General features: G+C 73.9%; 98 protein-coding genes, 3 tRNA genes and 2 pseudogenes (1 of these 103 running past the window's edge). 47 read left to right on the top strand and 56 right to left on the bottom strand.

The window, feature by feature from the left end:
- The 3 genes from ACSUPT_RS08535 to era form a co-directional block, all read left to right on the top strand.
- Positions 1-615: the 3' portion of a hypothetical protein gene (locus tag ACSUPT_RS08535; protein ID WP_351967506.1), read on the top strand. Its footprint begins 96 nt before the window's first position; the window shows 615 of its 711 coding nt (coding positions 97-711); its start codon lies off the left edge, out of view; its stop codon occupies positions 613-615.
- Between the two features lie 58 nt (positions 616-673).
- Positions 674-1,027 carry a cytidine deaminase gene (locus ACSUPT_RS08530; protein WP_436943953.1) on the top strand — a complete coding sequence of 118 codons (354 nt, stop codon included), beginning with the start codon at positions 674-676 and terminating at the stop codon, positions 1,025-1,027.
- Between the two features lie 84 nt (positions 1,028-1,111).
- Entirely contained in the window at positions 1,112-2,062 is a 951-nt protein-coding gene (gene era / locus ACSUPT_RS08525; RefSeq protein ID WP_351967508.1) for a GTPase Era, read from the top strand.
- A gap of 36 nt (positions 2,063-2,098) precedes the next feature.
- Here era and ACSUPT_RS08520 read toward each other — a convergent pair whose 3' ends face one another.
- A complete protein-coding gene (locus ACSUPT_RS08520) occupies positions 2,099-2,377 on the bottom strand; it encodes a protealysin inhibitor emfourin (protein WP_436943952.1) in 279 nt (92 codons plus the stop codon).
- A gap of 9 nt (positions 2,378-2,386) precedes the next feature.
- Positions 2,387-3,463, bottom strand: coding sequence for a M4 family metallopeptidase (locus tag ACSUPT_RS08515; RefSeq protein WP_361659105.1), 1,077 nt, complete (start codon positions 3,461-3,463; stop codon positions 2,387-2,389).
- A gap of 293 nt (positions 3,464-3,756) precedes the next feature.
- On the opposite strand from ACSUPT_RS08515, the gene leuA reads away from it, so the two are divergent.
- Together leuA and ACSUPT_RS08505 are read left to right on the top strand one after the other, a co-directional pair.
- A complete protein-coding gene (gene leuA, locus ACSUPT_RS08510; RefSeq protein ID WP_436943950.1) occupies positions 3,757-5,526 on the top strand; it encodes a 2-isopropylmalate synthase in 1,770 nt (589 codons plus the stop codon).
- Between the two features lie 157 nt (positions 5,527-5,683).
- The gene (locus ACSUPT_RS08505; RefSeq protein ID WP_436943949.1) at positions 5,684-6,388 is read left to right on the top strand and encodes a TerB family tellurite resistance protein; all 705 of its coding nucleotides are present in this window, start codon (positions 5,684-5,686) and stop codon (positions 6,386-6,388) included.
- 58 nt (positions 6,389-6,446) lie between these two features.
- Here ACSUPT_RS08505 and ACSUPT_RS08500 read toward each other — a convergent pair whose 3' ends face one another.
- Entirely contained in the window at positions 6,447-7,814 is a 1,368-nt protein-coding gene (locus ACSUPT_RS08500) for an FAD-dependent oxidoreductase (protein ID WP_365725085.1), read from the bottom strand.
- Between the two features lie 251 nt (positions 7,815-8,065).
- On the opposite strand from ACSUPT_RS08500, the gene recO reads away from it, so the two are divergent.
- Together recO and ACSUPT_RS08490 are read left to right on the top strand one after the other, a co-directional pair.
- On the top strand, positions 8,066-8,812 hold the full coding sequence (gene recO, locus ACSUPT_RS08495) for a DNA repair protein RecO (protein ID WP_351967514.1): 747 nt from the start codon (positions 8,066-8,068) through the stop codon (positions 8,810-8,812).
- Between the two features lie 50 nt (positions 8,813-8,862).
- Entirely contained in the window at positions 8,863-9,762 is a 900-nt protein-coding gene (locus ACSUPT_RS08490; RefSeq protein ID WP_403500693.1) for an isoprenyl transferase, read from the top strand.
- Positions 9,763-9,854: 92 nt separating this feature from the next.
- Here the strand turns inward: ACSUPT_RS08490 and ACSUPT_RS08485 are convergent, their stop codons facing one another.
- The 4 genes from ACSUPT_RS08485 to ACSUPT_RS08470 form a co-directional block, all read right to left on the bottom strand.
- Positions 9,855-10,283, bottom strand: coding sequence for a Fur family transcriptional regulator (locus tag ACSUPT_RS08485; RefSeq protein ID WP_351967515.1), 429 nt, complete (start codon positions 10,281-10,283; stop codon positions 9,855-9,857).
- A 118-nt stretch (positions 10,284-10,401) separates the two neighbouring features.
- Positions 10,402-11,292 carry a metal ABC transporter permease gene (locus ACSUPT_RS08480; RefSeq protein ID WP_351967516.1) on the bottom strand — a complete coding sequence of 297 codons (891 nt, stop codon included), beginning with the start codon at positions 11,290-11,292 and terminating at the stop codon, positions 10,402-10,404.
- Positions 11,293-11,294: 2 nt separating this feature from the next.
- Positions 11,295-12,059 carry a metal ABC transporter ATP-binding protein gene (locus tag ACSUPT_RS08475; RefSeq protein WP_351967517.1) on the bottom strand — a complete coding sequence of 255 codons (765 nt, stop codon included), beginning with the start codon at positions 12,057-12,059 and terminating at the stop codon, positions 11,295-11,297.
- A gap of 37 nt (positions 12,060-12,096) precedes the next feature.
- A complete protein-coding gene (locus ACSUPT_RS08470; RefSeq protein ID WP_404142856.1) occupies positions 12,097-13,104 on the bottom strand; it encodes a metal ABC transporter substrate-binding protein in 1,008 nt (335 codons plus the stop codon).
- A 143-nt stretch (positions 13,105-13,247) separates the two neighbouring features.
- Here ACSUPT_RS08470 and ACSUPT_RS08465 point away from each other — a divergent pair, with 143 nt between their 5' ends.
- The 5 genes from ACSUPT_RS08465 (at position 13,248) to ACSUPT_RS08445 (ending at position 21,590) form a co-directional block, all read left to right on the top strand.
- Positions 13,248-14,630, top strand: a complete 1,383-nt coding sequence (locus ACSUPT_RS08465) for a glycine--tRNA ligase (RefSeq protein ID WP_351967519.1) — start codon at positions 13,248-13,250, stop codon at positions 14,628-14,630.
- Between the two features lie 292 nt (positions 14,631-14,922).
- Entirely contained in the window at positions 14,923-15,129 is a 207-nt protein-coding gene (locus ACSUPT_RS08460; protein ID WP_436943945.1) for a DUF6243 family protein, read from the top strand.
- 299 nt (positions 15,130-15,428) lie between these two features.
- Positions 15,429-16,565, top strand: coding sequence for a tRNA dihydrouridine synthase DusB (dusB, locus tag ACSUPT_RS08455; RefSeq protein ID WP_351967521.1), 1,137 nt, complete (start codon positions 15,429-15,431; stop codon positions 16,563-16,565).
- Between the two features lie 683 nt (positions 16,566-17,248).
- The gene (gene ppdK, locus ACSUPT_RS08450) at positions 17,249-19,960 is read left to right on the top strand and encodes a pyruvate, phosphate dikinase (RefSeq protein WP_351967522.1); all 2,712 of its coding nucleotides are present in this window, start codon (positions 17,249-17,251) and stop codon (positions 19,958-19,960) included.
- Positions 19,961-20,561: 601 nt separating this feature from the next.
- Complete coding sequence (locus tag ACSUPT_RS08445; RefSeq protein WP_351967523.1) at positions 20,562-21,590, top strand: ArsR/SmtB family transcription factor; 1,029 nt, start codon at positions 20,562-20,564, stop codon at positions 21,588-21,590.
- On the opposite strand, the gene ACSUPT_RS08440 is transcribed toward ACSUPT_RS08445, so the two are convergent.
- Entirely contained in the window at positions 21,560-22,717 is a 1,158-nt protein-coding gene (locus ACSUPT_RS08440; protein ID WP_399217152.1) for an alkaline phosphatase PhoX, read from the bottom strand. The genes ACSUPT_RS08445 and ACSUPT_RS08440 overlap by 31 nt on opposite strands.
- A 635-nt stretch (positions 22,718-23,352) precedes the next feature.
- On the opposite strand from ACSUPT_RS08440, the gene ACSUPT_RS08435 reads away from it, so the two are divergent.
- Complete coding sequence (locus tag ACSUPT_RS08435) at positions 23,353-23,769, top strand: VOC family protein (protein ID WP_351967525.1); 417 nt, start codon at positions 23,353-23,355, stop codon at positions 23,767-23,769.
- 75 nt (positions 23,770-23,844) lie between these two features.
- Here the strand turns inward: ACSUPT_RS08435 and nirD are convergent, their stop codons facing one another.
- The 4 genes from nirD to ACSUPT_RS08415 form a co-directional block, all read right to left on the bottom strand.
- The gene (nirD, locus tag ACSUPT_RS08430; RefSeq protein ID WP_361659081.1) at positions 23,845-24,168 is read right to left on the bottom strand and encodes a nitrite reductase small subunit NirD; all 324 of its coding nucleotides are present in this window, start codon (positions 24,166-24,168) and stop codon (positions 23,845-23,847) included.
- Complete coding sequence (gene nirB, locus ACSUPT_RS08425; protein ID WP_351967527.1) at positions 24,165-26,687, bottom strand: nitrite reductase large subunit NirB; 2,523 nt, start codon at positions 26,685-26,687, stop codon at positions 24,165-24,167. Before nirB ends, nirD begins: the two co-directional genes overlap by 4 nt.
- Before the next feature lies 1 nt (position 26,688).
- Positions 26,689-27,870: an NAD(P)/FAD-dependent oxidoreductase gene (locus ACSUPT_RS08420; protein ID WP_436943940.1), complete on the bottom strand. Its 1,182-nt coding sequence runs from the start codon at positions 27,868-27,870 to the stop codon at positions 26,689-26,691.
- Positions 27,871-28,137: 267 nt separating this feature from the next.
- Positions 28,138-29,103, bottom strand: a complete 966-nt coding sequence (locus ACSUPT_RS08415) for a helix-turn-helix domain-containing protein (protein ID WP_436943938.1) — start codon at positions 29,101-29,103, stop codon at positions 28,138-28,140.
- Between the two features lie 84 nt (positions 29,104-29,187).
- Here ACSUPT_RS08415 and ACSUPT_RS08410 point away from each other — a divergent pair, with 84 nt between their 5' ends.
- Both ACSUPT_RS08410 and ACSUPT_RS08405 read left to right on the top strand, forming a co-directional pair.
- Entirely contained in the window at positions 29,188-30,396 is a 1,209-nt protein-coding gene (locus ACSUPT_RS08410; protein ID WP_436943937.1) for an alpha/beta fold hydrolase, read from the top strand.
- A gap of 163 nt (positions 30,397-30,559) precedes the next feature.
- Complete coding sequence (locus ACSUPT_RS08405; RefSeq protein WP_351967531.1) at positions 30,560-31,339, top strand: sulfite exporter TauE/SafE family protein; 780 nt, start codon at positions 30,560-30,562, stop codon at positions 31,337-31,339.
- Positions 31,340-31,348: 9 nt separating this feature from the next.
- Here ACSUPT_RS08405 and ACSUPT_RS08400 read toward each other — a convergent pair whose 3' ends face one another.
- Both ACSUPT_RS08400 and ACSUPT_RS08395 read right to left on the bottom strand, forming a co-directional pair.
- Complete coding sequence (locus ACSUPT_RS08400) at positions 31,349-31,984, bottom strand: class F sortase (RefSeq protein ID WP_436943936.1); 636 nt, start codon at positions 31,982-31,984, stop codon at positions 31,349-31,351.
- A gap of 264 nt (positions 31,985-32,248) precedes the next feature.
- Positions 32,249-32,818, bottom strand: coding sequence for a hypothetical protein (locus tag ACSUPT_RS08395; RefSeq protein WP_436943935.1), 570 nt, complete (start codon positions 32,816-32,818; stop codon positions 32,249-32,251).
- Between the two features lie 216 nt (positions 32,819-33,034).
- Here ACSUPT_RS08395 and ACSUPT_RS08390 point away from each other — a divergent pair, with 216 nt between their 5' ends.
- The 5 genes from ACSUPT_RS08390 to ACSUPT_RS08370 all read left to right on the top strand — a co-directional run bounded on the left by ACSUPT_RS08390 (position 33,035) and on the right by ACSUPT_RS08370 (position 40,527).
- Positions 33,035-33,682 (top strand): NADPH-dependent FMN reductase, encoded by a 648-nt coding sequence (locus ACSUPT_RS08390; RefSeq protein ID WP_399217158.1) that lies wholly within the window; start codon positions 33,035-33,037, stop codon positions 33,680-33,682.
- An 11-nt stretch (positions 33,683-33,693) separates the two neighbouring features.
- The gene (locus tag ACSUPT_RS08385; protein ID WP_436943933.1) at positions 33,694-35,427 is read left to right on the top strand and encodes an ABC transporter ATP-binding protein; all 1,734 of its coding nucleotides are present in this window, start codon (positions 33,694-33,696) and stop codon (positions 35,425-35,427) included.
- The gene (locus tag ACSUPT_RS08380) at positions 35,424-37,361 is read left to right on the top strand and encodes an ABC transporter ATP-binding protein (protein ID WP_436943932.1); all 1,938 of its coding nucleotides are present in this window, start codon (positions 35,424-35,426) and stop codon (positions 37,359-37,361) included. Before ACSUPT_RS08385 ends, ACSUPT_RS08380 begins: the two co-directional genes overlap by 4 nt.
- 143 nt (positions 37,362-37,504) lie before the next feature.
- Positions 37,505-38,227: a SanA/YdcF family protein gene (locus tag ACSUPT_RS08375; RefSeq protein ID WP_436943931.1), complete on the top strand. Its 723-nt coding sequence runs from the start codon at positions 37,505-37,507 to the stop codon at positions 38,225-38,227.
- Between the two features lie 218 nt (positions 38,228-38,445).
- Positions 38,446-40,527 carry a molybdopterin oxidoreductase family protein gene (locus ACSUPT_RS08370; RefSeq protein ID WP_436943930.1) on the top strand — a complete coding sequence of 694 codons (2,082 nt, stop codon included), beginning with the start codon at positions 38,446-38,448 and terminating at the stop codon, positions 40,525-40,527.
- A 210-nt stretch (positions 40,528-40,737) separates the two neighbouring features.
- Here the strand turns inward: ACSUPT_RS08370 and ACSUPT_RS08365 are convergent, their stop codons facing one another.
- The 5 genes from ACSUPT_RS08365 to ACSUPT_RS08345 form a co-directional block, all read right to left on the bottom strand.
- Entirely contained in the window at positions 40,738-41,160 is a 423-nt protein-coding gene (locus ACSUPT_RS08365; RefSeq protein WP_351967542.1) for a gamma-glutamylcyclotransferase family protein, read from the bottom strand.
- Positions 41,157-41,516, bottom strand: a complete 360-nt coding sequence (gene cutA, locus ACSUPT_RS08360; RefSeq protein WP_399217487.1) for a divalent-cation tolerance protein CutA — start codon at positions 41,514-41,516, stop codon at positions 41,157-41,159. The genes ACSUPT_RS08365 and cutA overlap by 4 nt, the downstream gene beginning before the upstream one ends.
- A gap of 68 nt (positions 41,517-41,584) precedes the next feature.
- A complete protein-coding gene (locus ACSUPT_RS08355; RefSeq protein ID WP_436943929.1) occupies positions 41,585-42,655 on the bottom strand; it encodes a hypothetical protein in 1,071 nt (356 codons plus the stop codon).
- A gap of 251 nt (positions 42,656-42,906) precedes the next feature.
- Positions 42,907-43,734: an arylamine N-acetyltransferase family protein gene (locus ACSUPT_RS08350; protein WP_436943927.1), complete on the bottom strand. Its 828-nt coding sequence runs from the start codon at positions 43,732-43,734 to the stop codon at positions 42,907-42,909.
- An 85-nt stretch (positions 43,735-43,819) separates the two neighbouring features.
- Positions 43,820-44,902 carry an aquaporin gene (locus ACSUPT_RS08345; RefSeq protein ID WP_436943926.1) on the bottom strand — a complete coding sequence of 361 codons (1,083 nt, stop codon included), beginning with the start codon at positions 44,900-44,902 and terminating at the stop codon, positions 43,820-43,822.
- Positions 44,903-45,115: 213 nt separating this feature from the next.
- Here ACSUPT_RS08345 and ACSUPT_RS08340 point away from each other — a divergent pair.
- The 5 genes and pseudogenes from ACSUPT_RS08340 to ACSUPT_RS08320 all read left to right on the top strand — a co-directional run bounded on the left by ACSUPT_RS08340 (position 45,116) and on the right by ACSUPT_RS08320 (position 52,083).
- Positions 45,116-45,867: pseudogene (locus ACSUPT_RS08340) on the top strand (sirohydrochlorin chelatase).
- A 146-nt stretch (positions 45,868-46,013) separates the two neighbouring features.
- Positions 46,014-47,345 (top strand): deoxyguanosinetriphosphate triphosphohydrolase, encoded by a 1,332-nt coding sequence (locus ACSUPT_RS08335; RefSeq protein WP_436943924.1) that lies wholly within the window; start codon positions 46,014-46,016, stop codon positions 47,343-47,345.
- A 117-nt stretch (positions 47,346-47,462) separates the two neighbouring features.
- Positions 47,463-48,740 (top strand): NAD(P)/FAD-dependent oxidoreductase, encoded by a 1,278-nt coding sequence (locus ACSUPT_RS08330; RefSeq protein WP_436943922.1) that lies wholly within the window; start codon positions 47,463-47,465, stop codon positions 48,738-48,740.
- Positions 48,741-48,848: 108 nt separating this feature from the next.
- Positions 48,849-50,774: a DNA primase gene (gene dnaG, locus ACSUPT_RS08325; RefSeq protein WP_351967550.1), complete on the top strand. Its 1,926-nt coding sequence runs from the start codon at positions 48,849-48,851 to the stop codon at positions 50,772-50,774.
- A 175-nt stretch (positions 50,775-50,949) separates the two neighbouring features.
- Positions 50,950-52,083, top strand: coding sequence for an RNA polymerase sigma factor (locus ACSUPT_RS08320; RefSeq protein ID WP_351967551.1), 1,134 nt, complete (start codon positions 50,950-50,952; stop codon positions 52,081-52,083).
- Between the two features lie 4 nt (positions 52,084-52,087).
- Here the strand turns inward: ACSUPT_RS08320 and ACSUPT_RS08315 are convergent, their stop codons facing one another.
- The 5 genes from ACSUPT_RS08315 to ACSUPT_RS08295 form a co-directional block, all read right to left on the bottom strand.
- Positions 52,088-52,342: a hypothetical protein gene (locus ACSUPT_RS08315; RefSeq protein ID WP_351967552.1), complete on the bottom strand. Its 255-nt coding sequence runs from the start codon at positions 52,340-52,342 to the stop codon at positions 52,088-52,090.
- A gap of 45 nt (positions 52,343-52,387) precedes the next feature.
- Complete coding sequence (locus tag ACSUPT_RS08310; RefSeq protein WP_436946184.1) at positions 52,388-54,316, bottom strand: ABC transporter ATP-binding protein; 1,929 nt, start codon at positions 54,314-54,316, stop codon at positions 52,388-52,390.
- Positions 54,313-56,046 carry an ABC transporter ATP-binding protein gene (locus ACSUPT_RS08305; protein ID WP_399217169.1) on the bottom strand — a complete coding sequence of 578 codons (1,734 nt, stop codon included), beginning with the start codon at positions 56,044-56,046 and terminating at the stop codon, positions 54,313-54,315. The genes ACSUPT_RS08310 and ACSUPT_RS08305 overlap by 4 nt, the downstream gene beginning before the upstream one ends.
- A gap of 68 nt (positions 56,047-56,114) precedes the next feature.
- Positions 56,115-57,554 carry a xylulokinase gene (locus tag ACSUPT_RS08300; RefSeq protein ID WP_436943918.1) on the bottom strand — a complete coding sequence of 480 codons (1,440 nt, stop codon included), beginning with the start codon at positions 57,552-57,554 and terminating at the stop codon, positions 56,115-56,117.
- 70 nt (positions 57,555-57,624) lie between these two features.
- On the bottom strand, positions 57,625-57,924 hold the full coding sequence (locus ACSUPT_RS08295) for a YtxH domain-containing protein (RefSeq protein ID WP_436943916.1): 300 nt from the start codon (positions 57,922-57,924) through the stop codon (positions 57,625-57,627).
- 181 nt (positions 57,925-58,105) lie between these two features.
- Between ACSUPT_RS08295 and ACSUPT_RS08290 the strand changes: the two genes are divergently transcribed.
- The 3 genes from ACSUPT_RS08290 (at position 58,106) to ACSUPT_RS08280 (ending at position 58,553) form a co-directional block, all read left to right on the top strand.
- Positions 58,106-58,178: transfer RNA gene (locus tag ACSUPT_RS08290), tRNA-Asn, on the top strand.
- A 5-nt stretch (positions 58,179-58,183) separates the two neighbouring features.
- Positions 58,184-58,256 (top strand) — tRNA-Asn (locus ACSUPT_RS08285).
- A 220-nt stretch (positions 58,257-58,476) separates the two neighbouring features.
- Positions 58,477-58,553 (top strand) — tRNA-Ile (locus tag ACSUPT_RS08280).
- 358 nt (positions 58,554-58,911) lie between these two features.
- Here ACSUPT_RS08280 and ACSUPT_RS08275 read toward each other — a convergent pair.
- A complete protein-coding gene (locus ACSUPT_RS08275) occupies positions 58,912-60,294 on the bottom strand; it encodes an NACHT domain-containing protein (RefSeq protein ID WP_351967556.1) in 1,383 nt (460 codons plus the stop codon).
- A gap of 380 nt (positions 60,295-60,674) precedes the next feature.
- On the opposite strand from ACSUPT_RS08275, the gene ACSUPT_RS08270 reads away from it, so the two are divergent.
- Entirely contained in the window at positions 60,675-60,878 is a 204-nt protein-coding gene (locus ACSUPT_RS08270) for a hypothetical protein (protein ID WP_351967557.1), read from the top strand.
- Between the two features lie 9 nt (positions 60,879-60,887).
- On the opposite strand, the gene ACSUPT_RS08265 is transcribed toward ACSUPT_RS08270, so the two are convergent.
- From ACSUPT_RS08265 to ACSUPT_RS08240, 6 genes are all read right to left on the bottom strand, one after another.
- Positions 60,888-62,354, bottom strand: coding sequence for an MFS transporter (locus ACSUPT_RS08265; RefSeq protein WP_404142804.1), 1,467 nt, complete (start codon positions 62,352-62,354; stop codon positions 60,888-60,890).
- 119 nt (positions 62,355-62,473) lie between these two features.
- Positions 62,474-63,043 (bottom strand): GNAT family N-acetyltransferase, encoded by a 570-nt coding sequence (locus tag ACSUPT_RS08260; RefSeq protein WP_399217172.1) that lies wholly within the window; start codon positions 63,041-63,043, stop codon positions 62,474-62,476.
- Positions 63,003-63,941 (bottom strand): homoserine O-acetyltransferase/O-succinyltransferase family protein, encoded by a 939-nt coding sequence (locus ACSUPT_RS08255; protein WP_436943913.1) that lies wholly within the window; start codon positions 63,939-63,941, stop codon positions 63,003-63,005. The genes ACSUPT_RS08260 and ACSUPT_RS08255 overlap by 41 nt, the downstream gene beginning before the upstream one ends.
- Positions 63,938-65,143, bottom strand: a complete 1,206-nt coding sequence (locus tag ACSUPT_RS08250; protein WP_436943911.1) for an O-succinylhomoserine sulfhydrylase — start codon at positions 65,141-65,143, stop codon at positions 63,938-63,940. The genes ACSUPT_RS08255 and ACSUPT_RS08250 overlap by 4 nt, the downstream gene beginning before the upstream one ends.
- 23 nt (positions 65,144-65,166) lie before the next feature.
- On the bottom strand, positions 65,167-65,883 hold the full coding sequence (locus tag ACSUPT_RS08245) for a TenA family transcriptional regulator (RefSeq protein WP_351967562.1): 717 nt from the start codon (positions 65,881-65,883) through the stop codon (positions 65,167-65,169).
- 296 nt (positions 65,884-66,179) lie between these two features.
- On the bottom strand, positions 66,180-67,706 hold the full coding sequence (locus ACSUPT_RS08240; RefSeq protein ID WP_436943910.1) for a hypothetical protein: 1,527 nt from the start codon (positions 67,704-67,706) through the stop codon (positions 66,180-66,182).
- Between the two features lie 262 nt (positions 67,707-67,968).
- On the opposite strand from ACSUPT_RS08240, the gene istB reads away from it, so the two are divergent.
- Entirely contained in the window at positions 67,969-69,531 is a 1,563-nt protein-coding gene (gene istB, locus ACSUPT_RS08235; protein ID WP_436943908.1) for an IS21-like element helper ATPase IstB, read from the top strand.
- Positions 69,532-69,605: 74 nt separating this feature from the next.
- On the opposite strand, the gene ACSUPT_RS08230 is transcribed toward istB, so the two are convergent.
- On the bottom strand, positions 69,606-70,019 hold the full coding sequence (locus ACSUPT_RS08230; RefSeq protein WP_351967565.1) for an organic hydroperoxide resistance protein: 414 nt from the start codon (positions 70,017-70,019) through the stop codon (positions 69,606-69,608).
- 106 nt (positions 70,020-70,125) lie between these two features.
- Between ACSUPT_RS08230 and ACSUPT_RS08225 the strand changes: the two genes are divergently transcribed.
- A complete protein-coding gene (locus tag ACSUPT_RS08225; RefSeq protein WP_351967566.1) occupies positions 70,126-70,626 on the top strand; it encodes a MarR family winged helix-turn-helix transcriptional regulator in 501 nt (166 codons plus the stop codon).
- A 145-nt stretch (positions 70,627-70,771) separates the two neighbouring features.
- On the opposite strand, the gene ACSUPT_RS08220 is transcribed toward ACSUPT_RS08225, so the two are convergent.
- The 3 genes from ACSUPT_RS08220 to ACSUPT_RS08210 form a co-directional block, all read right to left on the bottom strand.
- Entirely contained in the window at positions 70,772-72,145 is a 1,374-nt protein-coding gene (locus tag ACSUPT_RS08220; protein WP_436943906.1) for a carboxyl transferase domain-containing protein, read from the bottom strand.
- Positions 72,138-73,586: an acyl-CoA synthetase gene (locus tag ACSUPT_RS08215; protein ID WP_361659836.1), complete on the bottom strand. Its 1,449-nt coding sequence runs from the start codon at positions 73,584-73,586 to the stop codon at positions 72,138-72,140. The genes ACSUPT_RS08220 and ACSUPT_RS08215 overlap by 8 nt, the downstream gene beginning before the upstream one ends.
- 313 nt (positions 73,587-73,899) lie before the next feature.
- Positions 73,900-74,943 (bottom strand): rod shape-determining protein, encoded by a 1,044-nt coding sequence (locus ACSUPT_RS08210; RefSeq protein WP_351967569.1) that lies wholly within the window; start codon positions 74,941-74,943, stop codon positions 73,900-73,902.
- A 222-nt stretch (positions 74,944-75,165) separates the two neighbouring features.
- On the opposite strand from ACSUPT_RS08210, the gene ACSUPT_RS08205 reads away from it, so the two are divergent.
- Positions 75,166-75,414: an SCO4226 family nickel-binding protein gene (locus ACSUPT_RS08205; protein ID WP_351967570.1), complete on the top strand. Its 249-nt coding sequence runs from the start codon at positions 75,166-75,168 to the stop codon at positions 75,412-75,414.
- Between the two features lie 221 nt (positions 75,415-75,635).
- A complete protein-coding gene (locus ACSUPT_RS08200) occupies positions 75,636-76,463 on the top strand; it encodes an SCO2400 family protein (RefSeq protein ID WP_436943903.1) in 828 nt (275 codons plus the stop codon).
- A gap of 340 nt (positions 76,464-76,803) precedes the next feature.
- On the opposite strand, the gene ACSUPT_RS08195 is transcribed toward ACSUPT_RS08200, so the two are convergent.
- Positions 76,804-77,241, bottom strand: coding sequence for a MarR family winged helix-turn-helix transcriptional regulator (locus ACSUPT_RS08195; RefSeq protein WP_351967572.1), 438 nt, complete (start codon positions 77,239-77,241; stop codon positions 76,804-76,806).
- 90 nt (positions 77,242-77,331) lie between these two features.
- Here ACSUPT_RS08195 and ACSUPT_RS08190 point away from each other — a divergent pair, with 90 nt between their 5' ends.
- From ACSUPT_RS08190 to ACSUPT_RS08180, 3 genes are all read left to right on the top strand, one after another.
- On the top strand, positions 77,332-78,351 hold the full coding sequence (locus ACSUPT_RS08190; protein WP_436943901.1) for an NADP-dependent oxidoreductase: 1,020 nt from the start codon (positions 77,332-77,334) through the stop codon (positions 78,349-78,351).
- 63 nt (positions 78,352-78,414) lie between these two features.
- The gene (locus tag ACSUPT_RS08185) at positions 78,415-78,837 is read left to right on the top strand and encodes an organic hydroperoxide resistance protein (RefSeq protein WP_436943899.1); all 423 of its coding nucleotides are present in this window, start codon (positions 78,415-78,417) and stop codon (positions 78,835-78,837) included.
- Positions 78,838-79,020: 183 nt separating this feature from the next.
- Positions 79,021-79,836, top strand: a complete 816-nt coding sequence (locus ACSUPT_RS08180; protein ID WP_361659828.1) for an EI24 domain-containing protein — start codon at positions 79,021-79,023, stop codon at positions 79,834-79,836.
- 108 nt (positions 79,837-79,944) lie between these two features.
- Here the strand turns inward: ACSUPT_RS08180 and ACSUPT_RS08175 are convergent, their stop codons facing one another.
- The 3 genes from ACSUPT_RS08175 to ACSUPT_RS08165 form a co-directional block, all read right to left on the bottom strand.
- Positions 79,945-80,667, bottom strand: coding sequence for a carbon-nitrogen hydrolase family protein (locus ACSUPT_RS08175; RefSeq protein WP_399217186.1), 723 nt, complete (start codon positions 80,665-80,667; stop codon positions 79,945-79,947).
- Positions 80,668-80,674: 7 nt separating this feature from the next.
- Positions 80,675-82,006: a pyroglutamyl peptidase gene (locus ACSUPT_RS08170; protein ID WP_436943897.1), complete on the bottom strand. Its 1,332-nt coding sequence runs from the start codon at positions 82,004-82,006 to the stop codon at positions 80,675-80,677.
- Positions 82,007-82,078: 72 nt separating this feature from the next.
- Positions 82,079-82,663, bottom strand: a complete 585-nt coding sequence (locus tag ACSUPT_RS08165; RefSeq protein ID WP_436943896.1) for a TetR/AcrR family transcriptional regulator — start codon at positions 82,661-82,663, stop codon at positions 82,079-82,081.
- Between the two features lie 153 nt (positions 82,664-82,816).
- Between ACSUPT_RS08165 and ACSUPT_RS08160 the strand changes: the two genes are divergently transcribed.
- The gene (locus ACSUPT_RS08160) at positions 82,817-85,273 is read left to right on the top strand and encodes a beta-glucosidase family protein (protein WP_436943894.1); all 2,457 of its coding nucleotides are present in this window, start codon (positions 82,817-82,819) and stop codon (positions 85,271-85,273) included.
- Between the two features lie 62 nt (positions 85,274-85,335).
- On the opposite strand, the pseudogene ACSUPT_RS08155 reads toward ACSUPT_RS08160, so the two are convergent.
- Positions 85,336-86,235, bottom strand: a pseudogene (locus ACSUPT_RS08155) (GDSL-type esterase/lipase family protein); the annotation flags it as partial.
- Between the two features lie 274 nt (positions 86,236-86,509).
- Here ACSUPT_RS08155 and ACSUPT_RS08150 point away from each other — a divergent pair.
- Entirely contained in the window at positions 86,510-87,004 is a 495-nt protein-coding gene (locus ACSUPT_RS08150) for a DUF3145 domain-containing protein (protein ID WP_351967580.1), read from the top strand.
- Positions 87,005-87,294: 290 nt separating this feature from the next.
- Here the strand turns inward: ACSUPT_RS08150 and fabF are convergent, their stop codons facing one another.
- The 5 genes from fabF to ACSUPT_RS08125 all read right to left on the bottom strand — a co-directional run bounded on the left by fabF (position 87,295) and on the right by ACSUPT_RS08125 (position 92,180).
- Positions 87,295-88,557, bottom strand: a complete 1,263-nt coding sequence (gene fabF, locus ACSUPT_RS08145) for a beta-ketoacyl-ACP synthase II (RefSeq protein WP_351967581.1) — start codon at positions 88,555-88,557, stop codon at positions 87,295-87,297.
- Positions 88,558-88,623: 66 nt separating this feature from the next.
- On the bottom strand, positions 88,624-88,872 hold the full coding sequence (locus ACSUPT_RS08140) for an acyl carrier protein (protein WP_351967582.1): 249 nt from the start codon (positions 88,870-88,872) through the stop codon (positions 88,624-88,626).
- An 84-nt stretch (positions 88,873-88,956) separates the two neighbouring features.
- Entirely contained in the window at positions 88,957-89,958 is a 1,002-nt protein-coding gene (locus ACSUPT_RS08135; protein WP_351967583.1) for a ketoacyl-ACP synthase III, read from the bottom strand.
- Between the two features lie 23 nt (positions 89,959-89,981).
- On the bottom strand, positions 89,982-90,905 hold the full coding sequence (locus ACSUPT_RS08130; protein WP_351967584.1) for an ACP S-malonyltransferase: 924 nt from the start codon (positions 90,903-90,905) through the stop codon (positions 89,982-89,984).
- A gap of 90 nt (positions 90,906-90,995) precedes the next feature.
- Positions 90,996-92,180, bottom strand: a complete 1,185-nt coding sequence (locus tag ACSUPT_RS08125; RefSeq protein WP_351967585.1) for a PucR family transcriptional regulator — start codon at positions 92,178-92,180, stop codon at positions 90,996-90,998.
- A 57-nt stretch (positions 92,181-92,237) separates the two neighbouring features.
- On the opposite strand from ACSUPT_RS08125, the gene ACSUPT_RS08120 reads away from it, so the two are divergent.
- Positions 92,238-92,960: a pirin family protein gene (locus ACSUPT_RS08120; RefSeq protein WP_351967586.1), complete on the top strand. Its 723-nt coding sequence runs from the start codon at positions 92,238-92,240 to the stop codon at positions 92,958-92,960.
- Positions 92,961-93,076: 116 nt separating this feature from the next.
- Here the strand turns inward: ACSUPT_RS08120 and ACSUPT_RS08115 are convergent, their stop codons facing one another.
- Positions 93,077-93,907: a serine hydrolase domain-containing protein gene (locus ACSUPT_RS08115; RefSeq protein WP_351967587.1), complete on the bottom strand. Its 831-nt coding sequence runs from the start codon at positions 93,905-93,907 to the stop codon at positions 93,077-93,079.
- Positions 93,908-93,988: 81 nt separating this feature from the next.
- Here ACSUPT_RS08115 and ACSUPT_RS08110 point away from each other — a divergent pair, with 81 nt between their 5' ends.
- Together ACSUPT_RS08110 and ACSUPT_RS08105 are read left to right on the top strand one after the other, a co-directional pair.
- Complete coding sequence (locus tag ACSUPT_RS08110; RefSeq protein ID WP_351967588.1) at positions 93,989-94,459, top strand: MerR family transcriptional regulator; 471 nt, start codon at positions 93,989-93,991, stop codon at positions 94,457-94,459.
- Positions 94,456-95,475, top strand: coding sequence for an aldo/keto reductase (locus tag ACSUPT_RS08105; protein WP_436943890.1), 1,020 nt, complete (start codon positions 94,456-94,458; stop codon positions 95,473-95,475). Before ACSUPT_RS08110 ends, ACSUPT_RS08105 begins: the two co-directional genes overlap by 4 nt.
- 175 nt (positions 95,476-95,650) lie before the next feature.
- Here the strand turns inward: ACSUPT_RS08105 and ACSUPT_RS08100 are convergent, their stop codons facing one another.
- Positions 95,651-96,535 carry an NAD(P)-dependent oxidoreductase gene (locus tag ACSUPT_RS08100; protein WP_436943888.1) on the bottom strand — a complete coding sequence of 295 codons (885 nt, stop codon included), beginning with the start codon at positions 96,533-96,535 and terminating at the stop codon, positions 95,651-95,653.
- Positions 96,536-96,641: 106 nt separating this feature from the next.
- Here ACSUPT_RS08100 and ACSUPT_RS08095 point away from each other — a divergent pair, with 106 nt between their 5' ends.
- The gene (locus ACSUPT_RS08095) at positions 96,642-97,214 is read left to right on the top strand and encodes a TetR/AcrR family transcriptional regulator (protein WP_399217193.1); all 573 of its coding nucleotides are present in this window, start codon (positions 96,642-96,644) and stop codon (positions 97,212-97,214) included.
- A gap of 192 nt (positions 97,215-97,406) precedes the next feature.
- Here the strand turns inward: ACSUPT_RS08095 and ACSUPT_RS08090 are convergent, their stop codons facing one another.
- The 7 genes from ACSUPT_RS08090 to ACSUPT_RS08060 all read right to left on the bottom strand — a co-directional run bounded on the left by ACSUPT_RS08090 (position 97,407) and on the right by ACSUPT_RS08060 (position 105,202).
- Positions 97,407-98,600 (bottom strand): acyltransferase family protein, encoded by a 1,194-nt coding sequence (locus ACSUPT_RS08090; RefSeq protein ID WP_436943886.1) that lies wholly within the window; start codon positions 98,598-98,600, stop codon positions 97,407-97,409.
- Positions 98,597-99,628 carry an alpha/beta hydrolase gene (locus ACSUPT_RS08085; RefSeq protein WP_436943884.1) on the bottom strand — a complete coding sequence of 344 codons (1,032 nt, stop codon included), beginning with the start codon at positions 99,626-99,628 and terminating at the stop codon, positions 98,597-98,599. Before ACSUPT_RS08085 ends, ACSUPT_RS08090 begins: the two co-directional genes overlap by 4 nt.
- 187 nt (positions 99,629-99,815) lie before the next feature.
- Positions 99,816-100,496 (bottom strand): response regulator transcription factor, encoded by a 681-nt coding sequence (locus ACSUPT_RS08080; RefSeq protein WP_351967595.1) that lies wholly within the window; start codon positions 100,494-100,496, stop codon positions 99,816-99,818.
- Positions 100,497-100,518: 22 nt separating this feature from the next.
- The gene (locus tag ACSUPT_RS08075; protein WP_436943882.1) at positions 100,519-101,925 is read right to left on the bottom strand and encodes a sensor histidine kinase; all 1,407 of its coding nucleotides are present in this window, start codon (positions 101,923-101,925) and stop codon (positions 100,519-100,521) included.
- Between the two features lie 269 nt (positions 101,926-102,194).
- Entirely contained in the window at positions 102,195-103,058 is an 864-nt protein-coding gene (locus ACSUPT_RS08070; protein WP_436943880.1) for a DUF4429 domain-containing protein, read from the bottom strand.
- A 77-nt stretch (positions 103,059-103,135) separates the two neighbouring features.
- Entirely contained in the window at positions 103,136-104,359 is a 1,224-nt protein-coding gene (locus ACSUPT_RS08065; protein WP_436943879.1) for an alpha/beta hydrolase, read from the bottom strand.
- A 138-nt stretch (positions 104,360-104,497) separates the two neighbouring features.
- Positions 104,498-105,202: a TetR/AcrR family transcriptional regulator gene (locus ACSUPT_RS08060; protein ID WP_351967599.1), complete on the bottom strand. Its 705-nt coding sequence runs from the start codon at positions 105,200-105,202 to the stop codon at positions 104,498-104,500.
- Between the two features lie 115 nt (positions 105,203-105,317).
- Between ACSUPT_RS08060 and ACSUPT_RS08055 the strand changes: the two genes are divergently transcribed.
- Together ACSUPT_RS08055 and ACSUPT_RS08050 are read left to right on the top strand one after the other, a co-directional pair.
- Positions 105,318-106,928 (top strand): MFS transporter, encoded by a 1,611-nt coding sequence (locus ACSUPT_RS08055; RefSeq protein ID WP_351967600.1) that lies wholly within the window; start codon positions 105,318-105,320, stop codon positions 106,926-106,928.
- A 212-nt stretch (positions 106,929-107,140) separates the two neighbouring features.
- Positions 107,141-107,533, top strand: a complete 393-nt coding sequence (locus ACSUPT_RS08050; RefSeq protein ID WP_351967601.1) for a peptidase inhibitor family I36 protein — start codon at positions 107,141-107,143, stop codon at positions 107,531-107,533.
- Between the two features lie 164 nt (positions 107,534-107,697).
- On the opposite strand, the gene ACSUPT_RS08045 is transcribed toward ACSUPT_RS08050, so the two are convergent.
- A complete protein-coding gene (locus tag ACSUPT_RS08045; protein WP_436943876.1) occupies positions 107,698-108,651 on the bottom strand; it encodes a potassium channel family protein in 954 nt (317 codons plus the stop codon).
- Between the two features lie 63 nt (positions 108,652-108,714).
- The gene (gene aceE / locus ACSUPT_RS08040; RefSeq protein WP_436943875.1) at positions 108,715-111,462 is read right to left on the bottom strand and encodes a pyruvate dehydrogenase (acetyl-transferring), homodimeric type; all 2,748 of its coding nucleotides are present in this window, start codon (positions 111,460-111,462) and stop codon (positions 108,715-108,717) included.
- A 409-nt stretch (positions 111,463-111,871) separates the two neighbouring features.
- Between aceE and ACSUPT_RS08035 the strand changes: the two genes are divergently transcribed.
- The 3 genes from ACSUPT_RS08035 (at position 111,872) to ACSUPT_RS08025 (ending at position 113,646) form a co-directional block, all read left to right on the top strand.
- Positions 111,872-112,309 carry a DUF3052 domain-containing protein gene (locus tag ACSUPT_RS08035; RefSeq protein ID WP_010472178.1) on the top strand — a complete coding sequence of 146 codons (438 nt, stop codon included), beginning with the start codon at positions 111,872-111,874 and terminating at the stop codon, positions 112,307-112,309.
- A gap of 107 nt (positions 112,310-112,416) precedes the next feature.
- Positions 112,417-112,875, top strand: a complete 459-nt coding sequence (locus ACSUPT_RS08030) for a peroxiredoxin (RefSeq protein WP_351967604.1) — start codon at positions 112,417-112,419, stop codon at positions 112,873-112,875.
- Positions 112,876-113,070: 195 nt separating this feature from the next.
- Positions 113,071-113,646 (top strand): TerD family protein, encoded by a 576-nt coding sequence (locus ACSUPT_RS08025; protein ID WP_315879928.1) that lies wholly within the window; start codon positions 113,071-113,073, stop codon positions 113,644-113,646.
- Positions 113,647-113,849: the final 203 nt, after the last annotated feature.

Below are 113,849 nucleotides of genomic sequence, written 5' to 3'. Positions count from 1 at the left end.
GGCGGCGAGAGCGGCAGCAGCGCCGGGCAGAAGCCCGCCGCGGCCCCGCTCACCGAGGCCCAGATGAAGGCGGGCCTCCTGGAGGTCGCCGACCTCCCGGCCGGCTGGAAGGTCGAGGCCGCGGCCTCCTCGGACCAGGCCCCGAAGGCGGAGAAGCCCGAGTGCCAGCCGCTGGCCGTGCTCATGTCCGACAAGATCGACGGTGCCACGCAGGGCGGCAGCCGCGAGTTCGCCCGCGGGGCGGACAGCGCGATCCTCGCCCACCAGGTCTTCACCTACTCCGACGGCGACGCCGCGGCGGCGTTCGTGAAGAGCGTGGAGGAGGCCACCGGCAAGTGCGGTTCCTTCGTCAGCGTGGACGCCGGCGAGAAGATGTCGGTCACCGCCGAGAAGCTCACCGTGCCGCAGGTCGGCGAGGAGGCCGTCGGCGTGCGGCTCGTCCTCGACATCCCGCAGCTCGGCATGAAGCTGGAGTCCGACGTGCTGGTCGCCCGCCAGGGCGCCGGCGTGACGCGCCTGGCGTACGTCCCGATGGGCGCCAAGCCGGACCACTCCGCCTTCGAGGACCTCGCCAAGCGCGGCGGCGAGAAGTTCGCCAAGGCCGCCCAGGGCTGAGGCCCCCGCTCCACAGGGCGGCCGGGGCGTCCCCGGCCGCCCTGCTTATGCTCGGGGCATGACGCAGAGCACCGAACTCGCCCCCGAGGACCGCAAGATCATCACGTTGGCGCGCAGCGCCCGTGCCCGCAACGGCGTGCCCGAGGGCGCGGCGGTGCGGGACGAGACCGGGCGGACGTACGTCGCCGGGACGGTCGCGCTGGAGTCGCTCCGGCTGAGCGCCCTCCAGACGGCCGTGGCGATGGCCGTCGCCAGCGGCGCCAAGTCCCTGGAGGCGGCGGCCGTCGTCTCCGAGGCCGAGGCCGTCGCGGACGCCGACCGCGCCGCCGTGCGCGACCTGGGCGGCCCCGGCACCCCGGTCCTCCTCGCCGGGCCGGACGCGGAGGTGCGCGCCCGGGTGACGGCGGGCTGAGCACCGGCCGGCGGGGGCGGCGGACGGGGCCGGGGACGGCGGTGGGGGCCGCGCGGTACGTGGCGCGTGCCGGGATCGGGGAGAATGGCCCCCATGAGCGTTCGTAAACCAGAAACCGAAGCGACCCACCGCGCGGGCTTCGCCTGCTTCGTCGGCCGTCCCAACGCCGGCAAGTCCACCCTCACGAACGCTCTGGTCGGTCAGAAGGTGGCCATCACCTCCAACCGGCCGCAGACCACGCGGCACACCGTGCGCGGCATCGTGCACCGCCCCGACGCCCAGCTGGTGCTGGTGGACACGCCGGGCCTGCACAAGCCGCGCACGCTGCTGGGCGAGCGGCTCAACGACGTCGTCCGCACCACCTGGGCCGAGGTCGACGTGATCGGCTTCTGCCTGCCCGCCGACCAGAAGGTCGGCCCCGGCGACCGGTTCATCGCCAAGGAACTGGCGGGGATCAAGAAGACCCCGAAGATCGCGATCGTCACCAAGACCGACCTGGTCGACTCCAAGACCCTCGCCGAGCAGCTCCTCGCCGTCGACCGGCTCGGCCGGGAGCTGGGCATCGAGTGGGCCGAGATCGTCCCGGTCTCCGCCGTCGGCGACCAGCAGGTCCAGCTCCTCGCCGACCTCCTGGTGCCGCTGCTGCCCGAGGGCCCGGCGCTCTACCCGGAGGGCGACCTCACCGACGAGCCCGAGCAGGTCATGGTCGCCGAGCTGATCCGCGAGGCCGCGCTCGAAGGCGTACGGGACGAGCTGCCGCACTCCATCGCCGTGGTGGTCGAGGAGATGCTGCCGCGCGAGGACCGCCCCGCCGACAAGCCGCTGCTGGACATCCACGCCAACGTCTACATCGAGCGCCCCAGCCAGAAGGGCATCATCATCGGCCCCAAGGGCAAGCGCCTGAAGGAGGTCGGCATCAAGTCCCGCAAGCACATCGAGGCGCTGCTGGGCACCCCCGTCTTCCTCGACCTGCACGTCAAGGTCGCCAAGGACTGGCAGCGCGACCCGCGCCAGCTGCGCAAGCTCGGCTTTTGAGACGCCCGCGCGGAACCGCGGCCGGGAGGGCGCCCCTCAGGCGCCCTCCCGCAGCACACGGGAGGCGAGCTCCCGCTGCGCCTCGGTCAGATGCGGCTCCGCGCAGCGGACCGTGCGGCCGTCGACCGTGATCTCGTACGCGAAGCCGTCGGGCATCCCGCCGCGCGCCCCGCTCCCGGCCGGGGGGTCCGGGGCCGCGAGCGCCGCGGCGGCCAGCGCGTGCCAGTCCGCCGCGTCCGGCCGACAGGCCGTGTCCACCTCCGCCCGCCGCTCGATCCCCGCGAAGCCACCTGTACGCCGTACCTCGATCCGCATGGGACCCGTCTACCCCCTGGTGGGCACCCCCACCGTCGACCACGCCTTCAGCACCGCCTCGGCCTCGTCGCCGCCGTCGCCGAACCGTTCCCGCGCCGCCGCGACCGTCAGCCGGGCGAACGCCGCGAAGTCGGCCGTCTCCTTGAGCTTGCCGCCGGTCAGCACGTCGTACCAGATCCGCCCGGCCCGCTCCCAGGCGTGCCCGCCCAGCGCCGTGGCGACCAGGTAGAAGGCGTGGTTGGGGATGCCGGAGTTGATGTGCACACCGCCGTTGTCGGCGGCCGTGTCGACGTAGTCGGCCATCTTCGCGGGCTGCGGGTCCTTGCCGAGGACGTCGTCGTCGTACGCGGTGCCGGGGGCCTTCATGGAGCGCAGCGCCACGCCCTGGACCCGGTCCGACAGCAGGCCCGCGCCGATCAGCCAGTCGGCCTGGTCGGCGGTCTGGCCGAGCGCGTACTGCTTGACCAGTGAGCCGAACACGTCCGACATGGACTCGTTGAGGGCGCCGGGCTGGCTGAAGTAGGCGAGGTTCGCCGTGTACTGGGTGACGCCGTGCGCCAGTTCGTGGCCGATCACGTCGACCGCGAGGGTGAAGTCCTTGAAGATCTCGCCGTCGCCGTCGCCGAAGACCATTTGCTCGCCGTTCCAGAAGGCGTTGCCGTACTCCCGGTCGTAGTGGACCGTCGCGTCGAGCGGCAGCCCGGACCCGTCGATGGAGTCCCGTCCGTAGGCGCTCAGGAACAGCTCGAACGTGGAGCCGAGCCCGGCGTACGCGCGGTTGACGGTGGCGTCCCGCGTCGGGTCGTCGCCCTCGCCGCGGACCTTCTTGCCGGGCAGCCGCGTGCGGTTCTCCGCGTCGTAGACCGTGCGGCGCGGCTTGCCGGAGGCCGCGGGACGGTCCGGCGGTGCCGGGCGCACCCCGGTGACGGCGGTGAGGCGGCGGGCCTCGCGGTTGTTCTGGTCGGTGACGAGGGTGCGGCGGGCCGCCTCCGCGACCGCCGGATCGGCCGACCGGGAGAGCCGGTCCAGCAGGTGCGGCGGGACGATCGAGCAGAACACGGGCGTGGGGGAGTCGTATGCGCTCATGTCTGGCAATGTGGCAGTGCGTCACTACAAAGTCACTGGTTGCGACGAGGATTGACGAAAAGGAGTGATAGTTCACCGTTTGACGGTTACCGGAGCGGAATCCCGCATACTGGAACGGCACCTCTCGCCCCAGCGGTCCTGGGCTACGCTGCTGCGCATCATGCGTTTCGGGCTGCTTCTCCTTAGCTGCCGCGGCGAGGGCCTGTAGTCGTAGGCCGACCCCCTCCCCGCGGAGTCTGGTGCTGCTTCGACCCGTCGGCCGTCCCCCGCAGGACCCCGAGGAGCCCTACGCCATGTCACAGCCCGCCGCCCGCCCCGTCGGCCGCCGCACGCCGATCACCACCGCGACGCACACCCAGAAGCCGTCCGGGATGCCGATCCACAAGTACGGCCCGTACGAGGCCGTCGACCTGCCCGACCGCACCTGGCCCGACCGGCGGATCACCAAGGCGCCGCGCTGGCTGTCGACCGACCTGCGCGACGGCAACCAGGCGCTGATCGACCCGATGTCCCCGGCCCGCAAGCGCGCCATGTTCGACCTGCTCGTACGCATGGGCTACAAGGAGATCGAGGTCGGTTTCCCCTCCTCCGGCGAGACCGACTTCGCGTTCGTCCGCTCGATCATCGAGGAGGGCGCGATCCCCGAGGACGTGACGATCTCCGTGCTGACCCAGGCCCGCGAGGACCTGATCGAGCGGACCGTCGAGTCCCTGCGCGGCGCGCACAAGGCGACCGTGCACCTGTACAACGCGACGGCGCCGGTCTTCCGCCGGGTCGTCTTCCGCGGCTCCAAGGACGACATCAAGCAGATCGCCGTGGACGGCACCCGCCTGGTGATGGAGTACGCCGAGAAGATCCTCGGTGACGACACGGTCTTCGGCTACCAGTACAGCCCGGAGATCTTCACCGACACGGAGCTGGACTTCGCGCTGGAGGTCTGCGAGGGCGTCATGGACGCCTGGCAGCCCGAGGACGGGCGCGAGATCATCCTGAACCTGCCCGCGACCGTGGAGCGCTCCACGCCCTCCACCCACGCGGACCGCTTCGAGTGGATGTCGCGCAATCTGTCCCGCCGCGAGTTCGTCTGCCTGTCCGCGCACCCCCACAACGACCGGGGCACCGCCGTCGCCGCGGCCGAACTGGCCGTCATGGCCGGCGCCGACCGCGTCGAGGGCTGCCTGTTCGGGCAGGGCGAGCGCACCGGCAACGTCGACCTGGTCACCCTGGGCATGAACCTGTTCAGCCAGGGCGTCGACCCGCAGATCGACTTCTCGCAGATCGACGAGATCCGCCGGACCTCCGAGTACTGCAACCAGATGGAGGTCCACCCGCGCCACCCCTACGCGGGCGACCTGGTCTACACCGCCTTCTCCGGCTCCCACCAGGACGCCATCAAGAAGGGCTTCGACGCCATGGAGGCCGACGCGGCGGCCGCCGGCAAGACCGTCGACGAGATCGAGTGGGCCGTCCCGTACCTGCCGATCGACCCGAAGGACGTCGGCCGGTCCTACGAGGCGGTCATCCGGGTCAACTCCCAGTCCGGCAAGGGCGGCATCGCGTACGTCCTGAAGAACGACCACAAGCTGGACCTGCCGCGCCGGATGCAGATCGAGTTCTCGAAGATCATCCAGGCGAAGACCGACGCCGAGGGCGGCGAGGTCACCCCCGCCGCCATCTGGGCCGTCTTCCAGGACGAGTACCTGCCCAACCCGGACAACCCGTGGGGCCGCATCCAGCTGCGGTCCGGGCAGACCACCACCGACAAGGACGGCACGGACACGCTGACCGTCGAGGCGGTCGTCGACGGCGTCGACACCGTGCTGACCGGCTCCGGCAACGGCCCGATCTCCGCGTTCTTCGACGCGCTGAACGCCGTCGGGGTCGACGCGCGGCTGCTGGACTACCAGGAGCACACGATGAGCGAGGGCGCCTCCGCGCAGGCCGCCTCGTACATCGAATGCGCCATCGACGGCAAGGTGCTGTGGGGCATCGGCATCGACGCCAACACCACCCGCGCCTCGCTGAAGGCGGTCATCTCGGCCGTCAACCGCTCCGCCCGCTGACCCGCGCGCCCCGCGCGCACCGAACCCCGCCCGCCGCCGTGGGCGGGGTTCGGCCATGTCCTGGCGTTCTCATGACGAGGTGCTGACGGCGCATCATCGATGTGGCTAACATCACGTCAACGTCGGCAAGGTGGCCGAGGGCGTCAGGAGGTGCGACGTGCTGCCAGCGCGGGGATCACGCGGATCGAGTGGCCGGAAACTCCGCATGTGTACGGTGCACACCTCATGGCACACCATCGGCGACGGCGAGTTCTTCTGCCCCGGCTGCGGCGGCGACCGCAACTACCGGCGCCGCACCGGCCGGCGCCGCCTCACCGTCCTCGGCGTCCCCGTGCTGCCGCGCGGGGTGACCGGCCCGGTCGTCGAATGCGCCGCCTGCCACGACCGGTTCGGCACCGAGGTCCTGGACCACCCGACGACGGCCCGCTTCTCCGCCATGCTCCGCGACGCCGTCCACACGGTCGCCCTCGCGGTCCTCGCCGCCGGTGGCACCTCGTCCCCCACGGCCGTACGGACCGCCGTCCACGCCGTGCGGACCGCCGGGTACGAGGACTGCACCGGCGACAGCCTCACCGGCCTGGTGGACGCGCTCGCCGCCGACACGGGCCGCTACCTCGCCGACGTCGACGGCCCGTGCGGCGCCGCCCTCGCCATCGAACTGCACGAGGCGCTGGAGCCGCTCGCCCCGCATCTGGCGCCCGCCGGGCGGGAGTCCATCCTCCTCCAGGGCGCCCGTATCGCCCTCGCCGACGGGGCGTACATCCAGGCCGAGCGGGATGTGCTCACCACCGTCGGCACCGCCCTGCTCCTCCAGCCCGACGACACCGCCCGGCTCATGGAAGCGGCGCGCACCCCGTTCTGACCGCCCCCGCGGGGCGTCGAACGGCGGCGCGCGCCGCGTGTCCGCCTCGGGCCGGACGTCAGACCTCGACGCCGCTCGCCCGCAGCATCTCCTCGCGCTCCACGATCTTCACGCGCTCCCGGCCCTCGGCCTCGCCGCGCGCCCGCTCCGCCGCGTCCAGCCGGTACCAGCCGTCCCACGTGGTGTACGCGACGCCCTTGCCCTCGAGGAACTCCACCACGGCGTCCTCGCCCGGGGCCTCCGGCGTGTGCAGCCGGCCCTCGCGGTGGTCCTCCAGCAGATTGGCGACGGTCTCGTTGGCGTCGCCCTTGGTGTGGCCGATCAGACCGATCGGGCCGCGCCTGATCCAGCCGGTCACATAGGTGGACGCCAGGTGCTCGCCGCCCTCCACGACCCGGCCGCCCACGTCCGGGACGGTGCCCGACGCGGCGTCCCACGGCAGCTTGGGCAGCTCCTCGGAGAGGTAGCCCACCGCGCGGTACACGGCCTGGACGTCCCAGGTGGTGAACTCGCCGGTGCCCTTCACATTGCCGGTGCCGTCCAGCTCGGTGCGCTCGGTGCGCAGGCCGACGACCTTGCCGTCCTCGCCGACGATCTCGGCGGGCGACTCGAAGAAGTGCAGGAACAGCTTGTGCGGGCGGTCGCCGACATCGCGGATCGCCCAGTTCTCCAGGGTCTTGGCGACCATGTCGACCTGCTTGTTGGACCGCCGCGCCTCGATGGACCCCTGGTCGTAGTCGATGTCCTCGGGGTTGACGATGACCTCGATGCTGGGGGAGTGGTCCAGCTCGCGCAGCTCCATGGGGCTGAACTTCGCCTGCGCGGGGCCGCGGCGGCCGAAGACGTGGATCTCCAGCGCCTTGTTGGCCTTCAGGCCGTCGTAGACGTTCGGCGGTATCTCCGTCGGCAGCAGCTCGTCGGCGGTCTTGGCGAGGATGCGCGCCACGTCCAGGGCGACGTTGCCGACGCCCAGCACGGCGACCTTCTCGGCCTCCAGCGGCCAGGTGCGCGGCACGTCCGGGTGGCCGTCGTACCAGGAGACGAAGTCGGCGGCGCCGTACGAGCCGTCCAGGTCGATGCCCGGGATCTTCAGCTCGCGGTCGGCCTCGGCGCCCGTGGAGAAGATCACGGCGTCGTAGAAGGCGCGCAGATCGTCCAGGGTGATGTCGGACGGGTAGGAGACATTGCCGAAGAGGCGGATCTGCGGCTTGTCCAGGACCTGGTGAAGGGCGGTGATGATGCCCTTGATCCGCGGGTGGTCGGGAGCGACGCCGTACCGGATGAGGCCGAACGGCGCGGGCATCCGCTCGAACAGGTCGATGGAGACACCCGGGTCGTTGGCGGCCTCGGACTTCAGCAGCGCGTCGGCGGCGTAGATGCCGGCCGGGCCGGCACCGACGATCGCGACCCGCAGGGGGCGGGGCATGGCAGGTTCCCTTCGACAGTCAGCACTTCTCACCCGCCAGCCTCACCGGTACAGGGGTGGAGCGGTACCCGCTTCGAAGCTATGGCCCCATAAGGCGGGCTTATGGGAGTTCGAAGGCGGGGTTGGGGCTCGGGGCCCGGTCGGGTCGTGATCACACCTTATGGGGCGCTCCGCGCACCCCCGCGCGTGGGGTCGCCCACCCCCGCGGACGCGGGGACCGGCGGCCCGGCGCGGTGCGGGAGAATGGGGCCATGAGTCTGTTCCGGGATGACGGCGTCGTGCTGCGCACGCAGAAGCTCGGCGAGGCCGACCGGATCATCACCTTCCTCACCCGCGGCCACGGCCGCGTCCGCGCCGTCGCCCGCGGGGTGCGCCGCACCAAGTCGAAGTTCGGCGCCCGCCTGGAGCCCTTCTCCCATGTGGACGTGCAGTTCTTCGCCCGCGGCTCCGAGCTTGTCGGCCGCGGCCTGCCGCTGTGCACCCAGACCGAGACCATCGCCCCCTACGGCGGCGGCATCGTCACCGACTACGCCCGCTACACGGCCGGCACGGCCATGCTGGAGACCGCCGAGCGGTTCACCGACCACGAGGGCGAGCCGGCCGTCCAGCAGTACCTGCTGCTCATCGGCGCCCTGCGCACCCTCTCCCGCGGCGAGCACGCCCCGCATCTGATCCTCGACGCCTTCCTGCTGCGCTCCCTCGCCGTCAACGGCTACGCCCCGTCCTTCGAGGACTGCGCCCGCTGCGGCATCCACGGCCCCAACCGGTTCTTCTCGGTCGCCGCGGGCGGAGTCGTCTGCGGGGACTGCCGGGTGCCCGGCAGCGTCGTACCCTCGGCGGAGGCCGTCGGTCTGCTCAGCGCTCTGCTGACCGGCGACTGGGCGACGGCGGACGCGTGCGAGCCGCGCCACGTCAGGGAGGGGAGCGGGCTGGTGTCCGCCTATCTGCACTGGCACCTGGAGCGCGGACTGCGCTCGCTGCGCTACGTGGAGAAGTAGCTCCGCTACGTGGAGAGTCAAGAGAACTAGGAGAAGTGAGCCGCATGGCCATGGCACGACGCGGAATCCTCGGACGGTCCCGGCGCCAGTACCAGGACCCCGAGCCGCACCCGTCCGGCGCGCGCCCGCCGAAGCTGCCCGGCGAGATGGTGCCCGGGCACGTGGCGATCGTCATGGACGGCAACGGCCGCTGGGCCAAGGACCGCGGCCTGCCCCGCACCGAGGGCCACAAGGTCGGCGCCGAGCGCGTCCTCGACGTGCTCCAGGGCGCGATCGAGATGGGCGTCGGCAGCATCTCCCTGTACGCCTTCTCCACCGAGAACTGGCGGCGCTCCCCGGACGAGGTGCGCTTCCTGATGAACTTCAACCGGGACTTCATCCGCAAGACCCGCGACCAGCTCGACGCGCTCGGCATCCGGGTCCGCTGGGTCGGCCGCATGCCCAAGCTGTGGAAGTCCGTCGCCCAGGAGCTCCAGATCGCCCAGGAGCAGACCAAGGACAACGACCGGCTCACGCTGTACTTCTGCATGAACTACGGCGGCCGCGCCGAGATCGCGGACGCCGCGCAGGCCCTCGCCGAGGACGTGAAGGCCGGCCGGCTCGACCCGTCGAAGGTCACCGAGAAGACCTTCGCGAAGTACCTCTACTACCCGGACATGCCGGACGTGGACCTCTTCCTGCGGCCCAGCGGCGAGCAGCGCACCTCCAACTACCTGCTGTGGCAGAGCGCCTACGCGGAGATGGTCTTCCAGGACGTGCTGTGGCCGGACTTCGACCGCCGCGACCTGTGGCGCGCCTGCCTGGAGTACGCCCAGCGCGACCGCCGCTTCGGCGGCGCGGTGCCGAACGAGCAGCTCCTCGCGATGGAGGCGGCGATGCGGGGCACCGAGACCTCCCCGGCGGCGCCCGCGGGCCCGGAGGCGTCCGAGACCTCCGGCGTCGCGGGCTGACCCCGGCAGAGCGCACGCGAAGGGCGCGGCCCCCGGGGGAGCCGCGCCCTCTCGTCCACCTCGTCTACGCGCTCACGGCGCCGGCCGGCCGGTCAGTCACCGGTCCGGTCCGCCGAGGCCGCGCACTCCGCGCACGTGCCGAAGATCTCGACCGTGTGCGCCACGTTCACGAAGCCGTGCTCCGCGGCGACCGACTCGGCCCACTCCTCGACGGCCGGGCCCTCCACCTCGACGGCCTTGCCGCAGCCGCGGCACACCAGGTGGTGGTGGTGCTCGCCGGTGGAGCAGCGGCGGTAGACGGCCTCGCCGTCGCTGGTGCGCAGCACGTCGACCTCGCCGGCGTCGGCCAGCGACTGCAGCGTGCGGTACACCGTCGTGAGGCCGACGGAGTCCCCCCGGTGCTTGAGCATGTCGTGCAGCTCCTGCGCGCTGCGGAACTCGTCCACCTCGTTCAGTGCCGCCGCGACGGCGGCGCGCTGCCGGGTCGACCGTGCGCGTACGCCGGGTCCTGCCGTCGCCACAGGTGCCTCCTTGCCCTCGGCCCGCTCACTCGTACGTCAATGCGTCCGCTTACGTCGGGCCATTCTGCCAGGCCCCGCGACGGGGCCCCGCAGTCGTCTTGCCGTCACGCGGCCGGAATCAGACCTTGACGTCGTCCGCCGCCCCGGCCGGCGGCCGCACACCGGTGTGCGCCTCACCGGCCGCCCGCGCCGCCCGTGCCCGCCGCCTGGCCAGCGGCGAGGCCAGCGCGGCGAAGACCACGAACACGGCGATGGCCAGCAGCACGATCGTCGCGCCCGGCGGGACGTCCTGGTAGTACGTGGTGACCGTGCCGGCCAGCGACACGGCCGTACCGATGAGCACCGCCACCGCGAACGTGGCGCGGAAGCTCCGCGTCAGCTGCTGCGCCGCCGCGACCGGCACCACCATCAGGGCGCTGACCAGCAGCAGCCCGACGACGCGCATGGCGACCGTCACGGTGACCGCCGCGGTCACGGCGACCAGCAGGTTCAGCGCCCGCACCGGCAGGCCCGTCACGCGCGCGAACTCCTCGTCCTGGCTGACGGCGAACAGCTGGCGGCGCAGCCCCAGCGACACCGCCATCACGAACGCGGCGAGCACGCAGATGGCGACGACGTCCTCCTGGGACACGGTCGCCAGCGAGCCGAAGAGATAGCTGACCAGGTTCGCGTTGGAGCCCTCCGGGGAGAGGCTGGTCAGCAGCACGCCGCCGGCCATGCCGCCGTAGAAGAGCAGGGCGAGCGCGATGTCGCCGCGCGTCCGCCCGTACATGCGGATCAGCTCCATCAGCACCGCGCCCGCGATCGAGACGGCGCCCGCGACCCACACGGGGTTGGCCGACATCAGGAAGCCGAGGCCGACACCGGTCATGGCGACATGGCCGATTCCGTCGCCCATCAGGGCCTGCCGCCGCTGCACCAGGTGGATGCCGACGGCGGGCGCGGTGATGCCGACCAGGACGGCGGCGAGAAGCGCCCGCTGCATGAACGCGTGGTCGAGGATTTCCATGGTCAGGTCAGCAGTCCCGTGCGGAGCGGCTCGTCGGCCGCGTGCGGATGTACGTGGTCGTGGCCGGGCAGCGCGTGCTGGCCCACGGCCTCCGGCGGCGGCCCATCGTGGACGACGCACCCGTCGCGCAGGACGACCGCGCGGTCGATGAGCGGCTCCAGCGGGCCCAGCTCGTGCAGGACGAGCAGCACCGTCGTGCCGCTCGCCACCTGCTCGCGCAGGGTCGCCGCCAGCACCTCCTGGCTGGCCAGGTCGACGCCGGCCATCGGCTCGTCCATGATCAGCAGCTCGGGTTCGGAGGCGAGGGCGCGGGCGATCAGCACCCGCTGGTGCTGGCCGCCGGAGAGCGCCCACACCGAGTCCTTCGCCCGGTCCGCGAGCCCCACCAGTTCGATGGCCCGGTCGACGGCGGCCCGGTCCGCCCGGGACGGCCAGCGCAGCTTCGCGCGCGAGAGGCGGCCCGAGGAGACGACCTCGCGGACCGTGGCGGGCACGCCGCTGGCGGCGGTGGTGCGCTGCGGTACGTACCCCACGCGCGCCCAGTCGCGGAAGCGGCGCAGTTCGGTGCCGAACAGGGCGACCGAGCCGCCGGTCAGCGGCACCTGGCCGATGACCGAGCGGACGGCGGTGGACTTGCCGGAGCCGTTGGCGCCGAGCAGGGCGACGACCTCGCCCCGGTGGACGGTGAAGTCGATGCCGCGCAGCACGGGGCGGGAGCCGAGCGTGGCCGTGGCCGCCCGGACGGAGATGACGGGCTCGCTGCTCACCGGGCCTCCAGGGGGTGTGCGTACGGGGAAGGGCGGGTCACTTCGCGCCGAGCGCCTTCTGCAGGGCGGTCAGGTTGGCGCGCATGACCTCCAGGTAGTCAGCGCCCTTGGACCGGTCGGTGATTCCCTCCAGCGGGTCGAGGACGTCGGTCTTGAGGCCGGTGTCCTTCGCGAGGGTCCTGGCCGTGCGGTCGCTGGCGAGCGTCTCGAAGAAGACGGTGGTGACCTTCTCCTTCTTCGCGATCTGCTGGAGCTCCTTGACGCGGGCGGGGCTCGGCTCCGACTCGGGGTCGAGGCCGGCGATGCCCTCCTGGTCGAGGCCGTAGCGCTCGGCGAGGTAGCCGAAGGCGGAGTGGGTGGTGATGAAGGTGCGCGTGGTGGTGTTCTTCAGGCCCTCGCGGAAGGAGGTGTCCAGGGCGCCGAGCTTCTTCACCAGCTCGTCGGTGTTCTTCTCGTACGTCGCCGCGTTGTCCGGGTCGGCCTTGGCGAGGCGGTCGCCGACGCCCTTGGCGACCTCCGCGTACTTCACGGGGTCGAGCCAGATGTGCGGGTCGCCGCCGGCCTCGGAGTGGTCGTGCTCGTGGCCGCCCTCGTGCGTCTCGCCCTCGTGGGCCTCGTCGGTGTGGGCCTCGCCCTCGTGGGCGGAGTGGTCCTCGCTCGTGCCGTGGGTCTCGAGAGTGGTGAGGGTGGCCGCGTCGACGGCGTTCTTCACGCCGGACTGCTTGACCGCCTCGTCGACGGCGGGCTGGAGGCCCTTGAGGTAGAGGATGAAGCCCGCGTCCTGGAGGCCGGCTATCTGGCGCGGCTTGAGTTCCAGGTCGTGCGGCTCGACTCCGGGACGGGTCAGCGTGGTCACGGAGACTTTGTCGCCGCCGATCTGTTCGGCGAGGAACTGCATCGGGTAGAACGACGCCACAACGTCCAGTTTGCCGTCTTTGTTCTTCTCCGCGCCCCCGGAGGAACCGGAGCAGGCGGAGAGCGTGACCAGGCCGAGGACAGCGGCACCGGCGACGGCGGTGGTGGATATGGAGCGTCGTACGTTCATGACACTCATTTTCAACTTTTCTGGAAACGATTGTCAACAAAGGGGCCAAGTGGCCCCCGCCACCCACCGATTTGATCCCGAGGCCGCGCCCGCCGCTAATCTGAGGCATTCGCCGTTCGTCACCGTCGTATGAAGAGAGCACCGTGGCCGCCGACAAGATCGACACCATCGTCAGCCTGAGCAAGCGCCGTGGCTTCGTCTACCCCTGCAGCGAGATCTACGGCGGCCAGCGCGCCGCCTGGGACTACGGGCCGCTCGGCGTGGAGCTGAAGGAGAACATCAAGCGCCAGTGGTGGCGCTACATGGTCACGGCCCGCGAGGACGTCGTCGGCCTCGACTCCTCGGTCATCCTCGCCTCCGAGGTCTGGGAGGCGTCCGGCCACGTCGCGACCTTCACCGACCCGCTCACCGAGTGCACCTCCTGCCACAAGCGCTTCCGCGCCGACCACCTGGAGGAGGCGTACGAGGAGAAGAAGGGCCGCGCCCCCGAGAACGGCCTGGCCGACATCAACTGCCCCAACTGCGGCACCAAGGGCCAGTTCACCGAGCCCAAGCAGTTCTCCGGCCTGCTCTCCACGCACCTCGGCCCCACCCAGGACTCCGGCTCGGTCGCCTACCTGCGCCCCGAGACCGCCCAGGGCATCTTCACCAACTTCTCCCAGGTCCTGCAGACCTCCCGGAAGAAGCCGCCCTTCGGCATCGCGCAGATGGGCAAGTCCTTCCGCAACGAGATCACGCCGGGCAACTTCATCTTCCGCACCCGCGAGTTCGAGCAGATGGAGATGGAGTTCTTCGTCAAGCCGGGCGAGGACGAGCAGTGGCAGGAGTACTGGATGGAGCAGCGCTGGAACTGGTACACCGGCCTGGGCCTGCGCGAGGAGAACATGCGCTGGTACGAGCACCCCAAGGAGAAGCTCTCCCACTACTCCAAGCGCACCGCCGACATCGAGTACCGCTTCCAGTTCGGCGGCAGCGAGTGGGGCGAGCTGGAGGGTGTCGCCAACCGCACCGACTACGACCTGAGCGCGCACTCCCGCGCCTCCGGCGCCGACCTGACGTTCTTCGACCAGGAGGCCGGCGAGCGCTGGACGCCGTACGTCATCGAGCCGGCCGCCGGTGTGGGCCGCACCATGCTGGCGTTCCTGCTCGACGCGTACGTCGAGGACGAGGCGCCCAACGCCAAGGGCAAGATGGAGAAGCGCACGGTGCTGCGGCTCGACCCGCGCCTCGCGCCGGTCAAGGTCGCCGTGCTGCCGCTCTCCCGCAACCCGGAGCTGTCCCCGAAGGCCAAGGGCCTCGCCGCGGACCTCCGCCAGAACTGGAACATCGAGTTCGACGACGCGGGCGCGATCGGCCGCCGCTACCGCCGCCAGGACGAGATCGGCACGCCGTACTGCGTCACGGTCGACTTCGACACGCTCGAGGACAACGCGGTGACGGTGCGCGAGCGCGACTCGATGAAGCAGGAGCGCGTCTCCCTGGACCAGATCCAGGGCTACCTGGCCTCCCGCCTGATCGGCTGCTGACCACCGCTGCCGCCTCCGGCACGGCACACGTCTGAACGAAGCCCCCGGCTCCCTCATCGGGACCGGGGGCTTCGCGTGTCCCGCGCGGAGGGGCTTGTGGGGGCGGGCAGGTGTCCCGCGTGGCGGGGAAATTGGTGTGCCGGGGCGCCGCGCGGCCGGTACGGTCGTACCCATGTCTTCTTTCCTCCCGATCTACGAGTGAGAGCGCGGCGCCGGCGCGGGCCCGGCAGCCCGACGACCGCGGCGCCCCACCAGACCACCCGGACCACTTCTCACCCCTGAGGGAGACCCCATGGCCAAGAGCCGCAACAACCTGCTCGGAGTCGGCGGACAGCGCAAGAAGCTGTCCCGTCTGGAGCGGCAGGGCACCGCGCCGCGCGGTGGCGGGAGCGCGGCGGGCGCGGAGACGGCGAAGCAGGAGCTGCTGCGCAAGATGCGCGAACGCACCCAGTCCTCGTCCCCGTCCCAGTCCCCGTCCCAGTCCCAGTCGGAGGACTGAGCCCGTGGCCGGTGCGGGCCACGGCATCCGCCCGGGCCCGCACCGTCTCGGGGGCTCCGCCCCCAACGACCCGTAGTGCCCGCGCCGGGGGCCGTCACATGACCGCCCCCGCGCCCCGGGGCCCGGCCGCCACCCGGCAGCCGGGCCCTTCGCCGTACCCGCCACCGGCAACACCTCCCCGGCGGGGCCGCCGCCTGCCGCTGTGCCCACAACGGGGGCGGGCCTGTTTTCTCGGGGCTGCGGGTCCGGGGATGTCCGGGGCGGGCGGGGTGGTGCGGGCGTACGGGACAATGGACGGCATGACCGCGTTCAGCCCCCTGTCCATCGGCCCGCACACCGTGCAGCCCCCGGTGGTCCTCGCCCCCATGGCCGGTATCACCAACGCTCCCTTCCGCACCCTCTGCCGGGAGTTCTCCGGCGGCAAGGGCCTGTTCGTGAGCGAGATGATCACGACGAGGGCGCTGGTCGAGCGCAACGAGAAGACCATGCAGCTCATCCACTTCGACGAGACCGAGACCCCCCGCTCGATCCAGCTGTACGGAGTGGACCCCGTCACCGTCGGCAAGGCCGTCCGCATGATCGTGGACGAGGACCTCGCCGACCACATCGACCTGAACTTCGGCTGCCCCGTCCCCAAGGTCACCCGCAAGGGCGGCGGCTCCGCCCTGCCGTACAAGCGGCCGCTGCTCCGGGCGATCCTCCACGAGGCGGTGTCCAACGCCGGGGACCTGCCCGTCACCATGAAGATGCGCAAGGGCATCGACGACGACCACATCACGTACCTCGACGCCGGGCGCATCGCCGTCGAGGAGGGCGTCACGGCCATCGCCCTGCACGGCCGCACCGCCGCCCAGCACTACGGCGGCACCGCCGACTGGGACGCCATCGCCCGGCTGAAGGAGCACGTCCCGGAGATACCGGTACTCGGCAACGGCGACATCTGGAGCGCGGACGACGCGCTGCGCATGATGCGCGAGACCGGCTGCGACGGCGTGGTCGTGGGCCGCGGCTGCCTCGGCCGCCCGTGGCTGTTCGGCGACCTGGTCGCCGCCTTCGAGGGCACGGGCACCGCCGCGGCGCCGACCCTGCGCGAGGTCGCCGACACGATGGTGCGCCACGCCCGGCTGCTCGGCGAGTGGATCGGTGACGAGGCACGGGGTGTCATCGACTTCCGCAAGCACGTCGCCTGGTACCTGAAGGGCTTCTCCGTCGGCTCCGAGATGCGCAAGCGACTGGCGGTCACCTCGTCGCTGGACGAGCTGAGGGCCGGGCTCGACGAACTGGACCTCGACCAGCCCTGGCCGGCGGGCGCGGACGGCCCGCGCGGCCGCACGTCCGGCAACAACCGGGTCGTCCTGCCCGACGGCTGGCTGAAGAACCCGTGGGACTGCTCCGCCCTGAGCGAGGACGCCGAACTGGACACCTCCGGCGGCTGACCGGACGCATGGCGCGTGGCCCGCTTCCACACGGAAGCGGGCCACAGTACGTTCGGCGGGCCCTTGGCGTTCGGGGGAGCCGCCTGCCGGTCCGGCGCCGTCACGGACGTCCGGCCACCGGGCGCCCGCCGGTCGCCGCGCGGTGCCGCCACGCCCTGCGCTGATGGGTGCGCCGCGCCTCCCGAACACCTCGACGGCGGCGTGCCGCGACGCTCCGGCTGGGGCCCCGACGCGTACCCCGGTGGCCGCGCCGCGCGGCGGTTTCCGTGCGTCCGTCGACTGACCTTCTGGTGGACGGAAGGCGTCCGGATCGTGGACTTCCGGACGGGCGCAGGGCGTGATTCTCGCCACCCCTGATCGCCTGCATGCTCAGATGAGCGTGTTACGGGTGACTGTACTTCTCAAAGGATGGCACTCAGTGCCACTCCTTCTGCCTTCAAGAAGTGAAGTCAAGTGTGCGCACCACACGCTCACATGAGCGGTTCTTGGGGTGTTTTTGACCATGCCGCTTCAAGGCGTGAACCGTTTCCCGTCCTCGGAGCAACCGCGCCGTAACTTTCGATCTGCTGGCGGACGGGTGGATAAGGCCGTACGACGGGTAGGCGTACCTCCCCAGACGCCTTCGATCTGGGTATGTTCCTCGCCGTCAGGGCAGCCACGTCGTCCTCGAGGAGTCGAGACCCGTGTCGGAAAACAAAGACCAGAAGTTCGTGTACGACTTCACCGAGGGCAACAAGGACCTCAAGGACCTTCTCGGTGGCAAGGGCGCGAACCTCGCCGAGATGACCAACCTCGGTCTCCCGGTGCCTCCGGGCTTCACCATCACCACCGAAGCGTGCAAGGTCTACCTGGAGAGCGGCGCCGAACCGCCGGCGCTCCGGGACGAGGTGAGCGCTCACCTCGACGCGCTCGAGCGGAAGATGGGCAAGAAGCTCGGCCAGGCCGACAACCCGCTCCTCGTCTCCGTCCGTTCCGGCGCCAAGTTCTCCATGCCCGGCATGATGGACACGGTCCTCAACATCGGCCTGTCCGACACCTCCGTCGAGGGCCTCGCCCAGCAGTCCGGCGACGAGCGCTTCGCGTGGGACTCCTACCGGCGCCTCATCCAGATGTTCGGCAAGACCGTCCTCGGCGTCGACGGCGACCTCTTCGAGGAGGCGCTCGACGAGGCGAAGAAGGCCAAGAAGGTCACGGTCGACACCGACCTGGAGGCCTCGGACCTCAAGAAGCTGGTCAAGCAGTTCAAGAAGATCGTCAAGGCCGAGGCCGGGCGCGAGTTCCCGCAGGACCCGCGCGAGCAGATGGACCTCGCCATCAAGGCCGTCTTCGACTCCTGGAACGGCGACCGCGCCAAGCTGTACCGCCGCCAGGAGCGCATCCCGCACGACCTGGGCACCGCGGTCAACGTCTGCTCCATGGTCTTCGGCAACCTCGGCCCCGACTCCGGCACCGGCGTCGCCTTCACCCGCGACCCCGCCTCCGGCCACCAGGGCGTCTACGGCGACTACCTGCAGAACGCGCAGGGCGAGGACGTCGTCGCCGGCATCCGCAACACCGTGCCGCTCGCCGACCTGGAGTCGATCGACAAGAAGTCGTACGACCAGCTCATGGGCATCATGGAGACCCTGGAGAACCACTACAGGGACCTCTGCGACATCGAGTTCACCATCGAGCGCGGCCAGCTGTGGATGCTCCAGACCCGCGTCGGCAAGCGCACCGCCGCCGCCGCGTTCCGCATCGCCACGCAGCTCGTCGACCAGGGCCTCATCGACGAGGCCGAGGCCCTCCAGCGGGTCAACGGCGCGCAGCTCGCCCAGCTGATGTTCCCGCGCTTCGACGAGAGCGCCAAGGTCGAGCAGATCGGCCGGGGCATCGCCGCGTCGCCGGGTGCCGCCGTCGGCAAGGCAGTCTTCGACTCGTACACCGCCGTCAAGTGGTCCCGCTCCGGCGAGAAGGTCATCCTCATCCGCCGCGAGACCAACCCGGACGACCTGGACGGCATGATCGCCGCCGAGGGCATCCTCACCTCGCGCGGCGGCAAGACCTCCCACGCCGCCGTCGTCGCCCGCGGCATGGGCAAGACCTGTGTCTGCGGCGCCGAGGAGCTCGAGGTCGACACCAAGCGCCGCCGGATGACCGTCCCCGGCGGGCACGTCGTCGAGGAGGGCGACGTCGTCTCCATCGACGGCTCCACCGGCAAGGTGTACCTGGGCGAGGTACCGGTCGTGCCGTCGCCGGTCGTGGAGTACTTCGAGGGCCGGATGCACGCCGGCGCCGACGACGCCGACGAACTGGTCCAGGCCGTCCACCGGATCATGGCGTACGCCGACCGCGTCCGCCGGCTGCGGGTCCGCGCCAACGCCGACAACGCCGAGGACGCCGCGCGCGCCCGCCGCTTCGGCGCCCAGGGCATCGGCCTGTGCCGCACCGAGCACATGTTCCTCGGCGACCGCCGCCAGTACGTCGAGCGGCTGATCCTCGCCGACACGGACGCCGAGCGCGAGGACGCCCTCAAGGCGCTGCTCCCGCTCCAGCAGGGCGACTTCGTGGAGCTGTTCGAGGCGATGGACGGGCTGCCCGTCACCGTACGGCTGCTCGACCCGCCGCTGCACGAGTTCCTGCCCGACATCACCGAGCTGTCGGTGCGCGTCGCCCTCGCCGAGGCCCGCAAGGAGCCCCACGAGAACGAGCTGCGCCTCCTCCAGGCCGTGCACCGGCTGCACGAGCAGAACCCGATGCTGGGTCTGCGCGGCGTCCGCCTCGGCCTGGTCATCCCCGGCCTGTTCACCATGCAGGTGCGGGCCATCGCGGAGGCCGCCGCCCAGCGCATCGAGGCCAAGGGCGACCCGCGCGCCGAGATCATGATCCCGCTGGTCGGCACCGTGCAGGAGCTGGAGCTCGTCCGCGACGAGGCCGAGCAGGTCATCGCCGAGGTCGAGCAGCGCACCGGCGTCGAGCTGAAGCTGGCGCTCGGCACGATGATCGAGCTGCCGCGCGCCGCCGTCACGGCCGGCCAGATCGCGGAGTGCGCCGAGTTCTTCTCCTTCGGCACGAACGACCTCACACAGACCGTCTGGGGCTTCTCCCGCGACGACGTGGAGGCCAGCTTCTTCACCGCGTACCTGGAGAAGGGCATCTTCGGGGTGTCGCCGTTCGAGACGATCGACAAGGACGGCGTCGGCGCCCTGGTGCGCAGCGCCGTGGAGTCCGGCCGGGCCACCCGCCCCGACATCAAGCTCGGCGTGTGCGGTGAGCACGGCGGCGACCCGGAGTCGGTGCACTTCTTCCACGAGGTGGGCCTCGACTACGTCTCCTGCTCGCCGTTCCGCATCCCGGTCGCCCGCCTGGAGGCCGGCCGGGCCGCGGCCCAGTCGGCCGGCAGCGACAGCCGCTGACCCACCCGGTACCGCCGCGGCGCCCCCGCGGCGGTACCCCACGGGCACCGGAGCCGCCGTCTGTCACCCGACCCTCACCGATCGGCGGCGGCTCCGGGTCACCACAGAGAGACGGGGCGGACACCTTTGTGCGGAGGTGTCCGCCCCGTCCTCGTTGCTGTGGATCTTCTCCGCTTCGCTCCGTACCTCCCGGCGCAGAAAGCGCGTTCCTGTTGAATTGCGGCCGGTTGAATTCCGTTCCAGTTGAAGAGCGGACTTTTAGCGGAGATGGACATCGCGTCAATTCCGGGCCTACGCCGCGGGAACAAACGGGCGGAGCGCGGCCACCGGATCCCCACCCGCCGACCGCGCCCCATTACCCCTGCCAGACAGGAGAGCCGCAACCTTTCAGTCCCGCCGCCGGGCGTGAGAAGCCCCCCACGGTCTTCGGACACGCCACCTCGGTCCTGAAGGTTTCCCGTCTGACGGCGTACAGCTTTTCGGTTCCCGGCCGTCGCCCGCGACGCTTTTCAAGTGTGGCTGAAATGCCATGGTAACAACCTGTGATGGCATGCATACTCCTCGGTGGGGGGTGATTGCGCATGCAACAGGTGGGGGTTCAGTGCTTCGTATACATTTCACCGGTGCCGATCTCGCCGGGGTCCGGATGGCGGCCCGGCCGGACGCGCTCTGGGAAACCATTCTCAGCTTTCACCGTTTGCGGGACAGGCGAGGCGCTCTCGTCTACGGGGAATGGCGCTCCGAAACGCGGACACGGTTGAACGGTGAAACGAGGCTCCTCGGCGCGCTCGTTCCGGCGCGGGGCTATTTCCCGGACTTCCTGACCCCGCCGGAGGGACTTCAGGGCCTTGACACCGCCCTGGAGGCCGTACGGGCCACTGCGCCGGCCCGCGTCCACGCGGAGCTGTCCGTGCTCGCCTCCGAGCGCCCGTCCGCCGCGCCGCTGCCGTCGTGGACGCAGGCGCTCGCCGAGGGGCGCGCCGAGCCGTTCAGCCGCCTCCTGGGTGCCCTGCGCGGCTACCACCGGGCGGCCGTCGAGCCGTACTGGACGTACATCCAGGCGCGGGTGGAGGCGGACCGGGCGGTGCGCGGCCGGGCGCTGCTGGACGGCGGCGCCGAGGAGCTGCTGGCGTCCCTGCCGCCGATGCTGCGCTGGCGCGCGCCCGTGCTGGAGGCCGACTACCCCGTCGACCGGGACGTGCGGCTCGACGGGCGCGGCCTGCTGCTCCAGCCGTCGTACTTCTGCCGGGGCTCGGCCGTCATGTACCGCGACCCCGCGCTGCCGCCGGTGCTCGTCTACCCGGTCACGCACACGGACGCCCCCGCGGCGGCCGGGGAGCCGGGCGGGGCGCCGCTGGGCCGGCTGGTCGGCCGCACCCGCTCGGCCGTCCTCAAGGCCATCGGGGAGGGCGGCACCACCAGTGAGCTGGCCCGCCGCGCCGGGGTGTCCCTCGCGTCGGCGAGCCAGCACGCCGGGGTGCTGCGCGACGCGGGCCTGGTGGTGACCCTGCGCCAGGGCAGCTCCGTGCTGCACACCCTGACGCCGCTGGGTGCCGCCCTGCTGCACGGCGGCACCCAGCCCGTCCGGGAGAGCCGCCGCTACGCGCGGAACGGCCCCGTCACCTCGTAGGTGATGCCGCCGGACGAACTGCCCGTCGTGCCGCGCTGGCTGGAGAAGTACAGCCGCCGCCCGTCGGGCGAGAACGCCGGGCCGCAGATCTCCGAGCCGGACTGGTTCAGGATCCGCACGAACGGCGCGACCACGTCGTCCGGGGTGATCACGCAGATCTCCATGTTGCCGCCGTCCTCGGCGACGTACAGGTCGCCCGAGGACGCCCCGGTGATGTTGTCGACGCCGGTCAGCGGGGCGGTGCCGGAGACGAGCGAGTCGTCGTAGGCCAGCTCGTAGGTGCTCGACGCCAGGTTGAGCCGCCACACGCGGCCGTCGCCCTTGGTGGTGAACCACACCGTGTCGCCGGCGTAGTGGCAGCCCTCGCCGCCGTTGAACCGCTTGGCGCCCGACACCTGGTTGCGGGTGGCGGTGGGGGAGCCGTCCGGGTCCGGGACCGTGGCCCAGGTGAACGTGCCGGAGGTCGCCGTGCCGGCCTTCAGCACCTGGAGGGTGCCCGCCGACAGGTCGCCCCAGGTGTTGGGGACGAACCGGTAGAAGCAGCCGTCCGACGCGTCCTCCGTCAGGTACACGACCTTGCGGACCGGGTCGGCCGCGGCGGCCTCGTGGTTGAAGCGGCCCATCGCGGCGCGGCGGACGGCGGCCTTCACGCCCCACGGGTCGGTCTCGTACACGTACCCCGTGCTGACCTCCTCGCAGGAGAGCCAGGTGTTCCACGGGGTGGCGCCGCCCGCGCAGTTGCGGTTGGTGTTGGAGAGGATGCGGTACGCGCTCGTGATGTTGCCCGAGCCGTCGAAGCGGATGGCGCTCGCGCCGCCCGTGCTGGAGATCTCGGAGTTGGAGACGTAGATCCACCCCGTCCCGTCGGCGAAGCAGGCACCGCCGTCCGGGGCGGCGTGCCAGACGTACGAGGTGCCGCCGACGCGCTGCCCGGTCCGGGCGACGACCCGGCTGGTGAAGCCGGCCGGGAGCTGCAGGCCGTTCGCGTCCGCGGCGCCGAGCGCTCCGTACGGGCCGGCGCCGGGCTGGGCGGGGGCGGCGTAGGCGGCGCCGCGCATCAACGTGTAGCCGAACGCGGCGGCCGCACCGCCGGCGACCGCTCCACGCAGGAAACTCCGACGTTCCACTTCATCACTCCACTGGGGTCGTGACCGCCCCGCGCGCCGGACGGCGGCGGGGTCGCGCGCTGACGGAACCTAGAACCCAGGGATTGACGGTGCATCAACAACCGGTGAAGGGGAAGCAGCGGGGGCCGGTCGGCTGCGCGGGGTTGTCCGGCCGGGGCGCGGGCCCTCGACGCGCGTGGTGTACTCGCGGCTCCGATGCGGGGCCCGGACGATGCCGTGCGGGGCGCGCTGCTGCTGCCGCTGCGGGCCGCGCGATGTTCTGTGGGCGGTCGTCCGCACCGCTGTAGGCAGCTGGTCCGCCCAGGGGGCGGAACGGGTGGGCACAGCGGACCTGGCGGGAGCCGCTTCCAGCGCCTGGCGCACCAGTGGGCAGCCTCCTGGGCGGGGCACCCCGTTGTGCCCACCCGTTCCGCCCCGCGGAACGACTGCCCACAACGGGGCGGGGCCGCTTCCTGCGCCTGGTGTACGCGGGGCGGCCGCCGGGGCGGGGCCTGGTTCGGTGCTGGTGCCACGGGGACGCCTCCGGCCGGGGCGCCCCTCCCTGGGGGAAGATTGTTCGGGTGGGGGCGATGAGTTTTGGTGGGGGGCCCGGTCTACCCCCTCGTAACGGACCGACCGGATGGAGAGACCCCGCCATGGAACAGATGATCTTCGTGAACCTGCCCGTCAAGGACCTCGACCGGGCCAAGGCCTTCTGGACCGAGCTCGGCTACTCCTTCAACCCGCAGTTCACCGACGAGAAGGCCGCCTGCCTGGTCTTCAGCGACACCATCTTCGCGATGCTGATCACCGAGCCGTTCTTCAAGGAGTTCACGAAGAAGGACATCACCGACGCGTCCTCCTCCACGGAGGCGATCATCGCGCTCAGCGCCGGGAGCCGCGACGAGGTGGACCGGCTCGTGGACAAGGCGCTGGCCGCCGGCGGATCCCCGGCCATCGACCCGGTGGAGTACGGCGACGCCATGTACAGCCGCTCCTTCCAGGACCCCGACCACCACAACTGGGAGGTCGTGTGGATGGACGTCGAGAAGATGACCGGGCAGCAGGGCTGAGCCCGCGTACGGCGGAGGGGACCGTCCCCGTGACGGTCCCCTCCGCGGCGCCGGGGCGACACCCGCCCCCCGCCGTCAGCTCGCGCGCACCGGGTACACCGCCACCGCCACCTCGTCGTCGTCCAGGCAGCGGCCGGTCTCCAGGTCGAAGCGCTGCTTCAGCAGCGGCGACGCCACGAACGTCCGGCCGCCCGCCGAGCCGATCAGGCCCCGCGACAGCACCTGCGCCCCGGTGAACGGGTCCCGGTTGTCGATCGCGTACAGCCGTCCCCGCCGGTCCCGGAACAGCGCCGCCTGCCGGCCGTCCGGCAGCAGGGCGGCCATGCCCCGGCCCGGCGTCAGCGCCTCCGTGTCGCAGATCGGCAGCCAGTGGTCGTCGTGGGCGAGTTCCAGCTTCATCGGGCGGACACACCTTCCAGGGTGAGGACCGTCAGGTCGGGCTTGATCTGGCCCCGCTCCGGCACGAACCGCACCGACGGGTCCGGCGCGTCGGGGGCGTTCACGAACGACACGAAGCGGGCCAGGCGCTCGGGGTCCGCGAGGGTTTCGGCCCACTCGTCGCGGTACCCGGCCACGTGCCGGGCCATCAGCGCGTCCAGCTCCTCGCCGATGCCGAGCGAGTCCTCGACCACCACCTCGCGGACGTGGTCGAGACCGATCCGCTCCACCCACGGCGCCGTGCGCTCCAGCCGCTCCGCGGTGCGGATGTAGTACATCAGGAACCGGTCGATCAGCCGGATCAGCTCGGCGTCCGACAGGTCCTTGGCCAGCAGGTCCGCGTGGCGCGGGGTGGCGCCGCCGTTCCCGCCGACGTAGAGGTTCCAGCCGTTCGCCGTGGCGATCACGCCGAAGTCCTTCGACTGGGCCTCGGCGCACTCCCGCTGGCAGCCCGAGACGGCCGACTTCAGCTTGTGCGGCGCCCGCAGGCCCCGGTAGCGCAGCTCCAGGTCGATCGCCATGCGCACCGAGTCCTGCACGCCGTAGCGGCACCAGGTCTGGCCCACGCAGGACTTCACCGTCCGCAGCGCCTTGCCGTACGCGTGCCCCGACTCGAAGCCCGCGTCGACCAGCCGCGCCCAGATCGCCGGGAGCTGCTCGACGCGCGCGCCGAACAGGTCGATCCGCTGGCCGCCGGTGATCTTCGTGTAGAGCCCGAAGTCCCGCGCCACCTCCCCGATGACGATCAGCTTCTCCGGGGTGATCTCCCCGCCGGGGACGCGCGGCACGATCGAGTACGAGCCGTTGCGCTGCATATTGGCGAGGAAGTGGTCGTTGGTGTCCTGGAGCGCGGCCTGCTCGCCGTCGAGGACGTAGCCGTGCGACAGGGACGCCAGGATCGAGGCGACCGTCGGCTTGCAGACCTCGCAGCCCTCGCCGCCCCTGGCCTCCTGGCGCCCGTAGCGGTCGAGGAGTTCGGCGTACGAGGTGATCCGCAGGACCTGCACGATCTCGTACAGGTCCTGGCGGGTCTGCGGGAAGCAGCCGCACAGCCCGCCGTCGCCGGTCTTCGGCAGCAGCTGCTGGATGACCTTGACGCAACTGCCGCAGCCCGTGCCGGCCTTGGTGCACTTCCTCACCTCGGGCAGCGTGGTGTGCTCGCAGATCGCGCCCTTGGTGACGTTGTGGCACGAGCAGATCACCGCGTCGTCCGGCAGCGACTCCGGGCCCAGCGCGACCGGCGCGCCCGCGCCCGCCGGCAGGACCAGCTGCTCCGGCGCGACGGGCGGCACCGAACCGGTCAGCGGGCGCAGCATCCCGTACGCCTCCGCGTCGCCGACCAGGACACCGCCGAGCAGCGTCCCGTCCGCCGCCACGACCAGCTTCTTGTACACGCCGGCCCGCGAGTCGGCGTACACGACGTCGAGGCAGCCCTCGGCCGTGCCGTGCGCGTCGCCGAACGACGCCACGTCCACGCCCAGCAGCTTCAGCTTCGTGGACAGGTCGGCGCCGGTGAACGACGACTCCCGTCCCGCGATCGCGTCGGCGGCCGTCAGCGCCTGCTCGTAGCCGGGCGCCACCAGGCCGTACACCCGGCCGTCCACCGCGAGGGCGCACTCGCCGATCGCGTACACCGCCGGGTCCGAGGTGCGGCACCGCTCGTCCACCGCGATGCCGCCGCGCTCCCCGACCGCCAGGCCGCAGTCGCGGGCCAGCTGGTCGCGGGGGCGTACACCGGCGGAGAACACCACCATGTCGACGGCCAGTTCGGAGCCGTCCGACAGCCGCATCCCGGCGACCGCGCCGTCCTGCCCGGTCAGCACCTCCTGCGTGCCGACGCCCGTGTGCACGGACAGGCCCATGCCCTCGATGGTGCGCAGCAGCGCCGCGCCGCCGCCCTCGTCCACCTGCACCGGCATCAGCCGGGGCGCGAACTCCACGACGTGGGTGTCGAGGCCGAGGCCCTTCAGCGCGCCCGCCGCCTCCAGCCCGAGGAGGCCGCCGCCGACGACCGCGCCGGTCCCCGCCGTCTTCGCGTACTCCTCGATGGCGAGCAGGTCCTCGATCGTCCGGTAGACGAAGCAGCCCGTCGCGTCCTTGCCGGGCACCGGAGGCACGAACGGGTACGAACCGGTCGCCAGGACCAGCGTGTCGTACGCGACGGTCAGCCCCGAGCGGGCGGTGACCGTGCGGGCCTCCCGGTCGATCGCGACGGCCGGGTCGCCGGTGTGCAGTTCGATGCCGTGCTCCGCCATGAACCCGTCGGGCACCATCGACAGGTCGTCGGGCGTGCGGCCGGAGAAGTACGAGGTCAGCTGGACCCGGTCGTACGCGGGGCGGGGCTCCTCGCACAGGACGACCACCCGCGCCCGCCCGGTCACCCCGCGCTCGGCGAGGGCCTCCAGGAAGCGCTGGCCGACCATGCCGTGGCCGACGAGGACGATGGTGGGCGTGTGCGCCGCCCCGGGCGTGTTCGGCATGTCAGGAGCCTCCGTCATGGGTGAGCAGGTGGAGCAGGGGCGCGTCCGGGAGGGCCTCGTCGCCCTCCCACGCCCGGGCGAGGGTCCCGACCGCGCCGAGGTCCCCGAGCAGGACGCCGCCGACGAGCCGGTCGCCCCGGACGACGACCTTCCGGTACGCGCCGCAGGTGGCGTCGGTGAGCCGCACGGTGTCGTCGCCGGCGCGCGGCACCGGCTCGCCGAACGCGGCCAGTTCGAGGGCGTCCAGGCTGAGCCGGGTCAGCGCCCGCGTCCCCCGGTAGGCGGCGTCGCCCCCGGCCAGGACGTCCGCGAGCACATCGGCCTGCTCCAGGGCGGCACCGGCCAGCCCGTAGAGCCGCCCGTCGTGCTCGGCGCAGTCGCCGACGGCGTGGATGTACGGGTCGGAGGTGCGCAGGCGGTCGTCCACGACGATCCCGCGCCGCACGTCGAGCCCCGCCTCCGCGGCGAGCCCGACACGCGGCCGCACCCCGCAGGCGACGACCACCAGGTCGGCGTCGAGCACGAACCCGTCGGCCAGTTCGACGGCGGTCACCGCGCCCGACGCGGCCTTGAGCCCCCGCACCCGGCACTCGGTGTGGACCTCCACGCCGAGCCCCTCCAGATGGCGGCGCAGCAGCCCGGAGGCGTCCGCGTCGAGTTGGCGCTCCATCAGGTGCTCGCCCTGCTGGGCCAGCACCACCTCGGCGCCCCGCGCGGCCAGCGCGCGGGCGGCGGACACCCCGAGCAGCCCGCCGCCGATGACCACGGCCCGCACCCCGGGAGCCAGCCGGGCGTCCAGCGCCAGGCAGTCGTCGAGCGTCCGGAACGCGTGCACCCCGGTCGGCAGCCGGCCGCCGCCGGTGAGGCCGCGCAGCGGCGGCAGCACCGGATTGGAGCCGGTCGCCAGGACCAGCCGGTCGTAGGCGACGCGGGTCCCGTCGGCGCAGCGCACCTCCCGCGCGGACCGGTCGATGCCGGTGACCCGCACCCCGCGCCGCGCCGCCTCGCCCTTCGGCGCGGGCAGCGCGATCACCTCGGGCCCGTACCGGCCGGCGAGGACGTCCGCGAGCAGCACCCGGTTGTACGGGGCGTGCGGCTCCTCGCCGAGCAGGGTGACGGGCAGCCGCTCGGCGAGGCGCGCCCCCGCCGTACCACCGCCGACCACCACGATCCGTGAACTCATGCCCAGCAGCGTGCGTCGGCGGTGTTTCCCGTCGGCATCCCGTGTGTTTCACGCGAGGAAAGCCGCCCTCAGCGGGCGGGCCGGGACGTCGTGAGGGCCCGCGCCGCCTCCGAGGGGTTTCTCGCCCGGGTGCGGAGGGCCTTCACCGCCTGCCAGAGGGGCTTCTCCGGGGAGTGCGGAGGGACTTCACCGCCTGCCACGGGGCTTCGCCGGGGAGTGCGGAGGGACTTCACCGCCTGTGAGGGGTCCCTCACCGGGGCCCCCGCGTCAGCCGCCGTTCAGCAGCAGCTCCGCCAGCGGGGTGCGCGCGTGGCGGACCGAGCGGCCCGTGCGGGTGGTGGTGACCAGGCCCGCGGCGCGCAGGGCGGCGGCGTGGGCGGACGCCGTGGCGTTGCTGACGCCGATGCGGCGCGCCAGCCCCGTCGTCGTGCGCGCCTCGTCCAGGGCGCGCAGCAGGGCCAGCCGGGTCCGCCCCAGTACGCCCGCGAGGGGTTCACCGGAGGCGCCGCCCGCGTCGGATACCAGCGGCAGCCCCGGGCCGGCCGGGTAGGCGAGCGCCACCGGACGGTCCGGCAGGTCCTGCAGGAGCGGGCCGCGCCGCCAGTGGAACGTGGGCCGCAGCACCAGCCCCCGCCCGCCGAGCCGCACCTCCCGCACGCGCGGCGCGCCGGGGACGGGCCACTCCCAGACCCCGCCGCGCAGCCGCGACCCCGGGGCGAGGCCCGTCAGCGCGGCGCCGACGCCCTGCCCGGCGACGGCCAGGGCGTGCCGGGTGAACTCCGCGCGGTGCAGGTCCTGGACCAGCGGCCACACCGGGGCGAGGACCGTCCCGTACGCCGCGCGGTGCGCCCGGCCCAGCGTCTGCCACGCCTCCGGGTCGCCGCCGTGCAGCGCGCCGATCCACGGCGGGACCGGCCGCCCCGCGTAGACCTGCTCGATCCCGGCCCGTACGGCCTCCGGGCGGGCCCCCCTGATCAGCGCGAACCCCTCCTCCAGGGAGTCGCCGAGCACGTCGAGGAACGCGGGGGCCGTCCCGTGCGGCGCCAGGTCGGCGAGCGGCCCGGCCGTCCCCGGCAGGCTCCGCAGCAGCCGGCTCCGCCAGTGCCCGAACAGCGGCTCCCCGCGCGGGACGCCCAGCATCAGCAGCGCGGCGTGCAGCTCGGGCACGGGCGAGGGGCGCGGCGCGAACCGCACCCGGGCCAGGTCCTCCGCCGTGAAGTGGATCCGGATCACGCACAACCCCCCGTCCCGCGCCAGCCTTTCGGGTCCGGCCGCAAGCTTCGCCCGCGCCCGCCGCCCGTCCCCAGGATGCCGTCCATGACCTCGACCTTCCCATCCGACCAGGCCCCGTCGGCCCGTTTCGGCCGCCGCTCCATCGCCAAGGGCACGCTCGCCGGGGCCGCCGCGCTCCTGCTCGGCGCCACCCCCGCGACCGCCACCCCCGCGACCGCCACCGCCCCCTCCGGCGCCCCGGCCCCCGGCGGGCCCGCCTCCGCCGCCCCGGCCGCGGGCGGGCTGCGGCTGCGGCTCCCGGCGCCCACCGGGCCGTACTCCGTCCGCGCCGCCACGCTCCACCTGGTCGATCCGTCCCGCAACGACCCCTGGGCACCCGCGATCGGCGTACGGGAGGTCGTGCTGACCGTCCTGCGGCCCGCCGCCCGCGGCCGGGGCTTCCCCCGCGTACCGCAGCTGACCCCGGCGGCCGCCGCGTCCTTCGCCGGCCTCGGCCCGTGGATCCGCCCGCAGTTGCCGGACGGGGGAGTGGACTGGGCGGCCACCCTCACCCACGCCCGCGCCGGTGCCCCGCCCAGGCCCGGCGGGCGCCCCGTGCTGCTCTACAGCCCCGGCGGCGGCGACGCCCGCACGATGGGCAGCTCCCTCGCGGTGGACCTCGCCTCGCACGGCTGGACGGTCCTGACCGTCGACCATCCGGGGGACGCGAGCGAGGTGGAGTTCCCCGACGAGCGGCCCGGCCGCCTGCGGGTCAGGCAGTCCGTCCTGCTCGGCCCGCCCGCCCCGGACACCTTCCGCACCATGGTCGAGACCCGCGTGGCCGACCTGCGCTTCGTCCTGGACGCCCTCCGCCTCGACCGGGTCGGGCTGTACGGGCACTCCGCGGGCGGCACCGCCGTCGCGCAGGCGCTCCACGAGGACCGGAGGATCGCTGCCGCCGTCAACCTGGAGGGCCACCTCGACCTGATGGACGGCGAACTCCTGCCCGTGGCCCGGCAGGCCGCCGACCGGCCGCTGCTGCTCGCCGGCACCGACGGCTTCCGCAGCGACCGGATGGAGCGCACCTGGTCGGCGCTGCTCGCGCACGGCGGCCCCGTCACCCGGCGGCAGCTCGACGACGCCGGCCACTGGGTCTTCACCGACTACGCGGCACTCGCCCCGCAGCTCCAGGACGCCGGGCTGATGACCGCCATGGAGCGCGCCGACATGGTGGGCGCGGCCGACCCGCGGGTCACGGTGCCGGCGGTGCGCCGCCTCGTACGGTCGTTCTTCGCCCGCCACCTGCCGGTCTGAGCGCGCCGGGCCCCTGCGCCACGCCGCCCACCGGCCCGCGCCCGGACAGGGGCGGCCCCGCACGGGAGGCCCAGGGACGGCCCCGCACGGGGGGACCGGGGACGGCCCCGCACGGGGGAGGGGTCCGCCCCGGGCGGGGGAAGGCGCCGCATAGGGTCGGGGCGTGCCTGACATATCGGTGACCGCTCTTGTCCTGCTCTGCCTGGCCGCCCTGCTGGCGGGGTGGATCGACGCCGTCGTGGGCGGCGGCGGACTGCTGCTGCTCCCCGCGCTGCTGCTGGGGGTGCCGAACGTGCCGGCCGCGCAGTGCCTCGGTACGAACAAGGCGGTGGCCATCGTCGGCACGACGGGCGCGGCCGTGACGTATGTGCGCAAGGCGCCGGTGCCGGTGTGGACGGCCGTGCGGGTCGGACTCGCGGCGCTGGCCGGGTCGATGGGCGGGGCGTTCTTCGCGGCGGGCCTCAGCAGCGACGTGCTGCGCCCGGTGATCCTCGTGGTGCTGCTGGGCGTTGCCGCGTTCGTGCTGCTGCGGCCGTCGTTCGGGACCGGGCCCGCGCCGGCCGGGCCGGTACGGCGGGCGCGGGTCGTGGCGGCGGTCGTCCTGGTGGGCGGCGGCCTCGGCCTGTACGACGGGCTGATCGGGCCCGGCACCGGCACGTTCCTGGTGCTGGCGCTGACGGCGGTGCTCCACCTGGACCTGGTCACCGCGTCGGCCACCGCCAAGGTCGTCAACGTCTGCACCAACGGCGGCGCCCTGGCCATGTTCGCCTACCAGGGCCATGTGATGTGGCAGCTGGCGGCGCTGATGGCGGTGTTCAACCTGGCGGGCGGCATGGTGGGCGCGCGGATGGCGCTGCGCAAGGGCGCGGAGTTCGTCCGCGGGGTGCTGCTGGTGGTCGTGTTCGCGCTCGTCGCGAAGCTGGCGTTCGACCAGTGGGCGTGACGGAAGGGCTCAGCGGGCGCCGATGAGATGGGCGTACGCGACGATGTTGCCCTGGTAGCCGGTCTCCGGCGAGAAGCCGCCGCCGCAGGTGATGACGCGCAGCTCGGCGCGGTCGGACGAGCCGTACACCCTGCCGTCGGGGAAGGCGTCGTTGTCGTACACCTCGACGGCGTCGACCGTGAAGACGGCGGTCCGCCCGTCCGCGCGGGCCACCTCCAGGCGGTCGCCCTTCTTCAGCGCGCCCAGCGCGTAGAACACCGCCGGGCCCTCGTCGTTGTCGACGTGGCCCGCCACGATGGCCGTGCCGCGCGCGCCGGGCGCCGTGCCGTCCGCGTACCAGCCGGCCAGGTTCCGGTCGGCGGCGGGCGGCACCTCCAGGCTGCCGTCCGGGGCGAGGCCCAGCCGCATGACGGGCGCGTCCACGCCGATGCGCGGGATGCGGACCCGCACGGGGGCGGAGGGCGGCAGGGGTTCGGCGGCGGCGGTCGTGTGCCATCCGGGGCCGGCCGCGAACGCCTCCGCGGCGGACGGCACGGGCGGCCGCACCTCGCCCGAGCCGCTCTGCACCAGCCACAGGCCGACGCAGGCGGCGACGGCTATGCCCCAGCCCTTGCCTGGGGCCTTCGGGTCGGCGGGGGTGCTCATGGGGGTGACCTCCGTGGGCGCCGGGCCTCCTCGCGGACGGGCGGGGCATGGCGGGGAGGGTGTTCCCGTGGGCCGGGGGTCCCCGCCCCCGCCGCGGTCTCGGGGCCGCGCGGCGGGGGCGGGGAGTTCGGGGGGAGGGGACGGGCGGCCGCCGGTGCGGGGCGGCGGCCGCCCGCCGGGGGAGGAGCGCCCCGCCGAGGGGCGGGCGGGGCGTCCCGTACAGGGGGCCGGGCGCGCGGCGCCGGGCCCGGCCGGGTCACGGGGTCAGCCGTGGCCGCCGTTCGTGCGGCGGCGCATCGCCCAGGCGCCGGCCGCGACGGCGCCGGCCAGGATCGCCGCGCCCGCCGCGACACGGGTCGCGTCCGGGCCGACGCTGCCGCCCACGCCGGTCTTCACATGGCCGCGCGGCCCGTCGTGGGTCGGGTGGTGGGTCGGGTGGTGCGTCGGGTGGTGCGTCGGGTGGTGCGTGGGGCCGCCCCCATGCCGTACGACCAGGTCGCCCGTGGCGGCCTTGCCGTTGTCGCAGGCGACCGCGATCCCGTAGGTGCCCGGCTTGGTGTGCTCCGGCACCCGGAACATGCCGACCGCCATGTCCTTGTGCGAGCCCGGACGCAGCTTGAACTCGCCCGCGCCGAGCGACCGGGCGTCGCCCACCCCGCGCCCGTCCGGCCCGCAGGCGCGGGTGCTGACGGTGACGCTCGTGCCGGGCGCCGCGGTGGACGGGGAGAGCTCCAGGGTCCCGAAGTCACCGGCGTACGCCGCGGGGACGGCGAGGGCGCCGAGGCAGACGGCCGCGAGCGCGGTACCGGTCAGCGAGCGGGCAGTGGTGCGCATGGGGGTCCTCCGGGCAGCGCTTCGGGCTGGTGTCCTGACTCCGGGATAAGGCCGGGGCCGCCGGCCGCGCCTGCTGACCGCATGTCAGAAATCCCGTACCCGCGCGGCGTCTTCGCAGGTCGGAGCCGTGAATCGGGCTCGCTCCGCGGGCGCCGCGAACGGGTGACACATCCGGCGCTTGACCTCAAGTTTGGTTGAGGTGTGAGGCTCCAGCCCATGGAACTCACCACGGACACCACCATGACCCCCGACTCCCGCCCGGCCGCCCCCGGGGCGCCCGCGTCCGACGGGCGGCCGCTGCGGCTCGCCGTCGTCGTCGCCAGCAACCGCGAGGGCCGCTTCGCCCCCGTCGTCACCGACTGGTTCCTCTCCCGCGCCCGGCAGCGCGACGACTTCGTCCTCGACGTCGTCGACCTCGCCGAGACCGACCTGCCCACCGCCCTGTCCTACGACCCGTCACCCGCCGTCCGCGGCGAGCTGGCGAAGGTCGGCCCCCGCCTGGCCGACGCCGACGCGTACGTCGTCGTCACCCCCGAGTACAACCACTCCTACCCGGCGGCCCTGAAGAACCTCATCGACTGGCACTACACCGAATGGCGGGCCAAGCCCGTCGCCTTCGTCTCGTACGGCGGGGTCTCCGGCGGCCTGCGGGCGGTCGAGCACCTGCGGCAGGTCTTCGCCGAACTCCACGCCGTCACCGTCCGCGACACGGTCTCCTTCCACAACGCGGGCGCCCTCTTCGGCGACGACGGGCCGAAGGACCCCACCGGGCCCGACGGCGCCGCCAAGAAGATGCTCGACCAGCTCGGCTGGTGGGCCGGCGCCCTGCGCACCGCCCGCGCCGCCCACCCCTACGCGGGCTGAGGGACGGCACCGTGCTGCTGCGCCTGCTCCTCACCCGCGTCCGCCCGTACCGGCGGCTGCTCGTCCTCGTCGTCGTCCTCCAACTCGTCCAGTCCCTCGCCGGGCTGCTCCTGCCCACCCTCAACGCCGACCTCGTCAACGGCGGCGTCCTGCGCGGCGACACCGGCCACGTCCTGACCACCGGCGCCGCCATGGCCGCCGTCACGCTCCTGCAGATGACCGCGGCGGGCGCCGCCGTGTTCGCCGCCGCCCGCGTCGCCATGGGCGTGGGCCGGGACCTGCGCTCCGCCGTCTTCCGCCGGGTCCAGCAGTTCTCCGTGCGGGAGGTGGGCCGCTTCGGGCCCGCCTCCCTCATCACCCGCACCACCAACGACGTCCAGCAGGTCCAGACCCTCGCCGTGACGGGCCTGACCACCCTGGTCGCCGCGCCGCTGATGTGCCTCGGCGGCATCGGCCTCGCCCTCGCCCAGGACGTGCCGCTCGCGCTGCTCCTGCTGCTGTTCGTGCCGGTGCTCGCCGGGACGGTGCTGCTCGTCGTACGGCGCATGCCCGCGCTGTTCCGCGCCACGCAGGAGCGCGTCGACCGGGTCAACCGGGTGCTGCGGGAGCAGATCGGCGGCATCCGCGTGGTCCGCGCCTTCGTCCGCGAGGACCACGAGCGGCGCAGGTTCGGCGCCGCCAACGACGAACTGACCGCCGTGTCGCTGCGGGTGGGCCGGCTGACCGCGCTGATGTACCCGGCCGTCATCGTCGTCTGGGAGCTCGCCACCGTCGCCGTCGTCTGGACGGCCGGGCGCCGCCTGGAGGACGGCACGCTCCAGGCGGGCGCCCTCATCGCGTTCCTCGGCTACCTGCTCCAGATCTTCATGGCCGTGATGATGACCATGTTCCTGATCATGCAGCTGCCGCGCGCGCAGGTCAGCGCCGAGCGCATCCGCGAGGTCCTCGACACCGAGCCGACCGTCGTCCCGCCCGCGGAACCGGTGCGCGCCCTGCGCGGCCCCGGCCACCTGGAGATCCGCGACGCCCGGTTCAGCTACCCGGGCGCCGAGGAGCCCGTGCTGCACGGCGTCTCGCTCACCGCCCGGCCCGGCGGCACCACCGCCGTCATCGGGTCCACCGGCAGCGGCAAGACGACCCTGCTGGGCCTGGTGCCCCGGCTGTACGACCCGACGGGCGGGGAGGTCCGCGTCGGCGGCGTCGACGTGGCCGACCTGGACCCCGACCTGCTGGCCCGCACGGTCGGCCTCGTACCGCAGAGGCCGTACCTCTTCTCCGGCACCATCGCCTCCAACCTCCGCTACGGCAGACCCGGCGCGAGCGACGAGGAGCTGTGGCACGCCCTGGAGGTCGCCCAGGCACGGGAGTTCGTCGCGGCGCTCCCCGAGGGGCTGGGCGCGCCCGTCGAACAGGGCGGCACCAACCTGTCCGGCGGCCAGCGCCAGCGCCTGGCCATCGCCCGCGTCCTGGTCGCCCGGCCGCGCGTGTACCTCTTCGACGACTCGTTCTCCGCGCTCGACTACCGCACCGACGCGCTGCTGCGGGCCGCGCTGGCCGAGGAGACGGCCGGCGCCACCGTCGTCATCGTCGCCCAGCGCGTCGCCACCATCCGCGACGCCGACCGCATCGTCGTCCTCGACGAGGGACGCGTCGTCGGCACCGGCACCCACGAGGAGCTGCTGCGGGACTGCCCCACCTACCGGGAGATCGTCCACTCCCAGCTCACCGAGGAGGAAGCCGCATGAGCCGCCCGGCAGACACCGGCAAGCCCGCCGTGCCCCGGCGTCCGGGCCCGGAGCCCGCCGTTGAGGACCGCACCGCCGCCCCGAAGCCCGCCGTCCCCGAGCGCCGCACCCCGGCGACGGGCACCCCGCAGCGGGGCCCCGGCATGCCCGCGGCGCCCGTCCTGGAACGGTCGATCGACTTCCGCCGCTCCGGGCTGCGCCTGCTGCGCACCCTGGGCCCCGAACGGCCCCTGCTGCTCGGCTCGCTCGCCGCGGCCGCCGTGTACGTCGCCCTGGCCGTCGTGATCCCCAAGCTCCTCGGGGACGCCACCGACCTGGTCGTGTCCGGCGCGGGCACCCCGGCCGGAGTGGACTTCCGGGCCGTCGCGCGCCTCCTCGGCCTGGTCCTCGCGGTGGCCGCCGCGTCCGCCGGGTTCGCCTGGCTCCAGGCCCGGCTCGTCATGACCGCCGTCCACCGCGCCGGGCACCGGCTGCGCGCCCGCGCCCAGGCCAAGCTGGCGCGGCTGCCGCTCGCCCACCTCGACCGGCAGCCGCGCGGCGAGGTCCTCAGCCGCGCCACCAACGACATCGACAACATCACCCAGACCCTCCAGCAGGCGTTCATCCCGATGACCCGCGCCCTGCTCACCGTGGTCGGCGTGCTGGCCATGATGTTCTGGATCTCGCCCCTGCTCGCCCTCGTCGCGGTCGCCACGGTCCCCGTCTCGGTGTTCACCGCCGCCCGCATCGGCAAGCGCGCCCAGCCGCAGTTCGTCCGCCAGTGGGCGGTCACCGGCAAGCTGAACGGGCACATCGAGGAGATGTACTCGGGCCACGCCGAGGTGCGGGTCTTCGGCCGGGGCCGGGAGGCCGTGGAGACGTTCGACGCGCTCGGCGACGAGCTGTACCAGGCGAGCTTCCGCGCCCAGTTCGTGTCCGGGCTCATCCAGCCGGCCATGGCGTTCGTCGGGAACCTCAACTACGTGCTGGTCGCCGTCGTCGGCGGCCTGCGGGTGGCGTCGGGGACGCTGACCATCGGCGAGGTCCAGGCCTTCGTGCAGTACTCGTACGAGTTCAACGGCCCGGTCAACCAGATCGCCGCCATGGCGAACCTGCTCCAGTCCGCCGTCGCCTCCGCCGAGCGCGTCTTCGACCTGCTCGACGCCGAGGAGGAGTCCCCGGACCCGGAGCCCGGCCCCCCGGCCGGCCGGGGCCGCGGGCATGTCGTCTTCGACCGCGTCTCCTTCCGCTACGACCCGGCGAAGCCGCTCATCGAGGACCTGTCCCTCACCGTCGAACCGGGCAGGACGGTGGCCATCGTCGGCCCGACGGGCGCCGGCAAGACCACCTTGGTCAACCTGCTGCTGCGGTTCTACGAGACGACCGGCGGCCGCATCCTCCTCGACGGCACCGACATCACGGCCGTGCCCCGCGCCGCCCTGCGCTCCGGCATCGGCATGGTCCTCCAGGACACCTGGCTGTTCGGCGGCACGATCGCGGAGAACATCGCCTACGGGGTCCCCGGCGACGTGCCGCGCGAGCGGATCGTACGGGCGGCCATGGCCACCCACGCCGACCGGTTCATCCGCACCCTGCCCGACGGCTACGACACGGTCCTGGACGAGGACGGCGCCGGGCTCAGCGCGGGTGAGAAGCAGCTCATCACCATCGCCCGCGCCTTCCTCACCGAACCGTCCGTCCTGGTCCTGGACGAGGCGACCAGCGCCGTCGACACCCGCACGGAGGTGCTGATCCAGAAGGCGATGGCCTCCCTGCGCGAGGGCCGCACCTCGTTCGTGATCGCCCACCGCCTCTCCACCGTCCGGGACGCCGACGTGATCCTGGTCATGGAGGCGGGGCGCATCGTGGAACAGGGCAGCCACGAGGAACTGCTGGCGTCCGGCGGCGCCTACGCCCGCCTGTACGCGGCCCAGTTCGAGCAGGCGCCCGTGTGAGCCGCCCCGCCGGACCGCCGGGCCGGGACGCACCTCACACCCGGTGTCGGGCGGCCCGGTGAACCGGGGGCGGGCGGGGCGCGTCGGACAAGGCGGGGGCGGCGCGCGGCGCGCGGGCCGGGCGCGACGGGAGGGGACGAGGGATGCGGGAGCGGGTGCGCGGACGGGCGCGGCGGCTGGTGCCGGGGACGCGCAAGGGCAGGCGGCTGCTGCCGGCGACGCGGAAGGGGCAGCGGCGGCTGGCGCAGGGCGTGATGCTCGCCTGCGTCCTGGCGCTCGCCCCGGCGACCTGGCTGCACACGAGCACCTCGGGCGGCGTCCGCACGGTGGCCGACGTCCCGGCGCGCGACGTGGCGGTCGTGTTCGGCGCGGGCCTGTGGAAGGGCCGCCCCACGCCGTACCTGGCGCACCGGCTGGACGCGGCGGCCGAGCTGTACCGCACGGGCAAGGTGAAGGTCGTCCTGGTGACCGGCGACAACAGCCGCGCCGACTACGACGAGCCGGACGCCATGCGGGCGTACCTGGTCCAGCGGGGCGTGCCCGGCGGGCGGATCGTCAGCGACTACGCGGGCTTCGACACCTGGGACTCCTGCGTGCGCGCCAAGCGGATCTTCGGCGTCGACCGGGCCGTGCTGGTCACACAGGGCTTCCACATCCGGCGGGCGCTCGCCCTGTGCCGCGCCGCGGGGGTCGACTCGTACGGGGTCGGGGTGGCCGAACCGCGCGACGGCGTCTGGTACTACGGCGCGGTGCGCGAGCTGGGCGCCGCGGGGAAGGCCGCCGCGGACGTGGTGCTGCGCCCCGACCCGGTGTTCCTCGGCCGGCAGGAGACGGGCGTGAGGGAGGCCCTGGCGTCGGCGGGCTGAGCGGTGACCCTCCTGCCGGGCTGGGCGGGGCCGGGCCTGGCCGGCGGCCGTTCGGCCGGGGCGGCAAGGCCGGGCCGGGCCGTCCGGCGGCCGCTCTGCCGGGCCGGGAAGGCCGGGGCGCCGCTCACCTCCGGCCGCCCCGCCCCCGGAGCGGGACGTACCGCGTGCGTAATACACGGGGACCACGGCCGTAACACGCGCGTCGCACGCTCTACGGCATGCTCGCCGCCGCCATCACCTCCACGCACTGCCCGTACTGCGCCCTGCAGTGCGGGATGAACCTCCGGCCCGCCGAGGGCGGCGGGGTCGACGTCGTGGAGCGCCCGGACTTCCCCGTCAACCGGGGCGCCCTGTGCGGCAAGGGCCGCACCGCGCCCGCCGTGCTCTCCTCCTCGGTCCGGCTCACCGGTCCGCTGATCCGCGACCACGCCACGGGCGAACTGGAACCGGCCACCTGGGAGGACGCCCTGCGGACCGTCGCCGACGGGCTGCGGCGCGTCCGCGAGGCGCACGGGCCCGACGGGGTGGGGGTGTTCGGCGGCGGCGGGCTCACCAACGAGAAGGCGTACACGCTCGGCAAGTTCGCCCGGCTGGTCCTCGGCACCTCGCAGATCGACTACAACGGCCGCTTCTGCATGTCGTCCGCCGCCGCCGCGCACACCAGGGCGTTCGGGCTCGACCGGGGCCTGCCCTTCCCGCTGGAGGACATCCCGCGCACCGGCTGCGTCATCCTCGTCGGCTCCAACCTGGCCGAGACGATGCCCCCGGCGCTGCGCTATCTGACCGAACTGCGCGAGAACGGCGGCAAACTGATCGTCGTCGACCCGCGCCGCACCCGCACCGCCGAACAGGCCGACCTGCACCTCGCGCCCCGCCCCGGCACCGACCTGGCCCTCGCGCTCGGCCTGCTCCACCTGGTCGTCGCCGAGGGCCGGGTGGACGAGGAGTTCGTGGCCGCCCGCACCACCGGCTGGGCCGGCGCCCGCGCCGCCGCCATGTCCCACTGGCCCACGCTGGTCGAGCGCGTCACCGGCGTGCCCGTACCGCGGCTGCGCGAGGCGATGGAGATGTTCTGCGACGCGGAGAACGGCATGGTGCTCACCGCGCGCGGCCCCGAGCAGCAGTCGAAGGGCACCGACACGGTCGGCGCGTGGATCAACCTGTGCCTCGCCACCGGCCGCGCCGGGCGCCCCCTGTCCGGGTACGGCTGCCTCACCGGCCAGGGAAACGGGCAGGGCGGCCGCGAACACGGCCAGAAGGCCGACCAGTTGCCCGGCTACCGGAAGCTCGACGACCCCGAGGCGCGCGCCCATGTGGCCTCCGTGTGGGGCGTCGACCCGGACAGCCTGCCCGGCCCCGGACGCAGCGCGTACGAACTGCTCGACGCGCTCGGCCGGGACGTGAAGGCGCTGCTGCTGATGGGCTCCAACCCGGTCGTCTCCGCGCCGCGCGCCGCGCACGTGGAGGAGCGGCTGAGGTCGCTGGACTTCCTGGCCGTCGCCGACGTGGTGCTCTCCGAGACCGCCGCCCTCGCCGACGTGGTGCTGCCCGTCACGCAGTGGGCGGAGGAGACCGGCACGACCACCAATCTGGAGGGCAGGGTCCTGCTGCGCCGCCGTGCCATCACCCCGCCGCCCGGCGTCCGCACCGACCTGGAGGTGCTCCACGGCCTCGCGGGGCTGCTGGGCTGGGAGAAGGGCTTCCCGACGGACCCGGAGGAGGTGTTCGACGAGCTGCGCCGCGCCTCCGCCGGGGGGCCCGCCGACTACGCGGGCATCAGCTACCGGCGCGTCGCGGAGGAGGACGGCGTGTTCTGGCCGTGCCCGGACACCGGCCACCCCGGTACGCCCCGGCTGTTCCTGGACCGGTTCGCCACCCCGGACGGGCGGGCCCGCTTCGTGCCGGTCACGCACCGGGCGTCCGCCGAGGAGACGGACGCGGAGTACCCGGTGGTCCTCACGACGGGCCGGGTCGTCGCCCAGTACCAGTCGGGCGCCCAGACCAGGCGGGTCGCGGAGCTGAACGCCGCCGCGCCGGGGCCCTTCGTGGAGCTGCACCCGAGGCTCGCGGAGCGGGTCGGCGTCGCGGACGGGGAGCCGGTGGCGGTCGTGTCGCGGCGGGGGAGGGCGGTCGCCCCGGCGCGGGTCACGACGGCGATCCGGCCGGACACGGTCTTCATGCCGTTCCACTGGCCGGGGGAGGGCCGCGCCAACACGCTCACCAACCCGGCGCTGGACCCCACGTCGAAGATGCCGGAGTTCAAGGTGTGCGCGGTGCGCCTCGAACGGCCCGGCGACTGAGCGGGGTCACCGCCCCGCACGCCCCGGTCCCGCGCCCCAAGGCCTCCCGGCCCGCGCCCCAGGGCCCCCTGCGCCAGGTCCCGCACGCCCCGCCGCCCCGTACGGCTCCGGCACGCCATGCCCAGGGCCCCGCACACCCCCCGCCGCCGCGTGCGGCTCGGGCACGCCACGCCGAGGTCCCGCACGCCCCGGCCGGTCACCGCCGGCCGGTCACCGGCGTCCGGCGCGGCCGAGCCAGTCGCCGCCCGGTATGCGCGGCCCCGGCACGGCCCGCGCCGCCGCCACGTACACCCACGCGGGGACCCGCGCCCCGTCCCGTGCGCGCAGCACGTCGCAGCGCAGCCGCTCGTACAGGTTCAGTTCGTGCCCCGGCCCGTGGTACTCCTCCAGCCGGTCCAGCACGGCGAGCAGTTCCGGGTACGCGCCGGGCGCCGCGTGGACCAGCTCCCCGACGACCTCCCCGCCGCCCGCGCCGCGCACCGCGTACGGGTAGCCGGGCCCGTCGTGGAGGACGGCGCCCGGCAGCCGCGCGGCCTCCACGCGCGCCGTGCGCCCGGCGAGGCACAGGGCGTGGTTGGGCTGGCCGGGGCGCAGCGTCCCGTACACGAAGAACGGCAGCAGGCCGCCGCTCACCCGGCCGACTCCCGCGCCACCCAGGCCAGGTAGTCGGCGCCGCCCCGCACCACGGGCATGGCGACGATCTCCGGCGTGTCGTAGTCGTGGTGGCGGCGGATGTGCTCCTCCAGCGCGTCGTACCGCGCGGCGGCCGTCTTGAACAGCACCTGCCACTCCCGCGCGGTCTCCACGGCGCCCTCCCACCGGTAGACGGAGGTCACGGGCCCGGATACCTGCGCGCACGCGGCGACCCGCGCCTCCACCGCACCGCGCGCCAGCGCCTCGGCCTTCTCCGCCGCGTCGGTCGTGGTCAGCACGGCCAGCACGTCACTCACGCCTGCGCTCCTCCCGTCGGCTCGCCTCGCCACCAGCATGGCATCCGCGCCCGCACCGGCCCCACCCCCGGCGGCGGGGCGGGCCGGTGCCACGGCGCGGACCGTCCCTAGGAGCGGGTGGCGGCCCGGCAGTCCCGCGCGCTCGCGCCGCCGCCTCCGACCGGCGCGCTGCGGTCGTACGGGTCGACGGGATCACCCGTGGCGGAGGGCCCGCCGGCCGCGCCGAAGGGCGGGGCGAAGTAGCCGGTCGGCTCCCCGCACCCGCCGTTGGTCATGTCGAGCGCGTACGAGACGACGGACGCCGTTCCCGGCTCGGTGACGACCTTGTCCGGGTCGTCCCAGCTCAGCACGATGGAGCGCCGCACGATCGTACGGACGACCTCGGCGTCGGGGCCGCCGCCGCCCGCCGCCGGGGTGACCGGGTACACGAAGGTGACGTCCGCGGTCACCTCGACCGCCCCCCGCTTCCCCTCCCGGTACGTGAGCCTGCCGCGCGTCTTGACGACGTCGCCGACCAGCAGCGCCTGGTCCGGCCGGAAGCGGCTGAACAGCAGCAGCGGGTCCGTCTCCGGCGTGGGCGCCGCCGTCGACAGGGCGGTGCGGAGGTACCGCTGGACGTCCTCCTGGTGCGGATTGAGCAGCGCGATCGCCCGCGCGGGCCGCTCGCCGCGCAGGACGCGCGGGTCGAGGCTGGAGGCCACCAGGAAGTCCCGGCTCTGCCGCAGTGCCCGCTCGACCCCGGCGGCGTCCATCCAGCCGGTCGCCCTGGCCTCCGGCACGGTGATCCCCGCGCCTCCGTCCCCCCAGCGGGCGGCGGGCGAGCCGCGGAACGGCTCGGCCACGGTGGGCCGCAGACGGGGCCCGTCGCCGGGCGCGCCGCGGGGGCGCTCCGTCTCGGCGGCGAGCGGCGCGCCGTCGTCGCCGCGCGGCCAGCCGGTCAGCTGCTGCGGGAAGAGCGCCACGGCCAGGAGGGCCAGGGCCGCGACGAACCCGGCGGTGTACCAGCCGGTGCGGCGCCGGGGCCGGGCGGCCGGGTGCGCGCGCCAGGGCGCCGGCGGGCCGGGCCGCTCGCGCAGCCGCCCCTGCGCCTCACGGTCGCGCGCGGACGGCTCCACGGGGGCTTGGGCCGCACCCGTCACCGACTCCCGGAGGAAACGCTCCCACTCCTCATCGGACACGGACGATCCGCCCTGCCCCCCAGCCCCGCTCACACCGCACTCCCGTTCCCGTTCGATGGCCCGGCCCCTGCCGGCGCGGCCCCGCGTCCGTCCGGCCGGAAGCCCGACCGGAAGTCCGGCCGGAAGTCCCGCCGGGAGTCCGGCCCGCAGCAGGCCGCGCACCGGCCGGTCGGAGGCCGTTCGCATGGTCGCACAAGCCGATCATCGGCCTGACGGCGCGTCGGGTGAGCGGCCCCGGCGCGGCGGCCGGGTCAGGGCCGGGGGCGCAGGGGCACGGGCGGGCGGTCGAGGCGGAGGCCGAAGTGGTCGCGGTACGCGGCGAGCAGTTCCGCGTCGTCGTCGAGGCGCCGCTCCTCACGGGCGCCGTCCCGGGTGGTGATCAGACGGCGGCCGCTGAGCGTGACGCGGCCCCCGTCGGTGAGGAGCGAGGCCAGCGGCCCCCGCGTGAAGTGGGACTCGGGCGAGGTGCGGTGCCACCAGGCGCCCGCCGTGAAGTCGGCCAGGACGCGCGGGCGCCGCTCCAGCCGGAAGCAGGCCGTGCCGTCCCGTACGACGTCGAGGTCGCCTGCCGCGTCCGGCGCGGAGCACTCCGCGATCCGGAACACACCGGCGGGGTCCTTCTGTTCGTCCCGTGCGTCCAGGTCGAGCGGGAAGGTGCTGTGGTCGCCGAAGCCCACGTCCACCAGCCAGGCCCGGCCGCCGCCGTCCTCGGCGCGGACCCGCAGCGCGAGATGGTCGTACGGGATGCCGAGGCGCCCGTCGTCGCCGTACACCCGCGCCTGGAGTAGTTCCACCTCGTACCCGAGGGCCCGCAGCAGCGCCGCGAACGCGCCGTTCAACTCGTAGCAGAAACCGCCCCGCCGCCGGTCCACGACCTTGCCGACGAGCGCCGACTCGTCCAGGACGATGTCCTCGCCGAGGTGGATCGACAGGTTCTCGAACGGCACCGACGTCAGATGCCGCATCTGCAACTCGCGCAGGGCGTCCTCGGTGGGCCGGGCGGGCCGCGCGGCACCGATGCGGCGCAGGTACGCGTCGACGCGCTCGGGCGGCAGGGTCGTCGTCTCCAGTGCGTCCATGACGTCCAGTGTCGCCGCGGGTCCGGCAGGCCACCATGGTCCGCTGGTCCTACACCGGTCCTACGACGCCGCGCCCCCCGTGGGCCTACGCCGTCCCAGGCCCTCGCGAAGCGACCCCCGGCACCGGCTCGCCCGCGACGCCGCCCGCCACGGCCCCCGGCCCACCCGCCACGCCGCTCGCACCGGCCGCCACGCCGCCCGCGATCCCGCCCGCACCGGCCGCCACGCCGCTCGCACCGGCCGCCACGCCGCCCGCGATCCCGCCCGCACCGGCCGCCACGCCGCTCGCACCGGCCGCCACGCCGCCCGCGATCCCGCCCGCACCGGCCGCCACGCCGCTCGCACCGGCCGCCACGCCGCCCGCACCGGCCGCCACGCCGCCCCCGATGCCCTCCGGCACCGGCCCGCCCGCCATGCCGCCCGCGCCCGCCGCCCCCGTCGCGCGCCCCGCCGCCGGGCTCCCCGCGCCGTACAGCAACCCGGCCAGTGCCGCGCCCAGCAGGGCGCCCAGCGACTGCGCCGCGACGAAGCCGGGCAGGGAGCCGGGCGCGATCCCGGTGAACGAGTCCGTCAGGGAACGCCCCACCGTGGCCGCCGGGTTGGCGAACGATCCGGACGAGGTGAACCAGATCGCCGCCCCGATGTACGCGGCCACCGCGAGCGGCGCGAACCGGGCCCTGCCCAGCCGCTCCAGCGCGACGATCAGCAGGACCAGCCCCGCCGTCGCCACCGTCTCGCCCAGCAGCAGGTGCGCGTCCGCCCGTTCCCGCGTCGCCCACGACCAGCCGGCCCCGCCCGGAGCCCGCCCGAACATCGCCTCCGCCAGCAGCGCCCCCGCGACCGCGCCCACCGGCTGCGCGGCCAGGTACAGCGCCACCTCCCGCGCGGGCACCCGCACCCCCGCGCGGCGGCGCGACCACCAGGCGCACAGCGTGACCACCGGGTTGAGGTGCCCGCCCGACACCGGGCCGAGCTGGGCGATCAGCAGGCCCAGCGCCACGGCCGACGCCAGCGAGTTGGCCAGCAGCCGCAACCCCGTGTCGCCGCTGAGCGCCGACGCCTGGATGCCCGAACCGACCACCGCCGCGACCAGCGCCGCCGTGCCCACCAACTCCGCCAGCACCCGCCGCCCCAGCGGCGCCGCCCCACCCAGACTCCCCGTCCCCACGACCACCCCTCCCTCATTTAATGGAAACTATATTCCACTAAGCGGAATCGGCGAATGGTCGCCGGGCCGCCCGGCCGGGTCACCCCCGCCGCCCGGCCCGCGTGAGCCCACGCCAAAGCACCCGTCACCGCCGTGCAACACCGCCGCAATCTCCACCCGCCAGGATCGGCACACGATCCCCACCCCGCCCCCGACGGAACGCGCAGGCCGCCCATGAGCACACCGACCCTGGTCGCCGTCGCCCACGGCAGCCGCGACCCCCGCGCCCTGCCCGCCGTGAGGGCCCTGCTCGACGAGGTCCGCGCCCTGCGCCCCGGCCTGCCCGTCCGCCTCGGCCACGTCGAGCTGGACGAGCCGCTCCTCACCGACACCCTCGACGGCCTGCCCGCGGGAGGAGACGCCGTCCTCGTGCCGCTCCTCTTCGGCCGCGGCCACCACGTCAAACACGACCTCCCGCGCGCCGCCCGCGCTGCCGCCCCCCGTGTCCACGCCCGCGTCGCCGCCCCGCTCGGCCCCCACCCGCTCCTCGCGGAGGCCCTCCACGACCGGCTCACCGAAGCCGGCTGGCGCCCCGGCCCCCGTACGCACCGCACCGCCGCCGTCGTCCTCGCCGCCGCCGGCTCCCGCGACCCCGAGTCCACCGCCGGCACCCGCCGCCTCGCCGCGCTCCTCGGCGACCGCCTCGGCGGCGTCCCCGTCCTCGCCGCCTACGCCTCCGCCGCCTCGCCCACCGTCCCCGAGGCCGTCCGCGAGCTCACCGCGCGCGGCCGCACCCGCGTCGCCGTCGCCTCCTGCTTCACCGCGCCCGGCTGTTCGCCACCCGCAGCGCGGCCGCCGCGCCCTGGATCGCCGCCGCCCCGCTCGGCCCCCACCCCGCCCTCGCCCGGCTGGTCCTCCACCGCTACGACCAGGCCCTCGCCCGCACCTCGCGGGCCGCGCACCCCCACGCGTACGCCTCCGTCTGACCCCCGCGCCCGCGCCCCCACGTCCCCACGTCCCCGCGTCCGGCCGCCCCGCGACGCCCCGCACCCGGCACGCGCGCACGCCACCGCCGCACGCCCCGCGCGTCCGCGCAGGCATCACTGTCACCCCGGGCGGTTACCTTCACTGCATGAACGGCATGGCAGGCACGACCCCCCAGGACCACGCGTACGACGCGGCCGCCACCGAGCGCTGGGCCGCCGAGCCCGACAAGCGCCCCGGCCGCACCGCCTTCCAGCGCGACCGGGCCCGCGTCCTGCACTCCTCCGCCCTGCGCCGCCTCGCGGGCAAGACCCAGGTCGTCACGCCCGGCACCCGGACCCCCGCCTGGGACGCCAGCCCCCGCACCCGGCTCACCCACTCCCTCGAATGCGCCCAGGTCGGCCGCGAGCTCGGCGCCGCCCTCGGCTGCGACCCCGACCTCGTGGAAGCCGCCTGCCTCTCCCACGACATGGGCCACCCGCCCTTCGGCCACAACGGCGAACAGGCGCTCAACGAGTTCGCCAAGGACTGCGGCGGCTTCGAGGGCAACGCCCAGTCGCTGCGCCTCCTCACCCGCATCGAGCCCAAGCGCTTCGTCCCCGACCCGGCCACCGGCGACCTCGTCAGCGTCGGCCTCAACCTCACCCGCGCCGCCCTCGACGCCGCCACCAAGTACCCCTGGCCGCGCGGCGCCCACCCCACCGACCCGCACTCCCCGAAGTTCGGCGTGTACGAGGACGACCTGCCCGTCTTCGCGTGGGCCCGCCAGGGCGCCCCCGCCGGCCGCACCTGCTTCGAGGCCCAGGTCATGGACTGGTCCGACGACGTCGCCTACTCGGTGCACGACTTCGAGGACGGCCTCCACGCCGGCCACATCGACCCCAACATGCTCCTCGCCGAACCGGAGCGCGCCGACATCTGGCGCGTCGCCATCGGCCGCTACGTCCCCGCCGACACCGACCCGCAGGAGCTCGCCGACGCCCTCGACCGGCTCGTCGACCAGGAGTGGTGGCCGCACGGCTACGACGGCACCGCCCTCGCCCAGGCCCGTCTGAAGGACGCCACCAGCCAGCTCATCGGCCGCTTCTGCCTCGCCGCCGAGGGCGCCACCCGCCAGGCGTACGGCTCGGGCCGCCTCACCCGCTACGGCGCCCGGCTCGTCGTCCCCCGCGAGACCCGCAACGAATGCGCCGTCCTCAAGGCCGTCGCCGACCGGTACGTCATGCAGCGCGCCGAACAGGAAGCCCTCCGCGCCGACCAGCGGATCGTCATCGCCGAACTGGCCGAGGCCCTCGTCCAGCGCGCACCCGACGGCCTCGACCCCCAGTTCCGCGCCCTCTTCGACGCCGCGCCCGACGACCGCGCCCGCAAGCGGGTCGTCGTCGACCAGATCGCCTCCTTCACCGACGCCACCGCCCGCGCCCTCCACGCCCGCCTCACCGCCCCCCACCGCACCGAGCGGACCGGCCGGACCCGGTAGGTCCTCTTCCGCGCCGCACGCCGATACGGGACCCTCGCTGGGGCGCCACGGCCGGACGGCGGCGCGCGGCGTAGCGTGGACACGGACGAACCGTGCATTCCGGGTAGGAGGCGACAAGTGGTCGACGCAGATGAGACCTTCGTCATCGTGGGCGGCGGACTGGCCGGCGCCAAGGCCGCCGAGACGCTCCGCGCCGAGGGGTTCTCCGGCCGCGTGATCCTCGTCGGCGACGAGCGCGACCACCCCTACGAACGGCCGCCCCTCTCCAAGGGCTACCTCTCCGGCAAGCAGGAACGCGACAGCGTCTTCGTCCACGAACCCGGCTGGTACGCACGCAACGACGTGGAACTCCACCTCGGCCAGCCCGTCACCGCCATCGACCGCGACACCCGCACCGTCCGCCTCGGCGACGGCACCACGATCCACTACGACCGGCTGCTCCTGGCCACCGGCGCCGAACCCCGCCGCCTCGACATCCCCGGCACCGGCCTCGCCGGCGTCCACCACCTGCGCCGCCTGTGCCACGCCGACCGCCTCCAGGGCGTCCTCGCCGCCCTGGGCCGCGACAACGGCCACCTGGTCATCGCCGGCGCCGGCTGGATCGGCCTGGAGGTGGCCGCCGCAGCGCGCGGATACGGCGCCGAGGTCACCGTCGTCGAACCGGCCGCCACCCCGCTCCACCAGGTCGTCGGCCCCGAGATCGGCCAGATGTTCACCGAGCTCCACGCCGAGCACGGCGTCCGCTTCCACTTCGGCACCCGCCTGACCGAGATCGTCGGCCAGGACGGCATGGTCCTCGCCGCCCGCACCGACGACGGCGACGAGCACCCGGCGCACGCCGTCCTCGCCGCCGTCGGCGCCGCGCCCCGCACCGCGCTCGCCGAGGCCGCCGGACTCGCCCTCGCCGACCGCGCCCACGGCGGCGGCATCGCCGTCGACGCCTCCCTGCGCACCTCCGACCCGCACGTCTACGCCGCCGGCGACGTGGCCGCCCTGCACCACCCCCTCCTGGGCATGCGGCTGCGGGTCGAGCACTGGGCCAACGCCCTCAACAGCGGCCCCGCCGCCGCCCGCGCCATGCTCGGCCGGACCGTCTCGTACGACCGCGTGCCGTACTTCTTCTCCGACCAGTACGACCTGGGCCTGGAGTACTCCGGCTGGGCGCCGCCCGGCTCGTACGACCAGGTCGTCCTGCGCGGCGACGCGGGGAAGCGGCAGTTCATCGCCTTCTGGCTGAAGGACCGCCGCGTCCTGGCCGGGATGAACGTGAACGTGTGGGACGTCACAGAGCCGGTCCAGGACCTCGTCCGCGCGGGCGCCAGGGGCACCGCCGTGGACCCCGACGCCCTCGCGGACCCGTCGGCCCCCCTCGCCTCCCTGCTGCCGGGCACCTGACCGGGACGCACCCCCGTAGGCTGCGATCTCTGCGGGGGACGACCCCCGCACCCCCGTAGGCTGCGATCTCTGCGGGGGACGACCCCCGCACCCCCGTAGAATCTCTGCGTGGCAGGCAGGATCAACGATGACGACGTGAAGGCGGTACGGGACGCCGTCCCGATCGATGCCGTCGTGTCCGAGTACCTCCAGCTGCGCAACGCCGGAGGCGGCAACCTCAAGGGTCTGTGCCCCTTCCACGACGAGAAGTCCCCGTCCTTCCAGGTCAGCCCCAGCAAGGGTCTCTTCCACTGCTTCGGCTGCCAGGAGGGCGGGGACACCATCGCCTTCGTCATGAAGATCGACCACCTCTCCTTCTCGGAGACGGTCGAGCGCCTCGCCGCCCGCGCCGGGATCACCCTCCGGTACGAGGAGGGCGGCTACAACCCCACGCACCAGCGCGGCGAGCGCATCCGCCTGATCGAGGCGCACAAGGCCGCCGCCCAGTACTACGCCGAGCAACTCGGCAGCGCCGAGGCGGAGATCGGGCGCCGGTTCCTCGCCGAGCGCGGCTTCGACCAGGCCGCCGCCGAGCACTTCGGCGTCGGCTACAGCCCCGCCGGCTGGGACCACCTCACGCGCTATCTGCGCGGCAAGGGCTTCTCCGACAAGGAGCTGATCCTCTCCGGGCTCTCCCAGGACGGCCGCCGCGGCCCCATCGACCGCTTCCGCGGCAGGCTCATGTGGCCCATCCGCGACGTCGGCGGCGACGTGGTCGGCTTCGGCGCCCGCCGCCTGCGCGACGACGACAACGGGCCCAAGTACCTCAACACCCCCGAGACGCCGATCTACCGCAAGTCGCAGGTCCTCTACGGCATCGACCTCGCCAAGAAGGACATCGCCAAGATCAGCCGGGCGGTCGTGGTCGAGGGCTACACCGACGTCATGGCCTGCCACCTCGCCGGGGTGACCACCGCCATCGCGACCTGCGGCACCTCCTTCGGCGGCGACCACATCAAGATCCTCCGCCGGCTGCTGATGGACAACGGCTCCGCGCGCGTGATCTTCACCTTCGACGGCGACGCGGCGGGGCAGAAGGCGGCCCTGCGGGCCTTCGAGGACGACCAGAAGTTCGCCGCCGAGACGTACATCGCCATCGCGCCCGACGGCATGGACCCGTGCGAGCTGCGGCTCGTCAAGGGCGACGACGCGGTGCGGGAGCTGGTCGAGCCGCGCACCCCGCTGTTCGAGTTCGCGCTGCGGCAGATCGTGGGCCGGTACGACCTGGAGACCCCCGCCGGCCGGGCCGCCGCCCTGGACGAGGCCGCACCGATCGTCGCCCGCATTAAGAACGTCGCCTCGCAGCACGAGGTCGCCGTCGAACTGGCCGGGATGCTCGGCATCCTCGACACGCAGTTCGTCGTCAAGCGCGTCGCGCAGATCGCCCGCTGGGCCCGCGAGCGGGGCGGCGCACCCGACGGCGGCCGGCCCCGCCCCGGCACGGGCCCCCGCCCCTCCGCCGCGACCGCCGCGCAGGCGGCCCCGGCGCGGCCGTCCTTCACCGGCCCGGCGCTCAACCTCCGCAGTCCCGCCCACCGCACCGAGCGGGAGCTGCTGAAGCTGGCCCTGCAGTACCCGGCGCTGGTGTCCCCGGCGTTCGACGCGTACGGCGCCGACGAGTTCACCGCCCCGCCGTACGCCGCGGTGCGCCGCACCATCGCCGAGGCGGGAGGCGCCGCCCAGGGCGTCGACAACGCCCCCGACTACCTGGCGCGGGTCCGCGAGGCCGCCCCCGACGACACCGTCCGCGCGCTCGTCACGGAGCTGGCCGTGGAGGCCGTCCTGGCCCGCGCGGTCGACGAGGCGTACGCGGGGGAGCAGCTGGTGCAGGTCCGGCTGCGCGCCGTGGACCGTCGCGTACGGGAGGTCCAGGGCACCCTGACCCGGCTGGGCGCGCACGGCGACCCCGAGCGGCTGGCCGCCGTCCAGAACGAGCTGTGGGTCCTCCAGCAGTACGCCCAGTCGCTCCGCAACCACGGCGCCGCCGCCCTCTGACGGCCCCGCCGCGCAGACGGCCCCGCACGCCACCCGGTACGGGGGACCGCCCGCCGTGCCACGGGCCGCGCCCCCGCCGTCGTACCGGCAGGTAGTCGCGCCGTCACGCACCGGTCGCAAAAAGTGGGCGCACGACCCTCGTGGCCGTCCTGTGTCGTACCCCACACTGGGGGCGGTGACGGACCGAACCGGCAGCGATCACCTGGAGGTCGCCCCCGTGCAGACCCAGACCCTGAGCGATGTCGTGCCCGTGCAGGACGTCCCTGCGCAGGGCCACGCGCCGGACCACCCCGACCACCCCGGCACGCTCCCCGGCACCTTCCCGGACGGCGTGCCCGACCTGCCGGCCCTCCCCGAGCCGCCGCCCGCCCGGCGCGCCGCCGACCGCACGGCGGCGGCGCTCTCGTCGGACCTGTTCCGCCAGTACCTGCGGGAGATCGGCCGCATACCGCTGCTCTCCGCCGCCGAGGAGGTGGAGCTGGCCCGGCGGGTCGAGGCGGGGCTGTTCGCGGAGGAGAAGCTCGCCCGCACCCCGGACCTGGACTCCCAGCTCGCCGTGGACCTCGACACCCTCGTCGTACGCGGCCGGATGGCCAAGCGGCGGCTCATCGAGGCGAACCTGCGGCTCGTCGTCTCCGTCGCCAAGCGGTACGTCGGCCGGGGCCTGACCATGCTGGACCTCGTCCAGGAGGGCAACCTCGGACTGATCCGCGCGGTCGAGAAGTTCGACTACGCGCGCGGCTACAAGTTCTCCACGTACGCGACCTGGTGGATCCGCCAGGCGATGTCGCGGGCCCTCGCCGACCAGGCCCGCACCATCCGCGTCCCCGTCCACGTCGTGGAGCTGATCAACCGGGTCGTCCGCGTCCAGCGCGGGCTGCTCCAGGAGCGGGGGCAGGAGCCCACCGCCGAGGAGGTCGCCGCCCGCCTCGACCTGCCGCCCGAGCGGATCGGGGAGGTGCTCAGGCTCGCCCAGGAGCCGGTCTCCCTGCACGCCCCGGTGGGCGAGGAGGACGACGTGGCCCTGGGCGACCTCATCGAGGACGGCGACGCCGCGTCCCCCGTGGAGAGCGCGGCGTTCCTGCTGCTGCGGCAGCACCTGGAGGCGGTCCTGTCCACGCTGGGCGACCGCGAACGGGAGGTCGTGCAGCTGCGCTACGGGCTGGTCGACGGCCGGCCCCGCACCCTGGAGGAGATCGGACGCCTCTTCGGCGTGACGCGCGAACGCATCCGCCAGATCGAGTCCAAGACCCTCGGCAAGCTCCGGGACCACGCCTTCGCCGAACAGCTGCGCGGCTACCTGGACTGAGCCGCTACCGCCCGCCGCCCTCCCCGGCCTCCCCGTCCACCGCGCCCGCGCGCGCCCGGCCCAGCCCCGAGCCGAGCCCGAAGCCGACGACGAGGCCGACCGGCAGTCCGAGGAGCAGGCCCTGCGCCATGTCGCCCATGGCCACCCCGAAGGAGACGCCGACACCGACGCCGATCGGCATCCCCAGGGCCATCCCCAGGGCGCCGCCCACCTTCCGCGCGTCCGGCGGCGCGTCCGCCCGCTCCGGTCCGTCCCCCATGCCGTTCCCCTCTCGTATTCCCCCGCGCGGTGGTCACCCGCGCGGTCAGTCGACCTCGGCCACCGCCTTCGCGAACTGCGCGGAGTACAGGCGCGCGTACGCGCCCTTCGCCGCCAGCAGCCCCTCGTGCGTGCCCTGTTCGACGATAGCGCCGTTCTCCATCACCAGGATCACGTCCGCGTCGCGGATCGTCGACAGCCGGTGGGCGATCACAAACGTCGTCCGCCCGTGCGCCAGACGCGCCATCGCCTTCTGGATCAGCACCTCCGTGCGGGTGTCGACCGAGCTGGTCGCCTCGTCCAGGACCAGGATCACCGGGTCGGACAGGAACGCCCGCGCGATGGTGATCAGCTGCTTCTCGCCCGCGCTGACACCGCCGCCCTCGTCGTCGATGACCGTGTCGTACCCGTCGGGCAGGGTGCGGATGAACCGGTCGGCGTGCGCGGCCCGCGCCGCCGCCTCGATCTCCTCGCGCGTCACCTCGCGGCCGGCGGGGGCGCCGTACGCGATGTTCTGCGCGATGGTCCCGCCGAACAGCCAGGTGTCCTGGAGGACCATGCCGATGGACGAGCGCAGCTCCTCCCGCGACATCCGGGCGACGTCCACCCCGTCCAGGACGATCCGGCCGCCCGTCACCTCGTAGAACCGCATCAGCAGATTGACCAGCGTCGTCTTGCCGGCGCCCGTCGGCCCGACGATCGCGACCGTCTGGCCGGGCTCCACCGTCAGCGACAGGTCCTCGATCAGCGGCTTGTCCGGCTCGTAGCGGAACGCCACCTTCTCCAGCGACACCGCGCCGCGCACCTCGGCGGGCCGGTCCAGCGCCGGGGACTGCGGCTGCTCCTCCGCGTCGAGCAGTTCGAAGATCCGCTCGGCGGACGCCACCCCGGACTGGAGCAGGTTCGCCATCGAGGCGACCTGCGTCAGCGGCATCGAGAACTGCCGCGAGTACTGGATGAACGCCTGCACGTCGCCGATGGACAGCGTGCCGGACGCCACGCGCAGCCCGCCGACGACGGCGACCAGCACATAGTTGAGGTTCGACACGAAGAACATCAGCGGCTGCATGATCCCGCTGTTGAACTGCGCCCGGAACCCGGCCTCGTAGAGCTCCTCGTTCTGCTCCCGGAACTCCCGCGCCGCCTCCTCCTGCCGGCCGAACACCTTCACCAGCGCGTGCCCCGAGTACATCTCCTCGACGTGCGCGTTCAGCCGGCCCGTGGCCTTCCACTGGCGGACGAACTGCGGCTGCGACCGCTTGCCCACCCACGCCGCGACGACCACCGAGAGCGGCACGGTCACCAGCGCGACCAGCGCCAGCAGCGGCGAGATCCAGAACATCATCACCAGCACGCCGACGATCGTCAGCAGGGAGTTGATGAGCTGGCCCATGCTCTGCTGCATGGTCTGGCCGATGTTGTCGATGTCGTTCGTCGCGCGGCTCAGCACCTCGCCGCGCTGCTGCCGGTCGAAGTACGACAGCGGCAGCCGCTCCAGCTTGGCCTGGACGTCCTCGCGCAGCCGGTGCACCGTCCGGTTGATCGCGTTGATCGACATGCGGGTCGACACCAGCATCAGCAGACCCGCGGCCGCGTACACGGCGAGCGCCAGCAGCAGCACCTCGCCGACCGCGCCGAAGTCGATGCCGCGGCCCGGTGTGAACGCCACCCCGGACAGCATGTCGGCGAGTCCGTCGTCGCCCTTCTCGCGGAGCGCCGCGACGACCTCCTCCTTGCTGCGCCCCTCCTCCATGCCCCGGCCGACGACGCCCGCGAACACCAGGTCCGTCGCCCAGCCGAGGATCAGCGGACCCACCACGCCCAGCGCCACGCTGAGCACGCAGGTCACGAGCATCACCCACAGCGCGGTCCGCTCCACGGAGAGCCGCCGCAGCAGCCTCCGGAAGGAGCCCTTGAAGTCGTTGGACCTGCTGCCCGGGCCTCCGGCCCCCATCATTCCGCCAGGAGCCATCAGGCAGCCTCCGCCTCGGTCAGCTGGGAGAGCACGATCTCCCGGTAGGTCTCGTTGCCGGCCATCAGTTCCTCGTGCCGTCCCACGCCCACGATCCGGCCGTCGTCCAGGACCACGATCCGGTCGGCGTCCCTGATCGTGGACACCCGCTGCGCGACGATCAGCACGGTCGCGTCGGCGGTCTCCCGCGCCAGGGCCTCCCGCAGCCGGGCGTCGGTGCTGTAGTCCAGCGCCGAGAACGAGTCGTCGAACAGGTAGATCTCCGGCCGCTGCACCAGGGTCCGCGCGATCGCCAGCCGCTGCCGCTGACCGCCGGACACATTCGTACCGCCCTGCGACACGGGCGCGTTCAGCCCGCCCTCCAGCTTCCGTACGAAGTCGGCCGCCTGCGCGGTCTCCAGCGCCGCCCACAGCTCGTCGTCCGTCGCGTCGGGCCGCCCGTACCGGAGGTTCGACGCGACCGTCCCGGAGAACAGATACGGCCGCTGCGGGACCAGCCCCACCGTGCGGGCGATCAGCGCCGGGTCCAGCTCCCGCACGTCCACGCCGTTCACCAGCACCTGGCCGCCCGTCACGTCGAACAGCCGCGGCACCAGGCCCAGCAGCGTCGACTTGCCGCTGCCCGTCGAACCGATGACCGCCGTCACCTCGCCGGGCCCGGCCACCAGGTCGATCCCGCGCAGCACGGCCTCCTCGGCGCCCGGATAGCGGAAGTCGGCGCCGCGGATCTCCAGCCGGCCCCCGCGGGGCAGCTCCCGCACCGGCGCCGCGGCCGGCAGCACGCTGGTCTCCGTGCGCAGCACCTCCTCGATGCGCTCGGCGCACACCTCGGCCCGCGGCACCATCATGAACATGAAGACGGCCATCATCATGGCCATCACGATCTGCATGAGATACGCCAGGAACGCCGTCAGCGCGCCGATCTGCATCGCCCCGCCGTCGATCCGCTGGGCGCCGAACCAGACCACCGCCACGCTGGAGAAGTTCACCACCGTCATCACGACCGGGAACAGCAGCGCCATCAGCCGCCCCGCCGCCATGGACATCTCCGTCAGCCGCGTGTTCGCGGCCCGGAAGCGCTCCCGCTCGTAGGCGTCCCGCACGAACGCCCGGATGACGCGGTTGCCGGTGATCTGCTCGCGCAGCACGCGGTTCACCGTGTCCAGCCGCTCCTGCATCGTGCGGAACAGCGGCTTCATCCGCATGACGATCAGCGCCACGGAGCCGCCCAGCACCGGCACCACCGCGAGCAGCACCATCGACAGCGGCACGTCCTGCCCGACCGCCAGCACGACACCGCCGACGCACATGATCGGCGCCGACACCATCAGCGTGAACGCCATCAGCGCCAGCGTCTGCACCTGCTGGACGTCATTGGTGGTGCGGGTGATCAGCGACGGCGTGCCGAAGTGCCCCAACTCCCGCGCGGAGAACGACTGGACGCGGTCGAAGACGGCCGCGCGCACGTCCCGGCCCAGCGCCGAGGCCGTCTTCGCCCCGTAGTAGACGGCGCCGATGTTGCCGGCGATCTGCAGCAGCGACACGGCGATCATCACACCGCCGTACCGCAGGATGTAGCCGGTGTCGCCCGTCACGACGCCCTTGTCGATGATGTCGGCGTTGAGCGTCGGCAGATAGAGGGTGGCGCTCGTCTGCACGAGCTGGAGCGCCACCAGCAAGGCTATGGCCCGTTTGTACGGCGCCAGATGGATGCGGAGTAGTTGTCGAAGCACGTGCTCAACTATCGCCTCCGCGCCCCGCTCGCCACGACGGGTTTTCGAACATCCGCCACATCCGGCGCCTATGCGCCGAATGCCCCCGGATGCAGCTGGTCCCGCGTCGCCCCGTACTGCTGGCGCACCGCCTGGCCCACCGCCAACTCCTCACCCGGCTCGAACACCTGAGCAGCGGCCCCCCGCCACGCCGGCGGTGCCTGCGGGGTGAGCGTCCCGTGCGCGACACCCAGTGCCCACGCCGCCTGCCGCGCCGCGCCCAGCGCCGTGTAGTCCGCCGGCTGCGGTACGACGACCTGCGCGCCGAAGATCGCGGGCGCCACCGCCTGCACCGCGGGCAGCTCCGCCGCCGCGCCCAGCAGGAACACCCGGTGCACCGCCACCCCGCGCCGCCGCAGCACGTCCATCGCGTCGGCCAGCGCGCACAGCATGCCCTCGAACGCCGCCCGCGCCAGGTGCTCCGGCTTCATCGACTCGCGCCGCAGCCCGCTCAGCGTGCCCGCCGTGTGCGGAAGCGGCGGCGTCCGCTCGCCCTCCAGATACGGCAGCAGCACCAGACCCGAGGCGCCCGGCGTCGACTTCAGCGCCAGCGCCGACAGCTCCTCCAGGCTCTCCACGCCCAGCATCTCCGCCGTGCCGCGCAGCGCCCGCACCGCGTTCGACGTGTGGACCACCGGCAGATGCGTGCCCGCCGCGTCGGCGAACGACGTGATCATGCCCTGCGGGTCGGCGAGCGCCTCGTGGTGCACCGCCATCACCGACCCGGACGCCCCCAGCGAGACGACCGCGTCGCCGAAGCCGAGGCCGAGACCCAGCGCGGCGGCCATCGTCTCGCCGGTGCCCGCCGAGATCAGCAGCCCCTCCGGGGTCACCCCCGCGGCCTCCGCGGGACCCAGCACCTCCGGCAGCGCCGCCCGGTGGCCGAGCGCCAGCTCCACCAGGTCCGGCCGGTACTGCCCCGTCGCCGCCGACCAGTAGCCCGTACCCGAGGCGCCGCCCCGGTCCGTCGTGCGGCGCGCGGGACGGCCCAGCAGCTGCCACACCAGCCAGTCCTGCGGCTGCAGCACGGCGGCGATCCGCCGCGCGGCGTCCGGCTCGGTGCGCGCCAGCCAGCGCAGCTTGGCGACCGGCTGCGCCGCCTGCGGGACGCACCCGACGGCCTCCGCCCACGCCTGCCGACCGCCCAGCGCCTCCACCAGGTCCGCGGCGGCGACCTGCGCCCGCTTGTCGTTGCCGACCAGCGCGGGCCGCACGGTGCCGCCCTGCTGGTCGAGCGGGACGAGGCCGTGCGCCTGCGCGCACACGCCGATGGCCTGCACGCCCTCCAGCAGCCCGCCCGTGGCGGCCTCCCCGAGCGACAGCAGCCACGCCTGCGGATCGACCTCCGCGGCCTTCGGCTCGACGGGGTGGGCGGCGTACCCCTGGCGCAGAACGGCGCCCGTGTCCGTGTCGCAGACGACGATGCGCGTGAAACCCGACGAACTGTCCAACCCGGCGACTATCCCCATGAAGGAGATTCTGCCGTACTCCGCCCGCGGCACAGGGGCCTCGCGGACGGAGTACGGCAGGCGGCCGGCGTCAGGTGTTGGTGGTGCCCCAGTCGTCCTCGGCACCCTGGCCGCGGCCCCGCAGCGAGCGCACCCGCTCCGTGACCGTCTCCGGCATCCGGTCCCCGACCTTCTCGCTCACCACGTGGTACGCCCGCCCGGCCACCTGCCGGCCGGTCTCAGCCGCCGACTCGGCCGCGTTGCGCACCGCGGGATTGGCCGAAAGCTGCCGCGCCGACCTCCGCAGCTGCTCGTACCGCTCGCGCCCGGCCCGGGTTCCCAGGACGTACCCGACGGCCACTCCAACGACGAACGTGAGCTTGTACCGCATGGCTGTCACCCTTCTCCGTAGGCGTCGGTGCCCGCCGCCTGCCCGCAGGGGCGGAGGTCACACCCGGGGCGGAGCGATACCGATTGGCGGAGCACCCCCCAGCTTGCGCTAATGTATGTGTCGCAGCGAGCGAGCGCCGCCCGGGAGACCCCAGGTGGGTACGTTCGGTGCAACGCAGCAATCCCCTGTAGCTCAATTGGCAGAGCAGCCGGCTGTTAACCGGCAGGTTACTGGTTCGAGTCCAGTCGGGGGAGCGCGATCCCCTGTAGCTCAATTGGCAGAGCATTCGGCTGTTAACCGGAGGGTTGCTGGTTCGAGTCCAGCCGGGGGAGCAGAGCCGAGAGAGGGCCCCGACGGGGCCCTCTCTCGCGTTTCCGGCGCTCCGCGGCGGTCTGCCGCCCTGGTCCGGGGGACTTTGCCCGCTGATCCGGAACCGTCCGGCCCCCGAGGCCGTCCTCCAGTGCGTGCGTAGCCGACCATCCGGAGCAGGAGATCGTATGAGCGGCTATGCTGCGGCAGACGGCGCGCACAAATGTGCGCGACGCGCCGCACGGGGCGGTAGCTCAGCCGGTTAGAGCAGCGGACTCATAATCCGTCGGCCGTGGGTTCGAGTCCCACCCGCCCCACCACGACACGGTGCAGGTTCACCCGTTTGACCTGCAACAACAGGTAGGCCCCCTCTGTAGAGGGGGCCTTACTCGTACCCTCAAGATCGTTAGCTCGCCCGATGCTCGCCCGAGGTGCCGGGCGGGTGTCCCGGCGCGTCCGGTCGGCGGTTCCGCCGGTCCGGTGGGTGGCCGTCACGAGCCGGGAGAGGTGGCCCCGGCGTCCCTCCCAGTGTGTGGAGCCCCGTTCGGGGCCCCGCGCCGCGACACGCCCGCGTCACCCTCATGCCGCACCCCGCCCCGGTGTCCCGGCGCCTCCGCCCCGGTGCCGCCGTCCGTGCGTGGTCTCCGGCGCAGCGGTCCCGCCGTGCCGGGCGGTGCGTCAGTTGCCCACCGTCTCCGCGCTGCACACCGGCTGGCGGTGCAGGCGGGCCAGGGCCTCCTGGACGCGGCTGACCGGTTCGTCGAGGCGCAGCCGCACCCGGGCGTACGCGTGGACGAGGCGCCCCATCCCGTACAGGCCGGAGCCCAGCTCCTCCACCAGGCCCGCCCCGACCAGCTCCGCCAGCAGCGCCCGCGCCTCCTCCGGCCGCGTGCCGGCCAGGCGCGCGGCGGCGTCCGTGTCGGCGCGCGCGGCGGGCTGCAGGGTCAGCAGCCGCAGCAGCCGGCGCGCCTCGCGGGACACCCGGCGCTCGGACGCCGCGAGGGACGGGCCCAGGCCGCCGCGCAGCACCAGTGAGGCGACGACGTGCTCGTGGTAGTCGGCCAGCGGCCAGTCCGGGTGGTCGGCTATGTGGCGGCCCACCAGCGCCAGCCCCTGCGGCAGATGGCCGACCGCCTCCGCGATGAGCCGCGCCGCGAGCGGGTCGGCGTCGATCCGGTCGGCGCCCGCCACGCCCCGCAGCAGGCGCAGCGAGTCCACCGGGTCGCAGACCGGCACCCGCACCCGGCCGCCGAGGTCCGGGCCGGCCAGGAAGCGCCGCGTCGTGACCAGCGTGTGGCCGGCCCGCGGGCCCGGCAGCAGCGGCCGCACCTGCGCGGCGTCGTACGCGTCGTCGAGCAGCAGCAGGGCGCCCGAACCGGCCAGGAGGCGGCGCAGCAGGACGGAGCGGCCGTCGGTGGAGGACGGGACGCGGGCCGGGGGCGCGCCCAGGGCCCGCAGCAGGTGCCCGAGCACGGTGAACGGGCGCGCCGGGGCGGCCTGCGGGTGCGTGCCGTGCAGGTCGACGACGAGGACGGGGCCGTCCGTGCCGCGGGCGGCGGCCAGGCGGCGGGCCAGCGCGTGCGCCAGGGTCGTCTTCCCGGCGCCCGCCGGGCCCTGCAGGACGACCGTGCGCCCGTTGCCGGAGAGGTCCGCGAGGCGCAGCGCCTCGGCCAGGGCGGCGCCGTGGACGAGCGGTCCGTCGGGCGGCGGCGGGATCCGGTCGGTGACCCGGACGCCGGGGCCCGACGCCTCCTCGCCCAGGGCGTGGTGCAGGGCGCGGCTCCACGCGGCGACCACCGCGCGGTCGTCGTTCGCGAGGACCCGCACCACCGCGAGGAGAAGATCGGAATTGGGTCGGCGGCGTCCTGTCTGAAAACAGTTGCCCACGGTCGAACGGGCGGGCAGTTCGCTTCTCGGGCGGCCCGCGCGGCGCCAGTCGCGGTGAACGCGCCGCGTGATCTCCGTGATGGACGGATTGCCCGCTCTCATCTTCAGTGCGCGCAGCTGAAGGACGAACTCGTCCAGCGTGTGAATTCCGTCGATTTCCGACGTGTGCGGCACGCGGCCCGCTCCCTCCCCCGAAGTGTCAAGGCCGGTGGGTGATGCGCTGGTGGGCGTCACCGTACCGCACGGTCTGCCGTCGCCGTCAACGGTGTTCCCGCATGATGAGAAGGGTTTCGGGACACCGCGGCGCCTGGGCGGCGCGGTCGGCAGGGTCGGTTGGGGGAGGGGCCGGGTTCCCGCGGTCTCCGATATTTTTCGAAGCTTTTATATGCCCTTCGTGTGCCCTCCCGTTCTGCGGGGATGTCTTTGTCCGCCGGTTGTATACGAAGCGGTGCGCGCGGGCCGGGAATTCGGCCGGTGATGTTCCGTTCGCGGTTCCGGCGCGCCTACTATCGCGGCACCGGGAATTGCCCGGCCGCGTACTGCGAGGGGGAGAGATGGCGGGTTCCCGTTGGGCACCGCCGCGGCAGCTGCTCGGTTTCGTCGCGCTGCTCGTGCTGCTGTTCTTCTGGGCGTACTACGTCGGTGTGCTCGCCGGCCGGGTCGCGCCCGGCATCGGCCCCGGCGGGGTGGAGACCGGCGTCGAGCGCGGCGACCGGCCCGCCCGCGAGTCGGAGGGCGGGCACGGCCACGGCATCTGACCGGCCGGGTCAGCGATCGGCGGCGGCCTCCGGGGCCGCGCCGTCCTTGGCGCCGCCGGACGCCGCGCCGCCGGACGCCGCGCCGCCGGACGCCCCGGCCCCGGACGCTCCGGGAGCCGGCGTCCCGTCGCCGCCCGCGCCCGTCCCCGCCGCGCGCAGCGCCTTCGGCAGCCACACCGCGACGATCACGGTGGACACCAGGGCGATGACCGCCGAGCCGACCACCACCGGGTCGTACGACTGGAGCGTGTCGTAGCTGATGCCGCCGCCCTCGCTGGCGACGAACGCGCCGATCTGGTGGATGAACCACATCAGACCCAGCGCCAGGCCCTTCGCCCGCGCGTCCAGCGAGTTGATCAGGTACATGGAGCTGGCGACCACCGTGCCCAGGTACGTGATGCCGAACAGCAGGCCGAAGACGTTCGCGGCCAGCGCGGTCGGCGCCGCCATCAGCACCACCAGCGACAGCGACCGCACCAGATAGCTGCCGGCCAGCACCTTCAGCCCGTGGCCCCGGTCGCAGTAGTAGCCGGCGATCAGCGCGCCCACGATCTCCGCGGCGCCCAGCAGCGCCACCGTCGTACCGGCCACCGAACCGCCGAGCCCGATGTGGTCCAGGTGGGCGACCAGGTGGACGTCGACGAAGGCCATGGTGACCCCGCAGCCGAAGAAGGCGAGGCTGACCGTCCAGAAGACGCGGGAGCCCAGCACCTCCGACAGCATGCCCGCGCTGGACTTCCGCGCGGGCGCCGCACCGCCCCCGCCCGCGGCGGCGGACGGCTCCTTCGGCAGGATCAGCAGCGCCGCCACCGTGACGACCAGCAGGATCACGCCCAGCCACTGGAACACCGACCGCCACACGGTGCCCTCGTCCAGGTGGATCCACAGCGGCAGCAGCGCCACGAAGCCGACCGCCGTGCCGTTCATGAGGATGGCGTAGGTGACACCGCGCCGGTGCGGCGGGAACAGCTCGTCCACCAGGACGCCGAGGGGCACGTACGACACCGCCGTGTACGAGATGGCCAGACCCACCCCGTACACCAGCGTGAACACCGCGAACGAGTGGGTGAGGCCGCCCGCGAGGAACAGCACGCCGCCCAGCACGAGACCGCCGGCGAGGGACTTGCGCGCCCCGAACCGGTCGGCGACGAATCCCATCACGGGCGACGCGATGGCGTACGTCAGCATGAACGCCGACGGCGCGATCGCGAACGTGCCGCGCGAGACGTCGAAGTCCTCCGTCATGGAGACGTAGAACGCGGTGACCGTGTTCTTGATCGACGAGGACAGCAGCGCGATGACGAAGCCCAGCGAGACGGCCACCAGCAGCAGGGTCCGCCCGTGCCGGGACACCCCCGGGCCCCCGGACGCCTCCGGGGCCGGGGAGCCGGCCGATTCGGGCGGGACGGGCGCTTCGGGGGCACGCGTGGGGGTCTTCTGGTCACGCGTGGGGGTCTCTTCCTCGAAGGGCGGCATGTCTCTCCCTGCCTGTGTCATGGCCGGCGCGTCCCGGGCTCCGGTGGGTCAGTGCGTGTACGCGTTCAGTAGAAGGGCGCCGGGCCGCTGCTGCCAGGGGACGTTCACCTGATGGACGATCAGCCGGCGGGCGGCGCGCCGGCCCGCGCGCGCGTCCGCTCGGCCGCGGCCGCCGCCAGCTCCCGCACCCCGTGCCGCATGTAGTGGCCGCGGTACGACACGCCGTCCACCCGCGCGTAGTCGTCGAGGACGCCGTACGAGGTGAACCCGAACCGCGACCACACGCGATGCGCCTTCGACCCCTCCCGCACGTCGATGGTGAGCGTCTCCACGCCGGCGTCGGCGGCCTTGGCGCAGACCTGCTCGACCAGCTGGTACACGGCGGACGTGCCGCGCACCCGCGGGTCGAGGTAGGCCTTCATCACCTCGGCCAGGTGCCGGCAGTTCGGCATGGAGTTGGTCTTCATCACGCACATGGCGGCGACGCCCTCCGCGTCCTCGCCGATCAGCAGATGCCCGCCGCCACCGGAGACGAGCTGCTCCACCCCGGTGACGAACCCCTCCAGCTGCGCGTCCGACGGGGTCTCGGCGTAGCCCAGGATGCCGTCGTCCGCGGCGCTCGCCGCCAGCATCCGGGCGAGGTCCTTCTCAACGGCCCGCACGTCGTCGGGCCAGTGCCAGGTCAGCACGGTTCTTCGCACTCCGCTTCGTCGAATCGTCGAGGGCCGTCAGCCAGTTGGCGAACAGGGCCCGTGAGTCGGCCAGCCAGGCGTCGTCCACCCCGTCGGCGGCGGCCCGGTCGGGGAAGCTCTCCATCAGGCCGGGGTCGCGCTGCTCGCGGAGCTTCTCCGCGAACGCGAGGAGCGCCTCGCGCGCGTCCGCCGTCAGACAGCCCTGCGGCGGGTCCGGCAGGTGCCCGGCCTCCCCGGCGGCGTACCGGCGCAGGTCCCGCCGGTACTCGCTGAGCAGGGTCTCCCGCAGGTACTCGGGGTGCCCCTGGCTGAAGACGTGCCGCAGCCCGTCCTCGCCGGTCGCCAGGGCCCAGGCCTCGTCGTCGGTCTCCAGCGCGACGGCCACCCCCGCCTCCCGCAGCAGCCCGGCCGGCATGGCGTTCCACCGAGAGTGCGGTACGAGCACCCGGTCGCCGAGCCCGGCGGTGAGCGGTCCTCCGCCGTGCACGCGGTGGGCGAACACGCCGTGCCGCTTGTGCGGCAGGCGGCTGCGCTCCAGCCCGTGCAGCAGGTGCAGGGCGGCGTGCGCCGACTGGCAGGAGTACACCGTCGACACGACCCGGTCGGCCGTGGCGGTGAGGATCCGGTCCACCACCGCCAGGGCCGGCTCCGCCGCGACGGCCGGGTGGCGCGGCTCCCCGCCGGTCACGATCAGCCCGTCGAGGTCCGGCAGCTCGTCCCAGGCGATGCCGCACTCCGCCACCGGCAGCGACAGGTCGGCGCCGTACGCCGCGATCTCCACGGACAGTCCGAGCCGGTCGGCCGCGCCCTCCACGGCGGACGCGAACATGTACCGGGCCCAGCTGTCCGGGGCGGGCGAGAAGAGGTCGGCGATCCCGATCCGCAGCGGGCTCACCGGGCCCCGCTCCCGGCCGCGCGCAGCGCCTGGTCGAGGTCGTGCTTCAGGTCCTCCACGTCCTCCAGGCCCACCGACAGCCGCAGCAGGTTCTGCCCGATCCCCGCCCGCTCCAGCTCGGCCGGCGACATCCGCCCGTGGGTGGTGGACGCCGGGTGGGTGATCATGGACTTGGTGTCGCCGATGTTGGTGGTGACCGAGATCAGCGACAGGGCGTCGATCACCGCCCACGCCTCCCGCCGCCCGCCGCGCACGGTGAAGCCGAGCAGTCCGCCGTGCCCGGACTGCTGGGACTCGGCCAGTTCCCGCTGCGGGTGTTTGGCGAGGCCGGTGTAGTACACCTCCTCCACCGCCGGGTGCGCGGCGAGCCACTCGGCGAGCAGCGTGGCGTTGCGCGAGTGCTCCCGCATCCGGATGGGCAGCGTCTCCAGCGACTTCAGGAACACCCAGGAGTTGAAGGCGCTCGGGCTGGGGCCGGCGGTCCGCAGCACCTCCGACACCGCCCTGAGGAGGTCCGCCCGGCCGGCGACGACACCGCCCCCGCACCGCCCCTGGCCGTCGATGTACTTGGCCGCGGAGTGGACGACGAGGTCCGCGCCGAGCGCCAGCGGGTTCTGGAGCACCGGTGTGCACAGGGTGTTGTCCACGACCAGCAGCACGTCCCGCTCCCTGGCGAGGGCGGACAGCGCGCGCAGATCGGCGACGTGCATCATCGGGTTGGTGGGGGTCTCCAGGACGAACATCACCGTCTCGTCGCGGACCGCGTCCCGCCACTGGTCGAGGTCACGGACGTCCGCGACGCTCACGGACACCCCGAACTTCTCCATGTACGCGCGGAAGAACCGGGGCGTCGTGCCGAACATCCCGTCGCCCAGCACCACATGGTCCCCGGCCGCGAGGAGGCCCAGCGCCACCGCCGTGTACGCCGCCATCCCCGAGCCGAGCGCGACGGCCCCCTCCGCGCCCTCCATGGCGGCGATCCGCTCCTCGAAGGCGGCCGTGGTCGGGTTGCTGAACCGGACGTAGACGTTCCCGGGCCGGCGCCCGGCGAACTTCTCGGCGGCGTCCTCCGCGTCGGCGAACACATAGCTCGCCGTCAGGGCGAGCCCCTCGCTGTGGAGGTCCGAGAGGTCCTGGTACTGCCCCGTCCGCACCGCGCGCGTGTCGGGTGCGTACGGCCGGGACGGCTGTTTCACGGTCACTGGTGCTCCTCCGTCGTCCGCGGTCAGAGCCGGCCGGCCTTGTACTCCTGGTAGATGCCCTCGTACATGTTGTAGAAGAGGTCGCAGGTGTGGGAGACCGCGTACAGCGCCTCCTCCTGCATCCGGTCCGTGACGCAGATGTCGGCGACCAGGTCCAGGCCGTGCCGGACGTGGTGGACGTCCTCGGCCTGGTGCACCGAGAAGAACAGCAGGTCCTCGTCCTTCAGGCCGTACACCCGCTTGAAGATGCTGTCGCGGGCCTCGGCGCCGCGGGTCTCCAGGTTCTGGCCCTCGCTGGCGATCATCACCGCGGCGGCGCCTATGTGGTACGTCTCCGGGTTCTTGCACGCCTTCATCCGGTAGTCGATCAGCTCCTGCGTGTTCGGCAGGGCCGTCTCGGCGTCGCGGGTGGCGTCGTCCACGCCGATGGCGCGGATGAAGTCCTGCATCAGCTCGACGTGGTTCTTCGTCTTGGAGATGCGGCCGGTCTCCTCCTCGTAGAGGTTGAACAGCAGACGCCGCTTGTGCTTGCCCTCCTTCGGGCAGAAGTAGAAGAGCGTCTCGATGTAGTCGAGGAAGTGCTTCGTCAGCTGGTAGCCCTGCAGCGCCACCTTCTGCAGCGTGTGCAGGTCCGGCTTCTCCGCGTCGAAGAGGATGTCGAACATCGGGTGGTTCAGCGTCAGCTTCTCGTGGAGCGTGCGCTCCAGCTGGTCGCGGAACTCGTCACGGTCGGTCGGCATGTCCGCACTCCTGGGTCGGGGGTCTCGGGCCGCTCCCCAGCATCGACGGCGGGAAGCGGCCCGTCCGACTTCGTGGACGAACCTGGACGCCGTCCGCCTGCGGTCTACGCCGCCGGGGCGACCCGTGGCCCCGGAGCCCCCGCGGCCTCGCGGCCCCGGAGCCCTGCGGCCTCGATCGGCGCGGGGCCGCGATCGGCGCGCGGGCGGGATCGCCGCGGGGCAGCTGGCCGGTGCGGGCAGCGGCCGGGTGGCTGTGCGGGAGCCCGCCCGGCCGCTGCCCGCGGCACCCCGGCCGGCTATCCGCGGTCCGGGTCGAGGATGTGGGCCAGCGCCCGCCGGACGCTCGGCTCGGACCCGGACGCGAAGCACAGCGGCTGCCGCTCGCGCACGAGCCAGTCGAGCAGACGGCCGGCCCCGTCGTCCGCCCCGCCGTCCCCGCCGTCGGAAGGACCGGCCGCCGCCGGCTCGCTCCCGTCCGGTACGACCCCTTCGCCGCCGTCCGGTACGAGCAGGACCGGCGCCGATTCCGGGGCCTGCACGAGCGTCTCCGCCACGGACGCGAAGACGACCGGGCCCTCGGCCGGCACCCGCGCCACCACGTGCTGGGACAGCAGTCCGCCGCCCCGCACCCCGAGGGTCAGCAGCGCGGGCACGTCGGGCCGGTCCCGCTTCTCGTGCACGGTCAGCCGCACCGTGTGCGGGCCCCCCGACAGCGCGCCCGGCGCGCCCCGGTCGGCCCGCGCGATCGCCGTGTACCGGGCGGCCGAGGCGCGCCCCACCGCCACGGCGAACGCGACGGCGTCGTCCAGCATGTCCATCCGGCCGCCGAAGACCTCCGCCCAGCGCTCGCGCAGCGCGGGCGACACCGCGCAGGTGACCGCCGCGCGGGTCAGCAGCGGCGTACGGTCGTCCGGCGACTCGGCGAGCCAGCGCGCGACGTGCGGCGCCATCTCCACCCCGTGGGTCGCCTCGCCCGCGGCGGCCATCGGCAGGACCCGCGGCCAGTCCACGTTGAACAGCATGACCGGCATCTGCGCGTCAACGTCCGCGTCGGTCAGCGCCGCCAGCTGCTCGCGCACCCGCGCCTCGTGCGCCTCCTGCTCGGCGGGGTCGGCGCGCTTGGCGTCGGCGAAGTCCCGGAAGTCGACGGCGCCGGGGCCGCCCAGCGCGTCGGCGATGCGGCACCGCTGCCGGTCGTACTCCAGCAGCAGCTCCGGCTCGGCGAAGAGCGCCGCCGCGAACCGGTTGCCGCCCGAGTACACCGTCATGCCGAACCGCTCGTCCCCGGACAGCTCCCGTGCGGCGAGGACCAGCGCGACCAGCCGCCCCACCGCGTACACCTCCGCGAGGTCCGCCCAGCGCCCGGCCGTCTTCAGACCGCCGACGTCCCGCTTGGGCTGGCCCCAGGCCAGTTCGAAGCGCGGCGGCTCGGCGGCCGACAGCGCCCCGGCGACGTGCCGCTGGAGCGCGAGGCCGTCCACACGCTCGGCGTTGGCGCTCGTCGCCCCGTCGCGGAACAGCTCCGCGACCAGCGCGGCGCGCCGCTGCGCCGGCTCGTCCAGCCGCTCGTACGGGGCCGTGGCCCCCGGCCCGTCGAGCGCGCCGCGCGCCCGCCGGACCAGCGCCCGCGCCTGCCGCCTGACGCCGTCGCGCCAGCGCGGCAGCAGCTCCTCCCGCAGCTGACGCTCCGTCAGTAAGCAGGCGGGCTCGGGAGACTGGGGTCGCAGGGGTACGGCGTCGGGGCTGTCCGTCAGCAGCGCGGGCAGTCCGCTGCCGCTCACGATCCGGCCGGGCCGGTAGGGCGGCGTCGTGGTCGTCGTCATGTCCAGGCCTCCAGCAGTCGGTCAGTCGCCGCCGAGCGTAACGGCCCCCGTGCCGGGGGCCGCCGGGATCCGGGCGCGGCGGGACCTTCGGCCCTCGCGCTCTGTCCTACTGGATGTCTATTCATCCCCACGGGTGGAGGAAGTTCAGATTTTCTGGCGTTTCGCACAAGAATGGCGGTCGCCTCATTCTCACCCCCCTCACCACTTCGCCTCGCCCGCTCGCCCCGCGCGAGCCGCCGCAGGAGATGCAGGAAAGCAGGAGATGCAGGAGATGCCGGTGCCCCGTCTCGACCCGCCGTCCCCGTCCCACGCCCCCTCCACCCCTTCCGAGCCTTCCGCCCCTTCCGGCGCGGGCCGTCCCGGCGGTGCGGCCCGCGCCGCCGGGTCGCCCATGACGACGCTCGGGTACGCGCTGTTCGCCACCCGCTGGCTCCAGGCCCCGCTGTACTTCGGGCTGGTGGCCGCGCAGGGCGTGTACGTCTACAAGTTCTTCAGCGAACTGTGGAAGCTGGTCGCCCATGTCATCAGCGGCCAGGTGGACGAGACCCACGTCATGCTGGCGGTGCTCAAGCTGGTGGACGTGGTGATGATCGCCAATCTGCTGATCATGGTGATCATCGGCGGCTACGAGACGTTCGTGTCGCGCATCGGCCTCCAGGGCCACCGCGACCAGCCGGAGTGGCTGTCGCACGTCAACTCCAACGTCCTGAAGGTGAAGCTGGCGACCGCGATCGTCGGCATCTCGTCGGTCCACCTGCTCCAGATGTTCGTGGACGTGCACCACACGCCCGAGCACGACCTGCTGTGGGGCACGGTGATCCACATGGCGTTCATCGGCTCGGCGCTGATCCTGGCGTACATGTCCGGCCCGATGAACGCCCACGAGCACGGCACCAAGGCCCACACGAAGGGCGGCGACCCGGCCCCGCACCCGGGTGCCCCGGAGCCCGGAGCCAGGCCGTCCGGGGACGACCGGGGCCGCAGCGGCGGCGACGCGGAACCGTACGGCGACGGCGGGGACCGGTACGGCGGTCACGGGGATCCGGGCGCCGGCCGCGAGGGCCGGTGCGGAGGTCCGGACCGCGCCCGCGGCCACGGCGGTGACGACGCGTCGGATGAGGCGGCGCCGACGCTGGTCCTGCCCCGGCCCGCGGTACCGGAGCGGGGGGTGCCGGAGCAGCGGGCGAACGGGTACGGCGGCGCCGGGCAGGCGGCTTCCGGGACGGAGGCGCGGATCGCCGCGGCCGGTTTCCCCGCGCGCAAGGAGCTGGAGGCGTTCGACGCCACACGCCTGCGCGCCCCCGACCCGCTGGTCCTCGACCGGCTCGGCCGGCTGGACTTCGTCGCCCGCCGCGAGAACGTGGTGTTCCTCGGCGGCCCCGGCACCGGCAAGACGCATCTGGCGGTCGCGCTCGGGGTGCGGGCCTGCGAGGCCGGGCGCCGGGTCCTGTTCGCCCCCGCGCCGGAGTGGGGCGCCCGGCTGCGGCGCGCCAAGGAGGCGGGGCGGCTCGCCGACGAGCTGGCCGCGCTCGACGCGTACGCGCTGCTGGTCGTGGACGAGCTGGGGTACGTACCGTTCGACCCGGAGTCCGCGAACCTCTTCTTCCAGCTGGTCGCGCACCGCTACGAGCGGGCCTCGCTGATCGTCACCAGCGACCGGCCCTTCGGGCGCTGGGCGGAGGTGTTCGGCGACGCCGGAATCGCCTCGGCCACCGTCGACCGGCTCGTCCACCACGCGGAGGTCGTCACGCTGGAGGGCGAGAGCTACCGGGCGCGCGGCCTGGCGGGCGCGGCCGTCGGAGGGTGGCCCGGACTGGACGGGTGACGCCCCGTGCGCGCGAGGGCCCCGGACCTGGACGGTCCGGGGCCCTTCGGCCGTCTACGGCGTGCCGGGACGGGTCACTCGGCGACGATCCGCACGTCGATGTTGCCGCGCGTGGCCTTGGAGTACGGGCAGTACGCGTGGGTCTTCTCCAGCAGCTCGCGGCCGGCCTCGCCCTGGAGGTGGTCCGGCAGCTCCACGCGCATCACCACGGCGAGGCCGAAGCCGCCGTCGGTGTCCTTGCCGATGCTCACCTCGGCGGTCACGGAGGCGTCCTTGACGTCGATCTTCTCCTGGCGGCCGATCGCGCCCATGGCGCTGGCGAAGCAGGCGGCGTAACCGGCGGCGAACAGCTGCTCCGGGTTGGTGCCCTGCCCGTTGCCGCCCAGGGCCTTGGGGAAGCCGAGCGGCAGGTCTATCTGGCCGTCGGAGCTGACGGCGCGGCCCTCGCGGCCGTTGGCGGTGGCGACGGCGGTGTACAGGGCGTCCATGGGGGTCCCGTCCTCTCGGTGGTGTGGGGTGCGCGGTGTCCGCCCGTCTTTTGTAGCAAGCAATTCAATTGCGCACAACTTAATTGGGTGGCGGTAGCCTGGTGGCATGCACCACACCGACCCGGCCGGAGGCGTACGGGACGAGGACTTCCTCCGCCTCGACCACCAGATCTGCTTCTCGCTGCACGCCGCGACCCGCGCCTTCAACGGCGTCTACCGCGTCGCCCTCAAGGAGCTGGGGCTCACCTACCCGCAGTACCTGGTGATGCTGGTGCTGTGGGAGCACGGCGAACTGCCGGTCAAGCGCATCGGCGCGCACCTGCGCCTCGACTCCGGGACGCTCTCGCCGCTGCTGAAGCGGCTGGAGGCGGCCGGGTACGTGGAGCGCCGCCGCAGCCCGCAGGACGAGCGGTCCGTCACCGTGCGGCCCACCGAGTCGGGCGCGGCCCTGCGGGAGCGGGCGCTGGGCGTGCCGCGCCGGATGGCGGAGGTGACGGGGATGAGCCTGGAGGAGATCCGCGACCTGCGCACCCGCCTCCGGGACCTCGCCGCCGCCCTGGACGAGGCGGCACTGGCCCTGGAGGCCCCGGAGGACGGCGCGCGGTAGACCGGGGCGCGCCGAGCCGGCGGGGGCGTCGCGCGGCGGGGCGGTACGCGGCCGGGCGGTACGCGGTCGGCGTCAGGCGGCGGGCGCGCTCAAGGCCTCGCGCGGCGGGGCGTCGGGCGCCTGTGCCGCCGCCCCGCCCGGGGCGTCACACGATGCCGCGTACGATGCCCAGCTCCACCAGGTCCTGGGGCCGCAGCCGCAGTTGCCCGGCCGTGCGGGGCGCCTCCTCGGGCGGGCGCTTCAGTATCGCGGCGGCCAACTCCGGGGCGATGACCGAGAAGTAGCTGTCGCGCGTCGCCCAGGTGTTGCCCGGCGCCGCGAGGGCCAGCGCGCCGCCCGAGCCGCCCTCCCCGACGAGCAGCGTCGTCACCGGGACCCGCGCCCCGGCGACCGCCGCGAACACCTCCGCGATGGCCGCGCCCGCGCCGGAGCGCTCCGCCTCCGCGTCGTTCGCCGCACCCGGCGTGTCCACCAGGGTCAGCACCGGCAGGCCCAGCCGGTCCGCGAGCCGGAGGGCCCGCGCCGCCGTGCGGTACCCGGCCGGGCGGGTCGCCGTACCGCACTGCGCCGCGAACACGACGCCGTGCCCGTCGCGCAGGCCCACCCCGCACAGCATGCCGGGGTCCGTGCCGCCGCACCGGTCGCCGGTCAGGGGCAGCCGCGCGTCGAAGTACGCCTCCAGATACGCCTCCGCCCGCGGCCGCGCCGCGTCCCGGGCCCGCAGCACCGCCTCCCACCCGCTCTCCGGCAGTTCCCCGCCGCCCCCCGGCAGGACGGGCGGGGGCACCGTGCCGGGCGCGGGCCGGGTCAGGCCGGTCAGCCACCGCCCCAGTACGGCCCGCAGCTCGTCCGGCGGGACCACCGCGTCCACGTGCCCCGCGGCGAGCTGCCCCTCCGCCGTGTACGCGGCGGGGTCGGCGTCCGCGGGCCGCACCCGTGCCCCGGCGAAACCGATCTGCGCGCCCGGCAGCGCCAGCACCACGTCCGCGCCCGCGCCGACCGTCGCCCAGCCGCCGCCGGTCGCCGGGTCCCGCAGCACCGACACATGCGGCAGCCCGGCCTCCCGCAGCAGCACCGTCTCGCGGGCCACCCGCTGCAGCTGCGTCAGCGCGACCATGCCCTCCTGCATCCGGCTCCCGCCGGTCGCCACCAGCGACACCAGCGGCATGCGCCGCTCCCGCGCCAGCCGGTACGCCGCGCACAGGCGGTCGCCGGTCCGTCCGCCCAGCGAGCCGCCGAGGAAGCCGAACTCGAACGCCAGCAGCGCGCACCGCACCCCGGCCACCTCGGCCTCGCCGAACACGACCGACTCGCTCTCGCCGGTCCGCTCCGCCGCCCTGGCGCGCGCCGCCCCGTAGCCCTCCCACGCCAGCGGCCCGTCCGGCCCGGCGGCCCCGTCCGGCCCGGCGCCCCCGTCCGGGTCGCGCGGTTCCGGGGGCGGCGGGGCGTGCTCCGTGAACGCGTCGGCCACCAGCGCGATCGCCGCGCGGGCCGTCATCCGGGACGCCGTCTCAGACATGCAGGGCCCGCTTCATGACCTTGCCCATGTCGTTGCGGGGCAGCGCCTCCAGGTACCGCACGGCGCGCGGCCGCTTGTGCGGCGCCAGCTGCGCCGCCACATGGTCGGCGAGTTCGCCGGGCGGCGGGGGAGCGGCCGGGTCCGCCGGGACGATCCACGCCACGACCCGCTCGCCGAGGTCCGGGTCCGGCTCGCCCGTCACGGCCGCCTCGCGGACGGCGGGGTGGGCCAGCAGGACGTTCTCCACCTCACCGGCGCCGATCTTGAAGCCGCCGCTCTTGATGAGGTCCGTGGCCCGCCGCCCGACGAGCCGCAGCGAACCGTCGGGGTCCCGCACGGCCATGTCGCCAGTCCTGAACCACTCCCCGTCGAACGCGGCGGCCGTCGCCTCGGGCCGGTTCAGATAGCCGCTGAACAGGTTCGGGCCGCGCACCTGCACCTCGCCCATGGTCTCCCCGTCGTACGCGGTGACCGGCGTCCCGTCGTCCCGCACCAGCCGCAGGGCGACGCCGGGCAGCGGGGTGCCGACGGAGCCGGGGCGCGCCGGGGCCGCGTCGACGCGGACGCTCGTGTTCATGAGCGTCTCCGTCATGCCGTACCGCTCGATCACCCGCCGCCCGGTCGCGGCGGTGATCCGCTCGTGGTCGGGCAGCGGCAGCGCGGCGGAGCCCGAGACCAGCAGCCGGGCGCCCGCGAGCGCCTTGACCAGGGCGTCGTCCGTGCCGAGCGCCTCCGCCACGCGGTGGTACATGGTCGGCACGCCGAACAGCATCGTCCCGCCGTCCGCGAGCTCCCGCGCGACGCCCTCGGTGGTGAACCGCCCCAGGTGCCGGACGCTGCCGCCGCGGCGGAGCGGCCCGAGGACGCCGAGGACCAGCCCGTGGACGTGGAACAGCGGCAGGGCGTGCACCAGGACGTCGTCGGCGGTCCACGCCCAGGCGTCGGCGAGCGCGTCGAGGCTGGCGGCGAGGGCCCTGCGGGGCAGCACGGCGCCCTTCGGCGGGCCGGTCGTGCCGGACGTGTAGACGATCAGGGCGGGCGCCTCGGCGTCCGGTTCGGCGGGCAGCGGCCCGTCCTCGCCCGCGGCCGGCGTGACGTCGGCGCGCGGCAGCCCGGCGAGCGGGGCGGGCAGGTCGTCGCCGGGGGCGGCGAGCACCAGGGCGGGGGCGCTGTCGGTGAGGATGTGGGTCAGCTCCCGCTCGCCGGTGCGCGGATTGAGCGGCACGGCGGGAACCCCGGCGAGCAGCGCGGCGACCACGGCGACGGCGGTCTCGGCGGACGGCGTCGCCCACACCGCGACCCGCCCGGCGCCGGTGAGGCGGGGCACCAGGGCCGCGGCGGCGGCGCGGAGTTCGCCGTACGTCAGGGCGCGTCCGCCGAACCGCAGGGCCGGGCGGTGGCCGTCCGGGGCGGCGGTGAGCGCCGGAAAGAGGGAACTCACGGGTCGTCCTCCTCGCATCGCTGCACGGGCTGTACCGCCATGGTCGCAGCCGGCACCGACGACACCGCCGCCGGTACCGGCCACGTCCCGCCCGCGCCCGCACACGGGCGGCCCCCGGCGGCCGGTCCCGCCGCCGGCCGCCCGCCCGCACCCGTCCCGTACGGCCGCTCAGCGGGTGCCCGCCAGCGGGCAGCCGCTCAGCGGGCGCCCACCAGCGGGCAGCCGGTCAACGGGCGACCACCAGCGGGCAGCCGCTCAGCGGACGTCCACCAGCGGGCGGCCGGTCAACGAGCGCCCGCCAGCGGGCAGCCGGTCAGCGGGCGCCCGCCAGCGGGTCCAGCGTCAGCGGCTCGACCCGGCCCTCCAGCATCTCGCCCAGGCCGAGGACCGCGCACACGTCCGGACGCTCGGCGATCTGCACCGGCATCCCCGTCGAGTCGCGCAGCATCTGGTCCAGGCCCGGCAGCCGCGCGCTGCCGCCGACCATCGTGATGCCCCGCTCGGCGAGGTCCGCCACCAGGTCGGGCGGGCAGTCGCGCAGCACCCGCCCGATGCCGTCCAGGACGGCGGTGAGCGGGGTGTGGATCGCGTGGCGCACGGCCGCGGTCTCCACGACGACGGACCGCGCGAGGCCCGTCGCCACGTCACGCCCGTGGATCTCCGTGGAGGCCGGGCCCTGCGCGGTCAGGCCGTTGCCGTGCAGGGCCAGGTGCAGCGGCCGCACGGACTGGCTGGGCAGCATCAGCTGGTGCTGGTGGCGCAGGTACTGGATGACCGCGTGGTCGATGGCGTGGCCGCCCACGGGGATGCGCTCGGCCGTGACGATCGAACCCAGCGACAACACGGCCACCTGCGTGGTGGCCGCCCCGCACACCAGGATCATCGTCGCGGTCGGCTCCGCCACGGGCAGCCCGCAGCCGACCGCCGCCGCGATCAGCGTGTCCACCAGCTCGACCCGCCGGGCGCCGAGGCCCACCAGTGTCTCCACCGTCGCGCGCTGGGCGAGCGGGTCGCAGTCGTGCGGGGTGCAGGCGGCGGCCCGCAGCAGCGGTCTGCGGCGCAGCTGGCGGCGCAGCCGCTCCCCGAGGAGGCTGCGGAGCATCCGCTGCGCCATGTCGATGTCGACGACGCTGCCGCCGGACACGGGCCGTACGACGCGGATGTAGCCGGGGGTGCGGCCGGTCATCCGCTCGGCGAACGCGCCGACCGCGATCAGCGCGCCCGTACGGGTGTTCACGGCGGCGACGCTCGGCTCGTCCACGACGAGCCCGGCCCCCTTCACGAAGACGCGGGTCCTGGCGGCCCCGAGGTCGACGGCGACGTGGCAGCGGCGGAGCTGCTCAAGGCTGACGGTCACGGCTGATCCTCCCGAGAGCGGTGTATGTCTGCATCGTCCGGCCGCCCCGTGCGCCGCGCGCGCTGAGCTGAGCCGGTCGGGCGTACGGACCTGACGGAGGGTCAGTCGCCGGCCCGTGGCGGACCGGGGCCGGCGGTCCGGTCCCGCGCGCCGTGCGGGGCGGCGGGGCGCACCATGGGGGGAGGGGGCTGCGGACCGGAACCGGACGGAGGTGCGGGCGCCATGGGTACGTACATGGATGTTCACCGCGGGTTCGAGGGCATCACCGGGGAGCAGCTGCGCGCTGCCCACCAGGCGGACCTCGACAACGAGAAGAAGGAGGGCGTGCACTTCGAGCGGGCCTGGGCCGACCCCGAGTCCGGCACGGTGTACTGCCTGTCCACGGGGCCGTCGAAGGAGGCCGTGCAGCGCGTCCACGAGATCGCCGGGCACAAGGCCGACGAGATCCACGAGCTGCGCATCGAGCTGTGAGCACGCGTGGGAGCGGGGCGGCTGCCGCTCGGAGGCGTACGTAGGCGGACAGGCGCACCTGAACGGGCACACCCGCACGTACACGTGTACGCATCCGCCCAGCCCCCCGCACATCCGGCGCCCGCCTGCCGGCAGGCGCTCCGGGGCGGGGGCGTTCCACACAAGATCCTCACATCGAGTCCCGGCCTCGGGGCGCGCGCGGCGCATACTCTGCGGGCGCCATGGATTACTGCCACGAGTGCCGGCGGCACCTCAACGGGGCGCTGGCCTGCGCCGGATGCGGCAGGCCCGCCGAGGAGCTGCGGCATGACGACCCGGGACCGCCCTCGGCGGACGCCGTCTTCGAGCTCGCCCGCGACGAGGAGCCGCCGCGTCCGGCGTCCCGCCGCGCCCAGCCCCCGGACGGGCGCGCGCCGGGCCGCGCCGGGGCGCGCCGTGCCGCGCGCGCGGCGGACGGACGCAGGGCCCGCCGGCGGCGCGGGCGCGCCCTGCTGCTGTCGGTGACCGGGCTGGTGCTGGTGGCGGGTGCCGTGAGCCTGGCCTCGCTGGCCCTGGAGGACCGCCCCGACGGCCCGGCCACGTCCGTACGCGAGGACGACCTCGCCCTGCCGGCGCCGCTGCCCGACCCGTCGCGCAGCACCTACGGCGCCGCGGACCCCGAGGAGATCCAGGCGACCCCTTCCGCGTCCGCCCCGTCGGGCGGCTTCTCCGCTCCCGGCGCGGCCGACGGCGGCGGTTCCTCCGCCACGCCCCGCTCCTCGGCGTCCGGCTCCGGCGGCGGACCCGGCGCGGGCCCCGGCTCCGGCTCCGGCGCGGACTCCGACGCGCCCGGCGGCGGTGGCGGGTCCGGCAAGGAGGAGCTGAAGAACCCGGTGGGCCACAAGCCGCCCGCGTCCGCGCCCGCGTCCCCCACGGCGGTGCCCCCGCCGCCCGCCGAGGACCCCGAGTCGCGCCCCACGGCGACGGCCACCCCGACCCCGTCCGCCACGGCGACCCCGGCACCCGAGCCGTCGGAGACGTGCACGCTGGTGCTGTGGTGGTGCTGGTGAGGGGCGCCGTTCCCGGCGGACCGGACGGCCACCGGCAGGCCCGGCGGCCGTAGCCCCGCCGGGCCGCGCGCCGCTCACGACCCTCCTACCGGGCCGCGCGCCGCTCACGGCCCTCCTACCGGGCCGCGCGCCGCTCACGGCCCCCTACCGGGCCGCGCGCCGCTCACGGTCCCCTGGCCGGCTGCGCCGCTTACGCCCCCGCCGGGCACCCGCGCCGCTGACGCGTCCGCGCAGCCCTTCGAGCCGGGCCGCCCACCGCGCCCGCCTCGCTCAAGCGCCGCCCACCGGGCACCCGCGACACACGCCGTGGGCCCCGCCGGGGGCACGGTGACGGCGCGGCTCAGGCCGGGGCGTCCTCGCCCAGCATGCGGCGCAGCAGGTCCCGCAGCAGGGCCCGCTCCGCGACGGACAGTCCGGCCAGCGGCTCGCGGGCGAAGTCCAGGGCGTCGCGCAGGCGGCGTGCGGTGGCCCGGCCCTCCTCGGTGGGGGCGGCCAGCTTGACGCGCCGGTCGGCCGGGTCGGGGCGCCGCTCGACGAGCCCGCGCGCCTCCAGCCGGTCCACGATGCCGGTCACGTTCGACGGCTCGCACCGCAGCGACACGGCGATGCGCCGCATCGGCAGCGGCTCAAGGGCGAGCAGGCTCAGGACCCGCGCCTGCGCGCCGGTCAGCGCGTGCTGAGCGGCGGCCTGCTCGTACTCCTCGTGGTAGCGGGCGACGACGGTGCCGATGAGCTCCACGACCTCGAGGGTGAGCGGGTCTGTGCGTGTGCTGGCCATGTCCACGAGTTTACCCACATGCTTGACAACATGAAATATCCAGGAGCATGGTTGTTTCAGGTAATGAAGCATCTTCTGGAGGATCGCAGCATGTCCGCACTCCCCGCGTCCGGCCGTGAATGGCACCTCGTCTCCCGGCCGAACGGCTGGCCCGTCCCGGAGGACTTCGCGCTCCGCGAGGCGCCGGTCGCCGCGCCCGGCGAGGGCCGCATCCTCGTCCGGAATCTCCACTTCTCCGTGGACCCGTACATGCGGGGCCGGATGAACGACGTCAAGTCGTACGTCCCGCCGTTCCAGCTCGACCAGCCCATGGAGGGCGGAGCGGTCGGCGAGGTCATAGCCTCCAACGCCGAGGGCTTCGCCGTGGGCGACCACGTGCTGCACGGCCTGGGCTGGCGGGAGTACGCCGAGGTGGAGGCGAAGCGCGCCGCCAAGGTCGACGCCTCCCTCGCCCCCCTCACGGCCTATCTGGGCGTGCTCGGCATGACGGGCCTCACCGCCTACGCGGGCCTGCTGGAGACCGCCTCCTTCAAGGAGGGCGACGCCGTGTTCGTCTCCGGCGCGGCCGGCGCGGTCGGCAGCCAGGTCGGCCAGATCGCCCGCCTCAAGGGCGCCTCCCGCGTGATCGGCTCCGCCGGTTCCGACCAGAAGGTCAAGCGCCTCGTGGAGGAGTACGGCTTCGACGCCGCGTTCAACTACAAGAACGGCCCGGTCGTCGAGCAGCTCAAGGCCGCCGCCCCCGACGGCATCGACGTCTACTTCGACAATGTGGGCGGCGAGCACCTGGAGGCCGCGATCTCCGCGCTCAACGTCCACGGCCGCGTCACCATCTGCGGCATGATCGCCCAGTACAACGCCACGGAGCCCGCCCCCGGCCCGCGCAACCTGGCCCTTGTCATCGGCAAGCGCCTGCGCCTCCAGGGCATGCTCGTCGGCGACCACGCGGCGCTGCAGCCGCGGTTCGTCGAGGAGGTGTCCGGCTGGCTGCGCTCCGGCGCCCTGAAGTACGACGAGACGATCGTCGAGGGCATGGAGAACGGCGTGGACGCCTTCCTCGGCCTGCTGCGCGGCGACAACACCGGCAAGATGATCGTTTCGCTGACCCGCTAGGCTCCCCCCAGGCCGTCGCGATCGTGGGCGCGAGTCGCGGCGCTTCACAGGAGGAACCTCTACATGTCCATCCAGCAGTCCGACGTCCTGTACACCGCGATCGCCACCGCCGAGAACGGCAGGGACGGCCGCGTGGCCACGGACGACGGGGCGCTCGACGTGATCGTCAACCCGCCCAAGGCGATGGGCGGCTCCGGCGCGGGCACCAACCCGGAGCAGCTCTTCGCCGCCGGCTACAGCGCCTGCTTCCAGGGCGCCCTCGGCGTGGTCGCCCGCCAGGAGAACGCCGACGTGTCCGGCTCCACGGTCACGGCCGAGGTCGGCATAGGGAAGAACGACGACGGCTTCGGGATCATCGTGAAGATCTCCGCGAAGATCCCGAACGTCGACGCCGCCACGGCCCGCGAGCTGATCGAGAAGGCCCACCAGGTCTGCCCGTACTCGAAGGCCACCCGCGGCAACATCACGGTCGAACTGGCCGTCTGACACCCGCCGCCGCGCTCCGCGGGGCATCCGCCCCGCCGGGGCGTCGCCTCAAGGCGGGGCCTTCCGCCCCGGGGGCGTCGGCTCCCGGGCGGCACCCGCCCCCCTGGGCGTTTCCGGGCCGCGTCCCCTCAACCGGGGACGCGGCCCTCCGCCTGCCGCCGCACCGCCCGATAGGGTGACCTCATGCGTGATCTTGGCAAGGGCTTCGGCTTCCTTCTGCAGGGACAGCGGTGGGTCGGACGGCACGGCCGCTGGTTCGGGTTCGGGCTGCTGCCCGGCCTCGTCACCCTCGTCCTGTACGCCGGCGCGCTGGCCGGCCTCGTCTTCGGCGCGGACGACCTGACCGCGTGGGCGACCCCGTTCGCCGACGACTGGTCGTCGCCCTGGCAGGGCCTGTTCCGGGGCTTCCTCACCGCCCTGGTCTTCGCCCTCGGACTGTTCCTCGCGGTGATCACCTTCACGGCGGTGACGCTCCTCGTCGGGCAGCCCTTCTACGAGTCCCTGTCCGAGGAGGTGGACCGCTCCGAAGGCGGCCGCGTCCCGGAGTCCGGACTGCCGTTCTGGCGGGAGCTGTGGATCTCCGCCCGCGACAGCCTCCGGATCGTGCTGCGCGTCGCGTTCTACGGCGTCCTGCTGTTCGCCCTCGGGTTCGTCCCGGTGGTCGGCCAGACCGTCGTGCCCGTGCTGGGCTTCTGCGTCTCCGGCTACTTCCTCACCGAGGAGCTCACCTCCGTCGCCCTCCAGCGGCGGCGCCTCGACCTGAAGGAGCGGCTGCGGCTGCTGCGCGGCCGCCGCATGATGGCCATCGGCTTCGGCGTCCCGCTGACCCTGGCGTACCTGGTGCCGTTCGTCGCCGTGTTCCTCATGCCGGGCGCCGTCGCCGGCGCGACGCTGATGGCCCGTGAACTCGCGCCCGACACCGAGGAGACGCCGGAGCCCGACCCGGCCGCCGGCCCCGGCCAGGCCGCTCCCGCCCCGTACGGCTTCCGCAAGGACTGACCCCTTACGGGCCTCGGCGGGCCCTGGCCTCCTCCCCGGCCCGTACGGGCCTCCGGCAGGCCGGGCGCCCGCCCGTACGGGCCCCCGCCGGGCCGGGTCCCCGGCCCGCTAGCCGAGGTCGGCGCGTACGAGACCGGGCTCGACCGGGTCCGCCTCGGCCAGCAGAGCGCCGTCCGGGCCCCACACCGCGCTGCGCCCGCAGCCCGTCCAGGGCCCCGCGGCGCCCACGTGGTTGGCGAGGACGACGGGCAGTCCGCAGCGCCGGGCGATCGCCGGGTACACCGTCGCCCGCTCGCGCGTCCCGTCGCCCGTCCCGTACAGCGAACTCGCCAGGTACACCGCGCAGCCGTCCGCCGCCGCCCGCTCGCCCAGCTCCGGGAAGTGGTTGTCGAAGCAGGTGGCGAGCGCGAACCGGCGCCCGTCCAGCGTGAAGCGCCCGTCCGCCGCGCCCGCCTCGAACACCCGGCTCTCCGCCTCGAAGAGGTGCTGCTTGTCGTAGCGGGCGAGCGTCGAACCGTCCGGGCCGATGACGTACGAGGTGAGGTACGGGCGCCGGCCGCCCGGACCGGCGCCCGGGGCGGGCCCGTTGACGACCGCCGCGGCGCCTTCCGCGCGGCACGCCTCCCGCAGCGGGTCGAGCCGCGCGTCGTCCGCGGTCACCCACAGGTCGGGACCGGCGGCGATGCGCTCCAGCTCGTAGCCGGTGAGCGCGAGTTCGGCGAAGACCACCACGCGCGCCCCGTCCGCCGCGCGGACCATCGCCGCCATCGTCGCGACGTTGGCGGCGATGTCCCCGGGTACGGCGCTGAACTGGCCCGCTGCAACGATCATGCGGCGATTATCCCCGGCCCGCGCCGTCCCCCGCCGCCCCGGCCGCGACCGCGATGACGGCGCGGACCTGGGCGGTGATCGCCGCCCGGTTCCGCACCAGCTCCGCGTCCTCGACCGCGTCCGTGTTGCCCGCCGCGAACCGCAGCACCGGCGTGTGCACATGCCCGCCCGGCAGCCCCGCGAGGCCCAGCCGGTCGCGCAGCAGCGTGGCCCGGTAAGCGATCTCGTTCGACAGGTAGTCGCCTCCGCCGCCCGCGCGGGCCGCCGAGCCCGCGGTCGGCCCGTCCGTCCGGACCACCGGCGCGCTCCCGCCCGCCGGGACCTCGGTGACCTGCGTGTTGTCGTACACCGGGTACGGGCCCGTCGCCGCCGCCGTGATCGCCTCGTACGGCAGGCTGGTCACCGTCCACTGCGGTCGCGTCGCCGGGTCGTCGACCGGCACAGGGCCCGTCGACGACACGTTCTCGTTGTCCGGGAAGCCGCCCCGCCAGGCGCCGTTGAACCGCTCCAGGTCGAAGCGGCCCACGCGGCCCTGGCTCACGGTGGTGAACAGGTCCACGCGCGGCAGGTGCGGCCGCAGCGCCCGCTCCACCGCGCCGTCCGCGAAGTCCCGCCAGCGCACCGGGAACACCGCCGCCTCCACCCGCGCCCACCCCCCGTCCGGGGTGCGCACCAGCGTCCCGTCCAGGGCGAGCGCGGCCGCGCCCGACGGGTTGCCGATCCGGATGTCCCGGTCGAGCGTGAACGGGTCGAACCCGGTCATCAGCACCCGCTTCACACCCCGCCCTCGCGGGAAGCGGATGGCGTCCTGGCCGCGCGACGCCGACTCCAGCCGGGCCAGCAGCCGCGCCCGCGCCTCGTCCGTCAGGGCGAACCGGGGCTCCCACGCGCGCAGTTCCCGCGTCAGGCCCAGCCGCGCCCAGTACAGCGGCCGGTCGTCGTCCCGCGCCAGGTCGCCGCCCGCGGGCCCGCGCCCCTGCGCCCGGTCGACGGCCCGCCGCCACAGCGCGGCCCCGTGCCGTACGACGATCCGCTCGGCGCCCGCGTACGACTCCGCGCCGCGCAGCGCGGCCGCGAAGCGGGGGGCCTCGCCGTCGAACCCGGAACGCCGCAGGATCTCGCGCGGCACGTCCCGGTCGAGCCGCGCCTCCTCGACGGCGGGGCCCGGGGCGGCCGGCTCCGACACGGCCGGCACCGGACCACCGGCGCCCGGGGCCCCCGACGCGGCGCTACCGTCCGACGCGGCGAAGGCGGGCGGCGCGGCGAGGGCGAGGGACAGGGAGAGGGACAGCGCGGTCGCGACGGCCGCCAGGGCCGCGCCGGGCGCGGTGGTACGCATACGGGACACGGGAGTCCTTCCGTCGGGTCCCGGCAGTATCCCGGCCCCACCGCAACTCCCGCCACCACGCGTCTACTTCGGCTCCTCCACCCCCAGCAGCCCCAGGAAGTCGCGGAACGCCGCCGCCATGTCCACCGCCTCAGGGTCCAGCAGCCACTGGTACTGGAGCCCGTCCAGCACCGCCGTCAGCAGCGGCGCCGCCCGCTCCGGGGTGAGCCCGCCCGGCAGCCGCTCCCCGAACTCGGCCCGCAGCAGCCCCGCCATGTCCTCCCGGACGCGCGCGTAGCGGCGGGTGAAGAAGTCCCGCGCCGGATGCTCCTCCGTGACGCTCTCCCCGAGCAGCGCCGAGAACGTCTGGACGATGCCGGGCCGCATCACGTTGTAGTCGACCAGCGTCGCCAGCAGGTCCAGCCGCCAGGCCGCCCGGCCCGTCGCGCCGCTGCCGCCCGTGTCCCACCGGTCGCGCTCCTCCAGCACCGCGACCAGCAGCTCGGCCTTGCTGGGGAAGTGGTGCAGCAGACCCTGCCGGGTGAGGCCCGCCCGTTCGGCGACCGCGGCGAGCGAAGCGCCCCGGTAGCCGCGCTGCGCGATCACCTCGGACGCGGCGCGCAGGATGTCCGCCCGCCGCGCCGCGCTCCTGGGTCTGGAAGCCGTCATCTCTCACCTCCCTGTCCCCGACGACAGGACCGTACGGCATCCCCCCACCCCCCTACCGACCGCCCGGCATGTCACGAAGACGTAACAACACCTACCGTCCGCCAGGCCCCGGTTCACCATGGACGCCACCCGACGACAGGAGGGACGACGACCATGGCGGCAGACGAAGCGGCGGAGGCCGGGGTGGAGGCGAGGGTGGAGGCGGCGCTCGGCGCCCTCGACCTGGACACGAAGGCCCGGCTGCTGGCCGGGCAGGACATGTGGACGCTGCCCGCCGTCCCCGCCGTCGGCCTCGCGTCCCTCGTCATGTCCGACGGCCCCGTCGGTGTCCGGGGCGTCCGCTGGACCGCCGACGACCCGTCCGTCACCCTGCCGTCCCCCACCGCGCTCGCCGCCTGCTGGGACCAGGACCTCGCCCGCCGCGCCGGCCGCCTCCTCGCCCAGGAGGCCCGCCGCAAGGGCGTCCACGTCGTGCTCGCCCCGACCGTGAACCTCCACCGCTCCCCGCTGGGCGGCCGCCACTTCGAGGCGTACAGCGAGGACCCCTACCTCACCGGAGAGATCGGCGCCGCCTGCGTGCGCGGCATCCAGGACGGCGGGGTCGCCGCCACCGTCAAGCACTTCGTCGCCAACGACGCCGAGACCGACCGCTTCACCGTCGACAACACCGTCCCGCCGCGCGCCCTGCGGGAGCTGTACCTCGCCCCGTTCGAGGCGATCGTCAAATGCGCCCGGCCCTGGGCCCTGATGGCCGCGTACAACCAGGTCAACGGCGTCACCATGACCGAGCACCGGCACCTCCAGAGCGACGTCCTGCGCGACGAGTGGGGCTTCGACGGGGTCGTCGTCTCCGACTGGTTCGCCGCCCGCTCCACCGCCGGGGCGCTCACCGGCGGTCTCGACGTCGCCATGCCGGGCCCGCACACCGTGTACGGCGAGGCCCTCGCCGCCGCCGTGCGGTCGGGGGAACTCGACGAGGCCCTCGTCGACCGGTCCGTACGCCGGGTGCTGCGCCTCGCCGCCCGCGTCGGCGCCCTGAAGGGAGCCGAACCGGCCGCGACGCCGCCGGAGCCGCTGGACGGCGAGGCCCTGGCCCGCGAGATTGCCCACCGCTCCTTCGTCCTCGTCCGCAACGAGCGCGACGTGCTGCCCCTCGACCCCGCCCGCGTCCGCCGCATCGCCCTCGTCGGAGCCGCCGCCCGCGACGCCCGCGTCCTCGGCGGCGGCTCCGCCCAGGTCTTCCCCGCCCGTACCGTCTCCCCGCTCGACGGCCTCACCGCCGCCCTGCCCGACGGCACCGCCCTCACCTACGCGCCCGGCGCCGACCTCGCCGAGGAACCCGAACCCGCCGGGCCCGGCTTCACCCTGCGCGCCGTCTGCCGCGACCAGGCCGGCGCCGTACTCGCCGACGTCCCGCTGCCCACCGGGCAGATCCAGTGGGTCGGCACCGACCTTCCCGACGGGGTCTCCCACGAGACGCTGCACACCGTCGAGGTCACCGGCACGTTCACCCCGCGCGAGAGCGGCGACCACGCGTTCGGCACGCGCGGCGTCGGCGCGTTCACGCTGACCGCCGCCGGACGCGTGCTGTACGACGGGACGCAGCAGCCGGGCGGGGAGGGCGACCCGTTCGAGGCGTTCACGGGCGCCCCCGTCGAACGCGGAACGGTCCCCCTCACCGAGGGCGTGCCCGTCGAGGTGTCCCTGCGCCACACCGTCGCCCACGACCCGGCGGCGCCGCTGCCCGCCGTCGCCTTCTCGCTGCTGCACCGGCCGCCGCGCCGCGACCCCGACGAGCTGATCGCCGAGGCCGTCGCCGCCGCCCGCGACGCCGACACGGCCGTCGTGGTCGTCGCCACCACCGAACGCGTCGAGTCCGAGGGCTTCGACCGCGCCGACCTGCGCCTCCCCGGCCGCCAGGACGACCTCGTGCGCGCCGTCGCCGCGGCCAACCCCCGCACGGTCGTCGTCGTCAACGCGGGCGCCCCGGTCGAGATGCCGTGGCGCGAGGAGGTGGCCGCCGTACTCCTCACCTGGTTCCCCGGCCAGGAGGGGGGCGCCGCCCTCGCCGACGTCCTCCTCGGCGCCGAGGAGCCCGGCGGGCGCCTCCCCACCACCTGGCCGGCCGCCCTCGCCGAAGCGCCCGTCACCACCGTCACCCCCGTCGACGGCGAACTGCGCTACGACGAGGGCCCGTTCATCGGCTACCGCGCCTGGGACCGCGACCCCGAAGGCCCCGCGCCCGCCTACTCCTTCGGCCATGGCCTCGGCTACACGACCTGGGAGTACGAGTCCCTGATCGTCACCCCCACCACCGCCCGCGTCCGGGTCCGCAACACCGGCACCCGCCCCGGCCGCGAGGTGATCCAGCTGTACGTCGCTCCCCGCGCCGACCTCGTCGAACGCCCCGCCCGCTGGCTGGCCGGCTTCGCGACCGTCACGGCCGACCCCGGCGGCTCCGCTGAGGCGGAGGTCAGGCTCGCGCCCCGGCTGTTCGACATCTGGGACGAGGAGGCGCACGCCTGGACCGCGGTGCCCGGCCAGTACGAGATCCGCGCGGGCCGCTCCCTCACCGACATCCGCCTCGCCGTCACCCTGGAACTCGACTGACGCCCCGCCCGCCCCACCCTCCGGGGCGCGGCGGGCGGCACGGGCCGGAAGCGGGCGGCTACGCGGGGGGGCCGGGCGGCGGTGACGGTCCGGTAGGCGATCTCCGCGAGCCGCCCCTGCCCGTCACGGCTCGGATGGAACACGTCCCAGGGGCTCAACTGCGCCCCGTCGAAGGCGTACGCGAAGACGGCGCCCCCGTCGTACCGGCACCGCTCGTCGCGGGCGCACACCTCGCGCAGCACCTCGTTGTACGCGACGACCCGCTCCCGCACCCGGTCCCGCCGCCGCTGCGCCTCCGTGCCGAGGTTCTGGGCGTCCGCCAGCATCGACGCGCACACCCCGAGCCGCCACACCCGCTGACCCACCGGGTGCTCCCGCCCCTGGGACCACAGGCGCCTCAGGTCGGGGATGCTCGCCACGTACACCTGCGTCCGGGGAGCCTCCTCGCGCAGCCGGGCCATCGCCGCCTCGAACGACGCCCGGAACTCCGCGACCGGCGTCATCAGCCCGGCATGCGGCCGGCAGGCGTCGTTCGCGCCGATCATCACGGTGACCAGTCCGGGCCTGTGCCGCGCCGCGAGCGCCATCTGCCCGGGCAGCTCCTCGACGCGCGCCCCGGACCTGGCCAGGTTCCAGCTGCGGGACGCGAGCGCGGGCGCCCCGACCAGCCGCAGCGCCAGGCTGTTCACCGCCGGGTCGGAACCGGTCGCCCACGACACCTCCGGACAGTCCGTCAGCAGCCCGCAGGCGTCGAAGCCCCGCGTGATGGAGTCGCCCACGGCGGCCACGGACGCCGGGCGCGGATTCCACAGCGGCGTGGGGGAGGGGCTGGGCCGCGCCGGTGCGGCCTCACGTCGTTCCGCGTCCGCGCCGTTGCTGCTTTCGGGGGACCCGACACACCCGGACAGAGCCGCCCCGCAGACCAGCGCCAGCGCCCCGGCCAGCGCGGCGGCACGGCGCACGGCGCGGCGGACCGGAGGGACCGGGGGAGGGGGCGCGCAGGCGCCGCCCTCGCGGGTGAAAGCTTCGTGTCGACGGGCCACGGGACCGACCGTACGTCATCCCAAGCGCCCCGGCGCACGGTAGCTTTTCCCCGTCGAACCAGAGGCGCCTGGCCGACCGGCTCCGGTAAATTACATCACGTCACAAGCTGTCCCTTTTGCGGAGTTTCGCTCCCGATGCTGTTTACTGAGGCCGCTGGGAAAAGGCGAACCTCGTCCCACACTGGAGGTCCCGGTGACGACACGTGGAGTCCTGTACGTCCACTCCGCGCCGCGCGCGCTGTGCCCGCACGTCGAATGGGCGGTCGCGGGAGTGCTCGGCACGAGGGTCCAGCTCGACTGGGTCCGCCAGCCGGCCTCACCGGGCACGTGGAGAGCCGAGTTCTCCTGGCGGGGGCAGCAGGGCACCGCGTCCAAACTGGCCTCCGCCCTGCGCGGCTGGCAGATGCTGCGCTTCGAGGTGACCGCCGAGCCCAGCTCCGGCGCCGAGGGCGAGCGCTACAGCGCCACCCCTGACCTGGGCATCTTCCACGCGGTCATCGGCATCCACGGCGACATCATGATCCCTGAGGACCGGCTGCGCGCCGCCCTCGCCCGCTCCGCGCAGGGCGAGACGCTGCTGGAGGCGGAAGTGGCCAAGCTCCTCGGCAAGCCCTGGGACGACGAGCTGGAGCCCTTCCGGTACGCCGGCGAGGGCGCCCCGGTCCGCTGGCTCCACCAGGTCGTCTGACCCCCGGTCCACCGCCGCCCGTACCGCACCGGCACACCGCGGGCCACGGCCCCGGGCCCACCACGAGCGGCGGCCCCGGAACACCGCGGGCCACCGGACCTGGCCCGGCACCACGGGCCCGCCGTACCGGGCCACCGGACCGGCCCGCCGTCCCGGCCGGCAGGTCCACTCCGCACCCCGGCGCCGGGCGCGCGTACCGCACGCATACGCGAAGAGGCCCCCACCCGTCTCCGGGTCGGGGGCCTCTTCACGTCCTGCCGGCGTCGACCCGGCGTCGTACCGCTTCCGCGTCAGACCGTGCGGAAGGCCAGGACGACGTTGTGGCCGCCGAAGCCGAACGAGTTGTTGATCGCCGCGATGGTGCCCTCGGGAAGCCGGCGGGCCTCGCCGCGCACGATGTCCGCGTCGACCTCCTCGTCGAGCTCGTCGACGTTGATGGTCGGCGGGGCCGTGCGGTGGTGCAGCGCGAGGACCGTCGCGACGGTCTCGATGCCGCCGGCGCCGCCCAGCAGGTGGCCGGTCATCGACTTGGTCGCGGAGACGGCCACATGGTCGAGGTCGTCGCCGAGGACCTTGCGCAGCGCCTTCACCTCGGCGACGTCACCCTGCGGCGTCGAGGTGGCGTGCGCGTTGAGGTGCACGACCTCGGACGGCTTGAGGTCCGTCGAGTCCAGCAGGTTCTGCAGGGCGGCGGCGATGCCCCGGCCCGTCGGCTCGGGCTGCGCGATGTGGTGGCTGTCGGCGGACAGGCCCTGGCCGAGCGCCTCGCAGTAGACGCGGGCGCCGCGCGCCGCGGCGTGCTCGGCGGACTCCAGGACGATCACACCGGCGCCCTCGCCCAGCACGAAGCCGTCACGGCCCTTGTCGTACGGGCGGGAGGCCTTCTCGGGCTCGTCGTTGTTCTTGGACATCGCCATCATGTTGGCGAACGCCGCGATGGGCAGCGGGTGGATGGCCGCCTCGGTGCCACCCGCGACGACCACGTCGGCACGGCCCGTACGGATCATCTCGATGGCGTAGCCGATGGCCTCGGCGCCCGACGCGCACGCCGACACGGGGCTGTGCACGCCCGCCTGGGCGTTCACCTCCAGGCCGACGTTGGCGGAGGGGCTGTTCGGCATGAGCATGGGCACCGTGTGCGGGGAGACCCGCCGGGCGCCCTTCTCCTTCAGTACGTCGTACTGGTCGAGCAGGGTGGTCACGCCGCCGATGCCGGAGGCGATGACGGCGCCGAGCCGCTCGGGGCGGACCTGCGCCTCCTCGCCGGCCGGGCTGGTGAAGCCGGCGTCGGCCCACGCCTCACGCGCGGCGACGACGGCGAACTGCGCGGAGCGGTCCAGCTTGCGGGCCAGCGGCCGCGGCAGGATCTCCTGCGGGTCGACCGCCACACGGGCGGCGATCCGGACGGGCAGGTCGGCGAAGCGCTCGCCTTCGAGGGGCTTGACGCCGGAACGCCCGGACGTCAGGCCCTCCCAGGTAGAGGCGGAATCGCCACCCAGCGGTGTGGTTGCGCCGATACCGGTGACGACCACGGTGCGATTGGTCGAGCTCACAGGAATTCTTTCTCCACGTGTATGAGGTATGCGTGAAAACGGCGCCACCGCCGGGTGGCGAACCGATCAGGCCTGGTGGTCGCGGATGTACTCCGCGGCGTCGCGGACCGTCTTGAGGCCCTTGACGTCGTCGTCCGGGATCTTCACGCCGAAGCGCTCCTCGGCGGCGACGACGACCTCGACCATGGACAGGGAGTCCACGTCCAGGTCGTCCGTGAAGGACTTGTCGAGCTCGACGTCCTCGGTGGGGATGCCGGCGATCTCGTTGACGATCTCGGCGAGACCCTCGACGATCTCTTCCAGGGTGGCGGCCATGTGGCGCTCCTTCGTTCGGGTAGCTCTGTGCTCTCAGAGTGTGGTGATGGGCGTTCCGCCCGGTACGGAGACCGGAACGGTTGCCTAGGGGAGGGTAACGACCGTCGCGGCGTAGACGAGCCCCGCCCCGAAGCCGATGACGAGTGCGGTGTCACCGCTCTTCGCCTGCCCGGTCGCCAGGAGCCGCTCCATCGCGAGCGGGATCGAGGCGGCCGAGGTGTTGCCGGTGGTCTCCACATCGCGGGCGACCGTGACGTGCTCCGGCAGTTTCAGCGTCTTCACCATCGAGTCGATGATCCGCATATTGGCCTGGTGCGGGATGAAGACGTCCAGGTCGGCCGCGGTGATCCCGGCCGCGTCGAGCGCCTGCTGGGCGACCTTCGCCATCTCGAAGACGGCCCAGCGGAACACCGCCTGGCCCTCCTGCGTGATGGCGGGGAACCGCTCCACGGTGCCGTCGCGGTAGTCCGTCCACGGCACGGTCTGCTTGATGGTCTCGGACTTGTCGCCCTCGGAACCCCAGACGGTCGGGCCGATCTCCGGCTCCTGGGACGGGCCGACCACGACCGCGCCCGCGCCGTCGCCGAACAGGAAGGCCGTGGCCCGGTCCTCCAGGTCGGTCAGGTCGCTGAGCCGCTCCACGCCGATGACGAGGACGTACTCGGCGGAGCCCTCGACGACCATGCCCTTCGCGAGCGTCAGCCCGTAGCCGAAGCCCGCGCAGCCCGCCGAGATGTCGAACGCGGCCGGCTTGCTCGGGGTGATCTTGTCGGCGATCTCGGTGGCGACGGCGGGGGTCTGCTTGAAGTGCGAGACGGTGGAGACGATGACGCCACCGATCTGCTCGGGGCTGACACCGGCGTCCGCCAGCGCCTTGCCGGCCGCCTCGACGGACATCGCCGTGACGGTCTCCTCGGGCGACGCCCAGTGGCGGGTCGCGATCCCGGAGCGCGAGCGGATCCACTCGTCCGACGAGTCGATCTTCTCGAGGATCACCTCGTTCGGCACGACGCGGGTCGGGCGGTAGCCGCCGACCCCCATGATGCGCGCGTACGGGGCGCCCTTGCTGGGCTTGATCTTCGCCATGCTCTACGGCTCCTTGCTCCGGTTCAGGAGGCGGCGCCGGCGTGCTCGGCGATGAGCGCGCGTGCCGCGTCGAGGTCGTCGGGGGTCTTGAGCGCGAGCGTCTTGACTCCGGGCATGGCCCGCTTGGCGATGCCGGTCAGCGTGCCGCCCGGGCACACCTCGACCAGCGCGGTCGCGCCGAGCCGCTGGAACGTTTCCATGCACAGGTCCCAGCGGACCGGGTTGGCGACCTGGCCCACGAGCCGGGTGACGACATCGGCACCCGAGGCGACGGTCTGCCCGTCCTTGTTGGAGACGTAGACGACCCGGGGGTCGGCCGGGGCGAGGCTCTGGGCGGCCTCCTCCAGCCTGGCCACCGCGGGCGCCATGTGGTGGGTGTGGAAAGCGCCGGCGACCTGCAGCGCCACCACGCGGCGGACGCCCTCGGGCTTGTCCTCCGCGAGGGCGGCCAGCTGCTCCATCGTGCCGGCGGCGACGATCTGGCCGGCGCCGTTGACGTTCGCCGCGGTCAGACCGAGCTTCTCCAGGTGCGGCAGGGTGACCTCCGGGTCGCCGCCGAGCAGCGCCGACATGCCCGTGCGGGTCACGGCGGCCGCGTCGGCCATCGCGAGGCCCCGGGTCCGTACGAGACGCAGCGCCGCCGTGTCGTCGAGGACGCCGGCGAACGCGGCGGCGGTGATCTCGCCGACGCTGTGGCCCGCGACGGCGTCCGGGACGACGTCGCCGAGCGCGGCGGCGGAGAGCAGGCCCGCGGCGACCAGCAGGGGCTGGGCGACCGCGGTGTCGCGGATCTCGTCCGCGTCGGCCTTCGTGCCGTAGTGGGCCAGGTCGAGGCCGATGGCGTCCGACCACGCGCCGACGCGGTCGGCGGCGCCGGGGAGGTCGAGCCAGGGAGTCAGGAAGCCGGGCGACTGGGCGCCTTGGCCGGGAGCGACGAGTACGAGCACCCTCACACTCTCTCTTGTGGACGGTCCTGGAGGCCCGTGGGGACTAGGACGAAGAACCGTCGGGTGAATTGTTGATCCCCCACAAAAGCTCTAGGACTGTGCCTCACTGTCGGCCAGACGCCCCAGGATCAGTGCGATCCGCAGTGTGAAAGCCGACCGTACATCCGAAGGCGACCAGCCGGTGACATCGGTCACACGTCGCAGCCGGTAGCGCACGGTGTTGGGATGCACGAACAGCATCCGGGCGGCCCCTTCGAGACTACTCGCCTGCTCCAGGTAGACGCTCAGGGTCTCCAGGAGGGCCGAGCCGGCCTCCTCCAGCGGTCTGTAGATCTCCTCCACCAGCTGCTCCCGGGCGGAAGGGTCGGAGGCGATCGCGCGCTCCGGCAGGAGATCGTCCGCCAGTACGGGCCGGGGCGCGTCCTGCCAGGCGGAGCACGCCTTCAGGCCGGCGGCGGCGGCCTGCGCGGACCGGGTCGCCGCGAGCAGGTCCGGTACGACCGGGCCGGCCACGACGGGCCCCGCCGCGTACGGGCCGATCAGCGCCTTCGCGACGGCCAGCGGGTTGTCGCTGCCGCCCGCGATCACCACCAGGCGGTCGCCGAGCACCCCGGTGAGGACCTGCAGCTTCGCGTGGCGGGCGGCGCGGCGGATCGCCTCGACGGTCAGCTCGCTGTCGCCGTCCGGGGCGGTGCCGAGGATGACGCACACGTGCTCCGGCGAGTTCCAGCCGAGCGCGGCGGCCCTGCTGACCGCGCCCTCGTCGGCCTCGCCCGACAGGACCGCGTTCACGACGAGGGACTCCAGCCGGGCGTCCCACGCGCCGCGCGCCTCGGCGGCCTGCGCGTACACCTGCGCCGTCGCGAAGGCGATCTCCCGCGCGTAGACGAGCAGCGCCTCGCGGAGCACCGACGCGTCGCCGGGGGCCGCGACCTCCTCGATGGCCGATTCCATGACCTCGATGGTCGTGCGGACCATCTCGACGGTCTGGCGCAGCGTGATCGCCCGCGTCAGCTCGCGCGGCGCCGTGCCGAACACGTCGGTGGAGATCGCCTGCGGGGTCTCGGGGTGCCGGAACCACTCGGTGAACGCGGCGATGCCGGCCTGGGCGACCAGGCCGATCCAGGAACGGTTCTCCGGGGGCATCGCCCGGTACCACGGCAGTGTCTCGTCCATGCGCGCGATGGCGCTGGCGGCGAGCCGGCCGGCGGACTGTTCGAGTCGCTTCAGGGTCGCTGCGTGCGGGTGGGCGTCGTTCACTGCGGGATCTGGCACGGGACAAGACTGCCTTATCGGGACGGCGGCCCGTCCAGCCGGTCTACGGTTGAGCCTGTGATCTCCATACACAGGGCCGGGGACCGCTACCCGGGCGGCGACCCGGACGCCGGGATCGAGACCCGGCACGCCTTCTCGTTCGGCCCGCACTACGACCCGGACAACCTCCGCTTCGGCGCGCTCATCGCCTGCAACGAGGAGCGGCTCGCACCGGGTGCCGGGTTCGACGAGCACCCGCACAGCCACACCGAGATCGTCACCTGGGTCGTGGAGGGCGAGCTGACGCACCGCGACTCGGCCGGGCACGCCACCCTCGTCAGGCCCGGTGACGTCCAGCACCTGAGTTCGGCGGGCGGCGTGCGGCACGTGGAGCGCAACGACGGCGCCGCGCCGCTGGTGTTCGTGCAGATGTGGCTGGCCCCGCTGGAGCCCGGTGGCGAACCGTCGTACGGGATCGTCCGCGGCCTCGGCGGCGGCGCGCCCGCCTCGTACGCGGTGCCGGCGGCGGGCGCGGAACTCCACGTGTGCCGCCCGGACGCGGGGGAGCGGTGCGCCGTACCGGACGGGGACTTCGTCTACGTCCACGTGGTGCGCGGCGAGGTCCGTCTGAACGGCGGGGCCGTGGACGCGGATCGGGGGAGCGGCGCGGTGGACCTGGCGCCGGGCGACGCGGCCCGGGTCACGGACGCCCGGGGCGTGCGCCTGACCGCGCTGACCCCGGCCGAGGTCCTCTGCTGGCGGATGTCCCGCCCGCCGGCGCACCCGGCTCCGCCCCGCTGAGGGCCCGCCGGGGGTCCGGCGGACCGGCGGGGGACCTGCGGCGGGGGTCCGGCGAACCGGCGGGGGACCTGCGGCGGGGTCGCGGGGCGGGCTCCGCCCCGCCGTCCCGCGCGGGGTCAGGCGGCCGGCCGGGCCCCGCGCAGTTCGGCGAGGACCGCGTCGGTGAACGGCGGCCACGCCTCGACGGCCCACGGTCCGAACGCCCGGTCCGTCAGCGCCACGCAGGCCGCTCCGGCGTCCGGGTCCACCCACAGGAACGTGCCCGACTGCCCGAAGTGCCCGAAGGTCCGGGGCGACGACGAAGCGCCCGTCCAGTGCGGGGACTTGCCGTCCCGGATCTCGAAGCCGAGCCCCCAGTCGTTGGGCCGCTGGTGGCCGTAGCCGGGCAGGATGCCGGTCAGGCCGGGGTGGACGACGGTCATGGCCTCCAGCACCGTCCGGGCGTCCAGCAGCCGGGGCGCCTGCACCTCGGCCGCGAACCGCGCGAGGTCGTCGACCGTGGAGACCGCGTCCTTCGCGGCCGAGCCCTCCAGGGAGGTGTCGGCCATCCCCAGCGGCTGCAGCACGGCCTGGCGCAGATACTCCCCGAACGGAATGTCGGTGGCCTTCGCCACATGGTCGGCCAGCACCTCGAAGCCGGCGTTCGAGTAGATCCTCCGGGTGCCGGGCGCGGCCATCACCCGGTGCTCGTCGAACGCGAGGCCCGAGGTGTGCGCGAGCAGGTGGCGCACCGTCGAACCCTCGGGACCGGCCGGCTCGTCCAGCTCGACGGCGCCCTCCTCGTACGCGACGAGCACCGCGTACGCGGCGAGCGGCTTCGTCACCGAGGCGAGCGGGAACCGCCGCGCCGTCGGCCCGCGGGCGCCCGCGAGCGTGCCGTCCGCGCGGACGACTGCGGCGGCCGCGGTCGGCACGGGCCAGTTCTCGATCATCGCCAGGCTCTGCATGCGGACGAGCGTACTTGCTCACCCGTACGGGCTCGTCGCGGCGCTTGCTTCGAGTGCGCTCGAAGGTCCTAGCGTGGGGGCATGACGGTGATCGAGAGCACTCCGGCGGCCACCAGGACCCCCGATGCCTGCGCCGCCCCACCGCCCCGCCACCCCCGCCCCGACGGGCGGGACCAGTACACGATCAGCGAGGTCGCGGCCTGGACCGGCCTCAGCGCCCACACCCTGCGCTGGTACGAGCGCATCGGCCTGATGCCGCACGTCGACCGGTCCGCCACCGGCCAGCGCCGCTTCACCAACCGGGACCTGGACTGGCTGACCCTGGTCGGCAAGCTGCGGCTGACCGGCATGCCCGTCGCCGCGATGGTCCGCTACGCCGAGCTGGTCCGCGCCGGCGACCACACCTTCGACGAGCGGCGCGAACTGCTGGAGGCCACCCGCCGCGACGTCCTCTCCCGCATCACCGAACTCCACGAGACCCTCGCCGTACTCGACTACAAGATCGACCACTACGCGGGTGCCCGACGGGCGCCGGAAAGGTCCGCACGATGACCTCAGCAGAGAAGATCCCCCAGGTACGGCTCGGCGCCGGGGGCCCGATGGTGGGCGTCCAGGGGCTGGGCGCCATGGGCATGAGCGAGTTCTACGGCGACACGGACGAGGCGGCGGCCCGCGACACCCTCGACGCCGCCCTCGAAGCGGGTGTCACCCTGATCGACACCGCCGACATCTACGGGCGCGGTGCGAACGAGGAGTTCCTCGCCCCGTTCGTCGCCGCCCACCGCGACGAGATCACCCTGGCGACCAAGTTCGCCGTCGTGCGCGGCGACGACCCCGCCCAGCGGGCCGTCCGCAACGACCCCGCCTACATCAAGTCCGCCGTCGAGGACAGCCTGCGCCGCCTGGGCGTCGAGGTCATCGACCTCTACTACATGCACCGCCGCGACCCGGCCGTCCCGCTCGCCGAATCCGTCGGCGCCATGGCGGACCTCGTCCGCGAGGGCAAGGTCAAGCACCTGGGCCTGAGCGAGGTGACCGGCGACGAGCTGCGCGAGGCCCACGCCGTCCACCCCATCGCCGCGCTGCAGTCGGAGTGGTCGCTGTTCTCCCGCGACGTGGAGGAGAGCGCCGTGCCCGCCGCCGCGGAACTCGGTGTCGCCCTCGTCCCGTACTCGCCGCTCGGCCGGGGCTTCCTCACCGGAGCGTTCACCGACGCCTCCCGGGAACTGTCCGAGGACGACTTCCGGCGCACGCAGCCGCGGTTCTCCGGCGACAACGCCCGCAGCAACGCCGCCCTCCTGGAACCGGTGCGCTCCATCGCCGCCGCACACGGCGCCACGCTCGCCCAGGTCGCCCTGGCCTGGGTCCACCAGCGCGCCGCCGTCCACGGCCTGCCCGTCGTCCCCATCCCGGGCACCCGCAAGCGCGACCGCCTCCTGGAGAACACCGCCGCCACCCGCATCGTCCTCACCGACTCCGAACTCGACCTCCTCGAACCCATCGCCGCCCAGGTGGCGGGCAGCCGCTACTCGGACATGTCCCTCACCTCCGCCGCCCGCGAGAAGTAGCTCCCGTACCGGGCGGCCCCGCCTCCGCGCGGTGCCGGGCGGCCCCGCCTCCGCGCGGTCCGCGCCCGCGTGCCGCGGCGGAAGGCGGCCGCGGCGCACCGCTCGGGCCGTCCGGGGCCCCGCTCCACCGCGCCGCGGCGGCCCGCGCGGTGAAGTGCGGCTCCGGAGGGGCCGGTTACGCCGCGGCCTTCTTCATCAGCTCCACCAGGGCGGAGCAGCTGTCCGCGGCGTGGCCGGCGTCCAGGCCGCGCCGGAAGAGCTCGACGAGCGCCGCCGGGAGCGTGGTGTCGACTCCGGCGTCCGCGTTGGTGTGCAGGACGTGCTCGACGCTGGCCGTGCCCATCGCGAGGCGGTCGACGTCACCGGTGTGCCGGCCCGCGTCGACGCGCTCGGCGTAGAAGGAGAAGAAGCCGGGCAGCGAGTTCGCGGTCTCCACGGCGTGCGGCAGGATGTCCGCCGCCTTCAGGCCGTTGGCGTCGGCGAGGGCGATCGCCTGCCAGTAGCTCAGCATGGAGCTCCAGAACATCACCATGCCGATCTGGTACATGAGCGCGGCGAGCCCCGGGTCCTCGCCCCGGTGGTCGGTCCGGCCCGTGATCACCCGCAGCGCGGGCAGGTGGCGCTCGAACACCTCGCGCGGGCCGCTGTAGAAGGTCTTCGATTCGGCCTGGCCGATCCCGGAGGGCGGCACGGTGACGCCGCCGGTCAGCTGGACGGCACCCCGCTCGGCCGCCCAGCGGGCCGCCGCGCGCGCCTTCTCCGGCGTGTCCGAGCTGAGGTTGACCAGGACCCGGCCTGCCAGGGCGGCCGACGCGGGCTCCAGCAGGGCGTACATCGCGTCGTAGTCGGTGAGGCTGAGGACGACCAGCTCGTTGGCGGCGAGGGCCTCCTCCACGGTCGGCGCGAGCACCGCACCGCGCGCGACCAGGGCGTCCGCGCGCGACGCGGTGCGGTTCCACAGGGTGACGTCGTAGCCGTGGTCGAGGAAGGCGCCGGCCATGGCCTGCCCCATGGGGCCGAGGCCGATGACGGTGACCGACTGCTTGGCGCTGTTGCTCATGATCTCTCCATCCCTCACTAAAACGAGCGCTCTATTTAGGGCGCGACGGAAACGTACCACACCTCTAGAACGAACGCTCTACTCAGTGGGTCGGTACGCTGGCCGCATGGAGACCAGCACTCGGGACCGGATCGTCGTCGCGGCAGCGCGCCTCCTGCAGCGGCAGGGCTACGTCGGCACGGGCATCAAGCAGATCGCCCAGGAGGCGCAGGCGACCCTCGGCTCCGTCTACCACTTCTTCCCGGGCGGCAAGGAAGCCGTCGCCGTCGCCGCGATCAAGCGCGGCAGCGAGGAGTTCGCGGCGCTGCTGCGCGAGGCGCTGGACAGCGAGGACGACCCCGCGGACGCGGTGACGGCCTGCGCCGGGCGCCTCGCCGACGAACTGCGCGAATCCGGCTGGACGGACGGCTGCCCCGTCACGGCGGCGGCCCTGGAGACCCTCGGCACCGACTCGGAGATCCAGCGGGCGTGCGCCGAAGCGCTGCGCGACTGGGAGCAGTTGGTCCGCGACAAGCTGCTGCGGTGCGGCCTTTCCTCCCAGAGCGCCGCCGAACTGGCGGCCACCGTCATCTGCGCCCTCGAAGGCGCCGAGGTCACCGCCCAGGTCAACCGCAGCGAGGAGCCCCTGCGCGTCACCGGCCGACAGCTCGCCCGCCTCATCCGCTCGTACGACTCCTGAGCACCGCGGGCGGGCGGCGGGGCCGGACGGACGGGACGCCGCGAAGGACCACGCCACGGGGCCGCCGGCGGGGCCGGCCGTCGGGCGGCACGGAACCGGAACGCGCCCGCGCCCGCGCCCGCCCGCGCCTCGCGACCGGCGCCCGCCCGCGCCCCCGCGACCGGCGCCCGCCACGCGCCCCCTGGGCGTTCCTCAGGCCAGGCCGAGGGCGAAGGCCATGAAGCCGGCCGCCAGGATGCCCGCCGCCGCGCGGCCCGCCCGTGTGGCCCTGGTCCACGGCGCCTCGAAGACCCGCGCGTACCGGGCTATCAGCACCAGCAGCACCGCGAACACCGGCAGCCACGCCACCCGTGCCGCCAACCACCCCAGGGTGTCCGGCGCGGTGGTCAGTCCGGGTACCGCACCGGCCGTCAGCGACGCGGGCACGGCCGCCGCGAGCATCGCCGTCTGGTGCCAGCACAGGATCGTCATCGCCGACAGGTTGACCACCACGACGGGCGCCCACAGGGCGGGCCGCCGCAGCAGCGCGCCGATCCGGTCCCGCAGCAGTATCGCGGCGCCGCTCTGCGCGGACGCCAGGGCCAGGACCAGCAGCGACGGCGGGTGCGAGTTGGTGCGCGCCTCGCCCGGCACCCCCACCATCGACGCCGGGTAGTGGAACACCGCCAGCAGCGCGGCGAACAGGACCGCCCCGCCGACGAGCAGCACCCATGCCTCCCGCCGGCCGATCCGGCGCTCCCCCCACGACACCCCCAGCTGGTACGCGAACAGCCAGCCCGGCAGCACGTTCAGCACGCCCAGCCACGACGGGACCGCCTCGGCGTACGGCCCGTACCGCAGCAGGTCCACCACGGCGACGGTCGCGAGCAGCGGCGCCGCCGCCCACGCCCCCATGACCCGCGAGGCCCGCACACACCAGGGCGTCAGCGCGGTGACCACCGTGTACACGCCCACGAACCACAGGGGCTGGATCACCAGCGTCGCCCCGGTCCGCAGGGTGTCGCCGGGTATGCCCGCCGCCGAGCCGGCGGCTGCCAGCCCGGCCCACACGGCGGTGACCCCCAGCACGGGCCGGCCGAGCCGGGCGCTCCTGCCGCGCAGCCACTGCCCGGTGCCGCCCGGCCGTCGCCGGTAGGACAGCACGGAGGCGTAACCGCCGACGAGGAAGAAGACGCCGAGCATCTGCAGGACCCAGCTGGCGGGCGCGAGGCCCCCGAACGCGGACAGCGGACTGGCGTTGTGGATCGCACCGTCGGCGTCCAGGGTGAACCCGCCGAGCAGCCAGTGCCCGGTCGGCACGGCCAGCAGCGCCAGGGCGCGCAGTCCGTCGACGGCCCGGTCGCGATGGGCCGGTGTGCGCTGTTCGATGCGGTCGGCGAGCTTCACGCCGCCTCCCCTCGGGCGATCGCGGCGAACGCGCGCAGCGAGTCGGTGCCGGGCGCGAAGTACCCGTCGTGGCCGCGGGCGCCCTCCGCGGGCACCCGGCGGGCGCCGAACGCGTCGGACGCCGGGTCCTCACCGTGCCCCAGCCCCAGGAACGCCACATGGGGCACCCTCGATATCCAGTCGTCCGGTGCCTTCGCGGCCCACACCCGGGCGTTCGTGCCCAGCTCCGCGACGTTCGCCGCACGCATCCCCGGCGACCCGAAGACCACCAGGTCCTTGGCCTTCACGTCCGCCGCCGCCAGCCCGCACACCACGGAGCCGTAGCTGTGGCAGAACAGCGACGGGGCCGGTGCGCCCGTCGCGACGAGCCCGCCGGTGAGGCGGGCCAGCCGCTCCGCCCCCGCCTCGGCGAGGCCGCCGGTCGCCGCGTCCGGGCCGACCCCGACCGGAGTCGTGTACCCGGCCCAGGCGATCACCGCGGTGCGCCCCCGTGTCGCCGCGCGCAGCTGCCGCGCCATCCCGGCCGGCGTGCCGTACGGGGACCGGGCGCGGTCGTACGACCCCGCGTCGATGTCCGAGCCCGGCACCACGACCGCCACATGGCGGCTGCGCTCCAGGTCGCCGAACACCTCCGCCACCAGGCCGCGCCCCCGCGGGTCGAAGGCCAGGAGGCGGCGGCCGGCCAGATGCCCGTACCGCGCGTCGCGGGCCGCCGCCAGGGCGTTCGCCTCGTACCGCAGGGCCACCGGGACCCCGTCCAGATTGCCCACCACGCCCGGGTGCCGCCGGGCGAGCCGGTGCCGCTGCGCCTCGTCCAGGCCCCGGAAGAACGCGGCCACCTCGGCGGGCGAGGCCCGGTCGGGGTCGGGCAGCGGCCGTCCCAGCGACGTGTCGGCGACCCACTGGGAAGTCCCCGGCGGCGGGCCCGTCATGGCCTGCTGCGCCGTTCCCGACGCCCACCCGGTGGTCCCGGCGACGACGGTCGTGGCCAGCGCGGCTGCCACCAGAGTCCTCTTGAAACGGCGCATGACGCCCCCCTCTTCCTGCCTCGTGCGGTGCGACGAGGAGGAAGGTAGGAAGACGGCACCCGGGCGAACGTCACCCTGCGGAGCCAACTCCGGAGTGATACCGGGGTAGGGGGTGTCCTACCCCGGCGGTCCGGGACGGGGCCGGGCGGGGTGTCCTACCCCGGCGGTCCGGGACGGGGCCGGGCGGTCACACCGTTTCGCCGGGCGTGACCAGCCCCGACTCGTAGGCGAACACCACCGCCTGCGCCCGGTCGCGCAGCTCGAGCTTGGCGAGGACCCGCCCGATGTGGGTCTTCACGGTCTGCTCGGCGAGGACGAGCCGCGCGGCGATCTCCTGGTTGGACAGGCCGCGGGCGACCAGCTCCAGTACCTCCGTCTCACGCGGCGTCAGGCCGTTGAGCCGCACGGAGCGCTCCTTGCGCGGCGCGGGGCGCTGGGCGGCGAAGTCCTCGATGAGCCGCCGCGTCACGGACGGGGCGAGCAGGGCCTCACCGCCCGCGACCACCCGCACGGCGGCGATCAGATCGGCCGGCGGGGCGTCCTTGAGGAGGAAGCCGGACGCACCGGCGCGCAGCGCCTCGTACACGTAGTCGTCCACGTCGAACGTCGTCAGCATGAGGACCTTCGGCCGGTGCGTCACGCCGGGCGGCGGGTTCAGCAGCTCGCGGGCCGCCGCGAGCCCGTCCATCTCCGGCATGCGCACGTCCATCAGCACCACGTCGGGGTGCGTGGAGCGGCCCACCTCGACCCCGGCCCGCCCGTCCGGCGCCTCGCCCACGACGTCGATGTCGGGCTGCGCCGACAACAGCGCGGCGAATCCCGCCCGCACCATGGCCTGGTCGTCGACGATGATCACGCGGATGGTCACGAGTTCCCCCCATGCTCGATGGTCAGGGAAGCCGTACCGTCAGCGGCAGCCGCGCCGCCACCCGGAAGCCGCCGTCCGGCAGCGGTCCCGTGTCGAGGCTCCCCCCGGTCAACCGTACGCGCTCGCGCATCCCGATCAGACCGTGTCCCGTCCCCGAGGTCTCCACCGGCATCGACGGCGAAGCGGACTGGGCGGGCGGGCCGTTGACGACGAGGACGATCAGCCACTGCCAGTTGGGGGAGCGGGAGAGGGACACCCGCGTCCGGGCGCCCGGCGCGTGCCGCACCACGTTCGCGAGGGCCTCCTGCACGATCCGGTACGCCGACAGGTCCACGGCCTGCGGCACCGGGCCCAGGTCGGCCTCCAGCCGCAGCTCCACGGGCAGTCCCGCCCGTATCGTCGCCTCCACCAGCTGCTGCACCCGGTCGATGCCCGGCTGCGGGGCCCGCTCGCCCTCGGTGTTCTCGCTGCGCAGGACGGCCAGCAGCCGCCGCATCTCGGTCAGGGACTCGCGCGCGGACGACGCTATGGAGGAGAACTCCTCACGCGCCGCCTCGGAGAGGCCCTCGATCCGGTAGGGCGCCGAATCCGCCTGCACGGTGATCACCGACATGTGGTGGGCGACCACGTCGTGCAACTCGCGGGCGATCCGGGCCCGTTCCTCCAGCAGCGTCCGCCGGGCCCGTTCGGCCTCGCTGATCGTCTCCTGCTCCACCAGCCGGCGCCGGGCGTCGCCCCGCTCCCTGAGCATCCCGGTTATCAGCAGGACGACACCGCTCAGCACGAACAGCACCAGATGGACGGTGCCGCCCCCGCGCGCCTGGCCGACCTGCTCCAGGATGAACCCGGCGGCGCCCGTCACCAGCCACACACCGACCAGCGTCCGCCGCTGTTCGCGCAGCCCCACGGGAAGCATCAGCGCGAGATAGCCGACGATCACCATCGGCGTCCACGGCCACGGCCGGCCCTCCGCGGCATCCGCGTTCATGGTGACCACGGCGCCGAGGACGTCGGCGGGGAAGACCACCCACCACGCCTGGAGGGGCCGGGCCACGGCCATCAGCAGGGGAGCGGTCTGCGCCGTGGCCAGCAGCCCGGCGATACCGCCGTTCACGCCGTAGTCGTTGATGAGCACCAGCACCGTGACGGGCAGCAGCGACGCGATGAGCGCCAGCGCCACCCCGTACGGCACGAGCCGCATCCACCGCGATCCCGCCTGGCCCAGCAGCGGCACCCCCGGTTCGGCGGGCGTCGACAGGGCCGCGCCCAGCGCCCGCACCGCATCCCCCGTGAAGCGCCGCGCACCGGCCAGCGCCCGTTGCGCGCGCGTAGGCGGAGGCGGCGCGGGCCGGGGCGGGAAGGGGAACGGGTCCTCCCGCCGAGGGCGGGGCGGGTCGTCCGGCGGGAGGGGCGGGGGAAGGGTGCTCATGGTCCCGGAAGCCTAGGCACGCGCCGTACCGACCGGCGTCATACCAGGGAGCCAACTGCCCGCCTCATACCCTGGTATGACACGCCCGCCGCGCCCGCCGCGCCCGCCGCGCCCGCCGCGCCCGCCGCGCCCGCCGCGCCCGCCGCGCCCGCCGCGCCCGCCGTGCCCGCCGCGCCCGCCGCGGCGGGGCCGCGGGCCCGGCATCGGAGCGGCAGAGCCCGCCCGCGGGACGCCGGCCCACGCGCCTCGGCCCCAGGCGCCCGAACGCCCTACAGCTCGGCGAGGAGCTCCGCCTTCTTCGCCGTGAACTCCTCGTCCGTCACCAGTCCCGCCTGGTGCAGATCTCCGAGATGTCTGATCCGGTCCGCTATGTCCGCCGGGTCGCGCCTGCCGGCCCCGACCGGAACCGGTACGGGCACCGCCCGGTCGGCGTCCCGTACGGCCTGGAGCACGGCGGCGGCGAACGGCAGCGACTCGTGGACCGGGCCGTACCCGAGGCCGAACACGACCGCCGCCGGGTCCTGGTCCGGCTGGACCGGCGCCGCGTCGCCGGCGCCGCGCCGCACCAGCCTCAGATAGCCGTCGAGGACATCGGGCGAACGCCACTCCACCCCGCTGAGGTCGCTCACCGCGAAGGACTGGTCGCCCGCCTTCCACTTGGCCGACGAGGCACCCGTCCAGAACCATCGGAAGGAAACGTTCCGGCCATCGAAGGACGCCTTGCCGTCGTACGCCTTGAACTGCACCGGCGGCTCCGGAGCGGCCACGAGGAACCGCTCGGCCGGCTCGCCGCGCTCCGGCACGAGCCGCGCTCTGAGCTCGTCGGCGTAGTACTCGGCGAGGGTCTCCCGGTCGGCGGGCAGCACCAGCCGGTACGGGTCGCAGCTCTCCTTCAACTGCCCGTCCGCCACTGCCATCAGCGGGTCGGCGCCCGCCCGCGGCACGGCATGCAGAACCACCGTGCCCCGCTTGCCGGGGGAGAGCGTCACCGATGCCAGTGCCGCGTGCGGCACGCGTCTTTCGCGCAGCGTCTGGAACAGCTTCGGCGCGCGGATTCCCCGTTCGAAGCGGATGAGCACGGCGTCGGTTTCGAACTCCCAGGTGGCATGAATTCCGGCCAGCACATCACCCATGTGCCTCATCGTATGCGGCGGGCGCCCGCGCGTCGCCCCCTGGAAGACGGGTGGAAATGGACTGCGCTGCCCGACTTCTACGCGGGTCCGCCCGGCGCGGCACCGGAAGAACCGCCGCGGCAGCGGTCCGCCGCGTCGGCGCAGCGCACGTCCTCGTACGTCCCGACCCCTATCTCCGCGAAGTTCCGCAGGCTCTCGGTGCCCGGCACGAAGTACCCGCCGTGCCCCGCGGCGCCGTCCGCCGACAGCAGCCGCGCACCGAACTCGGGCGCCACCGGGTCGGCGCCGTGCCCCAGGCCGCCGACGTCCAGGTGCGGCACGTCGGCGATCCAGTCGTCGGCGTCCCGCATGGCCCACACCCGTGCCCGCGTGCCGAGCGCGGCGGCCGTCTCCGCCCGCATGCCGGGGCTCCCGGCCACGGCGATGTCGGCGACCCGCGAAGGCAGGCGGCGCGCGGCGAGCCCGCACACCACGGAGCCGTAGCTGTGGCAGAACAGCGAGACGCGCGACGAGCCGGGCAGCGCCCGCGTCAGGGAGGCGAGCCGCAGCGAGCCCTCCGCTGCGAGCTTCCCCGTCATCGCGTCCATGCCGACGCCGGTGGGCGCCGTGTAGTCGGCCCACGCGATGACGGCGGTCCGCACACGCGGCTCGGCCGCGCGCTGGGCGGCGTACAGGGACTCGGCCATCCCGTACGGCGCCGTGTAGCGGCGGGCGGTCTTCTCGAAGGTCAGCAGATGCGTGTCGACGCCCGGGACGACCACCGAGACCCGCTCGGCGCGCTCCAGGTCCCCGAACACCTCCGCGACCCGGCCCTTTCCCGACGGATCGAACGCCAGGATCTGCCGTGCGCCCGACAGGAGCGACGAGAAGCGGTGCACCCGCCGCGCCGCCTCCCCGCGGCCTTCGGCGGAGAGCCGCCGGTCCGCGACGCGGGCGCGCTCGGCGGCGAGGGCCCGGCGCAGCGTGTGCCGGTTCGCCTGGTAGCGCAGACGGACCGGGACGCCGTCGAGATTGCCGACCAGCAGCGGATGCCGCTCGGCGAGCCGGTTCCGCTGGGCGGGCCTGAGCGAGGCGAAGAACGCCGCCAGGCGGACCGACGGCGCGGTGAGGCCGGGGAGCGGGCGGCCGCCGATCCGGTCGGCGCGCCACGCCGCGGCCGCCGCTCCCCACGCGTCCGCCGGGACGGTGCGCGCGCGGGGCGGGCCGGTCCATCCGGACGTGGCGAGGAGAACGAAGATCACCGCGAGGGCCAGCAGGGTCCGCCAGACGGTGGGCGAGGAGGAGGCGATGGTGGGAGTCACTACGAGACACCCTAGGAGAGAGCGCGGGGCCTCCGTGGCAGGCGTGACGCAGATCACGGTTTGCCGCGCCCCTCCGGGGCGGGCACCGCCCCCGCTGTACGGCGCGTCACCGCGGTGACGCCCAGGCGGGGGCGGCGGTCACACGCTGTTCGTGCCCTTCGCCGGTGGGCGGGGCGTGGGAGCGGAGGTTTCGCGCCAGTCCGTGGCGAGCGCGGGCCCCAGGTGGTCCAGGTAGCGGACGGTGAGGGCCCGGAGGCTGTCCAGGCTCGGTTCGTGGCCCTGGACCCACAGCTGGCCGGCGGCCCGCATGACGCTGCCGAAGCAGGCGACGACCACGCGCGGCCTGGGGTCGGCGTCCACGTCGAGGCCTTCGCGTTCGGCGATGAGCCGGGCGACGTACTCCTCCACGTCCAGGGAGCGGCGCAGATGGACGGCGAGCAGCGTCGGCGTCGACTCGATCACCTGGAGCATCCGCAGGTAGACGTCGACGGGGACGATCTCGGTGATGGCCTCGCCGATCGTGTCCCAGGTCTCGAGGACGGAGTTGCGCAGGGCGTCGAACGGGCCCTCCCCGGCGGGGCGTGCCCGCAGCGCCTCCACGAAGTGCTGCTCCGTCATCGCCTGCACGGCGAAGGCGGCGGCCTCCTTGCCGGCGAAGTAGCGGAAGAAGGTGCGCTGGGACACCTCGACGGCCTCGGTGATCTCGTCGACCGTCGTCTCCTCGTACCCCTTCGTCGTGAAGAGTTCGAGCGCGGTGCGCAGCAGGGCGGTGCGGGTGCGTTGCTTCTTCCGCTCCCGCAGGCCGGGGGCGGGCCCCGGCGAGGGCGACTGCCCAACCGTCACTTCATGTCCTCGTTTCCCGTTCTTCACCGGCTCCGCCCGAATGTGAGCCAGGTGACAGTTACCGGCGTATGAATTGCTTTGTCAATTGTCAGTGGCTGACACTAGCCTCGCCGGTATGACTGGTCAGACCACCATCCATAAGGCACCACAGAGCCCCGAACCCGTGCCCGCACCGGCCAGGGGGCTGCGGGGCCACCCGTGGCTCACGCTGTTCAGTGTCGCCGTCGGTGTGATGATGGTCGCGCTTGACGGCACGATCGTCGCCATCGCCAACCCCGCGATCCAGCGGGATCTCAACGCGTCCCTCTCCGATGTCCAGTGGATCACCAACGGCTATCTGCTCGCCCTCGCCGTCGCGCTGATCACGGCGGGCAAGCTCGGTGACCGCTTCGGCCACCGCCAGACGTTCCTCATAGGCATCGCCGGGTTCGCGGCCTCCTCCGCGGCGATCGGCCTCTCCGACTCCATCGCCCTGGTCATCGCCTTCCGCGTGCTCCAGGGCCTCTTCGGCGCCCTGCTGATGCCGGCCGCGCTCGGCCTGCTGCGCGCCACCTTCCCCGCCGAGAAGCTCAACATGGCCATCGGCATCTGGGGCATGGTCATCGGCGCCTCGACCGCGGGCGGCCCGATCGTCGGCGGCCTCCTCGTCGAGCACGTCAGCTGGCAGTCGGTGTTCTTCATCAACGTGCCCGTCGGCATCCTCGCGGTGGCCCTCGGCTTCGTGATCCTCAAGGACCACCGGGCGGAGAACGCGCCGCGCTCCTTCGACCTGCTCGGCATCGTGCTCCTCTCCGCGGCCATGGCCTCCCTGATCTGGGGAATCATCAAGGCCGGAGAGAGCTGGGGCTGGGGCAGCGGCAAGACGTGGGCGTTCCTGCTCGGCGCCGTCGTCCTCTTCACACTCTTCGCCCTGTGGCAGCTCAAGGTCCGCGAGCCGCTCGTCCCGCTCGGGCTGTTCCGCTCCGTCCCGCTCTCCGCGGGCGTGGTCCTCATGGTCCTCATGGCGTTCGCCTTCATGGGCGGCCTGTTCTTCGTGACGTTCTACCTCCAGGGCGTCAAGGGCCTCAGCCCCGTCGACAGCGGACTGCGCCTGCTGCCGCTGACGGCCATGATGATCGTCTCCTCGCCGCTCGCCGGCGCCCTGATCACCAAGTTCGGCCCGCGCATCCCGCTCGTCGGCGGCATGCTCTGCACCGCCGCCGCGATGTTCGGCATGCTCACCCTCGCGCCCGGGACGGGCACGCTCGCCACGTCGTTCTGGTTCGCCCTCCTCGGGCTGGGCCTCGCGCCCGTCATGGTGGGCGCCACCGAGGTCATCGTCGGCAACGCCCCGCTGGAGCTGTCCGGCGTGGCCGGCGGCCTCCAGCAGGCCGCCATGCAGGTCGGCGGCGCCCTGGGCACGGCCGTGCTCGGCGCGGTGATGTCCTCCAAGGTCAACGCCGACTTCGAGGACAACTGGAAGGACGCCGGCATCCCCGTGCCGCCCGCGCCGGAGCTGGAGCAGGCGGCGGAGTTCGGCATGGTCCCGCAGGAGCTCGCCAAGGCTCCCGGGATGACGCCGGACATGATGGGGACGATCAGCAAGGTCATCCACGACACCTTCATGTCGGGCATGGGCCTGGCCTTCACCGTCGCCGGTGTCGTGGCGGTCCTGGCGGCTCTCGTCGCGACGTTCACCAAGCGTGGCGCCAACGCCGAGGCCGGCGGGGGCGGCGTCCACATCTGACCCTGGCGGCACGATCGCGAAGCACCAGGTCAAAGGCCCCGGCGCACCATGGCGCCGGGGCCTTCGGCATGCCGCCTCACCCGTCATCCCCGCTACTCTCCGTCACTCTTCCGGGTGGATGATCCCGCGAGCCCTTCCCTTCGACTGTCACTCTGCGTCAAGCTCGGGTCAGACATCGATACGGAGTGTCACGACTCGGGGGGTTGATTCCCATGCGTACGTCCTCACGTCCCGTCCTCACCACCGCCGTGCTCGGCATGAGCGCGCTCGCCATCGCCGCGCTGTCCGCCTTCGCCGCGCCCGCCGGCGCCGCGCCGCCCACCCTCGGGCCGTGCGACAGCGGCCAGCTGTGCCTGTGGGGGAAGGAGGGCTTCAAGGGCAAGCGGCAGACACACGAGCTGGCCACGACGGACGTCGACAGCTGCGTGGCGCTGCCCGCGGGCACCACGGCGGCGGCCCTCGCCAACCGCACAGGACGACCGGTCACCACCTACCAGTCCGCCACGTGCGGGGAGACGGGGGAGTTCGAGACCTACCCGGGCAGCGGCACATGGGTGCCGCGCTCGCCCTACCAGGTCCGCGCGATCAAGATCTGGGAGAACTGAGGCCGGACCCGCACCAGGCCAGGGCCCGCTTGACCGGGGGCCCTCGCCTGGACCCGGCCCGCGCTCTGCGCCGTTACTGGCCCGGTCAGGCGGTCCGGCGAGAGCGACGCCCCCGGTCCGGCGGGCGCGGGGCCGGTCGGACCGGGGAGGGAACAGCCGGCTGGTCAGGTGAGGGGACCGAGTGGTCCGGCGGGCGCGGAGCCGGCCGGTCCGGTCGGGGCACGGACGGCTCCCGGCAGGGCCGGCGGGTCCGGTGCGGGCGGGGCCGGCCGGTCCGGCGGGCGCGGGGCCGACCCCTCCGGTGAGGACCGATCCGGTGCGGACCGATCCGGTGGGGACTGGTCCGGGAGACGTGGGGCCGGGGTGTCCGGTGCGTCGGTGCCGGGCGTCGCGCGGGTGGCGGAGAGGCGGGCGACCTCGGCGCGCAGCTCCCGCACCTCATGCGTCAGGGCCTCCAGTACGGCGGTCCGGTGCCGCTCCTCCGCGTCGTCCCGCTCGAAGCGGGCGATGAACCACGCGGCGATGTTCGCCGTCACCACACCCAGCAGGGCGATGCCCGACAGCATCAGGCCCACCGCCAGCAGCCGGCCGAGCCCGGTCTTCGGCGCGTGGTCGCCGTAGCCCACCGTCGTCATCGTCGTGAACGACCACCACACCGCGTCGCCCAGCGTCCGGATGTTCCCGTCCGGCGCCTCGCGCTCCACCTGGAGCACGGCGAGCGAGCCGAACATCATCAGCCCGACCACCGAGCCGGCCACGTAGGTCGTCAGGCGCACCTGCGACGCCATCCGGGCCCGCTTGCCCACCAGCACCAGCGTCGACACCAGCCGCAGCAGCCGCAGCGGCTGGATCAGCGGAAGCAGCACCACCAGGAGGTCCAGCCAGTGAGCCCGTACGAACACCCGACGCGCCGGCGCCAGGTACAGCCGCACGAGGTAGTCCGCGGCGAAAGCCGCCCACACCGTCCACTCCAGGCCCAGACACAGCCGGTGCACCCACGGCTCGGCGCCGGGAGCGACGATCGGCACCGCGTACGCGACACCGAACGCCACCGCCAGGGCCAGCAGTGGCCGCTGTGTGCACTCCTCCCACCGGACCTGCGCCGTCGCCTCTTTCATGCCGGGCATCGTAAGCGGAGGCCGGGGGTCCGGGCGTATCGGCGACCGGACCCCCCGCCGCCCTCAGGCGTCGCCGCCGGCCGTACCGGGGTCGGCGGCCGACACGTCCAGCAGCCGGTAGCGGTCCACCGCCTGCTTCAGCGCCGAGCGGTCCACCTTGCCCTGCTTGGCCAGCTCCGTCAGCACGGCGAGCACGATCGACTGCGCGTCGATGTGGAAGTAGCGGCGGGCGGCGCCGCGCGTGTCCGCGAAGCCGAAGCCGTCCGCGCCGAGCGAGCTGTACGGGCCGGGCACCCAGCGCGAGATCTGGTCCGGGACCGACCTCATCCAGTCCGACACCGCCACGAAGGGACCCTCCGCACCCGACAGCTTCCGCGTCACGTACGGCACGCGGGGCTCCTCGTCCGGGTGCAGCAGGTTGTACTCCTCCGCCTCCACCGCGTCGCGGCGCAGCTCGTTCCACGACGTCGCCGACCACACGTCGGCGCGGACGTTCCACTCCTCCGCCAGGATCCGCTGCGCCTCCACGGCCCAGGGGACGGCCACGCCGGACGCCATGATCTGCGCGGGGATCGAGCCGGCCTGGCCCGAGCTGAACCGGTAGACGCCCTTGACGATGCCCTCGACGTCGACGTCGGCAGGCTCCGCCGGGTGCTGGATCGGCTCGTTGTACACGGTCAGGTAGTAGAAGACGTCCTCGCCGTGCGGGTGCTCCTCCGAGGAGCCGTACATCCGCCGCAGGCCGTCCTTCACGATGTGCGCGATCTCGTATCCGAAGGCCGGGTCGTAGGCGACGCACGCCGGGTTCGTCGACGCCAGCAGCTGCGAGTGGCCGTCCGCGTGCTGGAGTCCCTCACCGGTCAGCGTCGTACGGCCGGCGGTCGCGCCCAGGACGAAACCGCGCGCCAGCTGGTCGGCCATCTGCCAGAACTGGTCACCGGTCCGCTGGAAGCCGAACATCGAGTAGAAGACGTACACGGGGATGAGCGGTTCGCCGTGCGTGGCGTACGCCGAACCGGCCGCGATCAGCGAGGCCGTGCAGCCCGCCTCCGAGATGCCGTCGTGCAGCATCTGCCCGGTCGGCGACTCCTTGTAGGCGAGCAGCAGCTCCCGGTCCACCGCCTCGTACTGCTGGCCCAGCGGGTTGTAGATCTTGGCGCTCGGGAAGAACGAGTCCATGCCGAACGTGCGGTACTCGTCCGGCGCGATCAGCACGAACCGCTTGCCGATCTCCTTGTCCCGCATCAGGTCCTTCAGCAGCCGCACGAACGCCATCGTCGTCGCGATCGACTGCTGCCCCGACCCCTTCTTCACCGCGGCGTACGCCTGGTCGCCCGGCAGCGTCAGCGGCTTCGACCGGACGACACGGGTCGGGACGTACCCGCCCAGCGCCTTGCGCCGGTCGTGCATGTACTGGATCTCCTCCGAGTCCCGGCCCGGGTGGTAGTACGGCGGCAGGCCGGACTCCAGCTCGCTGTCGGGGATCGGCAGGTGCAGACGGTCGCGGAACCGCTTCAGGTCGTCCACCGTCAGCTTCTTCATCTGGTGGGTGGCGTTGCGGCCCTCGAAGTTCGGGCCGAGCGTCCAGCCCTTGACCGTCTGGGCCAGGATCACCGTCGGCTGGCCCTTGTGGGCCTTGGCCGCCGCGTACGCCGCGTAGATCTTCCGGTGGTCGTGGCCGCCGCGCCCCAGGTGGAGCAGCTGCTGGTCGGTCATGTTCTCGACCATGGCGCGCAGCCGGTGGTCGTCGCCGAAGAAGTGCTCCCGGATGTACGAGCCGGACTCCGTCGCGTACGTCTGGAACTGCCCGTCCGGCGTCGTGTTCATCTTGTTGACGAGGATGCCGTCGCGATCCTGGGCCAGCAGCGGGTCCCAGGAGCGGTCCCACACCAGCTTGATCACGTTCCAGCCGGCGCCGCGGAAGACCGACTCCAGCTCCTGGATGATCTTGCCGTTGCCGCGCACGGGCCCGTCGAGGCGCTGCAGGTTGCAGTTGACGACGAAGGTCAGATTGTCGAGGCCCTCGCGGGCGGCCAGGGTGAGCTGCCCCAGCGACTCGGGCTCGTCCATCTCGCCGTCGCCCAGGAACGCCCACACATGGGACCGGGAGGTGTCGGCGATGCCGCGCGCCTCCATGTAGCGGTTCATCCGCGCCTGGTAGATCGCCCCCAGCGGGCCCAGGCCCATGGACACCGTGGGGAACTCCCAGAAGTCCGGCATCAGGCGCGGGTGCGGATACGACGACAGGCCGTTCGGGTACTTCGACTTCTCCTGGCGGAAGCCGTCGAGCTGCTCCTCGCTCAGCCGGTCCAGCAGGAAGGCGCGGGCGTAGATGCCGGGCGAGGCATGGCCCTGGAAGAAGATCTGGTCGCCGCCGTCGCCCTCGTCCTTGCCGCGGAAGAAGTGGTTGAAGCCCACGTCGTACAGGGAGGCGGAGGAGGCGAAGGTGGCGATGTGGCCGCCCACGCCGATGCCGGGGCGCTGTGCGCGGGAGACCATCACGGCCGCGTTCCAGCGGGTCGCGTTGAGGATCTTCCGCTCGATCTCCTCGTTGCCGGGGAAGAACGGCTCGTCCTTGGTGGCGATGGTGTTGACGTAGTCGGTGCTGCGCATCTCGGGCACGGCCACGCGCTTCTCGCGGGCCCGCTCGATCAGCCGCAGCATCAGATAGCGAGCGCGTTCCCGCCCCCGCTCGTCGACGGCGGCGTCCAGGGAGTCGAGCCATTCCCGGGTCTCTTCCGGATCGAAGTCCGGGACCTGGCTGGGGAGGCCGCCAATGATGATCGGATTGCGATCGGTTCCGGAAGCCACGCTGTTCCTTCGCTGTTCGATGTGTCTACGGCTGATGGCATGCGGGACGGAGTGTCGGCTTTGCGGTCGCGTCGCCACCATCGTGTACCCCGTGGACGCCCACGTCATCTCTACCGAGGGGTAACCCGCTTTCGCGGTCCGCGGCCCGTGCGCGCGGGGCGGTGCCCGGACCCCTGGCGGGCGCGTGCCGCATACAACCCCCTAAAGTGGGTCAAGAGGTGTGGTGTGTGTCACGAACGCGGGAGGGCGGGTACCCGGAGTTGCGGCAGGACGGCCCCAAAAGTCACCGTTTCGGCGGTCTAGGTCGCCGGGTACTTGCGCGATCCGTCCAGCACGTGTGGACTACGCCCAATGCCACGCGTACGCGCGCGGCCGAAGCACTTTCCCATTCATGATCAGGAGGCAAGCCGTGAGCGCGACCGCGGACCACGCGGAGGAGCGGACCAACCCGGCCGCAAGGCTGGGGTTCGAGCCCGGACAGGTGGTCCAGGAGATCGGCTACGACGACGATGTCGAGCAGGAGCTCCGTGAGGACATCGAGGCTGTCATCGGCCAGGAACTCGTGGACGAGGACTACGACGACGTCGCCGACGTCGTGCTGCTGTGGTTCCGCGACGAGGACGGCGACCTCACGGACGCGCTGGTCGACGCCATCGGCCTGATCGAGGAGGGCGGCCAGATCTGGCTCATGACGCCCAAGACCGGGCGTGACGGCTACATCGAGCCCAGCGACATCAACGAGGCCGCCCAGACCGCCGGCCTCTCCCAGACCCGGAGCATCAACGCGGGCAAGGACTGGGTCGGCAGCCGCCTGGTCAGCCCGAAGGCGGGCAAGCCCAAGCGCTGACCGCCCGGCTCCCACAGCCCTTGAGGTCCCCGCCGAGCACATCGGCGGGGACCTCGTTGCGTAGGGTGGGACCCCAGCGATCCGCCCACCGAAGGGATGCTTTTGCCATGGCGATCGAGGTCGGCACGAAGGCCCCGGACTTTGAACTGAAGGACAACCACGGGCGTACCGTGCGACTCGGCGACTTCCGCGGCGAGAAGAACGTCGTGCTGCTCTTCTACCCGTTCGCGTTCACCGGGGTCTGCACCGGCGAGCTGTGCGCGCTGCGGGACCAGCTGCCCCGCTTCGTCAACGAGGACACCCAGCTGCTGGCCGTCTCCAACGACTCCATCCACACCCTGCGCGTGTTCGGCGAGCAGGAGGGCCTGGAGTACCCGCTGCTGTCGGACTTCTGGCCGCACGGCGAGGTCTCCCGCGCCTACGGCGTCTTCGACGAGGAGAAGGGCTGCGCGGTGCGCGGCACCTTCATCATCGACAAGGAGGGCATCGTGCGCTGGACCGTCGTCAACGGTCTGCCGGACGCCCGCGACCTGAACGACTACGTCAAGGCCCTCGACGCGCTCTGAGGTCCCCGGGGCGCGGGGCGGCCACCGGGACGTGTGGGACCCCGCGCCCGCGCGGCTGTGCGACGGCACGGCCGAAACCCCTGACTCATCGGTTCAAGAGCCTGCTCACGGTGGGAACCCCTCACTAGTATCCAGTCGTTGATCCGATGCCACGCACGACGGGGGCGCTGCCCCTGGAAACCAATGGAGGGACTCGTGGGAGTCAGCCTCAGCAAGGGCGGCAACGTCTCGCTGACCAAGGCCGCGCCCAATCTGACCGCGGTCACGGTCGGTCTCGGCTGGGACGTCCGCACCACCACCGGTACGGACTTCGACCTGGACGCGAGCGCTCTGCTGCTGAACGCCCAGGGCAAGGTCGCCACCGACGGCAACTTCGTCTTCTTCAACAACCTGAAGAGCCCCGACGGTTCCGTCGAGCACACCGGCGACAACCTGACCGGTGAGGGCGAGGGCGACGACGAGCAGATCAAGGTCAATCTGGCCACGGTCCCGGCCGACGTCGACAAGATCGTCTTCCCGGTCTCCATCTACGACGCCGAGACCCGCCAGCAGTCCTTCGGCCAGGTGCGCAACGCGTTCATCCGCGTCGTGAACCAGGCCAACAACGAGGAGCTCGCCCGCTACGACCTGAGCGAGGACGCCTCGACGGAGACGGCGATGGTCTTCGGCGAGCTGTACCGCCACGGCGCGGAGTGGAAGTTCCGTGCCATCGGCCAGGGTTACGCCTCCGGCCTGCGCGGCATCGCGCAGGACTTCGGCGTGAACGTCTGAGCCGTACGCAGCACCGTCCGGCGCCGCACCCGCCCGTGCGGCGCCGGACGCGCGGTCCCACCGGTACGGCACAGGTCATCAAATCCACCGCCCGCACCGCACCCGCCACCCGCACCACGGCGGCGCATCGCACCACCCGCACCGGGCGCGGGCGCGACACCCGGCGCACCAGGCCGGCACCACCCGGGCGCGGCGCCCACCCG

It is taken from the genome of Streptomyces sp. SudanB25_2051, assembly GCF_964272635.1.
Lineage (GTDB): Bacteria > Actinomycetota > Actinomycetes > Streptomycetales > Streptomycetaceae > Streptomyces.
Note: the sequence above shows the minus strand (reverse complement) of the source record. Positions and strands in the feature narration are given on the sequence as shown.

Bases quoted from the DNA above. Each gene is read 5' to 3' on its own strand.
- ACSUPT_RS08530 (WP_436943953.1), top strand. From the start codon at position 674: ATGACGCAGAGCACCGAACTCGCCCCCGAGGACCGCAAGATCATCACG.
- era (WP_351967508.1), top strand. From the start codon at position 1,112: ATGGCCCCCATGAGCGTTCGTAAACCAGAAACCGAAGCGACCCACCGC.
- ACSUPT_RS08520 (WP_436943952.1), bottom strand. From the start codon at position 2,377: ATGCGGATCGAGGTACGGCGTACAGGTGGCTTCGCGGGGATCGAGCGG.
- ACSUPT_RS08515 (WP_361659105.1), bottom strand. From the start codon at position 3,463: ATGAGCGCATACGACTCCCCCACGCCCGTGTTCTGCTCGATCGTCCCG.
- leuA (WP_436943950.1), top strand. From the start codon at position 3,757: ATGTCACAGCCCGCCGCCCGCCCCGTCGGCCGCCGCACGCCGATCACC.
- ACSUPT_RS08500 (WP_365725085.1), bottom strand. From the start codon at position 7,814: ATGCCCCGCCCCCTGCGGGTCGCGATCGTCGGTGCCGGCCCGGCCGGC.
- recO (WP_351967514.1), top strand. From the start codon at position 8,066: ATGAGTCTGTTCCGGGATGACGGCGTCGTGCTGCGCACGCAGAAGCTC.
- ACSUPT_RS08490 (WP_403500693.1), top strand. From the start codon at position 8,863: ATGGCACGACGCGGAATCCTCGGACGGTCCCGGCGCCAGTACCAGGAC.
- ACSUPT_RS08480 (WP_351967516.1), bottom strand. From the start codon at position 11,292: ATGGAAATCCTCGACCACGCGTTCATGCAGCGGGCGCTTCTCGCCGCC.
- ACSUPT_RS08470 (WP_404142856.1), bottom strand. From the start codon at position 13,104: ATGAACGTACGACGCTCCATATCCACCACCGCCGTCGCCGGTGCCGCT.
- ACSUPT_RS08460 (WP_436943945.1), top strand. From the start codon at position 14,923: ATGGCCAAGAGCCGCAACAACCTGCTCGGAGTCGGCGGACAGCGCAAG.
- dusB (WP_351967521.1), top strand. From the start codon at position 15,429: ATGACCGCGTTCAGCCCCCTGTCCATCGGCCCGCACACCGTGCAGCCC.
- ACSUPT_RS08435 (WP_351967525.1), top strand. From the start codon at position 23,353: ATGGAACAGATGATCTTCGTGAACCTGCCCGTCAAGGACCTCGACCGG.
- nirD (WP_361659081.1), bottom strand. From the start codon at position 24,168: ATGAAGCTGGAACTCGCCCACGACGACCACTGGCTGCCGATCTGCGAC.
- nirB (WP_351967527.1), bottom strand. From the start codon at position 26,687: ATGCCGAACACGCCCGGGGCGGCGCACACGCCCACCATCGTCCTCGTC.
- ACSUPT_RS08420 (WP_436943940.1), bottom strand. From the start codon at position 27,870: ATGAGTTCACGGATCGTGGTGGTCGGCGGTGGTACGGCGGGGGCGCGC.
- ACSUPT_RS08410 (WP_436943937.1), top strand. From the start codon at position 29,188: ATGACCTCGACCTTCCCATCCGACCAGGCCCCGTCGGCCCGTTTCGGC.
- ACSUPT_RS08400 (WP_436943936.1), bottom strand. From the start codon at position 31,984: ATGAGCACCCCCGCCGACCCGAAGGCCCCAGGCAAGGGCTGGGGCATA.
- ACSUPT_RS08395 (WP_436943935.1), bottom strand. From the start codon at position 32,818: ATGCGCACCACTGCCCGCTCGCTGACCGGTACCGCGCTCGCGGCCGTC.
- ACSUPT_RS08390 (WP_399217158.1), top strand. From the start codon at position 33,035: ATGGAACTCACCACGGACACCACCATGACCCCCGACTCCCGCCCGGCC.
- ACSUPT_RS08380 (WP_436943932.1), top strand. From the start codon at position 35,424: ATGAGCCGCCCGGCAGACACCGGCAAGCCCGCCGTGCCCCGGCGTCCG.
- ACSUPT_RS08375 (WP_436943931.1), top strand. From the start codon at position 37,505: ATGCGGGAGCGGGTGCGCGGACGGGCGCGGCGGCTGGTGCCGGGGACG.
- ACSUPT_RS08370 (WP_436943930.1), top strand. From the start codon at position 38,446: ATGCTCGCCGCCGCCATCACCTCCACGCACTGCCCGTACTGCGCCCTG.
- cutA (WP_399217487.1), bottom strand. From the start codon at position 41,516: ATGCTGGTGGCGAGGCGAGCCGACGGGAGGAGCGCAGGCGTGAGTGAC.
- ACSUPT_RS08350 (WP_436943927.1), bottom strand. From the start codon at position 43,734: ATGGACGCACTGGAGACGACGACCCTGCCGCCCGAGCGCGTCGACGCG.
- ACSUPT_RS08335 (WP_436943924.1), top strand. From the start codon at position 46,014: ATGAACGGCATGGCAGGCACGACCCCCCAGGACCACGCGTACGACGCG.
- ACSUPT_RS08315 (WP_351967552.1), bottom strand. From the start codon at position 52,342: ATGGGGGACGGACCGGAGCGGGCGGACGCGCCGCCGGACGCGCGGAAG.
- ACSUPT_RS08300 (WP_436943918.1), bottom strand. From the start codon at position 57,554: ATGGGGATAGTCGCCGGGTTGGACAGTTCGTCGGGTTTCACGCGCATC.
- ACSUPT_RS08295 (WP_436943916.1), bottom strand. From the start codon at position 57,924: ATGCGGTACAAGCTCACGTTCGTCGTTGGAGTGGCCGTCGGGTACGTC.
- ACSUPT_RS08270 (WP_351967557.1), top strand. From the start codon at position 60,675: ATGGCGGGTTCCCGTTGGGCACCGCCGCGGCAGCTGCTCGGTTTCGTC.
- ACSUPT_RS08265 (WP_404142804.1), bottom strand. From the start codon at position 62,354: ATGCCGCCCTTCGAGGAAGAGACCCCCACGCGTGACCAGAAGACCCCC.
- ACSUPT_RS08245 (WP_351967562.1), bottom strand. From the start codon at position 65,883: ATGCCGACCGACCGTGACGAGTTCCGCGACCAGCTGGAGCGCACGCTC.
- ACSUPT_RS08240 (WP_436943910.1), bottom strand. From the start codon at position 67,706: ATGACGACGACCACGACGCCGCCCTACCGGCCCGGCCGGATCGTGAGC.
- istB (WP_436943908.1), top strand. From the start codon at position 67,969: ATGCAGGAGATGCCGGTGCCCCGTCTCGACCCGCCGTCCCCGTCCCAC.
- ACSUPT_RS08230 (WP_351967565.1), bottom strand. From the start codon at position 70,019: ATGGACGCCCTGTACACCGCCGTCGCCACCGCCAACGGCCGCGAGGGC.
- ACSUPT_RS08225 (WP_351967566.1), top strand. From the start codon at position 70,126: ATGCACCACACCGACCCGGCCGGAGGCGTACGGGACGAGGACTTCCTC.
- ACSUPT_RS08220 (WP_436943906.1), bottom strand. From the start codon at position 72,145: ATGTCTGAGACGGCGTCCCGGATGACGGCCCGCGCGGCGATCGCGCTG.
- ACSUPT_RS08205 (WP_351967570.1), top strand. From the start codon at position 75,166: ATGGGTACGTACATGGATGTTCACCGCGGGTTCGAGGGCATCACCGGG.
- ACSUPT_RS08200 (WP_436943903.1), top strand. From the start codon at position 75,636: ATGGATTACTGCCACGAGTGCCGGCGGCACCTCAACGGGGCGCTGGCC.
- ACSUPT_RS08195 (WP_351967572.1), bottom strand. From the start codon at position 77,241: ATGGCCAGCACACGCACAGACCCGCTCACCCTCGAGGTCGTGGAGCTC.
- ACSUPT_RS08190 (WP_436943901.1), top strand. From the start codon at position 77,332: ATGTCCGCACTCCCCGCGTCCGGCCGTGAATGGCACCTCGTCTCCCGG.
- ACSUPT_RS08185 (WP_436943899.1), top strand. From the start codon at position 78,415: ATGTCCATCCAGCAGTCCGACGTCCTGTACACCGCGATCGCCACCGCC.
- ACSUPT_RS08180 (WP_361659828.1), top strand. From the start codon at position 79,021: ATGCGTGATCTTGGCAAGGGCTTCGGCTTCCTTCTGCAGGGACAGCGG.
- ACSUPT_RS08175 (WP_399217186.1), bottom strand. From the start codon at position 80,667: ATGATCGTTGCAGCGGGCCAGTTCAGCGCCGTACCCGGGGACATCGCC.
- ACSUPT_RS08170 (WP_436943897.1), bottom strand. From the start codon at position 82,006: ATGCGTACCACCGCGCCCGGCGCGGCCCTGGCGGCCGTCGCGACCGCG.
- ACSUPT_RS08165 (WP_436943896.1), bottom strand. From the start codon at position 82,663: ATGACGGCTTCCAGACCCAGGAGCGCGGCGCGGCGGGCGGACATCCTG.
- ACSUPT_RS08160 (WP_436943894.1), top strand. From the start codon at position 82,817: ATGGCGGCAGACGAAGCGGCGGAGGCCGGGGTGGAGGCGAGGGTGGAG.
- ACSUPT_RS08140 (WP_351967582.1), bottom strand. From the start codon at position 88,872: ATGGCCGCCACCCTGGAAGAGATCGTCGAGGGTCTCGCCGAGATCGTC.
- ACSUPT_RS08135 (WP_351967583.1), bottom strand. From the start codon at position 89,958: ATGGCGAAGATCAAGCCCAGCAAGGGCGCCCCGTACGCGCGCATCATG.
- ACSUPT_RS08115 (WP_351967587.1), bottom strand. From the start codon at position 93,907: ATGCAGAGCCTGGCGATGATCGAGAACTGGCCCGTGCCGACCGCGGCC.
- ACSUPT_RS08110 (WP_351967588.1), top strand. From the start codon at position 93,989: ATGACGGTGATCGAGAGCACTCCGGCGGCCACCAGGACCCCCGATGCC.
- ACSUPT_RS08105 (WP_436943890.1), top strand. From the start codon at position 94,456: ATGACCTCAGCAGAGAAGATCCCCCAGGTACGGCTCGGCGCCGGGGGC.
- ACSUPT_RS08100 (WP_436943888.1), bottom strand. From the start codon at position 96,535: ATGAGCAACAGCGCCAAGCAGTCGGTCACCGTCATCGGCCTCGGCCCC.
- ACSUPT_RS08095 (WP_399217193.1), top strand. From the start codon at position 96,642: ATGGAGACCAGCACTCGGGACCGGATCGTCGTCGCGGCAGCGCGCCTC.
- ACSUPT_RS08085 (WP_436943884.1), bottom strand. From the start codon at position 99,628: ATGCGCCGTTTCAAGAGGACTCTGGTGGCAGCCGCGCTGGCCACGACC.
- ACSUPT_RS08075 (WP_436943882.1), bottom strand. From the start codon at position 101,925: ATGAGCACCCTTCCCCCGCCCCTCCCGCCGGACGACCCGCCCCGCCCT.
- ACSUPT_RS08070 (WP_436943880.1), bottom strand. From the start codon at position 103,058: ATGGGTGATGTGCTGGCCGGAATTCATGCCACCTGGGAGTTCGAAACC.
- ACSUPT_RS08055 (WP_351967600.1), top strand. From the start codon at position 105,318: ATGACTGGTCAGACCACCATCCATAAGGCACCACAGAGCCCCGAACCC.
- ACSUPT_RS08050 (WP_351967601.1), top strand. From the start codon at position 107,141: ATGCGTACGTCCTCACGTCCCGTCCTCACCACCGCCGTGCTCGGCATG.
- ACSUPT_RS08045 (WP_436943876.1), bottom strand. From the start codon at position 108,651: ATGAAAGAGGCGACGGCGCAGGTCCGGTGGGAGGAGTGCACACAGCGG.
- ACSUPT_RS08030 (WP_351967604.1), top strand. From the start codon at position 112,417: ATGGCGATCGAGGTCGGCACGAAGGCCCCGGACTTTGAACTGAAGGAC.